Annotated in this window: 104 protein-coding genes and 14 tRNA genes (2 of these 118 cut by a window edge); 75 read left to right on the top strand and 43 right to left on the bottom strand. The window is 46.8% G+C overall.

The annotated features are described in order from the left end of the window. From A8140_RS14985 to aspA, 3 genes are all read right to left on the bottom strand, one after another. Window positions 1-1,658, bottom strand: the 5' portion of a protein-coding gene (locus tag A8140_RS14985; RefSeq protein ID WP_005530892.1) for a protein-disulfide reductase DsbD. Its footprint begins 178 nt before the window's first position; the window shows 1,658 of its 1,836 coding nt (coding positions 1-1,658); its start codon is at window positions 1,656-1,658; its stop codon lies off the left edge, out of view. Between the two features lie 160 nt (window positions 1,659-1,818). Next, the gene (locus A8140_RS14980; RefSeq protein ID WP_005428800.1) at window positions 1,819-3,126 is read right to left on the bottom strand and encodes an anaerobic C4-dicarboxylate transporter; all 1,308 of its coding nucleotides are present in this window, start codon (window positions 3,124-3,126) and stop codon (window positions 1,819-1,821) included. A gap of 176 nt (window positions 3,127-3,302) precedes the next feature. Next, complete coding sequence (gene aspA / locus A8140_RS14975) at window positions 3,303-4,754, bottom strand: aspartate ammonia-lyase (RefSeq protein WP_005530894.1); 1,452 nt, start codon at window positions 4,752-4,754, stop codon at window positions 3,303-3,305. A 424-nt stretch (window positions 4,755-5,178) separates the two neighbouring features. Here aspA and A8140_RS14970 point away from each other — a divergent pair, with 424 nt between their 5' ends. Next, window positions 5,179-5,697 carry an FxsA family protein gene (locus tag A8140_RS14970; RefSeq protein ID WP_005530897.1) on the top strand — a complete coding sequence of 173 codons (519 nt, stop codon included), beginning with the start codon at window positions 5,179-5,181 and terminating at the stop codon, window positions 5,695-5,697. A gap of 66 nt (window positions 5,698-5,763) precedes the next feature. Here the strand turns inward: A8140_RS14970 and trmL are convergent, their stop codons facing one another. From trmL to A8140_RS14950, 4 genes are all read right to left on the bottom strand, one after another. Then, complete coding sequence (gene trmL / locus A8140_RS14965) at window positions 5,764-6,243, bottom strand: tRNA (uridine(34)/cytosine(34)/5-carboxymethylaminomethyluridine(34)-2'-O)-methyltransferase TrmL (RefSeq protein WP_005530899.1); 480 nt, start codon at window positions 6,241-6,243, stop codon at window positions 5,764-5,766. Window positions 6,244-6,376: 133 nt separating this feature from the next. After that, a complete protein-coding gene (locus A8140_RS14960) occupies window positions 6,377-6,985 on the bottom strand; it encodes a superoxide dismutase (protein WP_005530900.1) in 609 nt (202 codons plus the stop codon). Window positions 6,986-7,057: 72 nt separating this feature from the next. After that, window positions 7,058-8,461, bottom strand: coding sequence for an envelope stress sensor histidine kinase CpxA (gene cpxA, locus A8140_RS14955; protein ID WP_005530902.1), 1,404 nt, complete (start codon window positions 8,459-8,461; stop codon window positions 7,058-7,060). Then, window positions 8,461-9,150 (bottom strand): response regulator, encoded by a 690-nt coding sequence (locus A8140_RS14950; protein WP_005530905.1) that lies wholly within the window; start codon window positions 9,148-9,150, stop codon window positions 8,461-8,463. Before A8140_RS14950 ends, cpxA begins: the two co-directional genes overlap by 1 nt. Before the next feature lie 190 nt (window positions 9,151-9,340). Here A8140_RS14950 and A8140_RS14945 point away from each other — a divergent pair, with 190 nt between their 5' ends. The 3 genes from A8140_RS14945 (at window position 9,341) to pfkA (ending at window position 12,130) form a co-directional block, all read left to right on the top strand. Further along, entirely contained in the window at window positions 9,341-9,850 is a 510-nt protein-coding gene (locus A8140_RS14945; protein WP_005530907.1) for a CpxP family protein, read from the top strand. 123 nt (window positions 9,851-9,973) lie between these two features. Further along, entirely contained in the window at window positions 9,974-10,882 is a 909-nt protein-coding gene (fieF, locus tag A8140_RS14940; protein ID WP_005530908.1) for a CDF family cation-efflux transporter FieF, read from the top strand. Window positions 10,883-11,167: 285 nt separating this feature from the next. After that, window positions 11,168-12,130, top strand: coding sequence for a 6-phosphofructokinase (pfkA, locus tag A8140_RS14935; RefSeq protein WP_005530910.1), 963 nt, complete (start codon window positions 11,168-11,170; stop codon window positions 12,128-12,130). 97 nt (window positions 12,131-12,227) lie between these two features. On the opposite strand, the gene A8140_RS14930 is transcribed toward pfkA, so the two are convergent. Continuing rightward, a complete protein-coding gene (locus tag A8140_RS14930; RefSeq protein ID WP_005530911.1) occupies window positions 12,228-13,598 on the bottom strand; it encodes an MATE family efflux transporter in 1,371 nt (456 codons plus the stop codon). A gap of 229 nt (window positions 13,599-13,827) precedes the next feature. Between A8140_RS14930 and A8140_RS14925 the strand changes: the two genes are divergently transcribed. Together A8140_RS14925 and groL are read left to right on the top strand one after the other, a co-directional pair. Next, window positions 13,828-14,118, top strand: coding sequence for a co-chaperone GroES (locus tag A8140_RS14925; RefSeq protein ID WP_005381516.1), 291 nt, complete (start codon window positions 13,828-13,830; stop codon window positions 14,116-14,118). 74 nt (window positions 14,119-14,192) lie between these two features. Beyond that, entirely contained in the window at window positions 14,193-15,839 is a 1,647-nt protein-coding gene (gene groL, locus A8140_RS14920; protein WP_005425042.1) for a chaperonin GroEL, read from the top strand. Between the two features lie 264 nt (window positions 15,840-16,103). Here groL and A8140_RS14915 read toward each other — a convergent pair whose 3' ends face one another. Further along, the gene (locus A8140_RS14915) at window positions 16,104-16,352 is read right to left on the bottom strand and encodes a hypothetical protein (protein WP_005530913.1); all 249 of its coding nucleotides are present in this window, start codon (window positions 16,350-16,352) and stop codon (window positions 16,104-16,106) included. A 267-nt stretch (window positions 16,353-16,619) separates the two neighbouring features. Here A8140_RS14915 and A8140_RS14910 point away from each other — a divergent pair, with 267 nt between their 5' ends. After that, window positions 16,620-17,183, top strand: coding sequence for a VC2662 family protein (locus tag A8140_RS14910; RefSeq protein WP_005530915.1), 564 nt, complete (start codon window positions 16,620-16,622; stop codon window positions 17,181-17,183). A 96-nt stretch (window positions 17,184-17,279) separates the two neighbouring features. Here A8140_RS14910 and A8140_RS14905 read toward each other — a convergent pair whose 3' ends face one another. Continuing rightward, on the bottom strand, window positions 17,280-17,777 hold the full coding sequence (locus tag A8140_RS14905) for an MgtC/SapB family protein (RefSeq protein WP_005530917.1): 498 nt from the start codon (window positions 17,775-17,777) through the stop codon (window positions 17,280-17,282). 94 nt (window positions 17,778-17,871) lie between these two features. After that, window positions 17,872-18,894: an EF-P beta-lysylation protein EpmB gene (epmB, locus tag A8140_RS14900; protein WP_005530919.1), complete on the bottom strand. Its 1,023-nt coding sequence runs from the start codon at window positions 18,892-18,894 to the stop codon at window positions 17,872-17,874. A gap of 32 nt (window positions 18,895-18,926) precedes the next feature. On the opposite strand from epmB, the gene efp reads away from it, so the two are divergent. The 3 genes from efp (at window position 18,927) to A8140_RS14885 (ending at window position 22,095) form a co-directional block, all read left to right on the top strand. Next, window positions 18,927-19,493, top strand: a complete 567-nt coding sequence (gene efp, locus A8140_RS14895; protein WP_005425036.1) for an elongation factor P — start codon at window positions 18,927-18,929, stop codon at window positions 19,491-19,493. 271 nt (window positions 19,494-19,764) lie between these two features. Further along, the gene (locus tag A8140_RS14890; protein WP_005425046.1) at window positions 19,765-21,168 is read left to right on the top strand and encodes an SPFH domain-containing protein; all 1,404 of its coding nucleotides are present in this window, start codon (window positions 19,765-19,767) and stop codon (window positions 21,166-21,168) included. Window positions 21,169-21,411: 243 nt separating this feature from the next. Next, window positions 21,412-22,095 (top strand): nitroreductase family protein, encoded by a 684-nt coding sequence (locus A8140_RS14885; protein ID WP_005530921.1) that lies wholly within the window; start codon window positions 21,412-21,414, stop codon window positions 22,093-22,095. A 92-nt stretch (window positions 22,096-22,187) separates the two neighbouring features. Here A8140_RS14885 and frdD read toward each other — a convergent pair whose 3' ends face one another. The 4 genes from frdD to frdA are packed head-to-tail and all read right to left on the bottom strand — an operon-like array spanning window position 22,188 to window position 25,542. Beyond that, window positions 22,188-22,565, bottom strand: coding sequence for a fumarate reductase subunit FrdD (frdD, locus tag A8140_RS14880; RefSeq protein WP_005425034.1), 378 nt, complete (start codon window positions 22,563-22,565; stop codon window positions 22,188-22,190). Between the two features lie 12 nt (window positions 22,566-22,577). Further along, window positions 22,578-22,961 carry a fumarate reductase subunit FrdC gene (gene frdC / locus A8140_RS14875; RefSeq protein WP_005425044.1) on the bottom strand — a complete coding sequence of 128 codons (384 nt, stop codon included), beginning with the start codon at window positions 22,959-22,961 and terminating at the stop codon, window positions 22,578-22,580. Between the two features lie 2 nt (window positions 22,962-22,963). Then, window positions 22,964-23,722 (bottom strand): succinate dehydrogenase/fumarate reductase iron-sulfur subunit, encoded by a 759-nt coding sequence (locus tag A8140_RS14870; protein WP_005530924.1) that lies wholly within the window; start codon window positions 23,720-23,722, stop codon window positions 22,964-22,966. Beyond that, entirely contained in the window at window positions 23,722-25,542 is a 1,821-nt protein-coding gene (gene frdA, locus A8140_RS14865; RefSeq protein WP_005530926.1) for a fumarate reductase (quinol) flavoprotein subunit, read from the bottom strand. Before frdA ends, A8140_RS14870 begins: the two co-directional genes overlap by 1 nt. 449 nt (window positions 25,543-25,991) lie before the next feature. Between frdA and epmA the strand changes: the two genes are divergently transcribed. The 4 genes from epmA (at window position 25,992) to A8140_RS14845 (ending at window position 29,147) form a co-directional block, all read left to right on the top strand. Then, window positions 25,992-26,963, top strand: a complete 972-nt coding sequence (gene epmA, locus A8140_RS14860; RefSeq protein ID WP_005530927.1) for an elongation factor P--(R)-beta-lysine ligase — start codon at window positions 25,992-25,994, stop codon at window positions 26,961-26,963. 9 nt (window positions 26,964-26,972) lie between these two features. After that, a complete protein-coding gene (locus tag A8140_RS14855; protein WP_005530929.1) occupies window positions 26,973-27,347 on the top strand; it encodes a VanZ family protein in 375 nt (124 codons plus the stop codon). Between the two features lie 21 nt (window positions 27,348-27,368). Next, complete coding sequence (locus A8140_RS14850; protein WP_005530932.1) at window positions 27,369-28,004, top strand: TetR/AcrR family transcriptional regulator; 636 nt, start codon at window positions 27,369-27,371, stop codon at window positions 28,002-28,004. Window positions 28,005-28,190: 186 nt separating this feature from the next. Beyond that, complete coding sequence (locus tag A8140_RS14845; RefSeq protein ID WP_005530933.1) at window positions 28,191-29,147, top strand: hypothetical protein; 957 nt, start codon at window positions 28,191-28,193, stop codon at window positions 29,145-29,147. A gap of 95 nt (window positions 29,148-29,242) precedes the next feature. Here the strand turns inward: A8140_RS14845 and A8140_RS14840 are convergent, their stop codons facing one another. From A8140_RS14840 to A8140_RS14820, 5 genes are all read right to left on the bottom strand, one after another. Further along, window positions 29,243-30,391, bottom strand: a complete 1,149-nt coding sequence (locus A8140_RS14840) for a murein hydrolase activator EnvC family protein (RefSeq protein WP_005530935.1) — start codon at window positions 30,389-30,391, stop codon at window positions 29,243-29,245. A 26-nt stretch (window positions 30,392-30,417) separates the two neighbouring features. Continuing rightward, window positions 30,418-31,239 carry a serine O-acetyltransferase gene (gene cysE / locus A8140_RS14835; RefSeq protein ID WP_005530936.1) on the bottom strand — a complete coding sequence of 274 codons (822 nt, stop codon included), beginning with the start codon at window positions 31,237-31,239 and terminating at the stop codon, window positions 30,418-30,420. A gap of 78 nt (window positions 31,240-31,317) precedes the next feature. Beyond that, complete coding sequence (gpsA, locus tag A8140_RS14830; RefSeq protein WP_005530938.1) at window positions 31,318-32,355, bottom strand: NAD(P)H-dependent glycerol-3-phosphate dehydrogenase; 1,038 nt, start codon at window positions 32,353-32,355, stop codon at window positions 31,318-31,320. A gap of 205 nt (window positions 32,356-32,560) precedes the next feature. After that, entirely contained in the window at window positions 32,561-33,025 is a 465-nt protein-coding gene (gene secB, locus A8140_RS14825; protein ID WP_005530940.1) for a protein-export chaperone SecB, read from the bottom strand. Between the two features lie 201 nt (window positions 33,026-33,226). Further along, window positions 33,227-33,661, bottom strand: coding sequence for a rhodanese-like domain-containing protein (locus A8140_RS14820; RefSeq protein ID WP_005530941.1), 435 nt, complete (start codon window positions 33,659-33,661; stop codon window positions 33,227-33,229). A gap of 487 nt (window positions 33,662-34,148) precedes the next feature. On the opposite strand from A8140_RS14820, the gene gpmM reads away from it, so the two are divergent. Further along, complete coding sequence (gpmM, locus tag A8140_RS14815) at window positions 34,149-35,681, top strand: 2,3-bisphosphoglycerate-independent phosphoglycerate mutase (protein WP_005530942.1); 1,533 nt, start codon at window positions 34,149-34,151, stop codon at window positions 35,679-35,681. Window positions 35,682-35,819: 138 nt separating this feature from the next. Here the strand turns inward: gpmM and A8140_RS14810 are convergent, their stop codons facing one another. The 5 genes from A8140_RS14810 to rsgA all read right to left on the bottom strand — a co-directional run bounded on the left by A8140_RS14810 (window position 35,820) and on the right by rsgA (window position 42,626). Then, window positions 35,820-36,707 (bottom strand): DMT family transporter, encoded by an 888-nt coding sequence (locus tag A8140_RS14810; protein ID WP_005530943.1) that lies wholly within the window; start codon window positions 36,705-36,707, stop codon window positions 35,820-35,822. Between the two features lie 123 nt (window positions 36,708-36,830). Next, window positions 36,831-38,711 (bottom strand): methyl-accepting chemotaxis protein, encoded by a 1,881-nt coding sequence (locus A8140_RS14805; protein WP_005530944.1) that lies wholly within the window; start codon window positions 38,709-38,711, stop codon window positions 36,831-36,833. 286 nt (window positions 38,712-38,997) lie between these two features. Continuing rightward, on the bottom strand, window positions 38,998-40,413 hold the full coding sequence (locus tag A8140_RS14800; RefSeq protein ID WP_005530945.1) for an SLC13 family permease: 1,416 nt from the start codon (window positions 40,411-40,413) through the stop codon (window positions 38,998-39,000). A 174-nt stretch (window positions 40,414-40,587) separates the two neighbouring features. Next, window positions 40,588-41,445 (bottom strand): archaetidylserine decarboxylase, encoded by an 858-nt coding sequence (gene asd, locus A8140_RS14795; protein ID WP_038863542.1) that lies wholly within the window; start codon window positions 41,443-41,445, stop codon window positions 40,588-40,590. 116 nt (window positions 41,446-41,561) lie between these two features. Then, window positions 41,562-42,626 carry a small ribosomal subunit biogenesis GTPase RsgA gene (rsgA, locus tag A8140_RS14790; RefSeq protein WP_005537148.1) on the bottom strand — a complete coding sequence of 355 codons (1,065 nt, stop codon included), beginning with the start codon at window positions 42,624-42,626 and terminating at the stop codon, window positions 41,562-41,564. Window positions 42,627-42,755: 129 nt separating this feature from the next. Here rsgA and orn point away from each other — a divergent pair, with 129 nt between their 5' ends. The 15 genes from orn (at window position 42,756) to A8140_RS14715 (ending at window position 44,916) form a co-directional block, all read left to right on the top strand. Continuing rightward, the gene (gene orn / locus A8140_RS14785) at window positions 42,756-43,301 is read left to right on the top strand and encodes an oligoribonuclease (protein WP_005537149.1); all 546 of its coding nucleotides are present in this window, start codon (window positions 42,756-42,758) and stop codon (window positions 43,299-43,301) included. 156 nt (window positions 43,302-43,457) lie between these two features. Next, a tRNA-Gly gene (locus A8140_RS14780) sits at window positions 43,458-43,533 on the top strand. Between the two features lie 39 nt (window positions 43,534-43,572). Then, window positions 43,573-43,649, top strand: a tRNA-Met gene (locus tag A8140_RS14775). 18 nt (window positions 43,650-43,667) lie between these two features. Then, window positions 43,668-43,743: transfer RNA gene (locus tag A8140_RS14770), tRNA-Gly, on the top strand. Between the two features lie 39 nt (window positions 43,744-43,782). Next, window positions 43,783-43,859: transfer RNA gene (locus A8140_RS14765), tRNA-Met, on the top strand. Window positions 43,860-43,877: 18 nt separating this feature from the next. Next, window positions 43,878-43,953, top strand: a tRNA-Gly gene (locus tag A8140_RS14760). A 39-nt stretch (window positions 43,954-43,992) separates the two neighbouring features. After that, a tRNA-Met gene (locus A8140_RS14755) sits at window positions 43,993-44,069 on the top strand. Between the two features lie 18 nt (window positions 44,070-44,087). Then, window positions 44,088-44,163, top strand: a tRNA-Gly gene (locus A8140_RS14750). Between the two features lie 39 nt (window positions 44,164-44,202). Continuing rightward, window positions 44,203-44,279, top strand: a tRNA-Met gene (locus A8140_RS14745). An 18-nt stretch (window positions 44,280-44,297) separates the two neighbouring features. Further along, a tRNA-Gly gene (locus tag A8140_RS14740) sits at window positions 44,298-44,373 on the top strand. A 39-nt stretch (window positions 44,374-44,412) separates the two neighbouring features. Next, window positions 44,413-44,489, top strand: a tRNA-Met gene (locus A8140_RS14735). An 18-nt stretch (window positions 44,490-44,507) separates the two neighbouring features. Further along, window positions 44,508-44,583: transfer RNA gene (locus A8140_RS14730), tRNA-Gly, on the top strand. Between the two features lie 35 nt (window positions 44,584-44,618). Next, window positions 44,619-44,694 (top strand) — tRNA-Gly (locus A8140_RS14725). Between the two features lie 35 nt (window positions 44,695-44,729). Continuing rightward, window positions 44,730-44,805: transfer RNA gene (locus A8140_RS14720), tRNA-Gly, on the top strand. A gap of 34 nt (window positions 44,806-44,839) precedes the next feature. After that, a tRNA-Met gene (locus tag A8140_RS14715) sits at window positions 44,840-44,916 on the top strand. 529 nt (window positions 44,917-45,445) lie between these two features. Here A8140_RS14715 and queG read toward each other — a convergent pair. After that, window positions 45,446-46,573: a tRNA epoxyqueuosine(34) reductase QueG gene (queG, locus tag A8140_RS14710; protein ID WP_005532166.1), complete on the bottom strand. Its 1,128-nt coding sequence runs from the start codon at window positions 46,571-46,573 to the stop codon at window positions 45,446-45,448. Window positions 46,574-46,871: 298 nt separating this feature from the next. On the opposite strand from queG, the gene tsaE reads away from it, so the two are divergent. From tsaE to hflC, 8 genes are all read left to right on the top strand, one after another. After that, on the top strand, window positions 46,872-47,336 hold the full coding sequence (tsaE, locus tag A8140_RS14705) for a tRNA (adenosine(37)-N6)-threonylcarbamoyltransferase complex ATPase subunit type 1 TsaE (RefSeq protein WP_005532167.1): 465 nt from the start codon (window positions 46,872-46,874) through the stop codon (window positions 47,334-47,336). After that, window positions 47,330-49,072 (top strand): LysM peptidoglycan-binding domain-containing protein, encoded by a 1,743-nt coding sequence (locus tag A8140_RS14700; protein WP_005532168.1) that lies wholly within the window; start codon window positions 47,330-47,332, stop codon window positions 49,070-49,072. The genes tsaE and A8140_RS14700 overlap by 7 nt, the downstream gene beginning before the upstream one ends. Before the next feature lie 18 nt (window positions 49,073-49,090). Then, window positions 49,091-51,136, top strand: coding sequence for a DNA mismatch repair endonuclease MutL (mutL, locus tag A8140_RS14695; protein ID WP_005532169.1), 2,046 nt, complete (start codon window positions 49,091-49,093; stop codon window positions 51,134-51,136). Then, window positions 51,133-52,065: a tRNA (adenosine(37)-N6)-dimethylallyltransferase MiaA gene (miaA, locus tag A8140_RS14690; protein WP_005438326.1), complete on the top strand. Its 933-nt coding sequence runs from the start codon at window positions 51,133-51,135 to the stop codon at window positions 52,063-52,065. Before mutL ends, miaA begins: the two co-directional genes overlap by 4 nt. A 194-nt stretch (window positions 52,066-52,259) precedes the next feature. After that, window positions 52,260-52,523 carry an RNA chaperone Hfq gene (hfq, locus tag A8140_RS14685; RefSeq protein ID WP_005438329.1) on the top strand — a complete coding sequence of 88 codons (264 nt, stop codon included), beginning with the start codon at window positions 52,260-52,262 and terminating at the stop codon, window positions 52,521-52,523. A 38-nt stretch (window positions 52,524-52,561) separates the two neighbouring features. Next, window positions 52,562-53,851 (top strand): ribosome rescue GTPase HflX, encoded by a 1,290-nt coding sequence (hflX, locus tag A8140_RS14680; protein WP_005532170.1) that lies wholly within the window; start codon window positions 52,562-52,564, stop codon window positions 53,849-53,851. A 45-nt stretch (window positions 53,852-53,896) separates the two neighbouring features. Further along, window positions 53,897-55,102, top strand: a complete 1,206-nt coding sequence (gene hflK, locus A8140_RS14675) for an FtsH protease activity modulator HflK (protein ID WP_005532171.1) — start codon at window positions 53,897-53,899, stop codon at window positions 55,100-55,102. 2 nt (window positions 55,103-55,104) lie between these two features. Then, a complete protein-coding gene (hflC, locus tag A8140_RS14670) occupies window positions 55,105-56,085 on the top strand; it encodes a protease modulator HflC (protein ID WP_005432778.1) in 981 nt (326 codons plus the stop codon). Window positions 56,086-56,197: 112 nt separating this feature from the next. On the opposite strand, the gene A8140_RS14665 is transcribed toward hflC, so the two are convergent. Continuing rightward, window positions 56,198-56,383: a DUF2065 domain-containing protein gene (locus A8140_RS14665; RefSeq protein WP_005432777.1), complete on the bottom strand. Its 186-nt coding sequence runs from the start codon at window positions 56,381-56,383 to the stop codon at window positions 56,198-56,200. Window positions 56,384-56,556: 173 nt separating this feature from the next. Between A8140_RS14665 and A8140_RS14660 the strand changes: the two genes are divergently transcribed. Beyond that, window positions 56,557-57,873 (top strand): adenylosuccinate synthase, encoded by a 1,317-nt coding sequence (locus A8140_RS14660; RefSeq protein ID WP_005432780.1) that lies wholly within the window; start codon window positions 56,557-56,559, stop codon window positions 57,871-57,873. A gap of 232 nt (window positions 57,874-58,105) precedes the next feature. Further along, entirely contained in the window at window positions 58,106-58,741 is a 636-nt protein-coding gene (gene motX / locus A8140_RS14650; RefSeq protein ID WP_005532172.1) for a flagellar protein MotX, read from the top strand. 106 nt (window positions 58,742-58,847) lie between these two features. Here motX and hmpA read toward each other — a convergent pair whose 3' ends face one another. Next, window positions 58,848-60,032 carry an NO-inducible flavohemoprotein gene (gene hmpA, locus A8140_RS14645; protein ID WP_005532173.1) on the bottom strand — a complete coding sequence of 395 codons (1,185 nt, stop codon included), beginning with the start codon at window positions 60,030-60,032 and terminating at the stop codon, window positions 58,848-58,850. 112 nt (window positions 60,033-60,144) lie between these two features. Between hmpA and nsrR the strand changes: the two genes are divergently transcribed. The 5 genes from nsrR (at window position 60,145) to trpS (ending at window position 65,965) form a co-directional block, all read left to right on the top strand. After that, the gene (gene nsrR / locus A8140_RS14640; protein WP_005432776.1) at window positions 60,145-60,570 is read left to right on the top strand and encodes a nitric oxide-sensing transcriptional repressor NsrR; all 426 of its coding nucleotides are present in this window, start codon (window positions 60,145-60,147) and stop codon (window positions 60,568-60,570) included. A gap of 117 nt (window positions 60,571-60,687) precedes the next feature. Beyond that, window positions 60,688-63,180: a ribonuclease R gene (rnr, locus tag A8140_RS14635; RefSeq protein ID WP_005532174.1), complete on the top strand. Its 2,493-nt coding sequence runs from the start codon at window positions 60,688-60,690 to the stop codon at window positions 63,178-63,180. Between the two features lie 76 nt (window positions 63,181-63,256). Next, on the top strand, window positions 63,257-64,000 hold the full coding sequence (gene rlmB, locus A8140_RS14630; protein WP_005432756.1) for a 23S rRNA (guanosine(2251)-2'-O)-methyltransferase RlmB: 744 nt from the start codon (window positions 63,257-63,259) through the stop codon (window positions 63,998-64,000). Between the two features lie 125 nt (window positions 64,001-64,125). After that, window positions 64,126-64,812, top strand: coding sequence for a phosphoglycolate phosphatase (locus A8140_RS14625; RefSeq protein WP_005532176.1), 687 nt, complete (start codon window positions 64,126-64,128; stop codon window positions 64,810-64,812). A gap of 115 nt (window positions 64,813-64,927) precedes the next feature. Beyond that, entirely contained in the window at window positions 64,928-65,965 is a 1,038-nt protein-coding gene (trpS, locus tag A8140_RS14620; protein WP_005532178.1) for a tryptophan--tRNA ligase, read from the top strand. A 62-nt stretch (window positions 65,966-66,027) separates the two neighbouring features. On the opposite strand, the gene A8140_RS14615 is transcribed toward trpS, so the two are convergent. After that, a complete protein-coding gene (locus A8140_RS14615; RefSeq protein ID WP_005532179.1) occupies window positions 66,028-66,402 on the bottom strand; it encodes a hypothetical protein in 375 nt (124 codons plus the stop codon). A gap of 527 nt (window positions 66,403-66,929) precedes the next feature. On the opposite strand from A8140_RS14615, the gene A8140_RS14610 reads away from it, so the two are divergent. The 6 genes from A8140_RS14610 to A8140_RS14585 all read left to right on the top strand — a co-directional run bounded on the left by A8140_RS14610 (window position 66,930) and on the right by A8140_RS14585 (window position 75,898). Beyond that, on the top strand, window positions 66,930-69,878 hold the full coding sequence (locus tag A8140_RS14610) for an ExeM/NucH family extracellular endonuclease (RefSeq protein ID WP_005532181.1): 2,949 nt from the start codon (window positions 66,930-66,932) through the stop codon (window positions 69,876-69,878). A 189-nt stretch (window positions 69,879-70,067) separates the two neighbouring features. Further along, complete coding sequence (locus A8140_RS14605) at window positions 70,068-70,655, top strand: aminodeoxychorismate/anthranilate synthase component II (protein WP_005532182.1); 588 nt, start codon at window positions 70,068-70,070, stop codon at window positions 70,653-70,655. A 361-nt stretch (window positions 70,656-71,016) separates the two neighbouring features. Continuing rightward, window positions 71,017-72,228 (top strand): aspartate aminotransferase family protein, encoded by a 1,212-nt coding sequence (locus A8140_RS14600; RefSeq protein WP_005532184.1) that lies wholly within the window; start codon window positions 71,017-71,019, stop codon window positions 72,226-72,228. Window positions 72,229-72,336: 108 nt separating this feature from the next. Next, window positions 72,337-73,356 carry an arginine N-succinyltransferase gene (gene astA / locus A8140_RS14595; protein WP_005532186.1) on the top strand — a complete coding sequence of 340 codons (1,020 nt, stop codon included), beginning with the start codon at window positions 72,337-72,339 and terminating at the stop codon, window positions 73,354-73,356. Between the two features lie 28 nt (window positions 73,357-73,384). After that, entirely contained in the window at window positions 73,385-74,842 is a 1,458-nt protein-coding gene (gene astD / locus A8140_RS14590) for a succinylglutamate-semialdehyde dehydrogenase (protein WP_005532187.1), read from the top strand. A 264-nt stretch (window positions 74,843-75,106) separates the two neighbouring features. Next, window positions 75,107-75,898, top strand: a complete 792-nt coding sequence (locus tag A8140_RS14585) for a DUF1338 domain-containing protein (protein WP_005432774.1) — start codon at window positions 75,107-75,109, stop codon at window positions 75,896-75,898. A 204-nt stretch (window positions 75,899-76,102) separates the two neighbouring features. On the opposite strand, the gene crp is transcribed toward A8140_RS14585, so the two are convergent. From crp to A8140_RS14555, 6 genes are all read right to left on the bottom strand, one after another. Then, a complete protein-coding gene (gene crp / locus A8140_RS14580; RefSeq protein WP_005381432.1) occupies window positions 76,103-76,735 on the bottom strand; it encodes a cAMP-activated global transcriptional regulator CRP in 633 nt (210 codons plus the stop codon). A 239-nt stretch (window positions 76,736-76,974) separates the two neighbouring features. Then, entirely contained in the window at window positions 76,975-77,844 is an 870-nt protein-coding gene (locus tag A8140_RS14575) for a phosphoribulokinase (protein WP_005432770.1), read from the bottom strand. 124 nt (window positions 77,845-77,968) lie between these two features. Further along, window positions 77,969-78,181: a YheU family protein gene (locus tag A8140_RS14570; protein WP_005432763.1), complete on the bottom strand. Its 213-nt coding sequence runs from the start codon at window positions 78,179-78,181 to the stop codon at window positions 77,969-77,971. Between the two features lie 70 nt (window positions 78,182-78,251). After that, on the bottom strand, window positions 78,252-79,259 hold the full coding sequence (locus tag A8140_RS14565) for a hydrolase (protein WP_005532191.1): 1,008 nt from the start codon (window positions 79,257-79,259) through the stop codon (window positions 78,252-78,254). A 100-nt stretch (window positions 79,260-79,359) separates the two neighbouring features. Beyond that, window positions 79,360-79,839, bottom strand: a complete 480-nt coding sequence (locus tag A8140_RS14560; protein ID WP_005432772.1) for a TIGR02444 family protein — start codon at window positions 79,837-79,839, stop codon at window positions 79,360-79,362. After that, window positions 79,836-81,755: an ABC transporter ATP-binding protein gene (locus A8140_RS14555; protein WP_005532192.1), complete on the bottom strand. Its 1,920-nt coding sequence runs from the start codon at window positions 81,753-81,755 to the stop codon at window positions 79,836-79,838. Before A8140_RS14555 ends, A8140_RS14560 begins: the two co-directional genes overlap by 4 nt. A gap of 177 nt (window positions 81,756-81,932) precedes the next feature. Here A8140_RS14555 and kefG point away from each other — a divergent pair, with 177 nt between their 5' ends. The 5 genes from kefG (at window position 81,933) to A8140_RS14525 (ending at window position 86,236) form a co-directional block, all read left to right on the top strand. Then, on the top strand, window positions 81,933-82,520 hold the full coding sequence (kefG, locus tag A8140_RS14550; protein WP_038862919.1) for a glutathione-regulated potassium-efflux system ancillary protein KefG: 588 nt from the start codon (window positions 81,933-81,935) through the stop codon (window positions 82,518-82,520). Further along, window positions 82,504-84,300 (top strand): glutathione-regulated potassium-efflux system protein KefB, encoded by a 1,797-nt coding sequence (gene kefB, locus A8140_RS14545; RefSeq protein WP_005532194.1) that lies wholly within the window; start codon window positions 82,504-82,506, stop codon window positions 84,298-84,300. Before kefG ends, kefB begins: the two co-directional genes overlap by 17 nt. Window positions 84,301-84,335: 35 nt before the next feature. Beyond that, window positions 84,336-84,536, top strand: coding sequence for a YheV family putative zinc ribbon protein (locus A8140_RS14540; RefSeq protein WP_005432753.1), 201 nt, complete (start codon window positions 84,336-84,338; stop codon window positions 84,534-84,536). An 88-nt stretch (window positions 84,537-84,624) separates the two neighbouring features. Next, window positions 84,625-85,164 (top strand): peptidylprolyl isomerase, encoded by a 540-nt coding sequence (gene slyD, locus A8140_RS14535; protein WP_005532197.1) that lies wholly within the window; start codon window positions 84,625-84,627, stop codon window positions 85,162-85,164. A 130-nt stretch (window positions 85,165-85,294) separates the two neighbouring features. Continuing rightward, complete coding sequence (locus tag A8140_RS14525; RefSeq protein WP_005532200.1) at window positions 85,295-86,236, top strand: isoaspartyl peptidase/L-asparaginase family protein; 942 nt, start codon at window positions 85,295-85,297, stop codon at window positions 86,234-86,236. Between the two features lie 93 nt (window positions 86,237-86,329). Here the strand turns inward: A8140_RS14525 and A8140_RS14520 are convergent, their stop codons facing one another. Next, window positions 86,330-86,557: a SlyX family protein gene (locus A8140_RS14520; RefSeq protein ID WP_005451463.1), complete on the bottom strand. Its 228-nt coding sequence runs from the start codon at window positions 86,555-86,557 to the stop codon at window positions 86,330-86,332. Continuing rightward, window positions 86,554-87,540: a WD40 repeat domain-containing protein gene (locus tag A8140_RS14515; protein ID WP_005532201.1), complete on the bottom strand. Its 987-nt coding sequence runs from the start codon at window positions 87,538-87,540 to the stop codon at window positions 86,554-86,556. Before A8140_RS14515 ends, A8140_RS14520 begins: the two co-directional genes overlap by 4 nt. A gap of 128 nt (window positions 87,541-87,668) precedes the next feature. Between A8140_RS14515 and fkpA the strand changes: the two genes are divergently transcribed. From fkpA to A8140_RS14455, 12 genes are all read left to right on the top strand, one after another. Beyond that, window positions 87,669-88,451, top strand: coding sequence for an FKBP-type peptidyl-prolyl cis-trans isomerase (gene fkpA, locus A8140_RS14510; protein WP_005532203.1), 783 nt, complete (start codon window positions 87,669-87,671; stop codon window positions 88,449-88,451). 144 nt (window positions 88,452-88,595) lie between these two features. Beyond that, complete coding sequence (locus tag A8140_RS14505; protein ID WP_005438378.1) at window positions 88,596-89,312, top strand: helix-turn-helix transcriptional regulator; 717 nt, start codon at window positions 88,596-88,598, stop codon at window positions 89,310-89,312. Window positions 89,313-89,314: 2 nt separating this feature from the next. After that, complete coding sequence (gene tusD, locus A8140_RS14500; RefSeq protein ID WP_005532205.1) at window positions 89,315-89,710, top strand: sulfurtransferase complex subunit TusD; 396 nt, start codon at window positions 89,315-89,317, stop codon at window positions 89,708-89,710. Next, entirely contained in the window at window positions 89,707-90,063 is a 357-nt protein-coding gene (gene tusC, locus A8140_RS14495) for a sulfurtransferase complex subunit TusC (protein WP_005532207.1), read from the top strand. Before tusD ends, tusC begins: the two co-directional genes overlap by 4 nt. Before the next feature lie 7 nt (window positions 90,064-90,070). After that, entirely contained in the window at window positions 90,071-90,346 is a 276-nt protein-coding gene (tusB, locus tag A8140_RS14490; protein ID WP_005532210.1) for a sulfurtransferase complex subunit TusB, read from the top strand. A 178-nt stretch (window positions 90,347-90,524) separates the two neighbouring features. After that, entirely contained in the window at window positions 90,525-90,899 is a 375-nt protein-coding gene (gene rpsL / locus A8140_RS14485) for a 30S ribosomal protein S12 (protein ID WP_004399892.1), read from the top strand. 100 nt (window positions 90,900-90,999) lie between these two features. Continuing rightward, entirely contained in the window at window positions 91,000-91,470 is a 471-nt protein-coding gene (gene rpsG, locus A8140_RS14480; protein ID WP_005438390.1) for a 30S ribosomal protein S7, read from the top strand. A 138-nt stretch (window positions 91,471-91,608) separates the two neighbouring features. Then, window positions 91,609-93,708, top strand: coding sequence for an elongation factor G (gene fusA / locus A8140_RS14475; protein WP_005532212.1), 2,100 nt, complete (start codon window positions 91,609-91,611; stop codon window positions 93,706-93,708). 155 nt (window positions 93,709-93,863) lie between these two features. Then, window positions 93,864-95,048, top strand: a complete 1,185-nt coding sequence (gene tuf / locus A8140_RS14470) for an elongation factor Tu (protein WP_087490655.1) — start codon at window positions 93,864-93,866, stop codon at window positions 95,046-95,048. Window positions 95,049-95,384: 336 nt separating this feature from the next. Continuing rightward, a complete protein-coding gene (locus A8140_RS14465; protein ID WP_005432737.1) occupies window positions 95,385-95,573 on the top strand; it encodes a (2Fe-2S)-binding protein in 189 nt (62 codons plus the stop codon). A 74-nt stretch (window positions 95,574-95,647) separates the two neighbouring features. Continuing rightward, window positions 95,648-96,124 carry a bacterioferritin gene (gene bfr / locus A8140_RS14460; protein WP_005432738.1) on the top strand — a complete coding sequence of 159 codons (477 nt, stop codon included), beginning with the start codon at window positions 95,648-95,650 and terminating at the stop codon, window positions 96,122-96,124. Window positions 96,125-96,333: 209 nt separating this feature from the next. Next, entirely contained in the window at window positions 96,334-97,611 is a 1,278-nt protein-coding gene (locus A8140_RS14455; protein WP_005532749.1) for a malic enzyme-like NAD(P)-binding protein, read from the top strand. Window positions 97,612-97,721: 110 nt separating this feature from the next. Here A8140_RS14455 and metJ read toward each other — a convergent pair whose 3' ends face one another. Continuing rightward, entirely contained in the window at window positions 97,722-98,042 is a 321-nt protein-coding gene (gene metJ, locus A8140_RS14450; RefSeq protein WP_005432736.1) for a met regulon transcriptional regulator MetJ, read from the bottom strand. Window positions 98,043-98,271: 229 nt separating this feature from the next. Here metJ and A8140_RS14445 point away from each other — a divergent pair, with 229 nt between their 5' ends. The 3 genes from A8140_RS14445 (at window position 98,272) to metF (ending at window position 103,031) form a co-directional block, all read left to right on the top strand. Further along, window positions 98,272-99,432 carry an O-succinylhomoserine (thiol)-lyase gene (locus A8140_RS14445; RefSeq protein ID WP_005532747.1) on the top strand — a complete coding sequence of 387 codons (1,161 nt, stop codon included), beginning with the start codon at window positions 98,272-98,274 and terminating at the stop codon, window positions 99,430-99,432. 16 nt (window positions 99,433-99,448) lie between these two features. Beyond that, the gene (locus A8140_RS14440; RefSeq protein WP_005532745.1) at window positions 99,449-101,857 is read left to right on the top strand and encodes a bifunctional aspartate kinase/homoserine dehydrogenase II; all 2,409 of its coding nucleotides are present in this window, start codon (window positions 99,449-99,451) and stop codon (window positions 101,855-101,857) included. A 271-nt stretch (window positions 101,858-102,128) separates the two neighbouring features. Next, window positions 102,129-103,031: a methylenetetrahydrofolate reductase gene (metF, locus tag A8140_RS14435; protein ID WP_005532741.1), complete on the top strand. Its 903-nt coding sequence runs from the start codon at window positions 102,129-102,131 to the stop codon at window positions 103,029-103,031. Window positions 103,032-103,101: 70 nt separating this feature from the next. Here the strand turns inward: metF and A8140_RS14430 are convergent, their stop codons facing one another. The 3 genes from A8140_RS14430 to argE form a co-directional block, all read right to left on the bottom strand. Further along, window positions 103,102-103,641, bottom strand: a complete 540-nt coding sequence (locus A8140_RS14430; protein ID WP_005532739.1) for a PadR family transcriptional regulator — start codon at window positions 103,639-103,641, stop codon at window positions 103,102-103,104. Between the two features lie 441 nt (window positions 103,642-104,082). Then, window positions 104,083-106,716: a phosphoenolpyruvate carboxylase gene (gene ppc / locus A8140_RS14425; protein ID WP_005532737.1), complete on the bottom strand. Its 2,634-nt coding sequence runs from the start codon at window positions 106,714-106,716 to the stop codon at window positions 104,083-104,085. 278 nt (window positions 106,717-106,994) lie between these two features. Next, entirely contained in the window at window positions 106,995-108,131 is a 1,137-nt protein-coding gene (argE, locus tag A8140_RS14420; protein ID WP_005532735.1) for an acetylornithine deacetylase, read from the bottom strand. Window positions 108,132-108,275: 144 nt separating this feature from the next. Between argE and argC the strand changes: the two genes are divergently transcribed. The 4 genes from argC (at window position 108,276) to argH (ending at window position 113,523) form a co-directional block, all read left to right on the top strand. Further along, window positions 108,276-109,280, top strand: a complete 1,005-nt coding sequence (argC, locus tag A8140_RS14415) for an N-acetyl-gamma-glutamyl-phosphate reductase (protein WP_005532733.1) — start codon at window positions 108,276-108,278, stop codon at window positions 109,278-109,280. A 21-nt stretch (window positions 109,281-109,301) separates the two neighbouring features. Then, window positions 109,302-110,093, top strand: coding sequence for an acetylglutamate kinase (gene argB, locus A8140_RS14410; RefSeq protein WP_005432730.1), 792 nt, complete (start codon window positions 109,302-109,304; stop codon window positions 110,091-110,093). A gap of 90 nt (window positions 110,094-110,183) precedes the next feature. Continuing rightward, the gene (locus tag A8140_RS14405; RefSeq protein WP_005432709.1) at window positions 110,184-111,398 is read left to right on the top strand and encodes an argininosuccinate synthase; all 1,215 of its coding nucleotides are present in this window, start codon (window positions 110,184-110,186) and stop codon (window positions 111,396-111,398) included. A 250-nt stretch (window positions 111,399-111,648) separates the two neighbouring features. Next, complete coding sequence (gene argH / locus A8140_RS14400; RefSeq protein ID WP_005532730.1) at window positions 111,649-113,523, top strand: argininosuccinate lyase; 1,875 nt, start codon at window positions 111,649-111,651, stop codon at window positions 113,521-113,523. 154 nt (window positions 113,524-113,677) lie between these two features. Here argH and A8140_RS14395 read toward each other — a convergent pair whose 3' ends face one another. Then, window positions 113,678-113,959, bottom strand: a complete 282-nt coding sequence (locus A8140_RS14395; RefSeq protein ID WP_033000238.1) for a DUF3624 domain-containing protein — start codon at window positions 113,957-113,959, stop codon at window positions 113,678-113,680. 383 nt (window positions 113,960-114,342) lie between these two features. Then, on the bottom strand, window positions 114,343-115,343 hold the 3' portion of the coding sequence (locus A8140_RS14385; RefSeq protein WP_005532721.1) for a dihydrolipoyl dehydrogenase. It continues 472 nt past the right edge of the window; 1,001 of the gene's 1,473 nt are visible here — the last part of the coding sequence; its start codon lies beyond the right edge, outside the window; the stop codon is at window positions 114,343-114,345.

Genomic DNA, 115,343 nt, shown 5'->3' with positions numbered 1-115,343 from the left:
AGAACGAAGTCCTGCAGTTTGGCTTCGACGCTTGGGTCATGGAAGGTGTACTTCTCAAACTCTTTACATGCCACACACCAGTCGGCGTAGAAATCCAGCATTACTGGTTTGCCAGCTTGCTTCGCTTGAGCAAGTGCAGCCTCAAGCTCTGCCACGTTAGCAATGCGAGTAAAGCTCACCGTTGCTTGTTGAGTTTGCGTAGTGGTGTTGCCACCAAACCAGTAATTCAACGCTGGTTGAGCAGAAGCAAACAGACCTAGTACTGCGATGATGCCCACAGCGCTTTGTTTCCAGCCGCCAAATTCTAAGCTGTTTTTGATGTGGTATAGCCAACCAAAAGCTGCGATGCCCAGTGCTGACCACAATGCCGTTGCCCACATTTCTGGCATGATGCGCTCAAGTAAGAAGATAGGCGCAGCCAGCAGAATGAAGCCGAACAGCGTCTTAACGCGATCCATCCAACCCCCTGCTTTTGGCAGAAGTTTGTTGCCGAATACAGCAACAAGAATCAGTGGAATACCCATACCCATTGCCAGTGCGTACAGCGCGATACCACCCGTCAGCAAGTCACCACTTTGTGCCACGTAAAGTAGTGCGCCAGACAGAGGTGCCGTGGTACATGGTGAACACACCAGACCAGAAATCGCACCCATGGCGAATACGCCAGCGCTGCTGCCGCCTTGTTGTTTGTTGCTGAGGTTGTTTAACCACGTTTGCACGCCGCTTGGCAATTGCAGGTTATAAACGCCAAACATAGACAGTGCGAGTGCCACGAACAGCACACTCAAACCAATCAGTAAATAAGGGTGTTGCATCGCTGCTTGGAACTGCATGCCCGCAGAGGCGACGACAAGGCCGAGTAGGGTGTAAGTCAGCGCCATGCCTTGCACATATACAAACGACAAGCCTAGCGCGCGGCGCTGGCTTAGTTTGCCACTGCCAAGCACGATGCTAGTTAGGATTGGGTACATCGGCAGTACACATGGCGTAAATGCCAAGCCCACACCAAGTGCTAGGAACAATAATGGCGTCCACCAGTTATCTGCTAAGTTTGCGGCAAGGCTATCTTGCTGTGTTACTGGCGCCGATAATGTATTGCTAGACGTAGATGATTGCGCCGCTGGTGGCGTTACTGTTGTTGCTTGCTCTGCTTTTGGTGCAGTTGTCGCCGCTGTTGAATCTGAGTTCGATGAAGTAAACGCACTGATAGGAATCACGCGAGTTTCTGGTGGGTAACAGAAGCCTGCTTTGGCACAGCCTTGGTATTGCACCACCACGCGTGCACCGTCTTGCCAATCATGCATTGGTACGTTGACGAACAAAGGCTGAGTGTAGATATGCACATCACCAAAGAATTCATCTTTATGCGGCGTGCCTTCTTCCATTTGCAGTTCGCCTAGCGACACCTTCTCGCCCGCGACTGACAAACGTTCTTGATACAGGTAGTAACCATCACGTACCTGCCAATCGAGCATCAGTTTGCCGTCTTGCTGGTAGTAGTTGAACGGGAAAGCCTGATCGACAGGCACAAAAGAATCGTTGCTGCTGCCAAAAGCGTTGTTTTGGTTATTACCAAACTGGTCGTTACCAAACAAGGCCATGGACGGCGCAGAAAAAGTAATAAGCCCTAAGAGTAAGACGGAGAGTAATGCACGCATAAAAGGTTCAATTCATCTTAGATAATTGCCGTTAGTGTAACTCAATCAGACCCGCTGGCTAGCCAATAAGTTTCATGGAAGTGAAGATTTGTTAAGCAAAAACGTGAGCCTCAGGCAATAAAAAGGGAGCCGAAGCTCCCCGAGCAAGACTCTGTTTCTACTAGATCAGTAGACCACCGAATGCAAAGCCAAGTGCAACCGCTGAAGCGATGGTAGCTACACCTGGTACAAAGAATGGGTGGTTGAATACGTACTTACCGATACGAGTTGAACCCGTGTCGTCCATCTCAACCGCTGCTAGAAGCGTTGGGTAAGTTGGCAGTACAAATAGCGCACTTACTGCTGCGAAAGACGCAACTGCAGTAAGTGGCGCCACGCCGATTGCTAGTGCTGCTGGCATAAGCGCAACAGTCGTTGCACCTTGCGAGTAAAGCAGCATTGAAGCGAAGAATAGAACAAGTGCTAGCATCCATGGGTAATCTGCTAGTAGAGCACCAGCCACTTCTTTGATGCCATCAACGTGCGCGTTAACGAACGTAGAGCCCAGCCATGCCACACCAAGAACACATACACATGCGGTCATACCAGAGCGGAATGTTGCTGCTGCTGGGATTTTGCCAGCGTCGATTTTACAGCTCATTACGATAGCTGCCGCTGCTGCTAGCATAACCGTCATGATTGCTTCGTTACGACCAAGTGCTGGGTTCTCGATAAGACCAACAGAGCCAGAGATTGCTGCTGCGTAACACACTACGAATGCGATTGCGCCTAGGAAGATGAAAGTTGCTTTCTTCGCTGTTGGCAGGATTTCGCGTTTCGATTCTGTGTTTAGCTTAATAAGGCCTTTTGCTAGACGGTCTTGGTATTCAGGGTCGTCTTTTAGCTCGCTGCCCATGAAGTTCGCAACAAATGCACCGATCATACAAGCGATGAAGGTGGTTGGGATACAAACCGCTAGTAGCGTTAGGTAATCAACGCCAAATGGGTGCAACATTGCTGCAAACGCCACAACAGCCGCTGAGATAGGCGATGCTGTGATAGCGATTTGCGAGGCAACTACCGCGATAGATAGCGGACGAGAAGGACGTACACCTTGGCCTTTCGCTACTTCTGCAATAACAGGAAGTGTAGAGAATGCTGTGTGACCTGTACCTGCTAGTAGTGTCATCAAAAATGTCACGATAGGTGCGTAAAAGGTGATGCGTTCGGGATGTTTACGCAAAAAGTCTTCCGCAACCTGAACCATCCAGTCCAAACCACCCGCTACCTGCATTGCAGCGATAGCAGTAATTACAGACATGATGATCAGTATTACATCGACAGGGATGAAAGACTGGCTTGTCGGTACGCCTAGGATTAAAGACAATGCAATTACCCCAGCACCACCAGCAAAACCAATGCCGATACCACCGATTCTTGCTCCCAAATAAATGAAGAGCAGAACCACGAAGAGTTCGACCATTACCATATTGATACCTCTTTTAGTTTTTAATGATTCTGATTTTTTGAACACTCAGGAACAGGTGTAAATGTTCAGAAAATCAGAACCCGATCGGCTTACGGCAATAAAAAGCGTATAAAAATTGTGGTTAACCGTGTCAGAGCCTAAAAAAGGGCCCCGTTTGGGACCCCTTTCACCAGCGATTATTCGTAGCGTTTCGCTTTATAAGTCGGATGCATGAAGTTTTCAACCGATAAGATGTCATCTAGCTCTTCAGCAGTTAATAACCCGCGTTCTAGAACCACATCACGCACGCTCTTACCTGTTTCAGCACAGATCTTACCAACGATATCGCCTTCGTGGTGACCGATGTATGGGTTTAGGTAAGTTACGATACCGATAGAGTTGTAAACGTAGTTTTCGCAAACTTCTTTGTTCACAGTGATGCCATCGATACATTTGTCACGCAGGTTCACACACGCGTTGTGTAGCAGAGAGATAGACTCAAACACGCTTTGTGCGATAACTGGTTCCATTACGTTAAGCTGTAGCTGACCGCCTTCTGCTGCGAAAGAAACCGTGTTGTCGTTACCTAGAACTTTGAAGCAAACTTGGTTTACAACTTCTGGGATAACTGGGTTTACTTTAGCTGGCATGATTGAAGAGCCAGCTTGCATTTCTGGTAGGTTCAGTTCGTTAAGGCCTGCACGTGGACCAGAAGAAAGTAGACGAAGGTCGTTACAGATCTTCGATAGTTTCACCGCTAGACGTTTCAGCGCACCGTGTGTCATTACGTACGCGCCACAGTCAGAAGTCGCTTCGATTAGGTCTTCTGCTGCAACCACTTCAACGCCAGTTACTTCTGCTAGGTGTTTTACTGCTAGTGCTTGGTAACCTGTTGGTGCGTTTAGACCAGTACCGATTGCTGTTGCACCTAGGTTGATTTCTAGTAGTAGCTTAGACGTGTAGTCTAGGGCACGAATTTCTTCGTTTAGCGTTACTGCCCATGCGTGGAACTCTTGACCTACCGTCATAGGAACCGCGTCTTGAAGCTGAGTACGGCCCATCTTCAACACGTCTTTGTATTCTTGTGCTTTAAGCTCGAATGCGCCTTTTAGGTATTCGATCGCTTCCATCAACTGATGAACACTGTTGTAAACCGCGATACGGAAGCCCGTTGGGTACGCACAGTTTGTTGATTGGCTCTTGTTAACGTGATCGTTCGGGTTGATGAACTCATATTGGCCTTTTTCTTTGCCCATCAGTTCAAGTGCAACGTTCGCGATAACTTCGTTAGTGTTCATGTTCACTGACGTGCCCGCACCGCCTTGGAATACGTCTGAAGGGAACTGATCCATGCACTTACCTGTTTCAAGGATCAAATCACACGCTTCTAGGATGTAGTTAGCAACGTCTTTTGGAATTGCGCCTAGCTCTTTGTTTGCTAGTGCTGCGGCTTTCTTAGTCATTACCATGCCGCGTACAAATTCAGGTACGTCAGAGATGGTAGTGCTTGAAATGTTGAAGTTTTCGATAGCGCGAAGTGTGTGGATGCCGTAGTAAGCATCTGCAGGGACATGACGTTGGCCTAATAGATCTTCTTCAATACGAGTGGCTTGGTTTGCTGTCTTTGGAGCATCAGATAGTGTAGCCATAACAGGATCCTTAGATAATAATTCTGATATTTAAGTTATTTATTAGCCATTTCTGCAATCTAGAATCCGTTCATCAGAGTTTTTGGCTGGGAAAACCGTCCTGACTTATGTGGCACATCATACTGCACCTAGCGCATAAAAATAGTAACTTGATCACCTTTTTCGCTTTTAATGCGTCAATAATTTGCAAAGTATGAATGGGATATTAATAACCCTTTGGTGGTAGGTGTTTTTCCTCGACAAACATGGATTTTAAGAGTGCGAAATTAGCACTTTTCAACGACCCATTTTTATATATGCACCTTTGTTCAAAGGGCGATTTTGCATCAGTGGATTCTCCTAAGTGTGAACACGCTTTTTTACAACGATTCGTTTGAGCTTAGTAGGCTTTTGCCATTACACTGAATTGAACAAAGGAGGGCATGTGTTTCCTATCTTATTATTGGCGTTTATTTTCGTCCCGATCATCGAAATCGGCCTATTTATTCAGGTGGGGGGCTTCTTAGGTCTATGGCCTACGATTGCTTTAGTATTGATTACTGCATTTGTTGGTGCGTCTTTGGTGCGTAGCCAAGGCATCCAGACCTTGATGTCAGTGCAAGGTCGCTTAGAGCAAGGTGAGCTTCCGGCTCAGCAAATTTTTGAAGGCGTAATGCTGGCCGTTGCAGGCGTATTGCTGTTAACACCAGGTTTCATGACCGACGCATTGGGTATGTTAGTGTTGTTGCCAGCACCGCGAGCGGCGATTGCGAAATACCTAATGAGCAAGATGGTGGTGAAGACCATGAATGGTGGCGGCTTCCAAGGTGGTTTCTCAAATCAAGGTCCATTTGAGCAAGACCCATTCCGTCGTGACCCATCTGACTCTCAATCGGATAACGGCAATACCTTTGAAGGTGAGTACGAGCGCAAAGACGACGATGATCGTAACAAGCTCAACTGATTCACTCAGTAAGAAAAACAAAAGGGCGCATATAGCGCCCTTTTTGATATCTGTAGTTTGCAGCGCTTACATTGCGCCTTCAAAACCCATTTGACGCCATGCCTCAAACGCAATGATAGCAACAGCGTTAGATAGGTTTAGGCTGCGAGCATCTGGCATCATTGGAATGCGGATACGTTGCTCCATTGGCAAACTTTCAATCACATCTGCTGGTAGGCCACGCGTTTCAGGACCAAACATTAGCACGTCACCTTCTTGGTACTTTGCATCTACATGATGACCTGTTGTTTTGGTCGTGCATGCAAACAGGCGGTAGTTGCCTTGTTTCTCTTTCTCTAAGTATTCCAAGAATGCTTGATAATCTTTATGACGCGTCACGCGAGCCAAATCGTGGTAATCCAAACCTGCGCGGCGGACTTTCTTCTCTTCTAGATCGAAACCCAGTGGCTCAATCAGGTGGAGATTCGCACCACAGTTAGCACACAGGCGAATGATGTTGCCGGTGTTCGGCGCGATTTCTGGTTCGTATAGAGCGATATCAAACATGGTATTGAGTTAGATTGGTCAAAACAGGCGAGCAGTATATACCCAAGTCACCATGAGAAGCGAGATTCAGCACAATGACTGGGTATAGAAGAGAGCATTTCGGTGAACCTTGTCGCCCGCTCGAGAAAGAGAGTTAACCTAATGCGCGAGCATAGCTCTCTTCTACCGCTCGCCAGTTGACCACATTCCACCATGCGTCGATGTATTCAGGACGACGGTTTTGGTAGGTGATGTAGTAAGCGTGCTCCCATACATCCAATGCTAGGATTGGTTCACCTTGTTGGGCGGCCACATCCATTAATGGGTTATCTTGGTTGCTGGTGGAGGTAATGTGAATCTCGCCATCCTTTACGATTAGCCAAGCGAAGCCTGAGCCAAAAGTATTAATAGCTGCTTGTGCGAATTCATCTTTGAATGTTTGGAAGTTGCCAAACTTGTCGTTGATGGCTTGTGCTAGAGAGCCTTGAGGTTCACCGCCACCATTGGGTGACATGCAGTTCCAGTAAATGATGTGGTTGTAATAGCCGCCACCGTTGTTGCGAATTGCTGGGCTGTGTCGAGAAATGCAAGCGAAGATGTCATCGAGGGTCTGAGTTTCGAGATCACTGCCTTGAATAGCAGCCATAAATTTATCGTAATAAGTCTTATGATGTTTGCTGTAGTGAACTTCCATGGTTTTCGCATCGATGTACGGCTCTAACGCGTCGTAGCGGTATGGAAGCTCTGGGAAAATATGCGCCATTGTAAATCCTCCTAAATGGAAGATTTACCTTAACGCTAATGAAAATCATTATCAACTTTGATCTTTATGGGGTTATTTGCCCGCGCCGATCAATGGCAGGGTGATGGTGACACGTAAACCACCCAATGGACTGCGACTTGCGATGATCACGCCACTGTGTTGGCGGATAGCACTTTCGGTAATGGTTAAGCCTAAGCCTGTGCCTCCTGAGTGGCGGTCGCGCGCGGTCGATACCCGATAGAAAGGACGGAAAATCGCTTCGAGCTCTTCTTCAGGAACGCCTTCACCATTGTCATCGACCACAATGCTGAGAGTGTCAAAGGAAGCCTGAATGTCGATCTTCACTTCGTCTTTACCATAGTAAATCGCGTTGCGGATGATGTTCTCTACCGCGCTCATCAACAGTTTAGGGTTCCCCGAGATACTGCGATCAGGCAAGGCAGAGTAGCTGAGGCTTTTACCCATCTGTTCGGCTTCGAACTGCGCGTCTTTGATGATCTCTTCCCACAGACTGGCAATAGGCTGAGTCTCACGCGTCATATGACTGTTTACTTGCATACGTGATAGTTCAAGCAGTTCAGCAATCATCTGTTCTAAACGTTGAGCTTCGGTATCAATGCGAGTTAGCTCTGGGCTTTCACCTTGCTTACGAGTTGCAAGAGCACTTGCCATGCGCAGACGAGTCAGAGGTGATCGCAGCTCGTGTGAGATGTCTGAAAGCAAACGTTGCTGACCAGAAATCATCTGATTCACCGCTTCAACCATTTGGTTAAAGCTGGTACCCGCTTGGCGAAACTCTGTTGTGCCTTTTTCTAGGTTCGGGTCGATAACAAACTCACCTTTGGCCACACGCTGTGCCGCGGTTTCCAATCGTCGAGCTGGTTGGCTCAATGCCCATGCTAACCATAACAATAGGGGTGTACTTACCAACATGACGGCGAGGAGCAATTGCAATGGGTGGTCGAACAGACGCAGCATGATCGGTGGCGGTTCATTCCATTTAAAGCCGACGTACATCAACAGGTCAGAATTGGCGATGTTGATCGGCACAGGGCCTGCAATCATGTAGCGACCGTAGAGTTTTTGTTTCGGCTGTGATTGATCTTCAATGCTGGTGACAAAGTTTTGCAGTGCACGAAGCTTAAAGTCTTTGTGGCTCGAGGTGCTCAGCACATTCCCTTCGTGATCGGAAAAGAAGATGCGCGGACGCGGATCATGTTTACTGCGTCGTTGCCCTTCGAGGCTGAACAAGATCTTACCCAGGTTATCTTGCTTGCGGTATTTTTTCTCAATACCGTCACGTATTTCAAGCATGCGCTGATAATGTTCTTTCGGAATGTCGCGAGCTTTACGTGGATCCAAATGCGGTAATGACAGCACCGCCATCAGAACCAAAAACATAGTGAACCAAAAGATGGCAAAGATGCGTCCATACAGGCTATTAATCTTCGGCAGTTTGAAGCGTGACGGGCGCATTAATCCTCCTCAATCAACATGTAGCCACGCCCACGTAAGGTTTTGATGCGCGGTTTACCGTTGCTTTGATCTGGCAGTTTCTTACGTAGGTTAGACACGTGCATATCGATCGCACGATCAAACGCGGCTAAGCGCTTGCCAAGTACATCTAAGCTCAAGGCTTCTTTAGTTAGCACTTGCCCAGGGTTTTGCACAAAGTGGGTTAGAAGGGCGAACTCTGTGGTGGTTAAGTCCATTAAAGCATTGTCGCAATAGGCCTCTTGCTTACCCGGGTAGAGTTTGATTTCTTGGTACTCAATGCAGTCGCTGTTTTTGCTGCTCTTTTGAGTACTGCTGGTACGACGCAAAATCGCACGGATGCGTGCCAGCAATTCGCGGTCACTAAATGGTTTAGGTAGGTAATCATCGGCGCCAAGCTCTAGGCCGATAACGCGGTCTATCTCTTCGCCTTTCGCCGTTAGCATAAGGACTGGCGTTTCCCAGTTTTCTCGCAGGCGCTTTAGGGTTTCCATTCCATTGAGTTTCGGCATCATGACGTCGAGCAAGATAAGATCGATCTTGCTATTTATCGCTGCTAGGCCAGCTTCGCCATCATTTGCTTCCGTGACGTCAAAACCTTCAAAGCTCAGCACTTCTTTCAGTAGGCTGGTTAGTTCGGTGTCGTCATCAATCAAAAGAATCTTCGCCATTTCAGTTCCTGTTTATCAATCTGGTCGCTTTAATATTACATGCTAATGATGAGCAAAGATGAGTGTAAAAAGCACTCTTTACGATTCTTTACGCTCTCTATACGTCGCTTTACCTAGCAGGTCGTATTCTACACTCAAGCGCTGTGAGAACAGCTCAGAAGAATCACTAACCTGTGTAAGGAATCTCATTATGAAAACTGCAAAGAAATTAGTACTAGCGGCTGTTGTTCTACCTCTAACTTTAGGTACAGCGAGTGCATTCGCATTCGGCGGTAAAGACCACAAAGGTGGCCATGGAGACTGCGGTAAAGGTATGGATCGTGGCATTATGCGTCAACTAGACCTAACGGATGCACAAAAAGACCAACTAAAAGAAATGCGTCAAGCGAACAAAGCGGCAATGAAAGCGAAATTCGCGGATGGTAAAGAAGCACGTATGGCTGAGCGTCAAGCGCACCACGAAAAGGTTCAAGCACTGCTATTGGCTGATAACTTTGATGAAGCCGCAGCGAATGACCTAGCAAAAGAGATGGTTGAGAAACAGACAGAACGACGCGTTGCGATGCTAGAGAAGAAGCACCAAATGCTGAGTGTTCTGACTCCTGAGCAAAAAACAAAATACGTTGAGCTACAGAAAGAACGTCATCAAGAGTGTGGTGAGAAGTTCAAAAAGCTTACTAAGAAGCACCATGAAAGCTAATTGCTAATAAATCAAATGAAAGAGGTAGCCAGAGTGCTGCCTCTTTTTGATCTCGGCGATTTCATACTCATTACATGATTCTCAAGGTATACTCAAAACAAGGTTTGAGTTAACTATCTGATTATGAAACAGCAATACGCACGTTTAGTCACGACGGCTGCTTGGACGGCTACTATTGTCGCGACACTTCTTTTGATTGTTAAAGTCATCACTTGGTGGGTCACTGGCTCGGTCAGTCTACTTGCATCCTTAATTGACTCGATGCTGGATATCGCGGCATCGGTAGTAAACCTTATTGTGGTGCGCTATTCCTTACAACCTGCCGACAGAGAACATACATTTGGTCACGGTAAAGCAGAGTCTTTAGCGGCCTTGGCGCAAGCCATGTTTATCTCGGGTTCTGCCGTGTTCTTGATTCTTAATGGTATCGAACGTTTCTTCCGTCCAAATACACTCAATGCTCCAGAGCTCGGTATTTACGTCTCTCTATTCGCCATGGTGGTGACCTTTGGACTTGTGATGTTCCAAAAGCATGTGGTGCGCGTCACCGGCAGCCAGGCGATCGCTGCAGACTCGCTGCACTACCAAACGGACTTATATATGAACGGTGCCATTATGGTGGCACTGGGTCTAAGCTACTTTGGTGTCACTCAAGCCGATGCTGTTTTCGCGATTGGTATTGGTATCTTTATTTTGTACAGCGCTTTCAAGATGGTCAGCGAAGCGATTCAGATCCTATTAGACAGAAAATTGCCTGATGAAGAACTAGAACAAATCCGCTCAGAGTGCTTGAAAGTGGATGAGGTATTAGGTGTGCATCAGTTGCGCACGCGTATGTCTGGTCCAACGCGCTTTATCCAGTTACACCTAGAACTAGATGACAATTTACGTTTGATCGAAGCACATCATATTGCCGATAAAGTAGAAGACAATTTGCTGGCTCTTTTCCCCGAGGCGGACGTATTGATCCACCAAGATCCAGTGTCGGTTGTATTTGGACCAGAAAAGGAGCAGAAGGCGCAAGATTGGTAGCGGTCGAAAAATCAGACGGTGCCTGACGACAAACAGGCGCTTATTGGCTATCTTTCCATCACTACTTATTAAGAATCGTGATCCTGATGTGAATCAACGAAGTTGCAAAGAGAAACTGTAATACTCTTACATAAGTAGAAAAGTTACATAAAAAAGTGTGTTTTCATTGGTATTCCTGTAGAGGAAATGTAACATAACGCACAGTTCTGGATTATGCAGGTTGCTTGGTAACAAGGGGCCTAGAAGAAAATTAAATAAATTGATTGCCAAAGATCGAGGGTGAGCATGATTAAGAAGATCGGTGTTTTAACAAGTGGCGGTGACGCACCTGGTATGAACGCTGCAGTACGCGGCGTAGTTCGTACAGCACTATCTGAGGGATTGGAAGTTTACGGTGTTTACGATGGCTACCTAGGTCTATATGAAGGCCGCATCGAGAAGCTAGATCGTTCTAGCGTTTCAGATGTGATCAACAAAGGTGGTACATTCCTAGGCTCTGCTCGCTTCCCTGAATTCAAGGAAGTGGAAGTACGCGAACAAGCGATTGAGAACCTGAAAAAACATGGTATTGATGCACTAGTTGTTATCGGTGGTGACGGTTCTTACATGGGTGCTAAGAAACTGACTGAAATGGGTTACCCATGTATCGGTCTACCAGGCACAATCGATAACGACATCGCAGGTACAGATTACACAATCGGTTACCTAACAGCGCTAAACACAGTTATCGATGCAATCGACCGTCTACGCGACACGTCTTCTTCTCACCAGCGTATTTCTATCGTAGAAATCATGGGTCGTCACTGTGGTGACCTGACTCTGATGTCTGCAATCGCAGGTGGTTGTGAGTACATCATTACGCCAGAAACAGGTCTAGATAAAGACAAGTTAATCAAAAATATCCAAGACGGCATTGCTAAAGGTAAAAAGCACGCAATTATCGCACTAACTGAGCTGATGATGGATGCAAACGAACTAGCGAGAGAGATTGAAGCGGCGACTGGTCGTGAAACTCGCGCAACGGTTCTTGGCCACATCCAGCGTGGTGGTCGTCCAGCTGCATTTGATCGTGTTCTAGCATCTCGCATGGGTAACTACGCCGTTCACTTGCTAATGGAAGGCCATGGCGGCCGTTGTGTTGGTATCGTGAAAGAGCAACTGGTTCACCACGACATCATCGATGCAATCGAGAACATGAAACGTCCAGTACGCAGCGACCTATACCAAGTTGCTGAAGAGCTATTCTAAGCTCGCTTGATAAAGTCAAAATCAAAAAAAACCGCGGTTATCCGCGGTTTTTTATTATCTAATATTCAGTTAGGTTAGCGTTGCTGAATTAAGAACCTTATGGTTCAGTTAATGCTAAACGATGCTCACGTAGAGCGAACAGATAACCCAGTAATCCACCCAGTATGTTGCCCAGTGCGATACCGATAAATAAACCTTCGATGCTGTACAGTCGGCTGCCAACCCATGCCGCAGGCAAAGTAAAGATAAACAAGCGCATAAAGCTCCATTGGAAGGCTCGCAGCGGCTTGTGCATTGCGTTATAGCCACTGACTAACATCATCACAATGCCTTGGAAACCATAGCTAAATGGCACCACTAAGAGGTAATGCCACAGCAAGTCTTTTACTGCCGCTTCTTGGGAGAACAGTGCTGCGAGAGGAATACTGAGAGGCACCATCATCAAGAAGATAAAGCCTTGAAACACCACCGCAAAGCGCATGCTGATGAACCAGCCTGCGAATGCTCGTGCAGGGTTATTGGCACCAAAGTTTTGCGCCATAAACGGGGTAAGTGCAGAGGTCAGCGACATCAGCACCAGAATCAAAATTGACTCAATACGCTGCGCCGCGCCATAAGCGGCCACCGCTGCAGTACCGTGACTGGAAAGTATCATCATCAGAATCGCGCCAGAGAGTGGCGTCATGGCATTCGATAGAGCGGCGGGTGTGCCTATCTTAAGTGTTTGCTGCCAGTCTTGTTTGATGAGCGACCATTGCGGCGCGGCAAGCAGCTTTTCGCGTTTGATCAATACATAGAAAGAACCGCACAACGCACCAAACCAACTGAATGCACTGGCAATCGCAGCGCCTTGAATACCGAGCTCAGGGAAAGGGCCATAACCAAAGATCAGTAAAGGGTCGAGAATGCCGTTAATAAGCCCTGCGAGCATCATGATCTTAGCTGGAGTTTTGGTGTCACCTGTGGCTCGAATGGCACTGTTGCCCGCCATTGGAATCACTAATAGAGGAATGGTCAAATACCAAACCTGCATATACTGCTCAATCAGTGGGATGGAGTCTTCTTTTGCGCCTAGGAAGCTAAACAAAGGTTCGATAGTAAAGAAGCCCAATGTCGAAGCGATAGTGACTAGAGCAACGGCAAGCAGTAAGCCATGACTGGTAAAACGAGCGGCTTGGGAAGATTGCCCTTGGCCAAGTAAGCGGCCGATATTGGTCGACAGACCCATCCCAATCCCCATAGTGATGCAGTTCACTGCAAAGGTCACTGGGAAGGTATAACTGATCGCCGCCAGCGCTTCGGTACCCAATAGCGAGATGAAAAAGGTATCGACCAAGTTAAACATCAAAATCGCGATCATGCCCATGGTCATGGGGATGGTCATTTTGCGTAATGTGTCGGGAATGGGCGCGGTCAGCAAACCATGTTTGTCTTGGGCCTGATTGTCCGGCTTGTTCTTTTCCAGCATTTTTGACGTCTATCTGGTGAGGGAAGTGCAAGGATACAAGAAAGCCGTTGCCTCGGCGAGTGAGCATTTCGCGCGCAAACCGTTGCTTGGCTGCTGGTTCTTTTAACTAAGTCACAAAAAATTCACGTCTACCCCTTGGGATCGCTGGGTTTGCCCCTTATATACAGATCACGTGCCTCAGAGCGGGCAATTATCAAATAAACATGGAAACTTTCAGGAGAGACGACCGATGAACATTCGTCCATTACATGACCGAGTTATCGTAGAACGTAAAGAAGTTGAATCAAAATCAGCGGGTGGCATCGTTCTAACTGGTTCTGCTGCGGAAAAATCGACACGTGGTGTTGTTCTAGCTGTAGGTAAAGGCCGCATCCTAGAAAACGGCACAGTGCTACCATTGGACGTTAAAGTTGGTGATACCGTTATCTTCGCTGAAGGCTACGGCACTAAGACTGAAAAAATCGACGGTAAAGAAGTGCTAGTAATGTCTGAAAACGACATCATGGCGATCGTTGAGTAATAGCAATCATTGAGTAATTTTTTGCTCAGATTCAAAAACGAAATCGAAAACAGAATTTAGAAAGGAAATCAAAGATGGCTGCTAAAGACGTTAAATTTGGTAATGACGCACGAGTTAAAATGCTAGAAGGCGTAAACGTTCTAGCTGACGCAGTAAAAGTAACACTGGGTCCTAAAGGTCGTAACGTAGTTCTAGACAAATCTTTTGGTGCACCAACGATCACTAAAGATGGTGTATCAGTAGCGCGTGAAATTGAACTGGAAGACAAATTCCAGAACATGGGCGCACAAATGGTTAAAGAAGTTGCGTCTAAAGCAAACGACGCAGCGGGTGACGGTACAACAACAGCAACCGTACTAGCGCAAGCAATCGTAAACGAAGGTCTAAAAGCAGTTGCAGCGGGTATGAACCCAATGGACCTTAAGCGCGGTATCGACAAAGCAGTTATCGCAGCGGTTGAGCAACTAAAAGAGCTATCTGTTGAGTGTAACGACACTAAAGCAATCGCACAGGTTGGTACTATCTCTGCGAACTCTGACTCAAGCGTAGGTAACATCATTGCTGAAGCAATGGAAAAAGTTGGCCGCGACGGTGTTATCACTGTTGAAGAAGGTCAAGCACTACAAGATGAGCTAGACGTAGTAGAAGGTATGCAGTTCGACCGCGGTTACCTATCTCCTTACTTCATCAACAACCAAGAAGCTGGCAGCGTTGAGCTAGAAAACCCATTCATCCTTCTGATCGATAAGAAAGTATCGAACATCCGTGAACTTCTTCCAGCACTAGAGGCAGTAGCAAAAGCATCTCGCCCACTACTGATCATCGCAGAAGACGTAGAAGGTGAAGCACTAGCAACACTAGTTGTGAACAACATGCGTGGCATCGTTAAAGTAGCAGCAGTGAAAGCGCCTGGTTTCGGTGACCGTCGTAAAGCAATGCTACAGGACATCGCTATCCTAACGGGCGGTATCGTGATTTCTGAAGAAGTGGGTCTAGAGCTAGAAAAAGTAGCACTAGAAGACCTAGGTCAAGCGAAGCGCGTTGCAATCACAAAAGAAAACACAACCATCATTGATGGCATGGGTGAAGAAGCAATGATCCAAGGTCGTGTTGCTCAAATCCGTCAGCAAATCGAAGATGCAACTTCAGACTACGACAAAGAGAAACTACAAGAGCGCGTTGCTAAGCTAGCAGGCGGTGTAGCAGTAATCAAAGTTGGTGCAGCAACTGAAGTTGAAATGAAAGAGAAGAAAGACCGCGTAGAAGACGCACTACACGCGACTCGCGCAGCGGTTGAAGAAGGCGTAGTTGCTGGTGGTGGTGTTGCACTAATCCGCGCTGCATCTAAGATTGTTGACCTAGAAGGCGACAACGAAGAGCAAAACGTTGGTATCCGCGTTGCACTACGTGCAATGGAAGCGCCAATCCGTCAAATCACGAAGAACGCAGGTGACGAAGAGTCAGTAGTAGCGAACAACGTGAAAGCGGGTGAAGGTTCTTACGGCTACAACGCAGCGACAGGCGAATACGGCGACATGCTAGAGATGGGTATCCTAGATCCAACTAAAGTAACTCGTAGCGCACTACAATTCGCAGCATCAGTAGCAGGTCTAATGATCACAACTGAAGCGATGGTTACTGACCTACCACAAAAAGACGGCGCAGGTATGCCTGACATGGGTGGTATGGGCGGTATGGGTGGTATGGGCGGCATGATGTAATAGCCAGCCTATCTCTTTGCTCTCATGCCTTAGAACAAAGAGCTATTACCGATAAAGTTCGATAAGCCGAGGAGAATACCTCGGCTTTTTTGTGCCTGATTTTTTGTGTGAGAAAGGAGCACTAGCACTGGTGCTGGAGGTTGGCATTACGGAGCAGTGAAAAGTAGCGTTAGAGCGTATGCTTTAGCTCATTGCTTAAAGCATAAGGTAAGGTTGGCTAAAGTATTCCTAATATTGGCTAAAACGGCAAACACTGAGCAATCCCTACAGTCCACCCGATCCAGCTGTAAAAACTCCGACTACAACTTGTGACTTAGCAAAGTTTTTCAATTCATTAAGATAGATTGATTTGAATTTTTCGTGAGCTGCCCGACTATCCTCCGCTTTTATAATATCACCGATGGGCTCGAACCCTTGTTCGATGAGCTGTTCACTTTCAGTTGTAAACGATCGGCTATTTGTATCTAAATGTAATGACACTGAATCCTTGTTATAAAATTGAAATGAAGCCATAGCTAACCCTCTCTGGTTGTTAATTAAACAGTTAGCATGCTAGTTAAAGGCATAAAAAACGTCCACTTTAAAATAGTGTCCAAATATGTAGAGCTTCTATCCTAATTCATTGAGTTTGCGAATATAACTATTTTAAATCAATGATTGAGCACTCCACAGCCATAAATATTTTATTATGACTTCCAGCTAACACTTAACGAGAGGTAATGAAGCAAGATCTGTACATTACACTATGTTGTAAATTAACAACCCCCAATGGAGATGAAAATGAAAAAGCTAATGACGTCACTGGCTGTTGCAGCCGCTATTGCTTCACCTGTTGCCCTTGCTGACAGCACGCCAGTTATGTTCTCGACTATCGATAATACTAACGCACCTTCTAACTCTTCTGTTGGTGGTGTTCGTCTTGCGGTTCTTCACGGTCAAGTGAACGAAGTGAAAGGTGTCGACTTCTCTCTACTAGGTATGTCTGAAACAGACCGCACTACGGGTGTTAACTTCGGCCTTTTCTTTGGTGCGTCTAAAGTAAACAAAGAAATGAAAGGTGTTTCGCTAGGTCTATTCAACTGGAACCAAGGCCAAACTACGGGTCTTAACCTAGGTGCGGTAAACGTGACTAACAATGTTGAAGGTCTAAACTGGAGTGCTGTGAACTACTCTGAAGGTTACACAATGGCAGACATCGGTCTGGCAAGTATCTCTAAAAAATCTAACTTCCAGCTAGGTTTCTTCAACATGACAGACCATATTGACGGCGTTCAAATTGGCCTTCTAAACTGTGCGGACAACGGCTTCTTCAAGTGTTTCCCAATCGTGAACTTCGCTAAATAATCAGCGAGCTTCGCCAAAAGTTAAGTCACCTTCCTAACTTAACGCTAGATACAAAAAGACCCCAGCATGATGTTGGGGTCTTTTTTATTGAGCTGTCTATTTGATTAAACGCGTTGATGTTTTTCGTTGCTGCATTTTCTGGTGTACACCACGACGTAGCGCTTTGACGCGATTTTCGGCTCGGTCCACGCCAAGCAAAACGGTCAGTGCCAAGACGGTAATGATGATCGACTGCGATAAGTAACCTAAACCAATCATCAAGCCCAACCCTGCCAATACCCAAATCACTGCTGCAGAAGTTACGCCATGGATTTTTCCGTCTTGAGTCATCATCACACCAGCACCTAAAAAGCCAACGCCCGTGATGATCTGACCCAACACGCGAGCTTGGTCGAGTGTATTTGGCGAGAGTGACACTGCCATCGACATAAACAAGTAAGTGCCTGAGATAACGAGAATTGCGGTACGAATACCAACGGGCTTACCTCGTGTCTGGCGTTCTATGCCGATCATCAAACCATTGATAGCACAGCAAAGTAATGCAGCCCAACTGAATGGGCCAAGAGCGAAATAGTGTTCAAAAGTTGCTTGCATCTTAACCTCCAAATTTGCGGAGTATGCATAGATAAGACCGTTCGATCGAACAAAAGCTTTTGCTCGTAACGACAACCTTTATACGGCTAGCAACTTACTCTAGATGCAGATCCAGAGGCGTTTTACTTGGACGACCGCCAATTTCACGGGTTAGCTTAGGTACTAGGTAACCGGAAACTTGCGTGATCACGCCGCGCATGATTGTTTTGGCTTCTTCATCGGAAACAAAGTAGTGCGCCGCACCTTGGACTTTATCCAAAACGTGTAAGTAGTAAGGTAAAATGCCCGCATCAAACAAGGCTTCGTTTAACGCAACCTGTGCATCAATGCTGTTGTTGACGTCTTTCAGCAATACGGCTTGGTTTAGCAAGGTCACTCCGGCTTGCTTAAGTTTCGCCATTTGAGCGGCAAATTCAGCGTTGATTTCGTTAGCGTGGTTGATGTGCGTCACCAACACGATTTGCAGACGAGAAGCGCGAAGTCGTTGGCATAGCTCATCAGTGATACGAGCAGGAATCACCACTGGCAAACGGCTGTGAATACGCAGGCGTTTGATGTGTGGGATTTGTGCGATGTGCTCCAATAACCAGTGGATCTCATCGTCTTTTGCCATCAAGGGATCGCCACCAGAGAAGATCACTTCGTTAAGCTCTGGTTGCTGCCCCATGTACTCTAAGCACTTTGTCCATGCTTGCTTGCCGCTTTTATTCTCTTGATAAGGGAAGTGACGACGAAAGCAGTAACGGCAATTCACCGCGCAGCCACCTTTCACGATCATTAGGGCGCGATTGCGGTATTTGTGCAGCAACCCAGGCAATTCGTTGTCTTGTTCTTCCAAAGGATCATTGGAATAGCCTTCATGGACCTCAAACTCTTCGCTCAAAGGTAAAACTTGGCGCAAAAGTGGATCGTAAGGATTGCCTTTTTCCATCCTATCGACAAAACTTTGCGGTACACGCTGTGCAAACAGCTTGCGTGCAGCAAACCCGCCTTGCCATGGCGATGGATCTATTTCCAACATTTCCAGCAATTTTGCAGGATCAGAGATCCCATTCGCTAACTGTTTGAGCCAGTTTTGCTCAACAGATTCGACTTTTCGGGTTATTATGTGCGGCATTGAATTTAGCTCTAAGAATGTAAGAGGAAAAAATGGCTACAGTTAGCACCAATGAATTTAAAGGCGGCCTTAAGTTAATGCTTGATAACGAGCCTTGTGTAATTCTGGAAAACGAATACGTTAAACCAGGTAAAGGCCAAGCGTTCAACCGCGTTAAAATTCGTAAACTTCTTTCTGGTAAAGTGCTAGAGAAAACATTCAAGTCTGGTGACACTTGTGAAGTGGCAGACGTAATGGATATCGACCTAGATTATCTATATTCAGACGGCGAATTCTACCACTTTATGAACAACGAAACTTTCGAGCAGATCGCTGCAGACGCGAAAGCAGTTGGCGACAACGCTAAGTGGTTGGTAGAAAACAACACTTGTATGATCACGCTTTGGAACGGTAACCCAATTACTGTGACTCCACCAAACTTCGTTGAGCTAGAAGTTACAGATACAGATCCAGGCCTGAAAGGTGATACTCAAGGTACTGGTGGTAAACCAGCGACGCTATCAACTGGCGCTGTTGTACGTGTTCCACTATTCATCGCAATCGGTGAAGTGATCAAAGTTGATACTCGTACTGCTGAATACGTAGGTCGTGTGAAGTAATTCACCCAAACGTACTCGATGAAAAAGGTCGCTTCGGCGGCCTTTTTTATTACCTGTCATTCTCCTCGCCCTCATCCCTGTCGTCAAAAATCGATATCTGCCGCAAATTCTCGGTGATTTTGTATTATTCGTAAAAATCTTATTAATTCCATGAATCTTTCGATTATTTCTTAATGTCACAATTTGATACATTAGTCCTCGTTGTCAGAGAGTTGCATAGCAATTTGATTTTTATCGATTTAACTCAATGACAATCCAAAAGGAGAACAAAATGGAAAGCAGAGGCTTAGGACGAGGTTTAAAAGTGGAAGAGAGACGTCAGTTACTACATAAAGGATTGAAAGCAGCCGTATTTGGTATCCCGCTGCTAGCAATTGGCTTAACGATTAATAGCTCAGTGCTAATGACTGATGCGGGTTACAGCTATGTGCATCAGAACAATATTACCGGTGAATTGGACGTATTCACGGAGCCGGGCATTCATTTTCGTATGCCGTTTTTGTCCAAGATCACCAAGTATGACCAAGTGATCACCGTGTCATTTGGTAATAGCAAGGGCGAGGATTTTTATCAACGTCTTGATGCGGTGCAGGTTCGCTTTGCTGATACCTACATTGGTCAGATCCCAGTGACATTTCGCTTCAAGCTCAGCAATGACCCTGAAGCGGTTAAGAAGATGCATAAAGAGTTCCGTAACAACAGCAACCTTATCGATGCACTGCTGGTGAAGAACGCGCGTAATGTGACAGTGATTACCGCAACCCAGTATACGGGTGAAGAGTTCTTCCAAGGTGGTTTGAACCAGTTCAAATCCAAATTGGGTGACCAACTGCGTGAAGGTATTTATCTGACTGAGCGTCGTCAGGTCGAAGTGGAAGAGCTAGACCTTGCTCCGGTGGGTGCGAATCAGTCGAACGCGAACCAACTACAACGTACTAACCAATTGGTGTGGAAAACGGTTCCGGTTGTGGATGGAACGGGGCAACCAATCCGACAGGATAACCCGCTACAGCAATACGGTATTCAAGTGACGCAGGTGACCATCGGTGACCCGCAGCCAGAGAAGCAGCTTGATCAGTTGTTGGCAGATAAGAAGCGTCTAGTTGCTGACCGTATCCGTGCGATTCAGGAGCAAGAGACCTCGAAAGCACAAGCAGAGACAGAGCAGTTACGTAAAGAGATTCAACGCACTCGTGAAGTACAAGATGCTCAGCGCAGTAAAGAGCTCGCGATCATCGCACAGCAAAAAGAAGTCGAAGTTGCGCGTCAAATTGCGGAGCGTGAAATCGTCGAAGTAGAGAAAACTAAGCGATTGGCTGAGGTGGAAAAAGAGAAAGAGCTAGCGGTAGCGGAAGCGAACCTAGCGATTCAAAAAGCCAATGCTTTGTCTGCGGAGTTTGAAGCAAAAGCGATTCTTGAAAAAGGCCGCGCAGAAGCGGAAGTCTTGAAAGCGAAGTACGCAGCTCTAGGTGCAAACCGAGAAGTGTACTTGGCAGAGTTGAACCGAGATGTGGCGAACTCGCTGTACAACAACCTGCAAAACTTCCAAGTGCAGATGCCACAAAACTACATCGGTGGTGGTGAAGAGACAGGTCTTAAAACCAACCTTGATGTCATTACTGGCTTTGGCGCATTGGGCTTAATGGACCAAACCAAGAAGGTCACACAGCAATAAGATCATGGGTGGTAAAAAGCTAAAAAAGCAAAAAGATCATGGGTGACCAAAAGCTCTGACAATTGTACAAATCAGAGTAATGCAGAGGCTGATACGTGTTATCGGCCTCTCTTTTTTGTTGGTTATCTATTGCTGAATATTTGCGCTTTATCTCAATATCACATTGATTTTAAGAAGATAAAAAGGCGAGGGTGAAATTTGTGGCTATAGTAAATCGACACCCAACAAGCGCAAGGAAGCACTATGTCGAATCAAGAACAACATCACCCACTCAATGATTTTGTTGAATACCCACCACAAGAAATGGCAGCAAGAGCTGTACATAATCTTGAGCAACTTCAACGCCGTCATTCCATTCGTAGCTTCTCTGATCGTCCAGTGGCGAAAGAAGTGATTGAGCATTGCATTCGAGCAGCAGGTACAGCTCCGAGTGGGGCAAACCATCAGCCTTGGCATTTTGTTGCGATTAACTGTGCGGAAGTGAAAGGGCAGATCCGCCAAGCCGCTGAAGAACTAGAGCGTTCTTTCTATGAAGGGAGAGCAGGGCAAGAATGGTTAGATGCACTGAAGCCACTCGGTACCAATGCCAGTAAGCCTTATCTAGAAAAAGCACCGTGGTTGATTGCGGTGTTTTCGCAGAAGAAGGGCGGCATGAGTAACGATGGGGAACAAACTAACTATTACGTGCACGAGTCAGTCGGGATTGCCACAGGCTTTTTACTTCAAGCGCTGCACAATGCAGGTTTGGGGACGTTGACACACACGCCAAAGCCGATGAGCTTCTTGAGTAAGATTTGTGGGCGAGACAGCGATGTCGATCGTCCGTACATGTTGATTGTGACCGGTTATCCGGAAGAAGACGCAACCATTCCAGAACATGCAATGCACAAAAAGTCACTGGATGAAATCGCGACCTTTATTGAATAGTGTCTAAAGCGAATAGCGCTGACGATAAACACAAATAACAGGCAATAAAAAAGCTGGCGATGTGCCAGCTTTTTTCATTTTCCGTCAGCGTCTTAAATCATGAAGATAAAGACAACAGCCAGTGCCGAGATAAGACCTGCAAACGCGTAACATGCGATCTTACCTACCACACCTGTGTGGAATTTAAGGTCGTGCATGCCGTGGTGTACACGGTGCATTGCATGCCACATTGGCAACGCTAGCGTACCGATGATGAACAGTGCTCCAATGATGCTAGTTGCGAACTCAGAAACGCGCTCGTAGCTCATTGCTTCTGCATCAATCACACCTAGTGGAACTAGGATGCCGAGTACGAGTACCGTGATTGGCGTGATCATTGCGAACCAAGTACCACCGGCACCAAATAGACCCCACCAGATTGGCTCATCAGAACGTTTCGGTGCTGTATTAACACTATAATTCGGTTTCATTACTCAAGCTCCTTACATCACGATGAGAACGATCAGTGAGATGAACGCAACTGCTGCCCACTGAGTCAGAACGATGATTTTCTTATCCACTGGTTTGCCTTTCAGACGAATTGGCATAACTTGTGGCATCATGCTGAAGAAAGTTTGTGCGTGGAATAGGCTACCTAGTAGTGCAACGATGTTGATCGCTACCACGATAGGGTTTGCCATGAACTCCAACCAACCTTGCCAAGCTTCTGGGCCTTTCACTAGTGAACCTAGACCGAAAGTCAGGAAGATAGTGAACAGGATCAGAGGGAGCACAGTTGCTTCACGTAGCATGTAGAAGCGGTAGAAAGGATGGTTCTTCCACCAAGTGCGTTTTACTTCACGAACGTAAGGTTTACGGTTGCTCATCCTTATGCCTCCACTTTTTTCGGTGAACCATCAGGTTTCAACATAGCAATTACGAAGTCCATGGAAGACTCTACTTTGCCTTGGTTTACTGCCGCTGCAGGATCTACGCTCTTCGGACAAACTTCAGAACAGTAACCTACGAACGTACAACCCCAAGCGCCGTTTTCACCATTGATCAGCTTCATGCGCTCATCTTTACCGTTGTCACGGCTGTCTAGGTTGTAACGGTGTGCCATAGTTAGAGCAGCAGGACCGATGAACTCAGGGTTCAAACCGAACTGAGGACACGCTGCGTAGCAAAGACCACAGTTGATACAGCCAGCAAACTGCTTGTATTTCGCCATTTGCTCAGGCGTTTGCAGGTTTGTGCCGTCTTCTGGTTTGCGGTCGTTACCAATGATGTAAGGTTTGATCGCTTCTAGGCGCTCGATGAACGGCGTCATATCAACGATCAAGTCTTTCTCGATTGGGAAGTTTGCTAGTGGCTCGATAGTCACGCCATTCGGGTAATCACGTAGGAAGCTCTTACAAGCTAGCTTAGGCACGTTGTTTACCATGATGCCGCAAGAACCACAGATCGCCATACGACAAGACCAGCGGTAAGACAGATCTTTATCTAGGTGATCTTTGATGTAGCCAAGCGCATCAAGCACAGACATGGTTTCATCAAATGGAACTTCGAATGTTTGCGTGTATGGTTCCGCGTCCTTCTCAGGGGCGTAACGCAGAATGTCTACTTTTTGAATGCGGTTTGCTGACATTATGCTTGCTCCTCTGCGCTCTTCGCTTCTGCTTCAGCGGCTTTTTCAGCTGCTGCGGCTCTCTCTGCCGCTTCACCGTATAGACGCGCTTTAGGCTGAGATTTAGTGATCTTCACGTTGCTGTAGTCGATGCTTGGTTCAGCATCTTCTTGGAAGAAAGCGAGTGAGTGTTTTAGGAAGTTCTCGTCATCACGTTCAGTGCAACCGTCGTCTAGACGTTGGTGCGCACCACGAGATTCTTTACGCAGGATTGCAGAGTGAACCATTGCTTCTGCTACCTCTAGACCGTAGCCCACTTCGATAGCGTATAGAAGGTCAGTGTTGAACACTTTGCCTTTGTCTTTGATGCTGATTTTCTTGTAACGAGCTTTCAGCTCAGTGATCTTTTCAATCGTTGCTTGCATCAAATCTTCTTGGCGGTAGATACCACAACCTGCTTCCATGGTGTGACCCATTTCAGTACGGATATCTGCCCAGTTTTCATCACCTTCTTGGTTCATTAGAGCAGCAATGCGGTCTTCAACTGTTTTCACCTGAGTCGCGATAGACACTTCGTTCCAGCCTTTGAATTCTGCCGCGCGTTTCACCGCTTGTTCACCTGCAACGCGACCGAATACTACGAACTCAGCCAGTGAGTTAGAACCTAGACGGTTTGCACCGTGAAGACCAACTGACGCACATTCGCCAACCGCGAATAGACCTTTAATGCGAGTTTCACATTCGCCGTTAGTCTCAATACCACCCATGGTGTAGTGAACCGTTGGACGAATTGGAATTGGCTCTTTTGCAGGGTCAACGTTCACGTAAGCTTTCGCTAGCTCACAAATGAACGGTAGACGCTCTTGTAGATACTCTTCACCCAGGTGGCGAAGGTCTAGATGCACCACATCACCAAGAGGGTGTTTGATGGTGTTGCCTTTCTGTTGTTCGTGCCAGAAAGCTTGAGAAACTTTGTCACGAGGACCCAGTTCCATGTATTTGTTCTTAGGTTGACCCACTGGAGTCTCAGGACCCATACCGTAGTCTTGTAGGTAACGGTAGCCGTCTTTATTGACGATGATACCGCCTTCACCACGACAACCTTCAGTCATCAGGATACCTGTGCCAGGAAGACCGGTTGGGTGGTACTGAACGAATTCCATATCACGTAGAGGAACGCCGTGACGGTAAGCCATCGCCATGCCGTCGCCCGTTACGATACCGCCGTTGGTGTTACAGTGGTAAACGCGACCTGCGCCACCTGTTGCTAGTACGACAGACTTCGCCTTAATCGTTACTAGTTCACCTTCAGACATGTGGATTGCAATCAGACCTTGTACTTCACCTTCATCAACAAGCAAGTCAACAACAAAGTACTCATCAAAGCGCTTGATGTTGTCGTACTTCATCGACGTCTGGAATAGCGTGTGAAGCATGTGGAAGCCAGTTTTATCTGCAGCGAACCAAGTACGTTCAACCTTCATACCACCAAAGCGGCGTACGTTGACCTCACCGTTCTCTTTACGACTCCATGGGCAACCCCATTGCTCCATTTGGATCATTTCGCGAGTCGCGTTCTCTACAAAGTATTCAACAACGTCCTGTTCACATAGCCAGTCACCACCGCCAACAGTGTCGTTGAAGTGGTTGTCTAAGCTATCTTCATCCTTGATAACTGCTGCTGAGCCACCTTCTGCAGCAACCGTATGGGAGCGCATTGGGTAAACTTTAGAAATAAGTGCTACTTCTAAGTCCGGGTTTGCTTCAGCCGCTGCAATAGCAGTACGAAGACCAGCGCCGCCTGCGCCGATGACTGCGATATCTGTGGTGATAATTTGCACAGTTATCCTCCAGTGTGTGATTGCGGAAATCCGCTTGTTATTGTGAGTGTGAGGGAAGGGTTTTAAGGCAATCCCTCAAAAGTAGTAGGGTTAGTGTAGGGGAGCCTTATGGCAGAAAAATTGATGTATTTGGTTTTTTTCTCCGGTAATGCACACAAGAGCATAGAAATTCTAGGTTATGTGACTGCTATCACGGCACGAAACGGTTGAGGCATAAACGTAAACTCGGTCAATGTTACATAGGTGTTGCGCGACATTACCCTCATTGATAATAGGATTAATTGTGAGTGTTTTTTGTACTGTGGAACGTGAAATACTTGCTTCAATTTTAATCGAGTTTTATTCGTATTTAGACGGATGAAATTAAGATGAATCCCCTATCGATGAACTAGGCAAAGCGTGCCAAAATTGCTATTTTCCTCGCTCACTAATGTATTGAGAGTCTTGTTATGCAAACGACCTGGCAACCTACCGCTTCTATGGAACAACTTCGTCAACGTGCCGCGTTGATCACCGCTATTCGTCAATTCTTTGCCGAGCGACAGGTGATGGAAGTTGACACGCCAGCCATGAGTCACGCCACGGTGACCGACATTCATTTGCATACCTTCCAAACAGAGTTTGTTGGACCGTGCTATGCCGATGGCAGCAAACTGTTCTTTATGACCAGCCCTGAATTCCATATGAAGCGCTTGCTAGCAGCGGGCAGCGGCTGTATCTACCAGATCAACAAAGCGTTTCGTAACGAAGAGAATGGTCGTTATCACAACCCCGAGTTCACTATGCTGGAGTGGTACCGCATCGGCTTTGATCACCACAAGCTGATGGACGAAATGGACGATCTGCTGCAACTGGTGCTGAAGTGTGGCGCGGCAGAACGTATGACTTACCAGCAAGCTTTTATTGATGTGCTAGGCGTGTGCCCATTAGAAGGCTCGATGCAAGAGCTAAAAGTGGTCGCGGCTAAGCTAGGGCTAAGTGACATTGCCGAGCCTGAAGAGGATCGCGATACCTTGCTGCAACTACTGTTCAGCATTGGTGTCGAAGCCAAGATCGGTCAGCAAGTGCCTGTATTTGTTTATGACTTCCCTGCATCGCAGGCGGCGCTGGCCAAGATCAACCCGCAAGACAACCGAGTGGCGGATCGCTTTGAGGTGTACTTCAAAGGTATTGAGTTGGCGAACGGCTTCCACGAGCTGGATAACCCGAAAGAGCAATTGGCGCGTTTTGAACAAGATAATGCTAAGCGTCTGGAAATGGGCTTGAAGCCACAGCCGATTGATTACCACTTGATCGGCGCATTAGAGGCGGGCTTACCAGATTGCGCAGGCGTGGCGCTCGGCGTTGATCGCCTGATCATGTTGGCATTGGGTTGTGACCATATCGATCAAGTGACCGCTTTCCCATTCCCTATTGCTTAAGGATTGACGATGAACCTAACCGCTGCCTGTTTAGTATTGCTTAGCTACGCGACATTAATAGCGTACTTGTCTTTGAGTTCAGGAGAGTTGCAAGATTGGGGTAACATTGTTTACTTGGACAAGATGCAGCATGCGATGGCATACAGTGGTCTTGGTTTCCTGGGAGGCTTCTGTGTCGCAAATTGGCGTCTGCGTTGGATTGTGGCACTGAGTATTCTGTTATTCAGTGCTGTGATTGAAGTTTTACAAGGTTATGTGGGGCGCCAAACATCTTGGCACGACTTGATTGCGAACTCGATTGGCATTCTAACTGGTCTGCTATGTTACCGTATTTGGAGCCTCTATCGACCTAGGTTGGTGAAGTCGCTATACTCGATTCGATAATGAAGAGGGAATACGATAACCATGAAAACGCGCGACAAAATCGTCTATGCCGCATTGGAGCTGTTCAACCAACATGGTGAGCGCAATATCACAACCAATCACATTGCTGACCATATTGAAATTAGCCCAGGCAACCTTTACTACCACTTCCGCAACAAGCAAGAGATTGTGCGTGAGATCTTTGCGCTTTACTCTGCGGAATTGCTAGAACGCTTTACCCCAATTCAAGGTTCTCAAGAGAGCCTGACCATGCTGAAAAGCTACCTCGACTCGATCTTCACTTTGATGTGGAAGTACCGTTTTTTCTACGCGAACCTTCCAGAAATCCTTTCTCGAGACGGGCAACTGCATGATGAATACATTGATGTTCAAGAGAAGTTGCAAGCCAACCTCATTGCAATCATGCAAGAGTTTGTGTCTTTGAAGCTGTTGAGTGTTGATCAAGAGCAGCTAAAATCACTGGTTTGTACACTGCACCTTATCGCGTGTAGTTGGTTAGCTTACCAATCGGCGATGTCACCAAAGACTCAAATCACAGAGCAAATGGTGAAACAAGGCATGCTGCAAATGCTTAACGTCGTTAAGCCAGTAGCGACCGAGCAGGGTATGGAGCAATTGCTGCTGCTTGAAGAAGCGGTGAGTCGTCTGCACAGTTAATACTATTTTCCCTCCTTATTCATATCAGAAAATGAGAGTATGGCTCAACGCTTAAGGTTTAGAGCGCAACTCTCATTTTCGGCTCCTTCCTTGAGTTGACTTGCTGTGCTTATTTCGCACAATAGAACTCATGCTCTTCCATACTTTCTAGTGGAAGATGATTCTCGATAAAGGAACTATCGTTCAATGAATTACGACATTTTTAATGGTGATGCCGACGGTATCATCGCATTGCTGCAATTGCGCTTAGCGGATCCTATCAACGCTGAGTTGGTGACAGGCGTAAAGCGCGACATCAAACTGGTGGAAAAAGTGGGTGTGCAAGCGGGCGATGAGCTGACAGTGTTGGACATTTCAATGGAAAAGAACATGGCAGGTCTAGAGCAAGCTTTGGCTCAAGGCGCGCATGTTTTCTACGCCGATCACCACAAAGCAGGCGAGATTCCTCAGCACGGTAATTTGGACGCGCACATCGATCTTGATGCCAACATGTGTACTGCATTGATTGTCGATAAACTGCTTGATGGTCGTTTTCATACATGGGCGATCACCGCTGCTTATGGCGATAACTTGATCGCTAAAGCGGATGCATTGGCGGACAAAGCCGGACTTAATCAAGAGCAGAAAGCACAACTAAAAGAGCTTGGCACTTTAATCAACTACAACGGTTATGGCTCTAAAGTAGACGACCTTCATTTTCACCCAGCGGACTTGTATCAAGCGTTAAAACAATACGTTTCACCATTCGATGCGATTGCAGATAAAGCGTCACCTTACTACCAATTACAATCGGCTTATCAACAAGATATGGATGCGGCGCAGGCGGTTCCTGCTACTCACGAAAGTGCGAAGCTCAAGCTATTTGAACTGCCAAACAATGCAGCATCACGTCGAATTAGTGGTGTTTATGGCAACTGGCTTGCAAACCAAAAACCAGACTCCGCGCATGCGGTATTAACTGAAAATGCAGACGGTACTTACACGGTTTCTCTTCGCGCGCCACTGAATAATAAGCAGGGTGCCGTGGCGGTGTGTGGGCAGTTCCCGACAGGTGGTGGTCGAGAGGCTGCGGCGGGTATCAATGCGCTAAGCAAAGATGATGTTAGTGCCTTTATTGATGCGGTCGAAACCTACTACGCATAGCATTTTCCAAAATAGACATACAACAGAGGAGCCGAGTGGCTCCTTTGTTTTTATTTGTTGATAGCGCTGTTTTGAACTGGGGTTACCAACGACAGCTACATACGCTTTAACCAAGATTTCGGGTTCTGCGCTTCACTGTTACGGCGAATTTCGAAGTACAGTGAAGGTCTATCTTGACCACCCGTATCACCCGCAAGGGCAATTACTTCACCGGCTGTTACCTTATCGCCTTCTTTCTTGGTCAATGCTTGGTTGTAACCGTAGAGCGTCATGTCGCCTTTGCCGTGGTCGAGCAGAACGACTAGGCCATAACCACGCAAGTATTCGGCGAATACAACGGTTCCTGGGTAAACGGCTTTGACTTGTTGACCGTAGCTTGCTGAAAGCACCATGCCTTTCCAGTTTACTTGGCCAGTCTGTCTGGTTCCGAAGTTATGCAGCACTCGGCCTTTGAGTGGCCAAGGCAGTTTGCCACGTTGTTTCGCGATACCATCCATCGGTACTGCGTTACGTTTCGCGGCTTTCGCGATCTCGGCTTTTAGACGGGTTTCGTTGCGTTGCAATTCTGAAAGGTAACGTTTGTCGTCTTTGATGCTTTTCTGAATCTTGCTTAGCGTGCCTTTACGTTTCGATTGCGTGCTTGCCAATGACGAGCGCTTTTCCGATTGCTGCTTAAGCAAGGTTTCTATCTGTTCTTTTTCCAACTCAAGTTGGTTTTTATTGTGCGCCAACTCTTGAGTGGTTTTAGTAATGGCATCAATAACCTCCGCACGTGCTTTCGCTAAGTGCTGGAAATATTGACTGATGCGATCCTCTTCAACCCCTTCATTGAGCAGATGCCCATTGGCTTTGGCACGTTCCGTCACGTAGTAGGTTTGAATGAGCTGCTTTAGCTCTTCCTCTTGCGCTTGGCGTTGGCCTTCTTGCAGTGCAATTTTCTCTTCCAACTTATTAATGTTCTGATCGGCTTGCGCTAATTCCGCCTTAGTTTGCTTAATTTCTCTTTCTAGTTTAGAGATACCAAGCTCTTGGTCTTTAAGCGACTTTTGCAGATCGTTAAGTTGTTTTTCTTGAGAAGTGAGCGATTTACGCTGACGGCTGATTTCGTTAGAAACGCCTTTTAACTCTTGCTGACTGGCAGCGGAAGAGGTGAGGGGATATGTGGCAGATAAAGCACAAGTTAATAAAATAGCCGAGCGTAGCACTGGGTGATTTTGTTTTCGCACTTGAGAGTTACCTACCACATTCTTGTCAAAGGATCAGATGACGATTAAATACCATCTCCATGGATAAAGCTTTGCGATTTGCCATTAAAGCCTTGATCCATATCGAGAGAAGGTTTGTCCGTTTTCGGACGACCAACGATTTTTGCAGGCACACCAGCCACAGTTGTGTGGGGTGGCACTGCTTGCAATACCACAGAACAAGAGCCGATTTTCGCCCCTTGACCGACTTCAATATTGCCAAGAATCTTTGCACCTGCGCCGATCATTACGCCTTCGCGAATTTTCGGGTGACGGTCACCGCATTCTTTGCCGGTACCACCAAGGGTGACGTCCTGCAAAATAGACACGTCGTTTTCTACGACAGCTGTTTCACCAATCACGATACCAGTTGCATGGTCGAGCATGATACCACTACCAATGCGCGCTGCAGGGTGAATATCGACCTGACACGCCACAGAAATCTGATTTTGTAGATATGTCGCAAGAGCGTGACGACCTTGCTTCCACAACCAGTTTGCTACTCGGTAGCCTTGCAGAGCATGGTAGCCTTTCAGGTACAACAATGGCATTGAGTACATTGAAACCGCAGGGTCGCGATTAACCGTGGCACAAATGTCACAAGCTGCGCCGTCCGTAATCGTTGGATCAGCGGCAAAGGCTTCTTCAACCACTTCACGTACTGCCATTGCAGGCATGGAGGCTGTGTTCAATTTGTTGGCCAGAATGTAGCTCAATGCGGCACACAAGCTGTCATGCTTGATAATGGTTGCATGATAAAAGCTCGCCAGCATCGGCTCTTGCTCTGACATTTCACGGGCCTCTGAAACGATTTTGTCCCAGACTTTTTGTTTTTCGCAGTGTTTCATTCTCAATATCCTGAGTGGTTCTTCCGTGACCCGACAACTTCTATTCTTCTCAGATGAGGTGCAAAGGGCAGTAGATTGCTACTTTCCTTCGGCTTTTTTGTCACGAGCAAGTAAATCTTGCGCTGCCAGACGCGCATCTTTTCCTTGATACAATACTTGATAAATTTGGTCAACAATTGGCATTTCTACGCCCATGCGCTGAGATAGCATCCAAACTTCCTTGGTGTTGCGGTAGCCTTCGACCACCTGACCGATTTCTTCTTGTGCTGTGTCGACGTCTTTACCTTGGCCTAGTGCCAAACCAAAGCGACGGTTACGCGATTGGTTATCGGTACAAGTTAAGACGAGATCGCCCAAGCCAGCCATGCCCATAAAGGTTTCAGGTTGTGCGCCTAGCGCTGCGCCAAGACGGCTCATCTCTGCCAAACCACGTGTAATCAGCGCCGTGCGAGCATTGGCACCAAAACCAATACCATCAGACATACCCGCGCCAATCGCGATAACATTCTTCACTGCACCACCAAGTTGCATGCCGATAAAGTCGTTGTTTGCGTAAACACGGAAGGTTTTACTACAGTGGATTTTCTCTTGTAGGTCGGCAACAAAGTTTGCGTCTGGAGAAGCCACAGAAATTGCGGTAGGCATGCCCATAGCTAACTCTTTAGCAAATGTAGGACCGGATAAAACTGCCAACGAGTAGCTGTCACCGATGATATCGAATGCTACTTCTTTTAGTAGACGCCCCGTTTCTGGCTCAAGGCCTTTGGTTGCCCAACAGATACGAGAATCTTCACGCAGGAAAGGCTTACAGCTGTTGAGGACAATACCAAAAACGTGGCTAGGAACCACAACTAACAAATCACGGCTTGCTTGAACGGCTTTTTCTAAATCCGATTCAATAATCAAGCTTTCTGGGAAATCAATATCAGGTAGGAATACGTGGTTGGCACGATCTGCTTCAAGGCGTGCCATGTGCTCTGGCTCGTGACCCCATAGGATGACGTTCGCGCCGTTACGTGCGAGGGATATTGCCAAAGAGGTGCCATATGAGCCAGCACCAATCACAGTCATTGCGATGTCTTTACCGTAAGCATTGTTGGTATTTGCTTGTGTCATGCTACCGCCTAATAGTCTTTCTACTAGTAGAATCTAGTCCATAATCACTAGAGTTTACGCTCTCAAGGGGTTAGGAACTAGGAAGTTTTATCAGAAATAAAAAATGCACATTGCATCGCAGAGAGGACGCTTTGTGCATTTTCTTCAGGTATATGACGTGTGCTCATTTTTTATGAAGGGCAACACGCCACTTACAAAACGTGAATTACGCTTCAGCTTCGCCTTGTTGAGCTTGCTGTTGTAGGTAGTTCATGAATAGCGCGTCGAAGTTAACTGGCGCTAGGTTCAGCTGAGGGAACGTACCTTTAACTACTAGGCTTGAGATAGTTTCACGAGCGTACGGGAATAGGATGTTCGGGCAGAATGCGCCTAGGCAATGTGCAAGTTGACCTGCTTCCATTTGCTCAGCAGTGAAGATACCACCTTGTTGAACTTCACATAGGAACGCTGTTTCTTCTTCGTTCTTAACAGTAACGGTTAGACGTAGAACAACTTCGTAAACACCTTCACCAAGCTCACGGCTTTGAGTGTCTAGGTCTAGTTTAACGTCTGGGTTCCACTCTTTTTGGAACATTACTGGAGAGTTAGGCGCTTCGAAAGAAACGTCTTTTAGGAAGATGCGTTGAATTGCAAAGTTTTGTTGTGCGTCTTGTGGTGCTGCTTCAGCCATTTTTAAATCCTTAATAAACATTTGTTGGGTCTAGGATTCTCTAAACCCAGAAATATGGTTTGTCCTGAGACTAACTGAGCAAATCTACCTTGACTAGATGAAGCGCGTATTACGTGCAAAGCATCACAACTTAGTGCTTCAACTGCTTTCTATTTGCTCAGTTTATGTAAACGAGGCTGGCAAAATTGTTTTACCGCGACCTTATTTCTTACCACGTACTAATGGAAGGTTCGCTTCGTTCCATGCAATCAAACCGTTTTTCAGTAGGCTTACGTTTTCGAAGCCTGCTTTAGCTAGTAGGTTTGCACTCTCTTGGGCGGTTTGACCCGTTTTGCATACCACAATGATTGGGTCTGATTTGTGGTTTTCAAGGCTACCAAAGTTACCTGCTTTGATATCAGACGGCAAAATGTGAAGTGCGTCGGTGATATGACCTTGTTTGAACTCATCCTTAGAGCGGATATCCACTACAACGCCGTTTTCACGGTTCATAAGGTGAGTCAATTGGTTTACGTTAATCTCTTTGTATGCGGCTGTCGCTGATTTCACGAGGTTCATGATAAATGCGACAAGAAGACCTACCCAAACCAAAGATAGAATCATGTTCTGTTGGAAAAAATCAATGTACTCTTGCATGTCTTGAGCTCTTGCAATGTTGGCGGAAAAATAAAGCAGGAGTATAGCGGGGATAGTCGCCTTAGGCGAGAGGGTTAAAATTTTCTAACGAATAATTGAGATCTAAGCGCTTCAGGTGAGCCTCGTACGGGCTGTGCATTTCTGCAATCTTATTATCACTTCTTCCTATCAATTCAATTGGCGTAATTGACTTCACTTTTGGTCGAAAAAGCGCACAATGAATGGCAACAAAAAGTTTTTCACCAAAGTATTTCGGTGGTCGTACAAAGCATCTTGAAAGTGACTATGCTTGTGGAACACGTTTGCTGACTAGGTCGGATTGCTTGCTAACTTGTAAGATAGCAACAATAAATCGCAAACATTATTTGATCTTAACCTACAGTTTTGGTTAAAAAGTGTAGTAAAATTACGCTAGTTTTGTTTCAAGGTTAGATGGAGCAGCGAAGCTCTACACCGAAAGTTACTTAAATTTGATGAGGTCATCACTATGTCTGCTAAGAAGCCATTGGCTCTAGTTATCCTTGACGGTTACGGTTACCGTGAAGACACAGCAAGTAACGCAATTGCAAATGCTAAAACACCAGTAATGGATGCACTGATTGCGAACAACCCTAACACTCTAATCTCTGCTTCAGGCATGGACGTTGGTCTACCTGATGGTCAAATGGGTAACTCAGAAGTTGGTCACACCAACATCGGTGCAGGTCGCGTTGTATACCAAGATTTAACACGTATCACTAAGTCTATCGCTGACGGTGAATTCGCTGAAACGGCAGCACTAGTAGAAGCTATCGACTCTGCAGTAAAAGCTGAGAAAGCAGTACACATCATGGGCCTAATGTCTCCGGGTGGTGTTCACTCTCACGAAGATCACATCTACGCAGCGGTTGAAATGGCAGCAGCTCGTGGCGCTGAGAAAATCTACCTACACTGCTTCCTAGACGGCCGTGACACGCCACCACGTAGTGCTGAAAACTCACTACAACGTTTCCAAGACCTATTTGCGAAACTAGGTAAAGGTCGTGTTGCTTCTCTAGTAGGTCGTTATTACGCAATGGACCGTGACAACAACTGGGATCGCGTTCAAGTTGCTTACGATCTTCTAACTCAAGCTAAAGCTGAGTTCACAGCAGAAACGGCAGTTGCAGGTCTAGAAGCGGCTTACGCTCGTGAAGAAAACGATGAGTTCGTTAAAGCAACGGCTATCAAAGCTGAAGGTCAAGAAGACGCAATCATGCAAGATGGCGATGCAGTTATCTTCATGAACTACCGTGCTGACCGTGCACGTCAAATCACTCGTGCATTCGTTCCTGCATTTGACGGCTTCGAGCGCGCTGTATTCCCAGCAATCAACTTCGTGATGCTGACTCAATACGCGGCTGATATCCCTCTAGCTATCGCATTCCCACCTGCGTCTCTAGAAAACACTTACGGTGAGTGGCTATCTAAACAAGGTCAAACTCAGCTACGTATCTCTGAAACAGAGAAATACGCACACGTAACCTTCTTCTTCAACGGTGGTATTGAGAACGAATTCGAAGGCGAAGAGCGTCAACTTGTTGCTTCTCCAAAAGTAGCAACTTACGACATGCAGCCAGAAATGAGCTCTCCAGAGCTAACAGAGAAAATGGTTGCGGCTATCAAGTCTGGTAAGTACGACACTATCATCTGTAACTACCCGAACGCAGATATGGTTGGTCACACTGGTGTTTACGAAGCGGCTGAGCAAGCTATCGAAGCACTAGACGAAAGCGTTGGTAAAGTGGTTGAAGCAATCAAAGAAGTTGGCGGTCAAATGCTAATTACTGCGGACCACGGTAACGCAGAGATGATGATCGACCCAGAAACTGGCGGTATCCACACTGCTCACACTAACCTACCAGTACCTCTAATCTACGTAGGTGACAAAGCGGTTGAGTTCAAAGAAGGCGGTAAACTGTCTGACCTTGCACCAACAATGCTTTCTCTAGCAGGTCTAGAAATCCCTGCAGAAATGTCTGGTGAAGTGCTAGTTAAGTAATTAACTGACGATTCAGAATGATAAAAGCCCGAGCTCGACTCGGGCTTTTTTATGTCTGCGATTCTGTGTTTAGTAAGGTGGCGGTGAGTTACGAAGCTCAACAATTACTAAGGTCAACAGCCCCTCATTAAACCTGATCTAGTGCACTAAGATGCCAGTGCCTATGACCGCCAGAGCAGCGCCAAACCAAGCGAATCGATTCGGACGTTTTTTGGTGTAAACCCACAGCAATGGCAGCAACATGATCGGCGTTGTTGAAGACAGCAGAGCCACCATCCCGACATTACCTTCACGCAGGGCATAGAGAATCAACGTCATACCCACCGCCATGGCCAAAAAGCCGTTTAATGCCGTAATGCCAAAAACTTTCCATGTGATGGTTTGAGTCGCACGAGCAACTTTGGCGCCAATTAACCAAAGTGCGCAATGTGCGACGAAAGCACTGATCATGCGAATCGCGGAAGCGGCGACTGGATCGACACTGGTTTGCATGACAGGTTTAGCGATGATGCCGCCTAGAGCCTGACATATAGCGGCAGTTAAACCGAGCCCGACGCCAATCCAAACGTTGCCTTTGATCTCTTCTAGCGCGTTGCTGGTTTGCCCGCGTCGACCATAGAAAATTGCCATCACTACACCGCTGAAGACCAAGGCTGCTCCAATCAGCTCCATACCCGTCATGCTTTCGCTAAACAGGAAGTAACCCAGAATGGCAGAGAAGACGGCATGACAAGAAAACAATAAGCCTGCTTGGCGTGGCCCCATGCGGTTCAAACAAGCGAATAACGCGGTATCGCCAATAAAGATACCAATCAAACCGGACGCCATCATCGGCGTAATGTGTTCTGCCGATACACTGAACCAGCCACCCGTTATCCACGCCATTGTGGAGAGGATCACTGCGGTACAACCCATACGCCAACGGCTATAGGCAAACGCACCAAGATGCTGAGCGGGAACAACAGAAATTAAGCTAGAAACAGCCCATAGGAAAGCGGCACACAACGCCAACCATTCATAACCCATGATTGCGAGACATCCTTGTAGAGCAGGGGAAGGGCTTTAATATGCATCAATTTATAGAGATGTAAAAGAGCATCTTATCGCTAATAAAAAAGCAGCTCGTTGAGCTGCTTTTGATAGGGAGGATTACACTTTAAAACGACTGATGTTCTCACGCATGGTATTGGCGGTATCGTACATCTGGCGTGCGCCTTCACTGCCTTTAAGCGATTGTTCGGCAATCATGTCGGCATCGTCTTTAATGCCTTGTGTGTTGCGGCTGATGTCTTCGCTTACCGCGCGTTGCTCTTCTGCAGCGCTTGCGATTTGCATCGCCATGTCGTTGATCTCAGTGATCGAGTTGGTGATGCTGGTTAAGCTGTCGTGCGCTTGCTGAGCATAATCCACGCTAGTATCTGCCAAACTGGTGCTGGTTTGCATGCTATTGACTGCCAGCTTGGTGTTGTTTTGCAATGTTTCGATCATGGTGCGGATTTCTTCCGTCGAACCATGGGTGCGCTGGCTAAGTACACGTACTTCATCAGCAACTACAGCAAAACCGCGACCTTGCTCACCAGCACGAGCCGCTTCAATTGCCGCGTTAAGTGCTAACAAGTTAGTTTGTTCAGCAATGCCTTGGATAGTCGATAGGATTTGGTTGATGCTTTGCGTGTTTGCTTCTAGCTCTGAAATCACACTGGCGGCATCACTGACTTGTTCAGCCAGTTCGACAATCGCTTCACGGTTTTTCTGGATGACGTTTTGCCCTTCCATACAAGCAGATGCGGAGTTTTGCGAAGCGCTCGCTGTTAGCTCTGCGTGGCTTGCTACCTCAGCAGCGGTTGCTGACATCTCATGAATAGCAGTAGCAATTTGGTTGACGTCATTTTGCTGATGTTCAACACGACCCGCAGCCATCGCAGATAGCTCATTTGCTTGATTAGCCTGCTCAGAAAGTTGCTCACTGTTATCAACAATACTCTTCAACATGGTCTGCATTTGAGCAAGGAACTGGTTCACGTGAGTGGCAAGTTCCCCAATCTCATCCATGCGCTCGATCTTGATGCGCTGAGTAAGATCGCCTTCGCCCTGTGATAACTCTGAAAGCGCATCAGACAGCGTTTGAAGTGGCTGCAGTAAGCGAGTGATGATGTAAGTACTGATTGCCGCAATAATCAGATACAACACAATCGAAGCAATAGCGGTAAATGTCACTTGATCAGAGACAGAAGCAAACGCCATTTGTTTGTCTTGAACAATACCTAAAGACCAATCGGTGTTCGGCACTTTCGCTACATAAATCAGCTTATCGCCTTGGCTCGGCCATTGAATGGTGTCTAGCTTCGCATCACCAGCTAGCGTCATCATCGTGCTATGAGTTAAGGCTGGGTTGAGTTCTGTCAGCGGCTTTTGGCTGAGCTTTTCATCTTTGTAAGCCACTAAGTTGTTGTTGCCATCAACTAGGAACGCGAAACCATCGTTATCAAGCTGAATGTTAAGCACTTCAGTGATGATGTCAGTTACCGCCAAGTCTGCAGCAAGCACACCTTTTTTACCTTGATTAAAAGCTTTGGCAAAGCTAACCACAATGCTGCCATCGAAATCTTGGTATGGCTCTGTGATGATCAACCCTGATTTTGCCATCGCATCTTGGTACCAAGGACGAGTGCGTGGATCGTAATCTGCAGGCCATGATTCCGTCTTATCACCGTAGGCGATTGAGCCGTCAGAGAAGCCAGCGTAGACCGATAAAAACTTACCAGCGCGCTTGGTCAGTAGCATTTCACGATCGGCATCGTCTGATCCTGCAATGATATTTTCATTTGCCAGCATCATATCGCTGCGAATTGTCAGCCAATCGGTGATGTAACGGTTGGTCGATTGAGAGATGTTTTGAATCTCTCGATTAAGGGTAGAAGTGGTTTCTGTGCGCAGTTGATTGACGGAAACCCAAGCTTGAACGCCACTAACAATGGCGATAATGACTGCAATCGCAATCTGTATTTTTAGTTTGATGGTACTTCTCATTGCCTTACCTTCATAAAACAGACAAAAAGATCAATGTCACAAGCTGTGACTCCAAAGGGTGTGAGACGATTCAAGCACTGAAAGTTACATGAAAGGCTGTAGTGAATTTATCGACATTTTCTTATGTAACTTGAGGTAAATAGTGTGATTCTTATTCAAGATGTTGATTATGTGGGGGATTTTTAAGTTTATGAAATAGAGGTGAATTTCTTAAAATATATCGTGAGTAGCAAGGGGTAAAAGAGGGATTGCCTGGGGCGGCGTGAACCACCCCGAAGCTAGCTTGTTAGAACAAGATAATCACAGCACCATAGACAATGAACAGACCGACCAAGCCGATAATCAAACCGACCTTCGCCATGTCTTTACTTTCAATTAAGCCTGTTGAGTAAGCGAGTGAGTTAGGTGGCGTAGAGACTGGCAAAATCATACCGAGCGATGCCGAGAAGGCGACCACAACCAAAAAACCTTGTAGGCCACCGATAGCAACCAGACCCGGCATAGAAGCCCCAATCGCTGCTGCAATTGGCATCAACAAGTTCGCGGTAGCAGTGTTGGACATAAAGTTGGCCATCAGCCAACACACGATCGATAGGGCGACGACGACCGCAAATGGAGACAGGGACTCATAATCTATTGCGTGAGCGAGGGCTTCTGCCAAGCCCGTTTTATCTAGTGCAATACCAATGGCGATACCACCAGCTACCAGCCACAGCACATCCCAGTTGATAAGCTTGAGCTCTTCTTTACCCATGATGCCCGTCAAGGTGAACACAGCGAGTGGAATGATGGCGACGACATAGGTATTCATGCCGTGCACTTTGGTTGTCATCCACAGCAGAATAGTCATGGCGAAGGTCACGTAAACCACGATCGCACGCCAGCCCTTCTTGAACTTACCATCCAAGCGCAGCTTCATTTCTGGTTCGCTAGAAGGGAAGAGCTTTTGCAATAAGAACCAAGCCAGCGTCAGTTGCACTAAGACAAAAGGCAAGCCCATCATCATCCAAGATAGGAAATCGATGCTGTTTTCTCCGGTTAAATATTGCAAGGCAATTGCGTTAGGCGGGGTACCAATTGGTGTTGCAATACCACCCGTATTAGCGGCGATAGGAATACAGAGAACTAGTGCTTTTATCCCCAAATCGCCTTTTGGTGCCGAAGCAACGATGGGGCCAAGGAGAGCTAGCATCATAACGGTTGTTGCAGTGTTCGACATAAACATCGAGAACACGGCGGTGATCAGCATTAAGCCTAACATGATGAACTTAGGCTGAGTGCCAAACGGCTTAAGTAGTACACGAGCAAGGTTGTTATCAAGCTCGTATTTAGAGGCAGCAATAGCGAGAGCGAAGCCGCCCATGAAAAGGATAATGATGGGAGAGGAGAAGGCGGAGAAAATATCGGTGTAAGCAATTAACTCACCCAGATCATGTCCCGCTGGTGGATTACGAAATAGATGTAAGCCTTTGTCCGATATAATGATCAATTCAAGTGCGATGATAAGAATCGAAGTAGCGAATACGGGAACTGGTTCTAAAACCCAAAGTAGTGCAGCAAGAAGGAAAATAGCCAGAAGGCGATGTTGAATTAGAGTGAGATTGTCAATTGGAATGGTATCTATCGGCATCATTAAGACACCGAGTGGAATCAAAAAACACACCAGTAACTTGACCAGTGTGCCTGCACTCATCTTTGGCATTGGCAGCCCCTTTTATAATCATCCCTCGACGCAGAATAATTGATTGCGCTTTTAGGTACTTAGAGGCAAGTACGAGTTTGAAAAATAGAGGCGAAATTTCGAACAGAGTTTTGCTTTTCGTCAATAAAAAAGCCTCCGCGAGCGGAGGCATTAAAATCAGTTTGAGCGGAAAGCTTACTGCTGGTGCGCGTAAGGGGTACCCATTACGGTTGGCTTGCCATTTTCCATGCTTTCATCGAATGCGATAGCATCTTTTGCGAACAGGTTGATAACGGTTGAGCCAAGCTTGAAGCGACCCATTTCTTCGCCTTTCTTCAAGATAACCGCTTTATCGCCTTCTGCTGGGTAGTCCCATTTGTAAACCGAGTTACCACGTGGTGGCGTGATAGTGCCGGCCCATACTTGCTCGATGCTACCTACGATGGTTGCGCCAACCAGTATTTGTGCCATTGGGCCAAACTCAGTATCAAAGATACATACTACGCGTTCGTTGCGTGCGAATAGGTTTGGCACGTTCTCTGCGGTTAATGGGTTTACCGAGAATAGATCACCAGGTACGTAAATCATCTGACGCAACGTGCCGTCACATGGCATGTGTACACGGTGGTAGTCACGAGGTGATAGGTACAAGGTTGCGAAGGAGCCGTCTTGGAATTCTTCCGCTAGTTTTGCGTCACCGCCAAGCAGTTCTTGTGCTGAGAAGTTATGGCCTTTCGCTTGGATAAGCTGACCATCTTCAATCGGACCAAATTGGCTTACGCACGCGTCCGCAGGGTGAGTGATCACCTTTTCACCTTCCGCGATTGGACGTGCGCCGTCTTTTAGCTCACGAACAAAGAACTCGTTGAAGGTTTTGAAGTGCTTAGGATCGGAGTGCTTCGCCTCATCCATGTTCACGTTATATTGCTTGATAAACCAGCGAATGACTGCTGTTGTTAGACCGCCAGCCTCAGCCGAAGCCAGTTTACCCACTAGACGTGTTAGTCCATGTTGTGGGATCCAGTACTGCAGTCCAACTTTAATCTTGTCCATCTTTAATTCCGATACTTCTGTTAGATTCTCGCTTTAGGGCGCGTGATGTTACTGAAATTTCATCTGCTTGTCAGTATTAGGTGATGATTTCTTACACAGTTGCAGCCTTAACTCAGTTACAGATCCGCTTTCTTGTTACGTGAGTACTGACGGTTGGCTTTGTTTTCTACCATGCTCTCTAGAATTCGATGGTAGTTTTCAAAACGCACTTCACTGACTTCGCCTTTCTCTACTGCTTCACGCAAGATACAGCCAGGATCATCATTGTGTTTACAGTCGCGGAACTTACAACCGCCAAGATAAGGGCGGAATTCAACGAACGCTTTGGTCACTTCTTCTGCTTCTAGGTGCCACAAACCAAATTCACGTACCCCTGGAGAGTCAATCAGATCGCCACCAGTTGGGATGTGATACAAGCGAGCTGCTGTGGTTGTATGCTGACCCAAACCAGAATTCTCTGAGATCTCGCCTTCTTCCACTTCCTGCTCAAGTTCAGGCATTAGTGCGTTGACTAGGCTCGATTTACCTACGCCAGATTGACCAACGAAGATATTGATACGATCACGCAGTTGCTCTTCAAGTTCGGCAATACCTTCACCTGACTGCTTGCTCACAAACAGGACTTTGTAGCCAATACGTTTGTATTCTTCTAGCCACTCTTCGTACATTGCTCGATCTTCGTCAGCAAGTAGGTCTATCTTGTTGAGTACCAGCAGTGGTGCGATGTTCAGTGTTTCTGATGCGACCAAGTAGCGGTCAATGATGTTGAGCGAGAGCTCAGGTAAAACCGAAGACACGATCACCATTTGGTCGATGTTAGCGGCGACAGGTTTCAAGCCATCGTAGTAGTCAGGACGAGTTAGCATCGATGTGCGAGGTTCTACGGCTTCAACCACGCCAGAAATACCTGCCATTGATTCAAGTCCTTCACGCCAAAGTACGCGGTCGCCGGATACCAGTGATTCGATACCACGACGAAGGTTACAGCGCTGCACCTCACCAGTTTCTAGATCTTCGATGTCAGCGTGCTGACCGAAACGAGTGATGACGAGACCCTGTTTACTTGCGCCTAGCATGGTTTCATCCCACTGGATGGACTCTTCTTGCTTTTTTAGGCGTTTTTGTTGGTTGCTGCGTACGCGGCGCACCTGACCTTTGGTTAACTTTTTCTTTTTTACCACAATCTTGTACTTAATGTGAGTTGACTCAGTTGATTGAGCACGCTTTCGGCTCAAACTCGTGAGTATCGTGTTTCAAGTATTTTCAGGTATAGTACCTCTTTTATCGATAAACAAATAGGCGGCGTAACCATGTCCTTTAGCGATCAAAACCTGATTTGGGTGGATTTAGAGATGACAGGCCTCGATCCTGAAACGCACAAAATCATCGAAATTGCTTCTATCGTCACGGATAGTGAATTGAATATTTTGGCTGAAGGTCCTGTTCTTGCTGTACATCAGCCTGAAGAAGAGCTGGCGAAGATGGATGATTGGTGTACTAATACGCACACTTCAAGTGGCTTGGTTGAGCGCGTTCGTAACAGTGATGTTTCTGAACAAGATGCTGTTGCGCAGACCATCGAATTTCTTGATAAATGGGTACCAAAGGGTGTTTCTCCAATTTGTGGTAACAGCATTGGTCAGGATCGCCGTTTCTTGTACAAGCATATGCCTGAATTGGAAGAATACTTCCACTACCGTTATTTGGACGTGAGTACGCTAAAAGAACTGACTCGCCGCTGGAAACCAGAAGTGTTAGACGGTTTTTCGAAGCAGGGCACGCATCTAGCATTAGATGATATCCGTGAGTCGATTGCTGAGCTAAAGTACTACCGCGAAACGATCTTTAAGATCTAACTGTTAAGGCTGCGATCCAAATTGTTGTAATTAATGAGCGTTTTGCTTGCTTTTTCATCTGTCAGCAAAAAAATAAAGTTTTTTTGAACGAAGGACTTGCATCACAAAAAAATGCTCTTATAATTCGCAGCCCTGAACGACGGAAACGTTGTTGATGCGACACTAGCTCAGTTGGTAGAGCGCAACCTTGCCAAGGTTGAGGTCACGAGTTCGAACCTCGTGTGTCGCTCCAGTTTGATAGCTCTCATTGTGCTTAACAATGAAATACGGACGCGGGATGGAGCAGCTTGGTAGCTCGTCGGGCTCATAACCCGAAGGTCGTCGGTTCAAATCCGGCTCCCGCAACCAATTCTCTTTCGAGAACATGCGACACTAGCTCAGTTGGTAGAGCGCAACCTTGCCAAGGTTGAGGTCACGAGTTCGAACCTCGTGTGTCGCTCCAATTTAATAGCTCTCATTGTGCTTAACAATGAAACACGGACGCGGGATGGAGCAGCCTGGTAGCTCGTCGGGCTCATAACCCGAAGGTCGTCGGTTCAAATCCGGCTCCCGCAACCAATTCTCTTTCGAGAATATGCGACACTAGCTCAGTTGGTAGAGCGCAACCTTGCCAAGGTTGAGGTCACGAGTTCGAACCTCGTGTGTCGCTCCAATTTAATAGCTCTCATTGTGCTTAACAATGAAATACGGACGCGGGATGGAGCAGCCTGGTAGCTCGTCGGGCTCATAACCCGAAGGTCGTCGGTTCAAATCCGGCTCCCGCAACCAATTCTCTTTCGAGAATATGCGACACTAGCTCAGTTGGTAGAGCGCAACCTTGCCAAGGTTGAGGTCACGAGTTCGAACCTCGTGTGTCGCTCCAATTTAATAGCTCTCATTGTGCTTAACAATGAAACACGGACGCGGGATGGAGCAGCCTGGTAGCTCGTCGGGCTCATAACCCGAAGGTCGTCGGTTCAAATCCGGCTCCCGCAACCAATTCTCTTTCGAGAATATGCGACACTAGCTCAGTTGGTAGAGCGCAACCTTGCCAAGGTTGAGGTCACGAGTTCGAACCTCGTGTGTCGCTCCAATTTAATAGCTCTCATTGTGCTTAACAATGAAATACGGACGCGGGATGGAGCAGCCTGGTAGCTCGTCGGGCTCATAACCCGAAGGTCGTCGGTTCAAATCCGGCTCCCGCAACCAATTCTCTTTCGAGAATATGCGACACTAGCTCAGTTGGTAGAGCGCAACCTTGCCAAGGTTGAGGTCACGAGTTCGAACCTCGTGTGTCGCTCCAATTTGATAGCCCTCATTGTGCTTAACAATGACATTGCGACACTAGCTCAGTTGGTAGAGCGCAACCTTGCCAAGGTTGAGGTCACGAGTTCGAACCTCGTGTGTCGCTCCAATTTGATAGTCCTCATTGTGCTTAACAGTGACATTGCGACACTAGCTCAGTTGGTAGAGCGCAACCTTGCCAAGGTTGAGGTCACGAGTTCGAACCTCGTGTGTCGCTCCAGTTTCTATTATCGTATTAAGCGATAATACACGGACGCGGGATGGAGCAGCTTGGTAGCTCGTCGGGCTCATAACCCGAAGGTCGTCGGTTCAAATCCGGCTCCCGCAACCAATTCACATCGCTCTTTTCATAATGCTGCGAAGCATGAACCCCTGAAAAATAATATTTTAATCCGCATCAGTCGATGTCGGACGATTTCGTTTGTGTTTTAAACATGAGACGACTTGTCTGAGCAACGAATATTCTGGTGTTCGGAGTGCTTTCTGCTCATTAATTAACAGAGTTATCCACATGTCTTGTTCTGTGGATAAATTGGTTGATAAAGTGTTTTCAGCTTGGATTTTATGAGCTAGAAAGAAAGATCTTTTCTTTATGCAAAAGCCATGAAAGTTTTTCTTTATTGCATAAGTGTATGTTTTTTATAGGAAAACTTTGTTTTATTGCGGATCGGGTGCGTTAAATCAGGATCATTATTTTGTGTTTTTTTGATCCTAATCATTTCTTCAGGTTGTGTTTAACTTTTTTCTCTTCCCTGAAATCTTGCAATTCTCTAATTTTTTTCCACATTACAGAATTGAGAACAAGGTCATAAATTGATCATGTAAAAAGAGTTTTCAATCTCTTGCATATGAGCTACGCGTTATGCGTCTCTCGGAAGGCCTTTTTCGACGATTCTAATTAAACGCTTCTTCTTCGTCTCGATAGAGTCTGATTCAGCGGTAGGAATTTGGCTGAGTTGTTGTCCTAGAGCCCAATTAATATGTTCATCTAGTAACTCACTTTCACCACGACGGGCCTCTAGAGCGTCAATCGTTCTTTGGCTGTATTCTGTATTACCAAGTGCGACAGAAATATTACGCAGCCATTGCAAGTGTCCAATTCGGCGGATCGCAGACCCTTCCATTTGTTTTAGGAAGGTTGCCTCATCCCAATTGAACATAGTAACGAGATCTGGGTCTTCAAAACTGTCGCGGCGATGGAAGTCGTCTTGCTCGGTTATGTCTGCGTATCGATTCCAAGGGCAAACGAGTTGGCAGTCATCACACCCGTAGATGCGATTTCCCATTGGCTTGCGGAACTCTTCAGGAATAACACCATCAAATTCGATAGTGAGATACGAGATACATCGTCTAGCATCCACGACTTTTTCATCGACGATTGCTTGTGTCGGACACGATGTGATGCACGCTTTACACTTGTCACATTGGTCAACACTTGGTTCGTCTACTGGTAATGGTAAGTCGATAAGTAACTCGCCAAGGAAAAACCAAGAGCCACAGTCCTTATCCAATATGAGAGAGTGCTTGCCCGTCCAGCCTAACCCGGCTTTTTGAGCCAGTGGGCGTTCAAGGATAGGGGCTGAGTCGACAAAGGGGCGATAGCCATATTGGCCGACTTCTTGCTCAATAAGTTTGCCAAGCTTATTAAGCTGCTTTCTGACCAACTTGTGATAATCACGGCCAAGTGCATAGCGACTGATGTATGCGTGGTTCTTATTTGCCAAATTGGAAGCAAACTTGGCTTCTGGTGGTAGGTAATCCATGCGCACGCTGATGACGCGTACTGTTCCCGGTAGAAGTTCATTTGGCCTGGCGCGCATCATGCCGTGACGAGCCATCCAGTCCATAGAGCCATGATAGCCAGCATCAAGCCACTTTTGCAGAGCGGCCTCATGTTCACTAAGATCAACATCGCAGATACCGACTTTCTGGAAGCCGAGCTCTTTACCCCAAATTTTGATTTGTTGAGCGAGTTGTTCGTAGTTCATGTTTTATCACCGAGATAAAAGGGGGGCGGATCTTACCGGATCTTATGAATGGGCGCCACCAGAAAGTCTAGACAGAAATTCGAGAAATAGGTTTTGAAACCAAGTCATCAAAAGTTGACGTAGGCATGAGTAATTTTGCTTATGCACTCAATAGAATCAGGTAATTAGGTTTTGTCTTTTTTGGTCATTTTTTCGCATATATGACATTTGAGAGCTTGTCTCTCAAAACCAACACAGTTTACTATTCCTGTTCTTTTGATTTTTATATAGTCAACGATCATTAGTTAGAGAAACATCAATGAGCACGAAACAATTTAATCTTAAAGATGAGCATGAAACGGTAGCACTGGGCACCGCATTGGCTCAGCTTTGTTCTCAACAAACCACCATTTATTTGCATGGCGATCTGGGTGCAGGTAAAACAACCTTCAGTCGTGGTTTTGTCCGTGCTCTTGGTCATCAAGGAAATGTAAAAAGCCCGACCTATACTTTGGTTGAACCTTATCAATTGGATAAGTGGCAAGTTTACCATTTTGATCTTTACCGACTGGCTGATCCGGGAGAATTAGAATTCATGGGGATTCGCGATTACTTCACGGATGATGCGATTTGTTTGGTGGAATGGCCAGAAAAAGGGCAAGGAATGCTGCCACAGCCGGATCTTGATGTGGATATTCGCTACCAGGGCGAGCAGCGCGTAGCCGAATTAACGGCGAACAATGAATATGGTGTGCAGTTACTCAGTCGATTGGAGCTATGTTGAGTCTTTCAAAATTTAGAGTAGTGGCGGCATTTGTCGCCACTTTTCTCCTTATCATCCCCAATTTAGCATTTGCTAACGTCGTAAAAAGTTTCCGAGTTTGGCCTTCACCTGATGAGACTCGTGTCGTCATCGACCTGAGTGCAGAAGCTGACTATTCCTATTTCTCTTTATCTAGCCCGGATCGCTTAGTGGTTGATCTCAAAAACACCTCTATGCAAGCTAAGTTACCTGTTACGGTAACCGACAGCCCTGTGTTAAAGCGCGTTCGTAAGAGTTCGCCGCCGAACAAAGGCACATTCCGTTTGGTGTTCGAGCTGAAGAAGAATGTGAAAGCGGAGCTATTCACGCTTAAACCAACACCTGCTGGACAATATGGCCACCGTTTAGTGATCGATTTGCCGCATGGTGCGAAGAAATCCACACCAGCAACCAGTGCGACTAAACCGAGTAAGCCTACGACACCGAGCAAAGACATGAGCACGGTGCAACGTGCACAAGAAATTCTTATTGTGATTGACCCAGGCCACGGTGGCGAAGACCCAGGCTCGATTGGACCATCACGCCGCAAATACGAAAAAGACGCGGTACTGAGCATTTCTCGCAAGCTTTCTGCTCAATTAAATGCAGTACCGGGGATCAAAACACGAATGACGCGCAGCGGTGATTACTTTGTTAACCTTAACCGACGTGTTGCAATTGCTCGTGAGAACAATGCACACTTATTGATTTCAATCCACGCTGATGCGTTTACTTCACCAAAGCCGCGCGGTGGTTCGGTGTTCGTATTGAACACGCGTCGTGCAAACACTGAAATTTCACGTTGGGTCGAAAACCACGAGAGACAATCTGAATTGCTCGGCGGATCGGGTACGGCGTTTGTGAGTAATTCAAATGACCGCAACGTCAACCAAACCTTATTAGATCTTCAGTTCAGCCATTCGCAGAAGGAAGGCTATAAATTAGCGACAAACATTCTAGGTGAGATGGGCAAAGTGGCTCGTCTACACAACTCGAAACCAATCAATACCAGCTTGGCAGTTTTGCGCTCTCCGCAGATTCCGTCTGTGTTGGTTGAAACGGGCTTTATCTCAAACCCAACGGAAGAGAAGCTGCTGTTCCAGCGCTCTCACCAAGACAAGTTAGCGCGAGCGATCACTAAAGCGGTAGTGCAATACCTGAAAGATAACCCGCCAGAAGGTACGGTGTTCTCGTCTTCTTCTAAGCCTTCGGTTCACACAGTGAAGCGTGGTGAGTCGTTGTCTGTGATTGCTCAGAAATACGGTACGTCGACCAAAGCAATCATGAGCGCGAACAAGCTTAAATCAAGCGGTTTGGCGGTTGGTCAGAAGTTGAAAATTCCTGGTACTGGCGCTGCTTCTGCTTCTGCTTCTGTTTCTGTACCGAATACCCCAAATACCGTTGAGACCGAGACGATCACACATACTGTTAAGTCTGGTGAGTTCCTCGGTAAGATCGCTAGCCATTACAAGGTGAAGATTGCGGATATTCGTCGCGAGAACAATCTGAAATCAGACACAGTTTGGGTTGGTCAGAAATTGAAGATCACGGTCGCAGTGAAGGACAAACCAATCCGCAAGCACAAGGTTGCTCGTGGTGAATACCTAGGTAAGATTGCATCGAAATACGGCGTGAGTGTTTCCAGCATCCGCAAAGCGAATAACCTGCGTTCTGATGAACTCGCCGTGGGACAGGTGCTGATCATTCCAAATAAATAAGTGAGCTTATAACTCATCATGACCATTAAGATTTTGCCTGCTCGGCTGGCAAACCAAATCGCGGCAGGGGAAGTGGTTGAAAGGCCCGCCTCTGTCGTGAAAGAACTGGTAGAAAACAGTCTCGACTCTGGTGCCACTCGAATTGATATTGATATCGAGAAAGGGGGCGCTAAGCTGATTCGCGTGCGCGATAACGGCAAAGGGATTGTGAAAGATGAGTTAGGTCTGGCGTTGAGTCGTCATGCCACCTCTAAGATCCACACATTGGACGATCTTGAAGCTATCATGAGTTTGGGTTTCCGTGGTGAGGCGCTAGCGAGTATCAGTTCGGTATCGCGCCTGACCATAACCTCTCGTCCAGCGGCACAAGAACAAGCTTGGAGCGCCTATTCGGAAGGGCGCGACATGAAGGTTAAGTTGCAACCGACCGCACACCCAATTGGTACGTCGGTTGAAGTGCTCGATTTGTTTTTTAACACCCCCGCTCGTCGTAAGTTCCTTCGTACTGAGAAAACTGAATTTGCTCATATCGATGAATTATTGAAGCGCATTGCATTGAGCCGCTTTGATGTCACTATCAACGTGCGCCATAACGGCAAAATGATTCGCCAATACCGTGCGGCAAAGAACCAGCTTCAAACCGAAAAGCGTATTGCTGCAGTATGTGGTAATGCCTTTGTGCGTAATATGCTACGTATCGAATTGGAGCATCAAGGTCTTAAGCTGCATGGCTGGATTACCACGCCAGAAGGGGCGAGACAGCAGAGTGACTTACAATACTGCTACGTGAATGGTCGCATGATGCGTGACAAGTTGATCAACCACGCGATTCGCCAAAGTTACGAAACCAGCTTAAAGCCGGATCAATTCGCCGCGTATGTATTGTTTATTGAGCTCGACCCGCACCAAGTGGACGTTAACGTGCACCCTGCTAAGCATGAAGTGCGTTTCCATCAAGCCCGCTTAGTGCATGACTTTATCTATCAAGCTTTGGCAGACGCGCTTGCGCAAAGCTCAGTGATAGATAAACCACACGTAAACGAATCTGCATTCCACCATGCAGATCCTGCCCAGCCGATAGAACCATTTGAGGCGATGACGTCTGCTCATGAAGCAGCAAGTTTGCCGGAGCCAGTAAGTAAACCGGAGCAAACTGGTTCACCTGTACCTGGGCGAGTCTATCAAGCGATTGATAACACTCCAGCTTATCCGGGGCGTTCAGACTTTGAAACGAAACTTCGCGATAGGGCATCAAGTGATTCTTCTGTGCGGGAAGCACGTCCGGCAGACTCTTTCAGACGAACAGATTGGGTTGAGTCAAAACCTGCGCCTAAACCTAGTTCTAACAGAGAACAACGACATGCAGAGCCTGCGCCAAGTAAACAAGAAGTGCGCGCTTATCACGAGTTGCTTCAGACGCCTGATTTTGAGCCTCAAAAAGAAGCTCTAAAAGCGTCAGTTAGCATATCGGCAGAAGCTGCTTTACCGCCAGTTACGGCATTGAGTAAAGCGCTGGCCGTGGTGGACGAACAGTATGTATTGATGAGTAGCGATAGCGGTGCAGCTTTGGTCGCGTTGCCAAGAGCGGAATTTTATCGGACCAAAGGTCAGCTCACACCAAGTGACGGAGCGTTAAAAGCTCAGCCACTGTTGGTTCCATTATCCGTTAAGTTAGAGCCGGAATTAGTTGAGCTTGCGCGCGATTATCAGCAAGATTTTGCGCAGTTGGGCATTCAACTGAAAGCTCGAAATGACAAAGCTTTAATGGTCATGAGCGTACCATCACCACTGCGTCAACAAAACTTACAAAATTTGATACCAGATCTGCTATCTTACGCGCAAACTCGCGTGAGAGGAGAGGTGGCAACGGTTCAGCTGCTATCAGAGCTGATAGATTGGCTTGCTTTGCAGGTCACTACTGTTAAGAGCCACTATACTCTTTCCGAAGCCATTCAAATTATTGCGGAACTTGAACAGCTAAGACATGGTCAATTGCCATTAGAAGATACAAAATTTGTGTCTGCTGTTGATTTCTCTGCCACGATTGCCAAATTAAGACCATGACAGACAAACTACCTTTGGCGCTATTTCTAATGGGGCCAACAGCATCAGGTAAAACAGAGCTAGCGATTCGACTTCGCCAGAGATACCCAGTTGAGATCATCAGCGTGGACTCGGCGTTGATCTACAAAGACATGAATATCGGCACAGCAAAGCCAGATGAGCGCGAGCTTAGCTTAGCGCCACATCGTCTTATCGATATTCTTGATCCAAGTGAATCATACTCTGCGGCGGACTTCCGTCGTGATGCACTACAGGCAATGGATGACATTGTTGCAGAAGGAAAAATTCCGCTACTAGTCGGCGGAACCATGTTGTATTACAAAGCCTTACTTGAAGGCTTATCACCACTTCCTGCTGCAAATCCTGAAATTCGTCAGCAAATTGAGCAAGAGGCATTGACTAAAGGTTGGTCGGTGTTGCACGATGAGCTGAAAGAGATTGATCCTGTGTCAGCTGCGAGAATCCATCCTAATGATCCTCAACGTTTATCTAGGGCATTGGAAGTATTCCGCATTTCAGGTAAAACTCTTACTGAGTTGACTCAAACAAAAGGCGACAGCTTGCCTTACCGAGTCAAACAGTTTGCAATAGCTCCCAAGGACAGGGCAGAACTTCACCGTCGAATTGAACTACGTTTCGATAAGATGATGGAAGCGGGTTTTGAAGAGGAAATGAAAGCGTTGTACGCGCGCAAAGATCTTCACCCTGATCTTCCTTCTATCCGTTGCGTCGGCTACAGACAGATGTGGGAGTACTTAGATGGGGACTGCACACGCGACGAAGCCGTTTTTCGTGGCATATGTGCAACTCGTCAATTGGCCAAGCGTCAAATCACCTGGTTACGCAGCTGGAATGATTTAACTTGGTTGGATAGCGATAACATTGAACAGGCACTTGAAACCATGTCAGAAGCAATAGCATCTGATTGAGATAGCTGTGTATAATGTGATCGTTTTTGCGTGAACGCACTCTCAAAGGATCTGTTATTGGCGGTTTTTATACTATGCTGCTAATTACTTAGAGTGCATTTTTGATTCGTTTAGCTCAGATGCAAAAAGCAGTACCTTTTGCATTGCACCACTAGCTAAATAATTACAACTACAAATTAAATAAGGAAAATAAAATGGCTAAGGGGCAATCTCTACAAGACCCATTCCTAAATGCGCTACGTCGTGAGCGTATCCCGGTATCTATCTACCTTGTGAACGGTATTAAACTGCAAGGTCAGATCGAATCTTTCGATCAGTTCGTGATCCTATTGAAGAACACTGTTAACCAAATGGTGTACAAGCACGCAATCTCTACCGTTGTTCCGGCTCGTCCAGTGAGCCACCACAGTGGTGATCGCCCTCAAGGTGACCGTCCACAAGAGAAATCTGAAGATTAATTCTTCATTTAGTATTGCTAAAATAAGGAGTTGATTGCTTGTTTGACCGTTATGAATCCGGTGAGCGAGCCGTACTTGTTCATATCAACTTCACGCAAGAAGGTGAATGGGAAGACTTGGCTGAATTCGAAATGCTGGTATCTTCCGCTGGGGTAGAGGCGCTGCAAGTTGTGACTGGCAGTCGTCAATCCCCACACCCGAAATACTATGTCGGAGAGGGTAAGGCGCAAGAAATTGCTACTGCGGTACAATTAACTGGTGCTGAAATTGTGATTTTTAATCACTCCCTCTCTCCTGCCCAAGAACGTAACCTCGAAGCACTGTGCAAATGTCGAGTCCTCGACCGCACCGGTCTCATCCTCGATATCTTTGCTCAACGAGCACGAACACACGAAGGTAAGCTGCAAGTCGAGCTAGCCCAACTTCGTCATATTTCTACTCGTTTAATTCGCGGTTGGACGCACCTTGAAAGGCAGAAAGGCGGCATCGGTCTACGTGGGCCAGGTGAAACCCAGTTAGAAACCGACCGTCGTTTATTGCGTGACAGAATTAAAGCTATCCTTCGTCGTCTTGAAAAAGTCGCGAAGCAGCGTGAACAAGGGCGTCGTGCCCGAAACCGAGCTGAAATCCCAACGGTTTCTCTCGTGGGCTACACCAACGCGGGTAAGTCTACACTCTTCAACCGTATTACAGAAGCTGGCGTTTACGCGGCAGATCAACTATTTGCTACTCTTGACCCAACTTTACGTAAGATAGAGTTAGCAGATGTAGGGCCTGCAATACTTGCAGATACCGTTGGTTTTATCCGACACCTACCTCACGATTTGGTGGCAGCCTTCAAAGCGACCTTGCAGGAAACGCAAGAAGCTGACATTTTGTTACATGTTGTTGATGCCAGTGACGAGCGTTTTCGTGAGAATATTCAAGCTGTTCATGAAGTCTTAGAAGAGATCGACGCACATGAAGTGCCGACACTCGTAGTAATGAACAAGATTGACAATCTAGAAGAGCAGAAACCACGTATAGAACGTGATGAGGAAGGCGTGCCTCGTACGGTCTGGGTTTCCGCGATGGACGGATTAGGCATTGATCTTCTGTTTGACGCGCTGACCGAGCGTTTAGCGTCGCAAATGGTTGAGCATCAGTTGCGAATTCCTCCACAGTATCAAGGACGATTCCGTAGTACATTCTTCCAAATGAAGTGTATTCAACGTGAGGAATATGACCAGGAAGGTAACTTGTTGATCAATATTCGAATGCAACAGGTAGATTGGTCTAGACTTGAAAAAAGAGAAGGGGCAGTTTTAGTCGACTTTATAGTCACTTAAAGGACTGCTACAGTATAACGTCATATCAAATGATGGAGCTTTCTAATGGCGTGGAATGAGCCTGGAAATAACAACGGCAACAATGGCCGCGATAATGACCCTTGGGGTAATAATAATCGTGGTGGCCAGCGTCCTGGTGGCCGAGATCAAGGTCCGCCAGATTTAGATGAAGTGTTCAGCAAACTGAGTCAAAAGCTGGGTGGCAAATTTGGTAAAAAAGGCGGCGGCGGTGGTTCACCTATCGGCGGTGGCGGTAGTGCGATTGGCTTTGGTGTCATTGCAGTTATCGCGATTGCGGTGTGGTTCTTCGCTGGCTTTTACACCATCGGTGAAGCAGAGCGCGGTGTCGTGCTGCGTTTAGGTAAATACGACCGTATCGTGGACCCAGGTCTGAACTGGCGTCCTCGTTTTATCGACGAATACGAAGCGGTTAACGTGCAAGCGATTCGTTCGCTACGTGCATCAGGTCTAATGCTGACTAAAGATGAAAACGTAGTAACGGTAGCGATGGACGTTCAATACCGTGTTGCTGACCCATACAAATATCTATATCGCGTAACCAATGCTGATGACAGCTTGCGTCAAGCAACGGATTCTGCGTTACGTGCGGTAATTGGTGACTCACTGATGGATAGCATCCTAACAAGTGGTCGTCAGCAAATCCGTCAAACGACACAAGAAACGCTAAACCAAATCATCGATAGCTACGATATGGGCATCGTGATTGTTGACGTGAACTTCCAGTCTGCGCGTCCGCCAGAGCAAGTGAAAGATGCGTTTGATGATGCAATCGCAGCACGTGAGGATGAAGAGCGTTTCATCCGTGAAGCAGAAGCTTACAAGAACGAAATCTTGCCTAAAGCAACTGGTCGTGCAGAGCGTTTGAAGAAAGAAGCGCAAGGTTACAACGAGCGTGTAACTAACGAAGCACTTGGTCAAGTAGCTCAGTTTGAAAAACTACTACCTGAATACCAAGCGGCACCGGGTGTAACTCGTGACCGTCTGTACCTAGACACTATGGAAGAGGTTTACTCAAGCACATCGAAAGTGCTGATTGACTCTGAATCTAGCGGCAACCTTCTTTACCTTCCAATTGATAAATTGGCTGGTCAAGATGGTCAAACAGACACTAAACGTAAATCGAAATCGACTTCAACGTACGATCATATCCAATTGGAATCTGAGCGTTCGCAAGAAGACACTTCGAACATGCAGTCTCGTTCAACTGGTACACGTCAAGGGAGATACTAAGAATGCGTAAGTTAATGATCCCTGTACTGGTCATCGCACTGGCATTAATGCTGATGTCACTGTTTGTGATTCCTGAAGGTGAACGCGGTATTGTGGTTCGATTCGGTCGTGTCTTAAAAGACAATAACGACATCACTCGAATTTACGAGCCGGGTTTGCATTTTAAAATGCCGCTGTTCGATCGTGTTAAAAAACTGGACGCACGTATCCAAACAATGGATGGCCGTGCTGACCGTTTCGTAACGTCTGAGAAAAAAGACGTAATCATCGATACCTACGCGAAGTGGCGTATTGAAGATTTCGGTCGTTACTATCTAGCGACTGGTGGCGGTAACACGCTGACAGCTGAAGCACTTTTAGAGCGTAAAGTAACTGACGTTTTACGTTCAGAAATTGGTTCGCGTGAAATCAAGCAGATTATTTCAGGGCCACGTAAGAAGAGCCAAGATTTGGTCGGCGAGGTTGAAGGTGAACTAACGACTGAAGCCGCTCTTAAAGCTCTAGAAATTGATGGTGAACGTGATGTGATTATGTCTGAAGTTCTCAGCGATACGCGAGAAAGTGCGATGAAAGACCTTGGTGTTAGGGTTGTTGATTTTCGTATTAAGAAAATCAACCTACCTGATGAAATCAGTGAGTCGATTTACCGTCGTATGCGTGCAGAACGTGAGTCAGTAGCGCGTAAGTTCCGCTCTCAAGGTCGTGAGAAAGCAGAAGTCATCCGTGCACAAGCTGAGCTTGAAGTGGCAACGATTCTTGCAGAAGCAGACAAAACAGCTCGTGTAACACGAGGTGCAGCAGATGCAGAAGCAGCGAAGATCTACGCAGATGCGTACAATAAAGATCCTGAGTTCTTCAGCTTCCTACGCTCTCTAAAGGCTTACGAGAAATCGTTCAGCTCTAAGAGTGACATCCTTGTTCTGGATCCGAAGAGTGAATTCTTCCAATACATGAACAATGCGAAAGGCGCAGAAGCGAAATAAGCTCAGCGTTCAAGCAAATTGAAAAGGCTCCGTGATGGAGCCTTTTTTGTATCTCTATTTTGCACCTATCGGTGTGTGCTAAACAGACTTGAGATAGGATTCAGAAGTGCGATTAACTCATCATGATAGCGATGACAGCACCGGCCACTACTAAGCAGCCACCAATGCGACGTAAATGGTTATCAGGTTGTTCACTCAACTGAGCCACCATGTTACGCCAGCCATTTGGGGCGACCAACGGCCCAATACCTTCAACAATCAATACTAGCCCTATCGCTAGCCAAATAGACTCAGACATCATGATTCCTAGTTGAGTTATGAAAAGTAAATATTATCAGTGATGTAGTGATTTCGAAATGAACAAGGTTGGCGAGTTTGCATTCTAGTATCAACTCTGTGAACAAAAAATGACTGCAAGAAGAGTGATTCGGTGCTAGAATCCATTTTTAACTAGCAATCAGACTTGGAAAGATGGGAAATAACGTAGTCGTTCTAGGCACCCAATGGGGTGACGAAGGTAAAGGTAAAATTGTAGACCTTTTAACTGAAGATGCAAAATACGTGGTACGCTACCAAGGCGGTCACAATGCAGGTCACACACTTGTAATTGACGGTGAAAAAACCGTTCTTCACTTAATTCCATCAGGTATCCTTCGCGATAACGTAAAATGTGTTATCGGTAATGGCGTTGTACTATCGCCTGAAGCACTTCTGAAAGAAATGAAGCCTCTTGAAGAGCGCGGTATCCCAGTACGTGAGCGTCTTTTCGTTTCTGAAGCTTGTCCTCTAATTCTTCCGTACCATATCGCTATCGACAACGCGCGTGAAATCGCTCGTGGCGCGAAAGCTATCGGTACAACGGGTCGTGGTATCGGTCCAGCATACGAAGATAAAGTTGCTCGTCGCGGTCTACGCGTTGGTGACCTTTTCGATAAAGAAATGTTCGCTGAGAAACTGAAAGAAGTAATGGAATTCCATAACTTCCAACTAGAGCACTTCTACAAAGCTGACACAGTAAGCTACGATGAAGTTCTTGAGCAGTGCATGGGTTACGCAGATCTACTTACTTCAATGGTTATGGACGTAACTGACGAACTAGACGCAGCACGTAAGCGCGGCGACAAGATCATGTTCGAAGGTGCTCAAGGTACGCTACTAGATATCGACCACGGTACTTACCCGTACGTAACTTCTTCTAACACGACTGCTGGTGGTGTTGCCGCAGGTTCTGGTTTTGGTCCTCGTCACATCGGTTACATCCTTGGTATCACAAAGGCGTACTGTACTCGCGTTGGTTCAGGTCCATTCCCTACAGAACTATACGACGGTCTAGATAAGCAAGATCCAGTTGGTAAACACCTAGGTGATGTTGGCCACGAGTTTGGTGCAACGACTGGTCGTCTACGTCGTACAGGTTGGTTTGATGCAGTAGCAATGCGTCGTGCAATCCAAATCAACTCTCTAACGGGTATGTGTCTAACTAAACTAGACGTTCTTGATGGTCTTAAAGAGATCAAGATCTGTACTGGTTACAAGATGAAAGATGGCGCTATCCTAGAAGTTTCTCCAATGGCTGCTGAGTCATTCGAAGAGGCAACGCCAATCTACGAAACAATGCCTGGTTGGTCTGAGACAACATTTGGTGCTAAATCAATCGATGCGCTTCCACAAGCTGCTCTTGATTACATCAAACGTATCGAAGAACTAACAGGTGTTCCAGTAGACATCATTTCTACAGGTCCTGACCGTAACGAAACAATCATCAAGGTTCACCCATACGGTGCTTAATTCCTGATTGTTCAGGCAGTTGTAAAAGCCAGCGTTTATCGCTGGCTTTTTTGTATCTGTGAGTTAGGTTCATTACTGAAAAATGCGACTCACTGTGGCAAATATTTGCCGTTAAGCTTAAGTAGGAGGCAAAAATTGCCTAAAGCTTAACTGACCTTTGCCGATAAGGTTATCAAGCAGAGGAGATCCTTGGCTGATCTTTGGTTTTTTAGATACCTTAAAGAGTACATTTATGAAGTTACGAACAGTGGCTGCTTCACTGTTATTGATGCTGAGTGCGACATCGGCTAAGGCAAATGTTGCCGATGTAGGGGCGCCTGTCCCCATCTACACCGAAGCAGAGCTTATAAAGCTTATTGAGCAGAATAAGCACCTAGAGCGCGTGCGCGCTGATAACTGCCAGTTGGTAGAAGATATCGTGGCACGTGCGACGCGCATTAACTTGCCGTCTTATGAATTCCTTTATGGCGATATGTTGGCGTGGGGCGTGTGTGTAGAACAAGACGTAGAACTCGGTCTTTACTACATGGAAAACGCAGCCCACCAAGGTTTGCCAGCTGCACTAGAGCAGCTAGGTCGCTATTACTCTCGCGGTACTTTAGTCCAACAAGATAAAGAACGTGCAATCCCATACCTGCGAGAAGCGGCGGCAATGGGCAATCTAAATGCGCGTATTCATCTTGCTGAGCTACTGTTGCGTGATTATGGCAGTCCGCTCGACTACGAAGATGCTTACCGTTGGCTGTACAACTCGGTGACTGCCGACCAAAGAAAACACAAGCGTATTGCGATGCTGAGAAGTGGTCTTGAGCAACGTATGCCGCAAAACATTATTGCGCGTGCTAAGCGCCGCGACAACTTCTGGTAGATGTACTCTTAAAATACCAGTAACTTCATAAAGCTCTACCAATACATACAACAAAGCCCACATCATGTGGGCTTTGTTGTTTTTCCCCAAGCGTAATCGTGAGTGATTAAACGACTTTGTGTGGGCCGAAGCACTCGTAGTGGAATTGGTCTTGCGCTACACCAAGCTCAAGCAACTGCTTCGCGACGTGCTGCATAAAGCCAACAGGGCCACAGAAGTAGACTTGCACGTTGTCTTGCTTAAGGGCGGCTTCAATTTCCTTCAGGTTTACAAAACCACTGAAGTGGAAATCTTCACCCATCTTGTCATCTGCTGTTGGTTGGTTGTACCACACTAGCGAGTTCATGTTTTCTTTTGCATTCACAAGCTGGTTTACGTGCTGTTTGAATGCGTGCTGTTGACCGTTTTCTGCTGCATGCACCCAGGTTACTGACGCTTGGTGCTCAGAAAGGCTCTCAAGCATTGATAGAGTCGGAGTTAGACCAACGCCCGCTGACACTAAAACAACTGGTGTAGAAGCATCTACGTCCATAAAGAAGTCACCTGCCGGTGCTGCGAGCTGCACTTTGTCGCCGATGTTCAGATCATCGTGCAGGAAGTTAGACACTTTGCCGCCTTGTTCGCGTTTTACAGAGATACGGTAACTGTTCTCTTGAACTGCAGAGGATAGGCTGTATTGGCGAATCTCTTGGTTTTCAAACTTATCGCTGTTGATGTAGATACCTAGGTATTGCCCCGGTTTGTACTCAGAAACCATTTCACCATCGGTTGGTTTGAAAATAAAGCTACAGATGTTTTCACTTTCAAGCTGCTTGCCCACCAACTCAAATTCGCGCAGCCCACGCCAGCCACCTTGAAGTGCGGCATTCTCTTGGTAGATTTGCTCTTCACGTTGAATGAACACGTTCGCAAGCACGCCATAAGCTTCTGCCCATGCATCAATCACTTCCTGACCCGGAGATAACAATTCGTCGATCGTCGCCAGTAGATGTGTGCCAACGATTTGGTACTGATCTTTAGTGATCATAAAACTGGTGTGCTTGTGGGCGATCTTCTCTACTGCACCAAGCAGTGCTGGAAGGTTATCGATGTTGGCTGCATAAGCACAGATTGCATTAAATAGAGCTTCACGTTGGTCACCATTACGCTGGTTACTCATGTTGAAAATGTCTTTTAACTCAGGGTTATGGATAAACATGCGATCATAAAAATGTGCCGTTAGTTTCGGGCCAGTTTCAGCGATAATAGGGGCGGTTACTTTCACGATATCAATGGTTTGGTTGCTGAGCATAATGGATTCCTATTTAAAGTTGTATTTGTAATGCATGTTTAAAGTTGTATCTCAAATGTATCTTTTGATCAAGAAAAGAATTACAATTTTGCTATCTAGAGAGGATAGCAATATGCAGTTAACCAGTTTTACCGACTACGCGCTCAGAACCTTAATCTACTTGGCATCATTGCCAAAAGATGAGCTAACAAATATTACCGAAGTGACTGATTTATTTGGTGTATCACGTAACCATATGGTGAAAGTGATCAACCGTCTTGGACAGCTTGGTTATGTACATACAGTGCGCGGTAAAAACGGTGGCATTCGTTTAATGAAAGCACCGCAAGAAATCACAGTCGGTGGTGTGGTGCGTGATTTAGAGCCATTAGATTTGGTGAATTGCTCTGTTGAATTCTGCCATATCACGCCGGCATGTCGTCTAAAAGAAAAGTTAGCGAAAGCGAAATTGGCCTTTCTTGCAGAACTGGATGACTGCACGATTGAAGAGCTACTGAGCGATAATTCAGAACTGCTGATCTTACTTGCTCGTCCTTAGCCTTCTTAACGCTTTATAAATCTTCTTACTGACACTCTTTTTTAAAGCAATTTCTGTAGCTTATCGAGAGACTCGGATATACTAGCTCTATACCTTCCTTGCTAGATAGGCGTGCCTATGTCAGACAACATTCCAAACGATCCTTTCGCAGATCGTGAATCCAAAAATTACGAAAATCCAATCCCAAGCCGAGAGTTCATTCTTGAGTTTCTAGAAGAAGCAGGCGTACCGATGAATCGCAATGATTTGTTCGAAGCGCTGAAACTTAAAGGTGAAGAGCAGTACGAAGGTTTGCGTCGTCGACTGCGCGCAATGGAGCGTGATGGTCAGCTCGTGTTTACGCGCCGTCAGTGCTATGCGTTACCAGAAAAACTCGAGATGGTGAAAGGTTACGTAATTGGCCACAAAGATGGCCATGGTTGGGTTCGTCCTGAAGGCAGTGTCGGCAAGGATAATGACATTGTACTGCCGCATCACCAGATGAAGCACATCATCCACGGTGACTACGTGCTGGTGCAACCAACTGACAACAGCAAGCGTGGTCGTCGTGAAGGTCGCCTTGTACGTGTTTTAGAAGAACGTAATACGCAGATTGTGGGTCGTTTCTTCCTTGAATACGGCTACTCATACGTTGTGCCTGATGACTCTCGTATTAGCCAAGATATTTTGATCCCAAATGAGCACAAAGCGGGTGCTCGTATGGGTAACGTGGTCGTGATTGAGATTACTGATCGCGGCTCTCGCTCACGTGGCATGATGGGTAAAGTGGTTGAAGTCCTTGGCGAAAACATGGCGCCGGGCATGGAAACGCAAATTGCAATTCGTACCCACCAAATTCCACACGATTGGCCAGAAGCGGTTGATAAGCAAATTGAAAACCTGGGCGAAGAAGTTCCAGAAGAAGCGAAAGTAGGTCGTGTCGACCTGCGTGACTTACCGTTGGTTACCATCGATGGTGAAGACGCGCGTGACTTCGATGACGCCGTTTACTGTGAGAAGAAAAAGAGTGGCGGTTGGCGCTTATGGGTTGCGATTGCTGACGTAAGTTACTACGTACGTACAGACTCTGCGCTGGATAAAGAAGCCATCAACCGTGGTAACTCGGTGTACTTCCCATCTCAAGTGGTGCCAATGCTACCTGAAGTGCTATCAAACGGTTTGTGTTCACTTAACCCACAGGTAGATCGCTTGTGTATGGTGTGTGAGATGACCATCTCTGACACTGGTAAACTATCGGGCTACAAGCACTACGAAGCCGTGATGAACTCGCACGCTCGTCTGACTTACAACAAAGTGGGCGCGATTCTAGAAGGGGATGAAGAACTACGTATGCGTTATCACGCTGTCGTTCCTCATCTTGAAGAGTTGCACGCGATGTACAAAGTACTTAAAGAAGCGCGTGATAACCGTGGTGCGATCGAATTCGAAACCGTTGAAGCTAAGTTCATCTTCAACGCGGATCGTAAGATTGAAAGCATCGAGCCAGTGATTCGCAACGACGCACACAAGATCATCGAAGAATGTATGATCCTCGCGAACATCGCTTCAGCGTCTTATGTTGAGAAAGCGAAAGAACCAGCGTTGTACCGTGTTCACGAATCTCCGGGTGAACTGCGTCTGCAAGGTTTCCGTGACTTCCTAAGTGAGTTAGGTCTGGATCTGAAAGGTAGTCTAGAGCCATCACCAACCGACTATGCCGATTTGGTAAAACAAATCGCAGAACGTCAGGACAAAGAGCTGATTCAAACCATGTTGCTGCGATCAATGAAGCAAGCGGTCTACAACGCAGACAATGCAGGCCACTTTGGTCTAGCGCTGAAACGTTACGCGCACTTCACGTCGCCAATTCGTCGTTACCCAGACCTGCTGTTGCACCGCGCAATCAAGTACCTGATTGCTAAAGAAGAAGGCCGTAACCAGGATCGTTGGACGCCAACCGGCGGTTACCACTACTCGTTTGACGACATGGACTTCTATGGTGAGCAATGTTCGATGACAGAGCGCCGTGCAGACGACGCAACTCGTGAAGTGGCTGATTGGTTGAAGTGTGAATACATGCAAGACCATGTTGGCGACGAGTTGGATGGTGTTATTGCAAACGTGACCAGCTTTGGTTTCTTTGTTCGTCTGACAGAGCTGCACATCGATGGTTTGGTGCACATTTCGACGTTAGCGAACGACTACTACCAATTTGATCCGATTGGTCAAAGACTTATCGGTGAAAGCTTCGGTAACATCTATCGCCTAGGCGATGCGGTGAAAGTGAAAGTGCTTGCGGTTAACTTAAATGACAAGCAAATTGATTTTGAATTAATCGAAACAAGCCGTAAGCTACGCGGCAAAGGTAAGACTGCGAAGAAACGCGCAGCAGATGCCAAACGCAAAGCGAAAGAGAAAAAACGTGCGGCAACAAAAGGCGGCACTCGTGCAACACCTGCGATTGAACCAACCAAGCGACCAGAGCCTGCAGTAGCAGAAAAGCCTCGCCCAAATGGAGCAAAACGCAGTGACACTGAAGGCGCTAAAAAGCCGAAAGTGAAAAAAGCACGCAAGAAAAAGCCACACAGTAAGCCGAAGAAGACTAAGCGTACTAAGAGTGACGCAGAGTAGGCTGAATCGCCAATCTAGTCTGGATTTAAACGGGTAGATTGGCGCAGGCAATACGACCAGAACAACAGGTTAAACAATGAGTAACGAATTTATCTACGGCATTCACGCAGTGAAGGCGGTATTGGAACGCGAACCAGAGCGTTTTATCGAAGCGTATGTTTTAAAGGGTCGTCAAGACGATCGCCTAATGCCAATCCTGAACGATCTTCAGGTGTGTGGTGTTTCGATTCAACAAATGACACGTAAAACGCTGGACGACAAAGCGAACGGTGCTAACCATCAAGGCATCATTGCTCGTGTTAAAGCGGCGAAGCAGCTTAATGAAAATGACATTGATGGCATCCTAGCGCAGCACGAATCACCGCTACTATTGGTATTGGATGGCGTGACGGATCCGCACAACCTAGGTGCTTGCCTACGTAATGCAGACGCAGCTGGCGCAGCGGCGATAATCGTACCGAAAGATCGTTCTGCACCGATGAACGCAACCGTAAGCAAAGTCGCTTGTGGCGCGGCTGAGGTCGTGCCATTGATCCGAGTGACTAACTTGGCTCGTACTATGCGTACACTGCAAGAGCAAGGCATTTGGTTTGTGGGCACGGCGGGTGAAGCAACGCACGACATCTACCAAGCAAAACTGACGGGGCCTCTTGCTATCGTAATGGGTGCAGAAGGCGACGGCATGCGTCGTCTGACTCGCGAAACCTGTGACGATTTGATTAAGATCCCAATGGCAGGTAGCGTTTCAAGTTTGAACGTATCTGTGGCATCAGGCATTTGTTTGTTTGAAGCGGTTCGTCAGCGTATTGCAGCAAAGTAATTGCTAGACAAACTTCTAATAAACAAACAGTTACTGCAAAGTCAGACATAATGATAAAAACAAAGGATGGGGTGCCATCCTTTGTCGTTTTCACCGATTTATAAATAAAAATCTTCAGGGAAGTTATGACTCAACAAGATATTAAATTCATCGCCTTCGATCTTGATGGTACGTTGCTTGATAGCGTGCCAGATCTCGCGGTTGCGGCAGACCAATCAGTGCAAGCGCTTGGCTTTCCATCGGTTTCAGAAGAGCAAGTCCGTGATTATGTGGGCAACGGCGCAGACGTGTTGATCGGTCGTGCATTGAGCCAGAGCTTAACCATCAACCCAGATCTGAATGAAGAGCTTCGTGCTAAAGCACGTGTACTGTTTGATGATTACTACGAGCAAAGCGGTCACAAACTAAGCCACCTTTACCCAACGGTAAAAGAGACACTGGAAGAGTTACACAAAGCCGGCTTTGTTATGGCATTGGTAACCAACAAGCCTTCGAAGTTTGTGCCTGATGTTTTAGAAAAGCACGACATCGCAAAATACTTTGTTGATGTGCTAGGTGGCGATGCGTTCCCAGAGAAAAAACCAAACCCAATCGCACTGAACTGGTTGATGGAAAAGCACCAAATCCAACCAAGTGAAATGATGATGGTTGGTGACTCGAAGAACGACATTCTTGCAGCGAAGAACGCAGGTTGCGCCTCATTTGGTCTGACTTATGGTTACAACCATGGCGAGCCAATCTCAGCGTCAAATCCAGATTTCGTCGCTGACAGTTTGGCAGAATTATTGGACGTTGTAGCGGTTTCTGCATAACGGCTACAAAAGAGCTTCCAAAATACTCGTTAATGAGTACACTGAGTAAACCGTGCGCCTATCGCTGCACGGTTTTTTCATTTAATTAGATTAAGAAGTCAAAGGAATCATTCTAATGAGCAAACCCATTGTATTGAGTGGTGTTCAACCTTCAGGTGAACTAAGTATCGGTAACTACTTGGGTGCTCTACGTCAATGGCAGCAGATGCAAGACGATTATGATTGCCAATACTGTGTGGTAGACCTTCACGCGATTACGGTTCGTCAGGACCCTAAAGCGCTGCATGAAGCGACTCTAGACGCACTGGCGATCTGTCTGGCAGTTGGTGTTGACCCGAAGAAGAGCACGCTATTTGTTCAGTCACACGTACCAGAGCATGCTCAACTTGGTTGGCTTCTTAACTGTTACACCCAAATGGGTGAACTGGGTCGTATGACGCAGTTTAAAGACAAATCTGCACGTTACTCAAACGATAGCTCAAGCCAGTTTGGTGATGTAAATGTTGGCCTGTTTGATTACCCAGTACTCATGGCGGCAGACATCCTGCTTTACGGCGCACACCAAGTGCCGGTAGGTAGCGACCAGAAGCAACACCTAGAGCTAGCGCGTGATATTGCTAACCGCTTCAACAACATCTACTCACCAGAGCAGCCAATCTTCCAAGTGCCAGAGCCTTACATTCCGACGGTAAACGCGCGTGTAATGAGCCTTCAAGACGCAACCAAGAAGATGTCTAAATCTGATGACAACCGTAAGAACGTTATCACGCTGTTGGAAGAGCCTAAGTCGATCATTAAGAAGATCAACAAAGCGCAAACCGACACAGAAACGCCACCGCGTATTGCTCACGATTGGGACAACAAGGCTGGTATCTCTAACTTAATGGGTCTGTACTCTGCGGCAACAGGCATGAGCTTTGAAGATATTGAAGCGAAATACCAAGGCGTTGAAATGTACGGTCCATTCAAGAAAGACGTTGGTGAAGCCTTGGTGACTATGCTTGAGCCAATTCAGGCTGAATACCATCGCATCCGCGCTGACCGTACTTACATGAACGAAGTGATGAAGCAAGGCGCAGAGAAAGCATCAGCACGTGCGGCTGAAACGTTGAAGAAAGCATACGAAGTAGTGGGTTTTGTCGCTCGCCCATAGTTGCTCAAAAACATCAGAATTAAAAAAGCTCCACCATTGGTGGAGCTTTTTTAATGCCTATGTTACTGGAATGGCGTGTCTTCCATGCAACGTTCCATATCGTAATACTCCACGCGTCCTCTTGGGCCTAGGAAAGCAGACTTGACGACAAAGCCACGATCAACAAAGTAACTTAATTCGATACAAGATATCTCGTAGCTGGATTCCTTAATACTTGCGGGTAGCCAATAGTAGCCAGGGCCAGGTAAGCGGGCGGTATAGGTGATTAAGCCATTATCACTTACTTCAAACATTTTGAACTCACTGAGTTCTTGCTTAGCCACTTCGACCAGATGCTCAGAGGTACTTGGTTCGATGGGTTCACTCGAGGTCAATTGACACCCCGCCATTAACATTGAAGCCGAAAGGGCTAGCGCAATCTGCTGAAATCGTTTCATTTTCTTATCCTGATAGTCGTTATTGGAGACCTTGTTCTCTGTCTCTTGCGGGTTTATAACGAGTGATTATGGATTTAGCGAGTATTGTGTGGTGAAAATGATGTTTGATTTATAAAAATTTGAACTTAACAGGCTTAAATAACCAGAAAGCTTATTTTGATTCACACGGTAAAAAGGAAGGAAACACTAATTTACTTTATTCTAAATTAGTGTTTATTAATATTTAAGTTGCGTTGCTGGAATTGAATGAATTCAGATTGAATACTCATACATTCACATAACATATTGAGTGTTATAAAACCGAGTAATAAGTCTAATTATTGATATTTATATCCTTAGTTGCTGTATTTGTTACAAAAGCTGTTTAAAGGGGCAGCCCTGGCATAATTTTGCGTATTCACGTGTGATATATTTCACGGCTTTTGCTGGTGTTTCTTATTTATTTCATAAATAAACCTGATAGTAGGCACAAATGGTGGGCTCTGCTCAGGGCTTAGTTTGCATTTAAATAAATATCAGGTACGACAATGGATACGTTAATCAAACCCTCTTTACTTGCACTGACGATTGCCAGCGCGCTTAGTGCCAATGCTAACGCAGAAATTATTCTCTCCCAGTATGTTGAAGGCGGTTCCTACAACAAAGCGGTGGAAATCGCGAACACGGGTGATGCAGCGGTAACGCTAACCGGTTACGAGCTGGCGAAATCATCAAACGGTGGTGGTACTTGGGGCAGCACATTCGACCTTAGCCAAGTGACGCTACAAGCTAACCAAGTGTATGTACTGGCGCATGGTGACGCTAGCGACGCAATCAAAGCCGTTGCAGATCACACGGAGAAAAGCGTCACGAACTTTAACGGTGACGATCCGATCGCATTGCTTAAAGATGGTGAAGTGCACGATATCATCGGTGTGATGGGTGACGTAGATTTTGGTAAAGACACCACATTGGTTCGTAACAGTGATGCACTAACCCCTTCGGCTACCTATGATGCATCTCAGTGGACAGCATTTGAGAAAGACAATATTGACGGTCTTGGTGAGCTAAATGCGACTGAGCCACCAGCACCATTCGCTTGTGAAGTCGACGGTCAGCAACCTAACTTTACTACCATCCAAGATATTCAAGGTGAAGGCGATACGTCTCCATTAATTGATGGTTACCCATATATTACCGACGAAGATCATTTCGTAACTGGCGTCGTGACTGCTGTTACCACTGGCCTAACCAAAGGTTTCTACCTACAAGCACTAGAAAGTGACAACAACGACAAGACCTCAGAAGGCTTGTTCATTCATACTGATGCGGCAGACACGGAGCTAAAAGCTGGGGACGTTGTTTGTGTTAAAGGTAAAGTACAAGAGTACTACAGCAATACTCAGCTAGCTTCTGATGCTAACAGCTATGTGAAAACAGGCACATCGGATATCCCTCGAGTTACCGATCTTGTTATCAAAGAAGGTGAGACACTGCGTGGGGCGCTAGAGCGTCATGAAGGTATGCAAGTTGAATTAACCTCGGCAAGTGACTTGTTTGTAACTCGTAACTTCTCTTACGACTACGACTCTCGCCGTAACAACATGATGTTGTCTCATGAAGCGCCATTGTTTAAGCCGACTCAATTGCACGCAGCAGAGAGCGATGCAGCCGTTGAGCTAGCAAAAGACAACGCAGCGAACCGCGTATACCTAGAATCTGATGGCAAAGCACCAAACGGCCAAATTCCTTACTACCCAGATTTTGCTAAAGATGCAGACCAAGATGGCTCTTCTGAACAGCATATTCGCCTTGGTTCGCGAGTAGAAGGTCTGCAGGGCGTGGTAGCTTATAGCTACAACGAGTACCGCCTGATTGCGACTAATGAAGTCGATAACACTAACTTCGTCACTACAGGTGAAGGTTTCGACGTGGCTCGTAAAGATGCCCCTGCGATTGCGGATTCAGATTTGCGTATCGCTAGCTTCAACGTCTTGAACTACTTCAACTCTGTGGCTGACAGTGGCCATGAAAACCCAACTGGACAAAACCGTGGTGCGACTAACCTAGACGAATTCCTGATCCAACAAGCGAAAATCGTTGCGGCGATGAACAAGATGGACGCTGACATCATTGGTCTGATGGAAGTCGAGAACAACGGCTTTGGTGACAGCAGTGCTGTGAAGAACTTGGTGGATGCATTGAATGCTGAAATCGAAGACACAGAAGATCATTACACTTACGTTGAAATCGCGGATCAAGACAAATACCAAGATGAGTACTTTGGTAGTGATGCGATCATGGTGGCGATCCTATACCGTGCAAACGAAGTGACGCCAAAAGAAGCAGCGAAAGTGATTGTGACGCCAGAGCAGCACATCGAAGAAAACACCATTACACGTGGTGACGATGCAGAAGGCAACCCAGCTTACGACAAATACCAACGTCATAGCTTGCTACAAACCTTTACGGTGAAAGATACAGGTAAAGATCTATCTGTTGTTGTTAACCACTTCAAATCGAAAGGTTCTGAATGTATTGAAGAGTGGATCGCAGGCGTAGAAGACTCTGAGCCAGCGGATCTGCAAGGCAACTGTAACAACTTCCGTGTTTCTGCTGCTAACGTTGTGGGTGATGCTCTGAAAGGCATTGAAGGTGACGTGCTAGTGATGGGTGACCTAAACGCCTACGGCATGGAAGATCCTCTGCTTACACTGACCGATTACTCGAAAGAGAAATACGGCCGTGACATCTACACAGCTGCTTACACAACCATTGGTGGTGGTGAGCTTCAAGTCGAGAAGACCAAAATTGAAAAAGGCTACGGTTACCATAACCTGAACACGGTACTTCACGGCGCAGACACTTTCTCATACACCTACTCTGGTGAGCTAGGTAACCTAGACCACGCATTGGCTAGCAACAGCTTGGCACAAAAAGTGGTGGCGATTGAAGATTGGCATATCAACTCACTAGAAAGTAACTTGTTCGAATACAGCAGCAAGTACACAGGTGATATGCCGAAGTACAAAGATGCGTTCTCGGCGTCTGACCACGATCCAGTGATCATCGCGATTGATTTCCCAGATACAGATATCGACCTTCCAAGCTCAGGTGAAAACCTAGCAGTGGAAGTACGCCTGCCGCCAAACGCAGTTGTCGGTGACATCGTGACAGTAAGCCTAACGGAAGCAACTCAAGCAGCGTCATCAACCTCTGATGCTGATGGTTACGAAGCGAGTGCCACACTGACACAAGCGGACATTGATGCTCGTAGCGTGAGTGTGGAGTTCGACAAAGCACCAACAGAAGGTCAGTACGTTCTAGAAGAGAAAGTGACAGACTCTACGGGTAATACGGTTAAGTTCAGTGATTCTCGCGCTGTTACGTTAGAGGCGTCGAGCACGAACCCATCAGACGATGATGATGGTGGTTCATTTGGCTTTGGCGCGCTAATTGCGCTGCTAGGTCTGGGCTTATTCGGCCGTCGCCGCTAAACGAATTTATTTCCTGACAAACAGTTCTTAAATAGCTGTAAAGACCAAAGGCCAGCCTATGCTGGCCTTTTTATTCAGCAAAAACTTGCCTTTCTTGCTTGGTATAGCAAAATACCGCCCTTGATTGTCACGAACGTGGCGATTCACCACGTAAGCATTGCCAAAACGGATTGGAGCAACCGACCTTTTATGTTGTTGATCATCGATAACTACGACTCTTTTACCTACAACCTTTACCAATACTTCTGCGAGCTTGGTGCAGACGTAAAGGTGGTGCGTAACGATGAAATCGATATCCAAGGCATTGAGGCGCTCAACCCAACTCATTTGGTGATCTCTCCAGGGCCATGTACTCCTAACGAAGCGGGTATCTCTCTACAAGCCATTGAGCACTTTGCTGGTAAGTTACCTATCTTGGGCGTTTGCCTTGGTCATCAGGCGATTGCACAGGTGTTTGGAGGGGAAGTGGTTCGTGCTCGACAAGTGATGCACGGCAAGACATCACCAATTCGTCACAACGGTCGCAGTGTGTTTAAAAACCTTAACAACCCATTGACGGTAACCCGCTACCACTCTCTGGTGGTGAAAAACGGCACGTTACCTGATGTGTTTGAATTGACCGCTTGGACAGAGCTGACTGACGGAACCATGGATGAAATCATGGGCTACCAGCATAAAACCCTGCCAATTGACGCGGTACAGTTTCATCCTGAGTCAATTAAGACAGAACAAGGCCACGAACTACTCGCAAACTTTCTCGCGCGTAAAACGATCTGATCGCGATCACCTTTCTTAACAAATTCTTCATATTTTCCATCTAAGAAGGCGAATGCAAAACTATGCGTTCTGCCAATTAGGTGAGGTCTATTCATTTTTCTCATTTCCTTCTAGCCATTGTCATACATGGTTTTTATAAAAAATTGCTTCTCTATTTGCGTTTCTTGGTGCATAAATAATCATAGATAGTGAGTATGAGGTGTTGCGCTTGGATGCGAAAAGAATAAATCACTATTGAAATGGTTAATCAAATGTAAATACAATGCCGTAATAGCTTAAATGCAAAACATTATTTGCTGGCAAAGAGTGCCGGTTAAATTCGCTTATCTGCCAGGCATGCGGTATCAATAAGGAATGTGCAATGACAACGGAAAACAAAGTAGAGCGCGGTTTATTCGATGAGGTAATGGTACCTTGCTATAACCCGATGGAAATGATCCCTGTAAAAGGTGAAGGTTCACGTATTTGGGATCAGAACGGAAATGAATACATCGACTTTGCTGGTGGTATTGCGGTGAGCTGTCTTGGCCATTGTCACCCAGTTATGGTGAACGCATTGACTGAGCAAGGTAACAAGCTTTGGCACCTAAGTAATGTTATGACTAACGAGCCTGCACTGCGATTGGCGAAGAAGCTAACAGAAGTCAGCTTTGCTGAGCGCGTGTTCTTCGCTAACTCTGGCGCAGAAGCAAACGAAGCGGCACTAAAGCTAGCTCGTCGTTACGCAGCAGACGTTCATGGTACTGAGAAATCTGAAATCATCGCATTCAAACAAGGTTTCCATGGTCGTACTTTCTTCACGGTAACGGTAGGCGGTCAAGCGGCTTACTCAGACGGTTTCGGCCCTAAGCCAGGCGATGTGACACACCTTCCTTACAACGATATCGAAGCACTACAAGCACATATGTCTGATCGCACTTGTGCGGTAATGATGGAGCCTCTGCAAGGTGAGGGCGGCGTCATTCCACCAACACCTGAGTTTGCTCAAGCGGTTCGTGAACTGTGTGACAAACACAACGCACTACTGATCTTTGATGAAGTGCAAACTGGTAACGGCCGTACAGGTCACTTCTACGCATACCAAGGTGTAGGCATCACGCCAGACATTCTAAGCACAGCGAAATCACTGGGCGGCGGTTTCCCTATCGGTGCCATGCTAACGACGGCAAAACTGGCTGAGCACATGAAAGTGGGCACGCACGGTTCAACTTACGGCGGTAACCCACTAGCGTGTGCGGTTGCAGAAGCGGTTGTTGATGAAGTAACAAAACCAGAAGTACTGGCTGGCGTGCTAGAGCGTGAAGTGATGTTCCGTGAGGGTCTGGAGAAGATTAACGCGAAATACAACATCTTCTCTGAAGTGCGTGGTAAAGGTCTACTGCTTGGTGCAGCACTGAATGAAGAGTGGCAAGGTCGTGCGCGTGACGTACTGGTTGCTGCAGGTAAACAAGGTCTCATGGTATTGGTTGCGGGTGCCAATGTCGTACGTTTCACACCATCACTCGTCATCACACAACAAGAAATTGAAGAAGGTTTGGCTAAGCTGGATAAAGCGATCGCTACGCTGGTTTAAGCGCGATCTCCGCTTATCGTCAACCTAGAAACCCCCATCAAGGATCTCTGATGGGGGTATTGTTCCTAAAATATAGTTAGGATCTTCTTGCATCTGGAGGGAGTATTGATGCTAGTAGTTCGCCCTATCGCAATGTCGGATTATGACGCGCTGCACACCTGTGCGGTTGAGTCAGGTCATGGATTTACATCTCTACCGGTTAACGAAGAACTGTTAACCAATCGAATCAAGCACTCAGAATACAGTTTTGGCAAACCTGAAGTGAATGAAGCTGGTGATGAAGGCTACCTAATGGTGGGCTTTGAATCTGAAACTGGTGAAGTCGCAGGTACCACAGGTATTGAAGCTTCGATCGGCTGGGATGTGCCTTTTTATTCTTACCACATCAGCAAAGTGGTGCACTCGTCACCAAAGCTTGGTGTAAACAACGTGGTGAAACTGCTGACGTTTGGTAATAACTACACGGGTAACAGTGAAATCTGTACCTTGTTCCTACGTGAGAAATTTCGTGGTGGCTTGAACGGGCGTCTGATGTCCAAGTGCCGTTTCTTAATGATGGCAGAGCACCCAGAACGTTTCTCGGAAACCATCTTTGCTGAAATGCGTGGTGTTTCAGACGAGGAAGGTAATTCACCATTCTGGCAGTGGCTTCAAGAGCATTTCTTCTCTATCGATTTTACGCTTGCGGATTACCTTACTGGTATCGGCAAGAAAGGCTTTATCGCCGACTTGATGCCGAAGTTGCCAATCTACATCAACCTACTGAGCCCAGAGGCACAAGCCGTGATTGGCAAAGTGCACGATAACACGCGTCCAGCATTGAAGCTGCTTGAGCGTGAAGGCTTTACCAACCGTGGCTACGTTGACATTTTTGATGGTGGTCCAACGGTGGAGTGTGACCTACGCAATATCGAATCGGTACGCCACTCATTCCGCGCGCAAGTCAAAATCTCGGAGCACACCAGCACAAAAGACTTCTTGATGTGTAACTCGTCATTCGAGAACTTCCGTGCCGCAGCAGCAAAAGCGGCGTATGACGCGGAAACGCAAAGCGTAGTGCTCGCACCTGAATTGGCGGATGCACTCTTGGTTGAGGAAGGGGATTTTGTTCGCCTTCTTCCGCAGTAACTGACGACAGAATTTAAGGATAGAAACAATGACACATTGGATTGCAGGTGAATGGGTACAAGGTCAGGGTGAAGCATTTACGTCTCTGTCGCCTTACAACCAAGAAGTTATCTGGCAAGGCAACGGCGCAACAGCAGAGCAGGTTAACCAAGCGGTATCTGCGGCGCGTGAAGCGTTTGTTGATTGGAAGAAGCGCCCATTTGCAGAGCGTGAGGCGATCGTATTGGCTTTTGCTGAGAAAGTAAAAGAGAACAGCGAAAAAATCGCTGAAGTGATTGCCAAAGAAACCGGCAAGCCAATCTGGGAAACACGTACCGAAGCGGCAGCGATGGCAGGTAAAATTGCGATTTCTATTCGTGCTTACCACGACCGTACTGGTGAAGCGACACGTGAAGCCGCGGGCAACCAAATTGTATTGCGTCATCGCCCATTAGGCGTGATGGCGGTGTTTGGTCCTTATAACTTCCCTGGTCACTTACCAAATGGCCACATTGTGCCAGCGCTGCTAGCAGGTAATACCGTAGTCTTCAAACCGTCTGAGCAAACGCCATGGACGGGTGAACTTGCTATGAAGTTGTGGGAAGAGGTTGGTCTACCAAAAGGTGTGATTAACTTAGTCCAAGGTGCGAAAGAGACAGGCATTGCGCTGGCTGATGCGAAAGGCATTGATGGCGTGCTGTTCACCGGTAGTGCGAACACAGGTCATGTTCTGCATCGTCAATTTGCTGGTCAGCCGGGTAAGATGCTGGCGCTTGAAATGGGTGGCAACAACCCGATGGTTATCTCGGATAACTACGGCGAACTAGACGCAACGGTTTACACCATCATCCAATCTGCCTTCATCAGCGCAGGGCAACGCTGTACTTGTGCTCGTCGTCTTTACATTCCATTTGGCGACAAGGGTGATGCAGTCATTACTAAGTTGGTGGAAGCGACACGCAATATTCGTGTAGACCAACCATTTGCAGAGCCTGCGCCATTCATGGGACCGCAAATTTCGCTTGCGGCAGCCAAGTTCATTCTCGATGCACAAGCGAACTTGCAATCACTGGGTGGCGAAAGCTTGATTGAAGCGAAAGCGGGCGAGGCGGCGTTTGTTTCTCCAGGCATCATCGATGTGACGAACATTGCCGAATTGCCAGATGAAGAGTACTTCGGTCCACTTCTACAAGTAGTACGCTACGAGGGGCTAGAGAAAGCGGTAGAACTGGCGAACGATACGCGCTTTGGTTTATCTGCGGGTCTGGTTTCGACCGACGACCAAGAGTGGGAATACTTCGTGGACCACATTCGTGCCGGCATCGTGAACCGCAACCGTCAGTTAACGGGTGCAAGTGGTGATGCGCCATTTGGTGGTCCGGGTGCCTCAGGTAACCTACGTCCAAGTGCTTACTACGCAGCAGACTACTGTGCGTACCCAATGGCATCAATGGAGGGACAAGAGACGGTCTTGCCTGCCACATTGAGCCCAGGTTTAAGCCTGTAATAGAGAAATACGAAGCGGTGACAAAGTATCGCCGTTTCTCTCTGCCGGAGCTATTTACCAAGTTAGGATTCTGGTAAGCGCGCTGGCAAACGCCAAAGGCGAGCTTAAGACTCTCCAGCGTGTGTTGACTGACTGGCACTTATGCTGCACATACCGTCACAGGTTGATGACCGCTCGTTCGTGATTCTGGACAGCCCACGGGCTGTGAACGAGCGGTCAACTTCTTCTTACCCCTAACTCTACATTTCATAACAAGGAGTCGTTATGACGCCCGATGTGTTATTTGAATCGCTATGGCAAGACTACATTCAACGTCTGTGCCCTTCCGCTGCTAAAGTCCATCAACTTCTTCAAGAAGATGAACCTCTGATTAATGACCATATTGCGCTACGTACGTTTAATGTCGCTCCCCTAGGCATTGAAACGTTAGCGAAGCCATTCTTGGCGGTGGGTTACAAAGCCTGTGGTGACTACGTATTTGAAAGCAAAAAGCTGGTGGCAAAACATTTTGAGCACCCAGATCCGAAGCAGCCAAAGGTCTTCATCAGTGAATTGAAAGTGGATGAGTGCTCACCAGAGCTACAAGCCATCGTTCATAAACTGGCAGAGCAGGTTGATGCTTCTAAACTGACAGGCAGTGACTTCTTGTACGGCGGACGTTTGTGGGACCTAAGCTATGCTGACTTCCAAACTTTGGCGAAAGAGAGTGAATACGCTTCTTGGCTTGCAGCGCATGGTTACGGAGCGAACCACTTCACAGTGAGTGTGAATCAACTCAATCAGCATGAAGAAGTGAAGCAAGTGAACGACCACCTACGCACAGTAGGCTTTACCATCAACGAGAATGGCGGTGAAGTAAAAGGCACGCCAGAGGTACTACTAGAGCAATCGTCGACCATGGCAGACAAAGTGCCAGTGACCTTTACTGAAGGCGTTGAGGTGATTCCTGGAGGCTTCTACGAGTTTGCTAAGCGCTACCCAATGGATAACGGTGAGTTGTACCCAGGATTTGTGGCTGCATCGGCAGATAAGATCTTCGAGAGTACTAACGGGTAGAAAGAATCGAGAACGTGCTACGCACTGGAGATGCGGGAACGCTTTGCTTCGGGAGGTTTTTACTCTCAGAACCTTAGAGGGCTTAATCCCGAAGGACGAAGTCCGATTTCGGAACGCAGTGTTCCCGATTCTCGTCTCTTAAAAACAAAAAAGCCACCAAACTTACATTTGGTGGCTTTTAAATTTTTTAAACGTTAATCGAGATTAACGAGTCCCGTAAACAACGATAGTTTTACCGTGCGCAGAAATTAGGTTCTGCTCTTCTAGCATCTTCAAGATACGGCCTACTGTCTCACGAGAACAGCCAACAATTTGACCGATCTCTTGACGAGTGATCTTGATTTGCATGCCGTCTGGGTGCGTCATCGCATCTGGCTGTTTAGCAAGGTTCAGAAGAGTCTGAGCGATACGACCAGTTACGTCTAGGAACGCTAGGTCACCCACTTTTTGGCTAGTAACTTGTAGACGACGAGCCATTTGCGCAGAAAGGCGCATTAGGATGTCTGGGTTAACTTGGATAAGTTGACGGAATTTCTTGAAAGAAATCTCTGCCACTTCACAAGGAGATTTAGCGCGAACCCAAGCTGTACGCTCTTGGTCTTCTTCGAATAGACCAAGCTCACCAATGAAGTCGCCTTGGTTTAGGTAAGAAAGGATCATTTCCTTACCTTCTTCGTCTTTGATAAGAACCGCAACAGAACCTTTAACGATGTAGTACAAAGTCTCTGCTTTTTCGCCCGCGTGAATTAGCGTGCTCTTTGATGGGTACTTATGAATATGACAGTGTGAAAGAAACCACTCTAATGTTGGGTCGGTTTGAGGTTTACCTAGAACCATAATATCTCACTTCCTCTGCAGGGTACGCTTGCGCTATCCATATTTTAGCTAAGCCTGAATGGGCTTACTAGGATAAGAGCACTTTTTATATGCTGCAAGCTCTCTTGTGTTTCGGTTAGAAATAGTATCCTTTTTCGGAAACGATTTCTTGATTTTAATCGTGCCATGATTGAGATTTTGTAAGCAAAACTGTGCACATGATCACGGTATGAAAAGTAAACACTCAATTAACGAGGTTTTTAGCCAATTTTCCCAGTTTCGATGAGTTGCTGCAGGATCGGCCTCACTATGAGCTCCATTGCAAAGCTCATCTTACCGCCTGGAACCACAATGGTGTTATGGCGAGACATGAATGAGCCATCAATCATCGCCAGCAAATACGGGAAGTCGACATTCTTGATACCGCGTAGGCGGATCACCACGAAGCTTTCATCCAAACTAGGGATGCCTTTGGCGTTAAGTGGGTTGGAAGTATCAACGGTCGGTACACGCTGGAAGTTGATATGTGTGCGGGAAAATTGCGGGGTAATGTAGTTCAGATAATCGTCCATCGAGCGCACGATCGAATCCATTACCGCTTCTCTTGAGTGGCCACGATCGCGCGTGTCACGAACGAACTTTTGAATCCATTCCAAGTTCACGATTGGCACCATGCCAATCAGAAAGTCAACGTGACGCGCCACATTAACATCGCCATCCACCACGCCACCGTGTAAACCTTCGTAGAACAGTACATCGCTGTTTTCAGGCAGATCTTGCCAAGGTGTAAAGGTGCCCGGCATTTGGTTGTATGGAACGGCTTCATCAAAAGTGTGCAGATAGCGGCGCACGCTGCCGGTGCCATCTTCACCAAACTGACGAAAGAACTCTTCTAGGCCCGGAAAGTCATTGGCTTGTGGCCCAAAGTAGCTAATGTGTTTGCCTTGCTCACGCGCTTTACGGATTTCGACATCCATCTCTGGACGTGTAAAACGGTGGAAGCTGTCACCTTCAACCCACGCTGGTTTGACGTTCATCATATTGAACATCTTGCGGAAGGCTTCAGAAGTGGTGGTAGTACCGGCACCGGACGAACCAGTAACCGCAATGATTGGGTGTTTCGCTGACATGACAAACCTTGTCGAAAATTACTTACCTGTAAAGTGCAGCACGCGTATGCTGCACGGTCGATAACCCACTATAGCACGTAACAAGCCCTTGTCATCGAGTGGGATACGGTAAAATGTGAAGGGTCTAAAACTTTGCTTTTAGTTGGATATCAACCGTTTCATGAAGCTCAGAAAATACGATGACCGCTTCGCCTTTCTCTAATTGGGATTTGACCTGATCGATTTTACTCTGCAGTGAAACTTCAACTGAGCCGTAGTCGGTGCCTTCACGAAGAACGAATTCGCGGATCAGGTTTTCTAGTGTCTCTGGCGCAATGTCTTGCCATGGAATGATCATAAATACCTCAAACTTTTATGATGTTTAAGCGCGCCTCTTAGGTTGTTGATGTCTGGTGCGCCTAAGTAGTTTACTGTGTTCGCGGCACGGATACAGCAGAAAGGTACTCCGCAGCGATACTTTCATAGTAAGCCGGCAGGGCTTCTTCTAACCAGAACTTCGGCTTTAATGCGCTACCTGTTAGGAAGCCTACGTGACCACCATGTTCGTAAAGTCGGTAATCGATGTTGTCTGGCAATACGAATTTCGGGATCACTTCTTCGGTCATAAAGGGATCGTCTTTGGCGTGGATGATCAAGGTTGGCAAGGTGATCTGCTGCAGCTTGCTTAAGCCTGAACATTGATCGTAATAATCTTGCGCGTCCTTAAAGCCATGCAGAGGCGCGGTGATCAAGTCATCAAACTCATACAAGCGAGTGACGCGTTTGATCGAGTTGTACGACAGGGCTAACTCTCCGTGGATCAAATCGTGCTTCTGTAACGCATTGCGTTTGAGTGAGGAGAGCAAATAGCGTCGGTAAACTTTCGAGAAGCCTTGCTCAATACGATTTGCGCATGCTGCCAAGTTCAGTGGTGCAGAGACAATGGTCGCGGCACTTAAGATGGGATCGTTTTTGTACTCAGCCAAGTAGTTCGCCAACATGTTACCGCCAAGGGAAATACCGACCGCAACTTTAGGGTTGTTAGGGAATTGCTGATTGAGCTGCTCAAGAAAGAAGCGAGCATCCGTTACTTCGCCGGAGTGATAAGCGCGGGCTTTTTTGTTTGGCTTACCGCTGCACCCACGAAAGTGCATCATCACTGACAGCCAACCCGATTTAGAGAAGGCATTCATCAAACCATTCGCATACGGGCTATAGAAGCAGCCTTCCAAGCCATGAAAGAGGACGAAGATTGGTTTGATGTGAGCGGCTTCAGAACCTGGCTGCTGTGACCAGGCCAAATCAAGGAAGTCACCATCCGGTGTATCGAGTGTTTGCCAAACAGGCGTAAATAACGCTTTTTTGCGGATAAAGCGCGGCAATAGCGTCTGGAGATGCGGGTTCTTAATCCCGGCGGCTGCGAAAAATTGTGTCATACCTAACTGCTCTTGTATGGTCCTTCAATGTTCGCCGAAGAACTTATTAATATAATCCTTTATAGCTTTAGTATAGATATTTTACTGGTTTATGACTGATTTATGGATATTGAATGTTTGGAACTGGCATGGAGAATGCCTGTTGTAAATGTTCACCACCCAACTGGCGACAGTATCTCAGCGTCAGTGGTTCGCCGTCATTCTTGACTAATTTGAGTGAGTTGACGCAGTCGACTAGGTCGGACTGTTGCTGTTTTTCGAGCTGCAATTCGAACTGTAATGCTTCGCGATAAAGCGCGTCATTAACTTGTGATTTGAGGTGGCGACGAAGTTCACGGTAAGAGTGGAGCAGGGTTTCACTTCGACCAAGACAGCCTTGCACCAAGTGCCAGTCTTGCTCTTGGAAAATTACCTGCTGCTCATCGAGCCATCTGAGCAGCAGTAATAGGTTCACGTTACCGTGATAGTTATTTTGCAATGATAGGCACGCTTCCTTCACTTCTCGCACACCATAAAATTGCAGACTGAACTGCCAAAGGTGTTCTAGGGTAAGAGTGTATTCTGCGTGCTCGTTTGTCATTGATTAAACTCTAGTTCCATCTGCTCAAGTGTTTCTTGGGCAGACATCCATTCCATTTCTACTTCTTCAAGATCTGCTTTGCTAGAAGCTTGAAGCGCCAACACTTCGTTAAGTTTAGCTTTGTTTTCGGCTTCATACAGAGAGTTATCCGATAACTGTTCTTCTGCTTTCGTCAGTGCTTCGCCTAACTTATCCATTTTGTTTTCCAACTGTGTCAGCGTTTTGCGAATTGGTGCGGTCTGTTTACGAAATTCTGCTTCGCGTCGCTTTTGCTCTTTTTTTGCCGCTGCACTGTTGGCGTTATCTTTCACTGGCTGAGCTGCTTGTGCTTCTTTACGCTCGGCTTTTTGTTGCTCGGTCAACCACTTGTAGTAATCGTTCAAGTCACCGTCGAATGGTGCGACTTGGCGATCGTACACAAGGTACAAATCATCTGTGGTTGCACGCAATAGGTAGCGGTCGTGCGAAACAATCACCATGGCACCTTCGAATGTTTGCAGTGCCATGGTCAATGCTTGGCGCATGTCCAAATCCAAGTGGTTGGTCGGTTCATCGAGTAGCAACAGGTTCGGTTTCTGCCACACAATTAATGCCAATACCAAACGTGCTTTCTCACCACCAGAAAACGGTGCAACTTTCTCAAGCGCTTTATCACCTTGGAAACCAAAGCTACCTAGGTAATCACGTAGTTGCTGCTCGGTTTGATCCGGCGCGATTTGCATCATGTGCTGAAGCGGTGTTTCTTCTGGGTGCAGTGTTTCTAGTTGGTGCTGAGCGAAGTAACCGATCTTCACGCCTTGCGAGTAAGTCAGATCGCCGCCTTGTGCTTTGAGCTCACCAGACAGCAGTTTGATCAAGGTTGATTTACCTGCGCCGTTACGACCAAGTAGGCCAATACGGCTACCCGGCACTAGGTTAAGGCGGATCTTCTCTAGGATCAGGTTGTCACCGTAGCCTGCTGATACTTCATCCATCATCATGATTGGGTTTGGTAGCGCTGCAGGATCGCGGAACTGGAAACTAAATGGGTTATCGAACTGCGCTGGCAGTACCTTCTCCATACGCTCCAGCGCTTTAATACGGCTTTGTGCTTGGCGCGCTTTTGATGCTTTGTAACGGAAGCGGTCAATGTAGCTTTGCATGTGCGACATCTGTTTCTGTTGCTTCTCGAACATCGCCTGTTGCAGCACCATCTTTTGTGCGCGTTGGTTTTCGAATGACGAGTAGTTACCCGTGTATTCGTTCAACTGCTGGTTCTCGATGTGAATGATGCGACCAACGATCGGGTCCAAGAAGTCACGGTCGTGCGAGATCAGAATCAGCGTACCAGGGTAGTTTTGTAGCCAGCGCTCTAGCCACATTACCGCGTCCAAATCCAAGTGGTTGGTTGGTTCGTCGAGTAACAGTAGATCAGAACGACACAATAGCGCTTGAGCCAAGTTAAGGCGCATACGCCAACCACCCGAGAACTGAGTTAGGTTCCAGCTCATTTGCTCTTGGCTAAAGCCCAGACCATCAAGCAGCTCGGCAGCACGTGCGCGAATGCTGTAACCGCCAATGGTTTCAATCTTGCCGTGGATCTCCGCAACTAAGGTGCCGTTGTCTTTCTCTTCGGCGACAGCCAGTTGAGCTTCAAGATCGCGGAACTCACGATCACCATCAATCACGTATTCCAGTGCACTACGGTCGAGTGCTGGCGTTTCCTGTGCAACCCAAGCCAATTCCCAATGTTGAGGTTGGCTAAATGAGCCTGCATCAATCGACAGTTCATCTTTTAGTAGGGCAAACAGAGTTGATTTACCACAGCCGTTTTTACCAACCAGACCCACTTTGTCACCCGGATGAATGGTTGCAGATGCTTGGTCTAAAAGAGGTTTACCGCCACGCAGTAACTGAATATCAGAGAAGGTAATCATAGAGTTTTAATTCACTTTGCGCAGTGCGCGTTTCTTGGTCGTTGATCTCGCGGTGAATAGTAGGGGTATTGGCGGGAAAAGTCGATCTCTGCGCTTTAATTGCATTATGCTATACAAAAAAGTATAACAAGCTGATAACGATAATTTTCCCTGAGAAATCAACACAAGGACGACCATTTGGCTGTTGCTACGCCCATTCCTCCGAGGGTTCTGGTTATTTATGCTCACCCAGAACCGCAAAACTCCATTGCCAACCAAGTGATGATTAAAAAAATCGAATCACTGGGTCATGTCACCGTGCACGATCTTTATGGCGCGTACCCTGATTTCTTTATTGATGTGAACTACGAACACGATCTGCTGATGACGCACGATGTGATTGTTTTTCATCATCCTCTCTATATGTATTCCTGTCCCGCACTGTTGAAAGAGTGGATGGACCGTGTGTTGGGCAAAGGCTTTGCATTTGGTGATGGTAGCGCATTAGCGGGTAAGTACTGGCGCAGTGTAATCACTACTGGCGGTAAAGAGGATGCGTTCAGCCCGATGGGGTACAACAAATACCCGTTGGAACAAATCCTCCAGCCGTTCGAACTGACCGCGGCTTTGTGTCAGATGCATTGGATTGAACCTTTAGTGCTGTACTGGTCGCGCAATGTATCGGATATCGAACGTTATCAGCATGCTGAACAATATCGTCAATGGCTGAACAACCCCCTGAGAGATTGGGATGAGCAAGGAGGTCAACATGGCGATAACCAGTGAGTTTCTTCAAAGTAGTGTGGTATTCCTTTCTGCTGCCGTTATTGCGGTGCCGATTGCCCAGCGGCTGGGTCTGGGGTCTGTGCTTGGCTACCTGATTGCAGGTGTTCTAATTGGCCCTTGGGGGCTGGGGTTGATCAGCGATGTGGACGCGATTCTGCATTTCGCCGAACTTGGGGTGGTGTTGCTGCTGTTCTTAATTGGTTTGGAACTGAACCCTAAAAAGTTATGGCAGATGCGCGGACCCATCCTCGGTCTGGGTGGCGCCCAAGTTATTGTTACCACGGCGGTGATAGGCAGCATTGTCAGCCTGTTTGGGTTGAGCATGCAAGTGAGCTTAGTGATCGGTATGGGTTTGGCTCTCTCGTCCACCGCGATTGCACTAAAAGTGATCGAAGAGCAGGGGCAAGCCGGCACGGAAACCGGACAATCTGGTTTCGCTGTGTTGCTGTTCCAAGATATTGCCGTCATCCCGATGCTCGCCATGTTGCCATTACTCGCTGGTGGTCAAAGCGGCGGTGATTGGTTAGATGCTATTTGGGTGTTAGGCAGTGTGGCTGCGTTATTAGTTGGCGGTCATTTCCTCTTGCGTCCTCTGTTCCGTTTTGTGGTGATGAGTGGCGTGCGAGAACTCTTCACCGTTGCTGCCCTCTTAGTCGTACTTGGCATTTCTGTTGCGATGCAAAAGCTGGGGTTGTCGATGGCACTCGGTACTTTCTTAGCGGGTGTGTTACTGGCAGAAAGTGAATACCGTCATGAACTAGAAATCGCGATTGAACCGTTTAAAGGTTTGCTGCTTGGCTTGTTCTTTATTGCTGTGGGTATGGCAGTGAACTTGGGCTTATTAGCACTTCAACCGTTTGCGATTATTAGTGCCGTGATTGCCCTTGTTGTAGTCAAAGGTTTAGTTCTGTATGTCTTGGCTCGCACTGCCCGAGTTCGTGCTAAGTCGCGCAGTCGTATGGCAGCGATTTTGAGCCAAGGTGGTGAGTTTGCGTTTGTGATTTTCACCGCGGCAAGCCAAGAAGGTATCTTAACCAAAGAACAAGTTGCTTTCTTGTTGGTGGTGGTGAGCTTGTCGATGGTGACCACGCCGCTGTTGCTCATGGGGCAGAAGAAGTGGTTTGCGCACACGCTGAACCAAGAAGAAGAGAGCGTCACGACCAATGTGGTGGATCGTCGACCACGAGTGATCATCGCGGGCTTTGGTCGTTTTGGTCAGATTGTCGGCCGCTTGATGTACGCCAATAAGATCAAAGTAACAGTACTAGAAAGTGACGCGAGCCAAATCCACTTGCTGCGTAAATACGGTTATAAGGTGTTTTATGGTGATGCGACTCAGATTGATTTGTTACGTGCCGCGGGGGCAGATAAAGCAGAAGCTTTAGTGATCTGTACGGATTCACCAGATGAGGTTATGGCGATTGTCGACATTTGTCGTGCGCACTTTCCGAAATTGAAGATCCTTGCCCGTGCTCGCAGCCGCGTAGAAGCCTACCAGTTAATGAACCACGGCGTGCAGAATTACTCGCGTGAAACCTTTTTGGGTGCTTTAGATCTAGGTCGCCAAGCGCTCGTAGAATTAGGCATGCACCCGTATCAAGCAAAGCGGGCAGAAGCACATTTTCGCAAGCTAGATAATGCTATGCTCAAAGACTTATTGCCTCAGCACAATGAGGACAAAGAACTTGCTCAACGCTCGAAAGAAGCACGTAAAGAACTAGAAGAAATCTTCGGTCGTGAAATGGAAAGCGACCAACAGTCGCCAAATCATTGGAAGTAGTACCCGCACAGTATCAAGCGGGAAAAGGAACAAAAGTGAAAGCCAAGAAACGTTTTATCGCGGGTGCAAGCTGCCCGCAATGCAGTCAGCAAGATACTCTACGCTGGTGGATTGATAACAACATTGAGCTGGTTGAGTGTGTCGACTGCGATTATACCGAGCAGCGTAAACCGCAATCTGTAGAAAAAAATAAACACTCAGAACAAGAAATGATCGGGATTTTTAAGCCTGAGTAATTGAACTTCGTTAATTGATCCCCATAATACTATCGTCTCGGTACTTAACCCCATTCTGGTTAGGTCAATTAATCTCCCTGGAGTTAGTATGAAAATTGAAAAGAACGTTGTTGCAAGCCTTGCATACAAAGTAATGTTGGAAGACGGTGTTGTTGTTGATCAATCAACTTCTGAAGCACCTCTTGATTACCTTCACGGTCACAACAACCTAATCACTGGTCTTGAGAAAGAACTAGAAGGTAAAGTGGCTGGCGACAAGTTCTCAGTAACAGTAGCTCCTGAAGATGCGTACGGCGACCACAACGATGCACTAGTGCAACGTGTTCCTGCAGACGTATTCCAAGGCGTTGACCAAATCGAAGTTGGCATGCGTTTCCTAGCAGATACTGACCAAGGTCCAATCCCTGTAGAAGTAACTGAAGTAGACGGCGACGAAGTTGTTGTAGACGGTAACCACATGCTAGCTGGCCAAACACTAACTTTCGAAGTAGAAGTTATGGCTACTCGTGAAGCGACAGCTGAAGAGATCGAACACGGTCACATCCACCAAGGTGGTGGCTGTTGTGGCGGCGAAGAAAAAGCTGACGACCACGAATGTTGTGGCGGCGGCGGTTGCGGTTCTCACTAATCGCACGCTCTTCACTAGATAACGCTATCTAGCAAAGCTTTAAAAAGCGCAAGTTGAGGTTTCAACTTGCGCTTTTTGTTTATCTGGGGTGTAGTGCCAACCATACAAGGAATAACAGTTGGACAAAGCGATGACGAAAACTTTCTCGATTGCCATTCATGGCGGTGCAGGCACTATCTTGCGTGAACAGATGAGTGATGAACTGCAACAATCCATCTTGGCGGATTTAGAAGCTGCGGTAAAAGCGGGGCATCAAATCCTAGCAACAGGCGGTGAAGCCTTAGATGCGGTCGTGGTGGCGGTGAAAGTGTTGGAAGACTCTCCCAACTTTAATGCGGGTAAAGGCTCTGTGCTGACCCATAACGAGATGGTCGAAATGGACGCTTCTGTGATGGATGGTCGACACCAAGCTGCAGGAGCAGTCGCTGGGGTTCGTCATATCAGAAACCCAATTGAGCTCGCTCGTGACGTAATGCGAAACAGTAACCATGTATTGTTGATGGGCGAGGGCGCAGAAAAGTTTGCTTTCGAACAAGGCTATGAGTACACCGAGCAAGATTACTTCTTCACTGATCGTCGCTATGAACAACTGATTTCTATGCGTGAGAAAGGCATGTTTGCTCTTTCCGAGTCTCGTTACCCTGATGATCGTAAACACGGTACTGTCGGCGCTGTGGCATTGGACCAACACGGTAACTTAGCGGCAGCAACCAGCACTGGCGGTGTGACCAACAAGAAATACGGTCGAGTGGGAGACTCCGCTCTGATTGGGTGCGGCACGGTGGCAGAGAATGGTGTTGTTGCGGTTTCCACTACGGGTGTTGGTGAGTTCTTTATTCGTAAACGTGCTGCCGAAGACGTTGCAGCACGCATGCGTTATTTGCAAGAAGACGTACACACGGCGTGCGAACACATTATTCAGGGTGATTTAAAAGCAATGGGCGGCGAAGGTGGTTTGATTGCGATTGATGCTAAAGGTGAGCTGCACTTTGCGATGAACAGTTCTGGCATGTACCGAGCTGGCATCAATACGCAAGGTGAGTTGAGCATGAAAATCTACGCAGACGAATAATTTCGTCCCCTCATTCCTAAGCTGCATTTTGAAGTCGCCAATACAACAAAGCCCAGAACACGTTCTGGGCTTTATGCAATTTGTACCTGCACTTTAATAATGCGGTGGTGGTGTTTCTTCCGATGGATCGGCTAAATTCGACGAGTCCATATTTTTCACTTTACCTACCACATATTTCATCTGATCGAGCATCTTGGTAATTTGCAGTTGCTGCTGCGACAAGGCGCCGTTCAGATCTTCAATAGTCTGTTCTTGGAACGCAAGCTGACATTCTAAGTCATTAATACGAGCTTCCAATTGCTGAATGATTTTATCTGTCATGATCCGTTCTCTAGCTGCCAAGCTTGGGCAATGCCCGCAGAAGTGGCAGTAATTACACGTTGCTTGGAATCAAAGGCTGCATCATACACGACCGCACGAGGAGGGCGAGTATCTTTTTTCGGCTCAACTTCAAATCCATCGACGCGTTTGCCAGTTTGGGTATCCCACACCATCACACGACCGGAAGGTGTGCCAGTTACTAACCAGTTGCCATCATCGGAGAAGCGCGCCGTCGAGAAGATTAACTGACGAGACCAACTGCTCAGTTGCGTGACTTCTTCACCCGCCTCTAAATTCCAGATGATGGCTTGGTTGCCACCGTCTGAGGTCATGGCCAGTTTTCCATCTCTCTGCAAGGCGACTCGAACAACGCGCTGGTCGTGTTCAAAGGTACGCAATACTAGCCCGGTTTCGGTATCCCACAGATACGCTTTGTAGTCGTTGCCACCAGTGAGAGCGAAGCGACCGTTGGGCGAGATAGCGACAGAATTGACTTTTTCTTGGTGCGCAAGGAACTCTAGCCGACGACCAGTGACTAAGTTGACGTGAATTGCTTTACCGTTGGACAGTCCAAGTAACACCTGTTCACCGTTACTGGTGATATCAACGTCTCGAATCAGCGCGTCATCGATAGACCAAAGTCCTTCGGCTTGAGTCCACCCGAGATCCCACACAGCGAAGTTCATTTGGCTAGCTGTGACTGCATAACGACCATTGTCCGAAATGCGAATATGGGAGACCACATTGGCAGCTTGATCGAGTTCACCCAGCTTTGCGAGTTGTTTGTTTTGCTCCAAATCCCAAAGAACCAATTGGTGCTCTTTGGAGTACAGCAGCGCAAATCGACCATCTCGGCTGAGCGCAAAGCTGGTGGAACCTTGTGGTTCGAGTGACCAACGTTGAACATCGCGATCGGTAAAAAAGCATCCATTTAACGTGGTGATGACAATTAAATATAGGAATAAATGAGAAATTCTTTGCATCACATCTAATAATCCGGTTTGTGTCTTAAGACATATAGCTAGTATATTGGTATAACGATTGTCTTCACTAGTCTCATAGAAGATTTGTGCACAACAACCAGTGGCTAAGCCATTATTGGGAGAATTTAATGAAATCAGTTTTAAAAGTGTCGCTACTTGCTGCAACAGTAATGCTAGCGGTAGGTTGTCAAAAAGAAGAAACAAAACCAGAAGCAGCACCTCAAGCAGAGCAAGTTCAAGCAGAAACTGGTAAAGCAGTTCACTTTAAAACAGACGATGACAAAGCGGCTTACGCGATCGGTGTTTCATTTGCTAACTACCTAAGCACTAGCATTGAAAAACCAAGCGAGATTGGCATCGACCTAAACAAAGACCTGGTTCTTAAAGGTATTGAAGACGTATTCAAAGGCAACGCAGCGCTTAACGAAGAAGAAACTCGTGCAGCTCTAGAATCTCTAGACAAGCGTGTTGCTGAAACAATGCAAAAGCAAGCGGCTGAGAAAGCGGCTGAAGCGAAGAAAGCTGGCGATGATTTCCGTGCTGAATTCGAGAAGCAAGAAGGCGTAGTGAAGACAGAATCTGGTCTTCTATACAAAGTTGAAACGCTAGCTGAAGGTGAGAAGCCAAAAGATACTGACACAGTTCAAGTACACTACAAAGGTACTCTGATCGATGGTACTCAGTTCGACAGTTCTTACGATCGTGGCGAACCAGCAACGTTCCCACTAAACCGCGTAATCCCAGGTTGGACTGAAGGTGTTCAGCTAATGCCTGTAGGTTCTAAGTTCAAATTCGTTATCCCGCCAGAGCTAGCATACGGTGACCAAGACACACCAAGCATCCCTGCTAACTCAACGCTAGTATTCGAAGTTGAGCTACTAAAAATTGAGAGCGACAACGCTGCTCAATAATTATCCTTAGCGATAACTCAATGAAAAAAGGTCCGTTTTACGGGCCTTTTTTGTTCTAGGTCACTAGTTGGTGAGTTTGCTAGGTTGCCTTTCAAATTTTCTGATAAACTTACACCAATTTGTTGATTTTTCGCTCGAAGGCTTATGACAACTACAGAAACAATAAATGCGGAAATGTTGCTCGAAATGGAATCTGTCAACGTGATGCCATTTACCGAGCACGATAAAATCATCTTGAGATCTTACGAAGCGGTCGTTGACGGCATTGCCAGTCTTATTGGTCCGTTCTGTGAGATCGTTCTTCACTCACTGGAAGACCTCAATACCTCTGCAATCAAAATCGCTAATGGTGAGAACACCGGTCGTCAGGTAGGCTCTCCTATCACTGACTTAGCACTTAAGATGCTGAAAGACATCGAAGGTTCTGAGCGTAACTTCTCACGTTCGTACTTCACCCGCGCCAAAGGCGGCGTATTAATGAAGTCGATCACCGTTGCTATTCGTAACGGCGAAAACCGCGTGATTGGTTTGCTTTGTATCAACGTCAACCTTGATGCGCCTTTCTCTCAAGTGCTGCAATCTTTCATGCCAACGCAAGAAGCGAAAGAAGCGGCGTCATCCGTTAACTTCGCAAGTGATGTTGAAGAACTCGTAGACCAAACGGTTGAGCGCACGATTGAAGAGATCAACGCTGACAAATCGGTATCGAATAACACCAAAAACCGTCAGATCGTGATGGAGCTGTACGACAAAGGTATCTTCGATATCAAAGACGCTATCAACCGCGTCGCAGATCGCCTGAACATCTCTAAACACACCGTTTACCTATACATTCGTCAGCGTAAAACTGAGGACGAATAAGCGTGAGTGGACTAACTTACACACTGGTCGTGAATGGTCCGGTTTACGGCAGTCAATCGGCACGCAGCGCATATCAATTCGCACAAGCGGTAATTGAACAAGGGCATACTCTGGTGAGTGTGTTCTTTTACCAAGATGGCGTCACTAATGGTACGGCTTTGAGCGTGCCTGCCAACGACGAGTTTGACCTAACCAAAGCTTGGCAATCACTCGCACAGCAACACGATATTCGTTTGGAAACCTGCGTTGCAGCAGCTTTACGTCGCGGCATCGTCAGCGAAGATGAAGCGAATCAACATGGTCTTGAGCAGAACAACCTAGCTACAGGATTCGAGCAAGCCGGTTTGGGAAGCTTAGCCGAAGCCATGTTAACCCAAGATAGAGTGGTGCAGTTTTGAGTCAGCTAACTTACCTATTTCGTAGTGCTCCGCATGGTAGCAATGCAGGACGTGAAGGTGTGGATGCGCTGCTAGCGGCATCTGCGTACTGTGAGGACATCACCGTCCTATTTGTTGGTGATGGTGTTTACCAATTACTGCTTGGGCAAGAGCCTAATGGCATCTTAAGCAAAGACTACGCACCAATGCTCAAACTGTTCGACTTGTACGACATTGAGCAAGTGTTTGTTTGTGCGGATTCGCTTGCCGAGCGTGGTTTGGCTCAAGCTGATCTAGTCATTGATGCAGAGGCTCTAAAAACTGAGCAACTAAAAGTTAAACTGCAACAAGCGGGCAAACTGCTGTCATTCTGAGGAAGCCATGTTACTTATCATCAAATCCGTAGCTGCATTAGACGATGCAATGGCACTGTACAGTGAGCAAGATGATGTCTTGTTGATTGAAGATTCCGTGTACGCTGCGAACCCTCAGCATAAGGCGTTTAGCAAGGTAAAAGGTCCATCAGTGTTTGCGCTGCAAAGCGATATTGAAGCCCGTGGCATGAGCAATCGTATCAGCCCATCTATTGAAGTGGTTGGCTATACTGGCTTTGTTGAACTAACAGCAAAACAAGCCAAATCTCTGACTTGGGATTAACCCATCTTTCCTGTCGATTGAGCTTTACGGATTAATTACCCTAATTGAACAAAAAAGATCCGTATATTTCTTGACACACCTCTCACTGCTGCATAGAATTTTGCGTCCCTAACTGCCAACCGCTTTTAGGGATAGATTTTTCACAAAGCTTACTTTCAAGTAAATCAGGAGCTAGTTAATGGCAACTATTAACCAGTTGGTACGTAAGCCACGTGCAAAGCAAGTTGTTAAAAGCAACGTGCCTGCACTAGAAGCGTGCCCACAAAAACGTGGTGTATGTACTCGTGTTTACACTACTACACCTAAAAAACCTAACTCAGCACTTCGTAAAGTTTGTCGTGTACGTCTGACAAACGGCTTCGAAGTTACATCGTACATCGGCGGTGAAGGTCACAACCTTCAAGAGCACAGTGTTGTACTAATCCGTGGCGGTCGTGTAAAAGACCTTCCGGGTGTACGTTACCACACTGTTCGCGGTGCACTTGACTGTGCTGGCGTTAACGACCGTAAACAAGGTCGTTCTAAGTACGGTGTGAAGCGTCCTAAGTCTTAATGGATTCCGTTAAGTAAGGCCAAACACTAAATTATTTTTAATTTTTTGAAAAAACTGAAAAGTTTTGGATAAAACCTGAAGAAGACAACGGAGAAAATCCATGCCACGTCGTCGCGTCATTGGTCAGCGTAAGATCCTTCCAGATCCAAAGTTCAAATCTGAACTGCTGGCAAAATTCGTTAACATCCTAATGGTTGACGGTAAAAAATCTACTGCAGAAAAAATCGTTTACACTGCACTAGATTCTATGGCTGAAAAGTCTGGTAAAGACCACTTAGCTATTTTTGAAGAAGCTCTTGAAAATGTTCGCCCAGCGGTAGAAGTTAAGTCTCGCCGTGTAGGTGGTTCAACTTACCAAGTACCTGTAGAAGTACGTCCGGTTCGCCGTAACGCACTTGCTATGCGTTGGTTGGTTGAAGCTGCGCGTAAGCGTGGTGAAAAATCTATGGCTCAACGCCTAGCTGCTGAAATGCTAGACGCGTCTGAGAACAAAGGTACTGCGGTTAAGAAACGTGAAGACGTTCACCGCATGGCTGACGCAAACAAAGCGTTCGCTCATTACCGTTGGTAATACCTTTTCAGTGCTGCAAGGTTCCTTGCAGCACTTCTTTAGTTCCTATGCCTATGCTAGGAACTATTGCTATATCTAGGGGATAGCATTTTTTAGTTATAGCAATAGTCCCTATCTCTAAGTTAAGAGGATTCAATCGTGGCTCGCAAAACTCCTATTGAGCGCTACCGTAATATTGGTATCGTCGCTCACGTAGACGCAGGTAAAACAACCACAAGTGAACGTATTCTGTTCTACACTGGTCTTTCTCATAAAATCGGTGAGGTTCACGATGGCGCTGCTACCATGGACTGGATGGAGCAGGAGCAAGAGCGTGGTATCACAATCACCTCTGCGGCAACCACTACTTTCTGGCGTGGTATGGATGCACAATTCCAAGACCACCGCATCAACATTATCGATACTCCTGGACACGTTGATTTCACGATCGAAGTAGAGCGTTCACTGCGCGTACTTGATGGTGCCGTTGTTGTGTTCTGTGGTTCATCGGGTGTTGAACCTCAATCTGAAACTGTATGGCGTCAAGCTGACAAGTACCACGTTCCTCGTATGGTATTTGTTAACAAGATGGACCGTGCAGGTGCTGACTTCCTACGCGTTGTTGATCAAATCAAAAACCGTCTTGGTGCGAACCCTGTTCCTATCCAACTTAACGTTGGTGCAGAAGATGATTTCAAGGGTGTTATCGACCTAATCAAGATGAAGATGATCAACTGGAGTGAAGCTGACCAAGGTACAACCTTCACTTACGAAGAGATTCCTGCAGACATGCAAGAGCTTGCTGAAGAGTGGCACAACAACCTAGTTGAGTCAGCGGCAGAAGCTAGCGAAGAGCTAATGGACAAATATCTTGAAGAAGGCGAACTAACGGAAGCTGAAATCAAGCAAGCACTGCGTACACGCACACTAAATAACGAAATCGTACTGGCCACTTGTGGTAGCGCGTTCAAGAACAAAGGTGTTCAAGCGGTACTCGATGCAGTGGTTGAATTCTTGCCATCACCAATCGACGTTCCAGCGATTAAAGGTGTGGATGACAACGAGAAAGAAGTTGAGCGTCATGCAGATGACAACGAACCGTTCTCAGCATTAGCATTCAAGATCGCAACTGACCCATTCGTAGGCACGCTGACCTTTATGCGTGTTTACTCTGGTGTGGTGAACTCTGGCGACGCAGTCTACAACTCTGTGAAGCAAAAGAAAGAACGCTTTGGTCGTATCGTACAGATGCACTCAAACAAGCGTGACGAAATTAAAGAAGTTCGCGCGGGCGATATTGCAGCAGCAATCGGCCTTAAGGACGTGACAACAGGCGATACGCTATGTGACCAGAACCACAAAGTGATTCTGGAACGTATGGAGTTCCCTGATCCGGTAATTCAGATCGCGGTAGAGCCTCGCTCTGTTGCCGATCAAGAGAAGATGGGTATTGCACTAGGTAAACTAGCGGCAGAAGATCCATCATTCCGCGTAGAAACGGACGACGAAACAGGTCAGACACTGATCTCTGGTATGGGTGAGCTTCACCTAGATATCATCGTTGATCGTATGAAACGTGAATTCAGCGTTGACTGTAATGTTGGTAAACCTCAGGTTGCGTACCGTGAAACAATCCGTGGCAACGCGGAAGTTGAAGGTAAATTTGTACGTCAATCTGGTGGTCGTGGTCAGTATGGTCACGTATGGATCAAACTGGAGCCATCTGAACCTGGCGAAGGTTTTGTCTTTGTTGACGAAATTGTGGGTGGTGTGGTTCCTAAGGAATACATCAGCTCGGTAGCGAAAGGTATCGAAGAGCAAATGAACAGCGGTGTTCTAGCGGGTTATCCTGTACTAGATATTAAAGCAACGTTGTTTGATGGTTCTTACCACGATGTTGACTCTAACGAGATGGCGTTTAAGATCGCTGGCTCGATGGCATTCAAGAAGGGTTCATTAGAAGCACAGCCTGTTCTTCTTGAGCCAATGATGAATGTTGAAGTAACTACTCCTGAAGATTGGATGGGTGATGTTGTTGGTGACCTTAACCGCCGTCGCGGTATGATCGAAGGTATGGACGATGGTGTGGCTGGTATTAAGATCATCCGCGCTCAAGTACCACTATCTGAGATGTTTGGTTACGCAACGGACCTACGTTCTGCAACTCAAGGCCGTGCGTCTTACTCTATGGAGTTTAACGAGTACGCTGAAGTACCGAAAAACTTCGCAGATAAAATCATTGCAGACCGTGGTTACTAATTAAAACGCTTTGAGCTGAAAAAAAGTCCAGCTTTTTTTAAAGATCAATGCGTCCAAATATTGCGCTAACAGGCGTTGGCGCATAAAATAACAATTTCTGGCGCGTCGAGATCAATAATGATCACGGCGAATCATAACTAGGAAGGAACACGATTGTGTCTAAAGAAAAATTTGAACGTACGAAACCGCACGTTAACGTTGGTACTATCGGCCACGTTGACCACGGTAAAACAACTCTAACTGCAGCTATCTGTACAACACTTGCTAAAGTTTACGGCGGTGTAGCTAAAGACTTCGCATCTATCGATAACGCTCCAGAAGAGCGTGAGCGTGGTATCACAATCGCTACTTCTCACGTAGAGTACGACACTCCAACTCGTCACTACGCACACGTAGACTGTCCAGGACACGCGGATTATGTTAAAAACATGATCACTGGTGCTGCACAGATGGACGGTGGTATCCTAGTTGTTGCTGCGACAGATGGTCCAATGCCACAAACTCGTGAGCACATCCTACTAGGCCGTCAGGTTGGTATCCCATACATCATCGTATTCATGAACAAATGTGACATGGTTGACGATGAAGAGCTACTAGAACTAGTAGAAATGGAAGTTCGTGAACTTCTATCTGAGTACGATTTCCCAGGTGATGACCTACCAGTTATCCAAGGTTCTGCACTAGGCGCACTAAACGGCGAAGAGCAGTGGGAAGCTAAGATTGTTGAACTAGCAGAAGCGCTAGATTCATACATTCCTGAGCCAGAGCGTGCAGTAGATATGCCATTCCTAATGCCTATCGAAGACGTATTCTCAATCCAAGGTCGTGGTACAGTAGTAACTGGCCGTATCGAACGTGGTATCCTAAACGTAGGTGACGAAGTTGCTATCGTTGGTATCAAAGACACTACTACTACTACATGTACTGGTGTTGAAATGTTCCGTAAGCTTCTTGACGAAGGTCGCGCTGGTGAGAACGTTGGTGCACTTCTACGTGGTACTAAGCGTGATGAAGTTGAACGTGGTCAAGTACTAGCTAAGCCTGGTTCAATCACTCCACACACTAAGTTCGAGTCAGAAGTATACGTACTGTCTAAAGATGAAGGTGGTCGTCACACTCCATTCTTCAAAGGTTACCGCCCACAGTTCTACTTCCGTACAACTGACGTAACTGGTGACATCTCTCTACCAGAAGGCGTAGAAATGGTAATGCCAGGCGACAACATCCAAATGCAAGTTGAGCTAATCGCTCCAATCGCTATGGACGAAGGTCTACGTTTCGCTATCCGTGAAGGTGGCCGTACTGTAGGTGCTGGTGTTGTTGCTAAGATCTTCGACTAATTCTTACTGAATTAATCGTAATCTTGCACTCTTCTTCTTTTGAAGAAAGCGCTAGAAAAAGGGAAGCTAAGGCTTCCCTTTTTTATATCTGCAATTCCTCCCTCCAATATGGTTATAAGCCAACCCTTCTTTGTCATATTTTTTGTTATTGAAAAACATGCCTTTAGCTCTACTCAATTTTCTCCTAGTTTCTAGCTGTCTGCTAAGTCATTGAAAGCCTCTAAAACGGCTGAAATCGTTATAACAAAACGTTCTGTCATTCCTTTTAATACAACTGGTAACAAGAACGATTCTTGTTTATATTTCTTCCCAAAGTGAAATTTAAAGGTTGTGAGTATGTACGTTTGTCTTTGCCATGGTGTCTCTGACAAGAAAATTAGGAAGTTGGCGATAGATGAAGGCGTATCAGACATCAAAGGGATCAAACGATGCACAGCGTTGGGCAGTCAGTGCGGTAAGTGCATCAAGCAAGCTAAAGAAATTTTAGCGGAAACAGAGTACCTAACACTGAAACAAGCTAGCTAATTATTCCCTAAGCCTTTTTGACACCTTCTCATTTGCTTCTACATTTAAATGAAGCCAAAGAGGAGGGCTTTGTTATGAAAGGCGATCCAATCATAATCCAACATCTCAATAAAGTGCTCGGCAACGAGCTCGTCGCTATCAATCAATATTTCCTGCACGCTCGTATGTACAAAGACTGGGGTTTAAAGCACCTCGCTGACAAGGAGTACCACGAGTCGATCGATGAAATGAAGCACGCTGACCACCTGATCGAACGTATTTTGTTTTTGGAAGGTCTGCCTAACTTACAAGATCTTGGTAAGTTGATGATTGGGGAAGATACCAAAGAAATGATCGAATGCGATTTGAAGCTCGAAATGGCAGCCATCCCAGATCTAAAAGATGCCATCGCTTATGCGGAAGATATTCGTGATTATGTTTCGCGTGACCTTTTTCAAGATATTCTTGAGGACGAAGAAGAACATGTTGATTGGCTTGAGACGCAATTGGGCTTGATCGAAATGTCTGGTATCGAAAATTACTTACAAGCGCAGTACGTCGACGAAGAGTAGGATTATATTTCGCTGTTTTCTCGTCGAAAGAAAGTGATTAAAAGTGCACCTGCTCTGTCTATCAGGTGCTAATCGCAGATATCTGGTCTTATCTCTTACATTATTACCTTTTTTAAGGATATCGCTCGCAATCTTACCTTTGAAGATTGACTTCTATCCTTTAGAATTTATTCCCCCTTACCGAAAAAATAACAAAAGAGAAACGATCCATGTCTGAAGACAATCGCCAAGAAGTCACCCCAGAAGAAGAACGCCGCCAACAAGCATTGGACTACCATGCGTACCCAACCCCAGGAAAAATTGCAGTAGAACTGACTAAGCCAGCAGAGACAGCAAATGATCTTGCATTGGCATACAGCCCTGGTGTTGCAGAGCCTGTACGTGAAATCGCGCAGAACGCTGATAACGTGTACAAGTACACGGCGAAAGGCAACATGGTTGCGGTTATTTCTAACGGCACGGCGATTCTTGGTCTTGGTAACCTTGGGCCACTAGCATCTAAACCAGTAATGGAAGGTAAAGCGCTGTTGTTCAAACGCTTTGCTGGTCTAGATTCAATTGATATCGAAGTAAAACACCGCACGATCGACGAATTTGTCGACACAGTAGCTAACATTGCTGACACTTTCGGTGGTATTAACCTAGAAGATATCAAGGCACCAGATTGTTTTGAGATTGAAAAGCGTCTTATCGAACGTTGTGACGTACCTGTATTCCACGATGACCAACACGGTACTGCAATCGTAACCGCTGCGGGTATGTTGAACGCAATCGAGCTGCAAGGTAAGAAGTTAGAAGAATCAACCATCGTTTGTCTTGGTGCTGGAGCTGCGGCCGTGGCATGTATGGAGCTGTTGATCAAATGTGGCGCAATGCGCGAGAAGATCTACATGCTGGATCGTAAAGGGGTGATCCATACACGTCGTGACGACCTAAACGAATACAAACAACTATTCGCAAACAACACAGATAAGCGTACGCTAGAAGATGTAATTGAAGGTGCGGATCTGTTCTTGGGCGTATCGGGTCCAAACCTACTACCTGCAGAAGCATTGAAGCTAATGGCAGACAAGCCAGTTGTGTTCGCATGTTCAAACCCAGATCCAGAAATCAAACCTGAACTGGCTCATGAAGTGCGTGATGACTTGATCATGGGTACAGGTCGTAGTGATTACCCGAACCAAGTAAACAACGTATTGTGTTTCCCATTCATCTTCCGTGGTGCATTGGATGTTCGTGCAAGTGAAATCAACGATGAGATGAAGCTAGCGGCAGTTGATGCGATTCGTGAACTAGCGAAAGAGTCAGTACCAGAAGCGGTATTGAAAGCAGCTGACGTAGATAAGCTAGAGTTTGGCGCTGACTACATCATTCCAAAACCAATGGACCCACGTCTACTACCACGTGTCGCAAAAGCGGTTGCTCAAGCTGCTGTTGATTCGGGTGTGGCACGTATTGAAATGCCAGAAAACTACATGGCTGAGTAAGCCAGAGTCTTTTCTGACGACAAACAAAAAGGGACGCGATGGCGTCCCTTTTTCGTTTGGTCGAAGCTACCCCCGGTGCAGCTTCACAATGTTGACGAATTTGTAAGCAATTATTCTTCGTCAAACGCTTCGAATTCGATGCCCATTGCCGTCATCAGCGCTTTTGCTTCTGTAGGAATATCATCTGGACGGTCTTTACGAAGGTCTTCGTCAGTTGGCAGTGGTTGACCTGTGTAAGCGTGTAGGAACGCTTCACATAGTAGTTCACTGTTAGTCGCATGGCGTAAGTTATTGATCTGGCGGCGAGTTCGCTCATCAGTCAGCACTTTTAAAACTTTTAGCGGGATAGAGACGGTAATCTTTTTTACTTGTTCGCTTTTTTTACCGTGCTCAGCATACGGGCTAATGTATTCGCCATTCCAGTCAGCCATTGCGCACCTTCATTAATGTAATAAGTTAGAAAAATAAATATAGGTGCTGATTTTAGCTGCATTTACCGCCATAAGCAAAGACATATAGACGTCTAGAAGTGTTGACGTCTTATTTTTAGACAAGTAAAGTGAGGTTAATAGTTAGGGAAGCGTATTAATCAATTGAACAATACAAGCTAGATATAGCGCATTCCCATTTAGATGTCACCACCCGTGAAAGGATACACTCATGAGCACCCGTAAGCCTGCAACCATTGCTGTACGCACTGGTATCGAGTCAGACAGTCAATACCACGCTGTTGTACCACCAATCTACCTTTCGACTAACTATGGCTTCCCAGCGTTTGGTGAAGTCCCACAATATGATTACACCCGTTCTGGTAACCCTAACCGAGGTTTGCTCGAGCAAACGTTGTATGAGCTTGAATCAGGCAAAGGTGCGGTTGTCACTAACTGCGGTACATCAGCACTAAACCTTTGGGTATCGGCGTTTCTTGGTCCTGATGATTTAATTGTTGCGCCACACGATTGTTACGGCGGTACCTATCGTCTTTTCAATACTCGTGCGAACAAGGGGGATTTTAAAGTGCAGTTTGTCGATCAGTCGGATCAGCAAGCTTTGGATGCGGCGATTGCGAAAAAGCCAAAGCTTATCTTGCTAGAAACGCCGTCAAACCCGCTTGTGCGCGTGGTCGATATTGCCGATGTGTGTGAAAAGGCAAAACAAGTCGGCGCACTGGTTGCCGTGGACAATACCTTTTTGACACCTGTGTACCAAAAGCCTTTGGAGCTAGGTGCGGATTTTGTTATCCACTCAACGACGAAATACATTAATGGTCACTCAGATGTAATTGGTGGCGTGGTGATCACCAAGACTGAAGAGCATGCTGAAGAACTGGCATGGTGGGGTAACTGCATTGGTGCAACGGGTACGCCATTCGACAGCTATATGATACTTCGAGGAATTCGTACGTTGGGTGCACGAATGCGAGTTCACGAAGAAAGCTCTCAGCAAGTGTTGGCGTATTTGCAAACGCAATCTTTGGTGGCGAAGATTTATCATCCAAGTTTGCCAGAGCATCCGGGTCATGACATCGCGAAGAAGCAACAGTCGGGCTTTGGTTCTATGCTGAGCTTTGAGTTTGTCGGCTCATTTGATCAGCTAAAAGTGTTTGTTAAAGAACTTGAACTCTTTTCTCTTGCAGAATCGCTAGGTGGCGTAGAAAGCTTGATTTGCCACCCAGCGTCAATGACGCATCGTGCGATGGGTGAAGAAGCACTGGCTGAAGCAGGTGTCTCTCAACAGTTACTGCGTTTATCTGTTGGCTTAGAAGATGCGCAAGATCTGATTGCCGATCTTGAGCAAGCATTCGCGAAAGCAGCACAGTAATTGGGAGAGGAAGGTTATGAGTGTACAACGTCAGCTGCATAAATTTGGCGGCAGCAGCTTAGCGAACCCCGAGTGCTACCAGCGCGTGGTGACTATTCTTAAAGAGTATTCGGCAGAAAATGACTTGGTGGTGGTCTCTGCGGCAGGGAAAACCACCAACCGCTTGATCGAGTTTTTAGAAGGCTTAGATAAAGATGGCCGCATTGCCCATGAAGCCTTGCAGAGCTTGCGACAGTTTCAAACTGAATTGGTAGAAGCTTTACTAGAAGGTGAAGCGCAGGCGCAACTGCTTGCTTCTCTTCAAGATGAATTCAGTACCTTGGCAGAGCTAACAGCGCCACTAACCGAAACACAAAAAGCGGCGGTTTTAGGTCATGGCGAAGTTTGGTCTTCACGCTTACTGGCTGCGCTGTTATCACAGCAGGATCTGCCAGCGGTAGCGCAAGATTCACGTGTGTTTCTGCGTGCGGAAGCTGGTACACAGCCAGAGGTCGATCGTGCTCGTTCATATGTATTGATTAAAGAAGCGTTGGCTCAACACAGCCATAAACGCGTCATTATTACTGGCTTTATGGCGCAAAACGAAGCGGGTGAGACAGTATTGCTTGGACGCAATGGTTCAGACTACTCAGCAACCGTGATTGGTGCTTTAGCTGAAGTTAATTCGGTGACCATCTGGAGTGACGTGGCTGGCGTTTACAGTGCAGATCCTCGTTTGGTATCGGATGCTTGCCTGCTCCCTCTACTGCGCTTGGATGAAGCGAGTGAGCTGGCTCGTCTTGCTGCGCCGGTGTTACACAGTCGTACACTTCAGCCTGTGGCTCAAAGCGCGATGGATTTGAACCTAAAATGCAGCTACCAGCCAGAGTCTGGCTCAACACGAATCGAACGTGTATTGGCATCCGGCCGCGGTGCAAAAATCATTACCTCTCTTGATGAAGTGCTATTAGTGCAGCTGTCTTTTATCCATGGTCACGATTTTGAGCGAGCGCAGAAAGAAGTTCTGCAGGCGTTAAAACGTGCTCAATTGGAGCCTTTAGCATTCGAAGCACAAGAAGATCAGCAGACCTTACGTTTAGCCTACACCGCAGAGATTGCTGGCGGCGCATTAACCTATCTGCAAGAGTTGGCCGTTGAAGCGGAAATCAAACTGAGAGAAGGCTATTCATTACTGGCTGCAGTCGGTGCCGGCGTGACGAAAAATGCGAATCACTGCTTTGGATTTTACCAGCAATTGAAACACGCTCCAGTGGAGTTTATTTCAGAGACGGAATCTGGCTTGAGTTTGGTCGCCGTGTTGCGTCGTGCTGAAGTCGAAGAGCTAGTACAAAGTATTCATAGCCAATTGTTTCAAGCGCAAAAGCGCGTAGCGGTGGCTTTGTGTGGTAAAGGCAACATTGGGTCAAGTTGGTTATCACTGTTCGCAGAGCAAAAAGAAGAGCTCAAAAAACGTCACGGCATGAGCTTTGACTTGGTAGCGGTTGTCGACAGCCAAACGTACTGGTTTGATGAAAACGGTATTGATGCCGCGACGGTTGCTCAGCGTTTTGATGATGAAAGCACAGAGAATGATGGCAACTGGCTGGCGAAGCTTGGTGCGATACAAAACTTTGATGAAGCCGTGGTACTGGATGTTACGGCAAGTAAAGAGCTGGCGACACGTTATGTGGAAATCGCACAGCAAGGCATTCACCTAATTTCGGCGAACAAAGTAGCCGGTTCGGCGGACAGTCAGTACTACCATCAAGTACAAGACGCGTTTGCTAAAATTGGCCGCCATTGGTTGTACAATGCGACCGTTGGTGCAGGGCTACCAATTAACCATACTGTTCGAGATTTGCGTGAAAGTGGTGATGATATTGTCGCACTATCAGGCATCTTCTCCGGTACATTATCGTGGTTATTTCAACAGTTTGACGGTTCGGTACCTTTTGCTGAGCTTGTCGATTTAGCATGGCAACAAGGCTTGACTGAGCCAGACCCTCGTTCTGACCTTGATGGTTCTGATGTGATGCGTAAGCTGGTCATCTTAGCGCGAGAATCTGGTTTGGATATTGAACCAGAGAACGTGAAAGTAGAGTCGCTGGTGCCAGCAGAATTGCGAGACTTGAGCCTAGACGCTTTCTTCGACCAAGGAGATATTCTCAGCGAGATTCTTCAAGAACGTTTGACCAAGGCGCAGAGAAACGACCAAGTGCTGCGTTATGTGGCTCGTCTAGAGCGTAATGGCAAAGCCACAGTAGGCGTTGAAGCGTTATCACGTGAACATGCTTTAGCGAATTTGCTGCCATGTGACAATATCTTCGCCATTGAGAGTAAATGGTACAAAGACAATCCACTAGTGATTCGTGGACCAGGTGCAGGACGTGAAGTAACCGCAGGGGCCATTCAATCAGACCTGAATCGCTTGGCTGGTTTGTTCTGATCTGACCAAACCCATTTTTGCGAACGACAACAAAACCTCGGAGCGTTTCCGGGGTTTTTTATTATTTGGATAATGCCATACTGAATCGGAAAGCGAGGCTAAGGATAAGCCGCCAAGCAACTTGAACTATCCTCATTATGAACTTGAGAAAAATTCATAATCACAAGGTTGACATTAAATCGTATTCAATACATTCTGTAGACATATAGACGTCTAAACGTCGATTTGAGGAATTTTGATTTCGTGGTGGAGTTGCCACAGGGAGAGTAAGATGGGATACACGCATGCAGGGCACATCGATGCCTTAAACCAGAATATCGCTGAACTATCAGACAATATCAACGTCTCATTCGAGTTTTTTCCGCCAAGCAGTGAGAAGATGGAAGAAACGCTGTGGAACTCAGTGCATCGTCTTAAAACTCTCCAACCAAAATTCGTTTCTGTTACGTACGGTGCCAACTCAGGTGAACGTGATAGAACTCACTCGATCATTAAAGAAATCAAAGCGGCGACGGGTCTTGTGGCTGCGCCTCACCTAACCTGTATTGATGCAACTCGTGATGAGCTGATCGACATTGCAGATGATTACTGGAATAACGGTATCAAGAACATCGTTGCTCTACGTGGTGATATTCCACCGGGTGGTGGCGCGCCAGATATGTATGCGTCGGACTTGGTTGAACTGCTGAAAGCACGCCATGATTTCGATATCTCTGTAGCGGCATTTCCAGAAGCACACCCAGAGGCGAAAAGTGCGCAATCGGATCTACTGAATCTAAAGCGTAAAGTCGACGCAGGTGCAAACCGCGCGATTACTCAGTTCTTCTTTGATGTGGAGTCTTACCTGCGTTTCCGTGACCGCTGTGTCGCGGCTGGAATCGACGTAGAAATCGTTCCGGGTATCTTACCTGTTTCGAACTTCAAGCAAGCTTCTCGCTTTGCGGCACAGAACAATGTGAAAGTGCCAGGTTGGATGAGCAAGCAGTTTGAAGGCTTGGATGATGATCCAGTGACGCGTCAGCTGGTCGGTGCAAGCCAAGCGATTGATATGGTGCGTGTACTAAGCCGTGAAGGTGTGAAAGATTTCCACTTTTACACCCTGAATCGTGCGGAAATGACCTATGCGCTATGCCACACTCTAGGTGTTCGTCCACAAGTTGCAGTCGGTGCTTAATATACTTCCCCCAGATAGACAAAAGGCTTGCCCTACGGCAAGCCTTTTTCGTTTTATCTAAAGTGACGAATTAGCCGATCACTTCAAGTTCTGTTAGCACTTCTTCTGCCCAGTTAATCCACGCTTCACGTAGCATTAGGTTACGACGAAGTGTTAGACGCTCTAGACGCGCTTGCTTGTCTAGCGTTGATGGCGTTGCGTAGTACGCAGCTTCGATTTCTTTGTAGTGAGCAACCAGTTTACGAGACTCTTCAACAAGCTCAGACAGCTGGTCACGGAAAGGCGCTGCAGGTTGCACGGCACAAGCCATAAGCTTCGCTGAGAATTCGTCACGTACAGTTGGGTGTGCAGTTGGCTGATCAAACCACTCGCCCAATGCGCTACGGCCTGCGTCAGTGATTGAGTAAACCTTACGGTCTGGCTTGCCTTCTTGAGGTTCTAATACGCAAGTAACCAGCTCTTTCTCAGCCATTTTATTAAGTTCACGATAAACTTGTTGGTGGCTTGCTTTCCAGAAGTAACCGATGCTAGCTGAGAATTCTTTAGTGATGTCGTAACCGGTAGCGTCGCGAGTGCTAAGTACAGTTAGAATTACGTGTGGTAATGACATGTCTTCAATCCAAATGGTCAATAAACTTGTAAACAAGCTATCTACACTTTCATTTGCGTTCTTCATGACGCTTAAGTTTTTTAATGTGTAGATAGCACCAACAATGTTGGTCCTGTCACCTTAAAGCCGTTTATCACCTAGAGTTGATGGATGTTTCCATCGAGCTGGAGCTTATTTGATTGGATTTGTGAGCTTCCAGCAGGGAAGTAGTATATAAATAATAAGCATGAAGTGGAATAGTAGGACAAAATTACCCCAAAAAACTAATAAAATACTCAGTAGCGCTTTTGTATAGTGAATTATTTTGTTTGATGGGGACTTTTTGTTTTCTATGTGGATTAATAAGCTGGTTGCGTATTGTCCAAATAGTAGAAGTGGTTGGCGGATAATAATAAAGGCTGAGCTTTCGCTCAGCCTTTTGGTTCTTTCTACGTAGCTCAGTTAGCCTGTGTTACGCATACCTGCTGCGATACCAGCAATCGTCACCATCAATGCTTCTTCTAAGTTTGCAGAAGCTTCTTCAGTTTGACGAGTACGGTACAGCAATTCCGCTTGAAGCATGTTCAATGGCTCAACGTAGATGTTACGTAGGCGAATGGATTCTAGGCCCCAAGGATCGCTTTGCATCAGGTTCTCGTTGTTCTCTACATTCAGTACTGACTTAATATCACGCTGAAGTTGCTCACGTAGACGATCACCCAGCGGCTGAAGCGACTCATCAACCAAGCGCTGATCATAGTAACGAGAGATATCCATGTTGCACTTGGTGTACACCATCTCAAGCATACCTAGGCGAGTTGAGAAGAATGGCCATTCACGACACATTTCTTCCAGTAGCGCCTGATGACCTTTGTCTACAGAGTACTGAATGGCCTCACCTGCGCCTAACCATGCTGGCAGAACCAAACGGTTTTGGCTCCAAGAGAAGATCCATGGAATCGCACGCAAACTTTCTACACCACCATTCGGGTTACGTTTCGCTGGGCGTGAACCTAGAGGCAGTTTACCTAGCTCAAGCTCCGGTGTTGCTTGGCGGAAGTAAGGCACGAAGTCTGGTTCGCCACGAACGACACTGCGGTAGGATTCACAGCTCACTTCCGACAGCACGTCCATCAGGTCGCGCCACTCTTGCTTAGGCTCCGGTGGTGGAAGTAGGTTTGCTTCAAGGATTGCACTTGCGTACAGGTTGAAGCTGTTAACGGCAACATCAGGTAGACCCAGCTTAAAGCGGATCATCTCACCTTGTTCTGTTACGCGCAGACCGCCTTTCAGACTCTTAGGTGGCTGAGACAATAGTGCAGCGTGTGCTGGCGCGCCACCACGACCAATCGTACCGCCACGCCCGTGGAACAGTGTGAGTTCAACGCCTTCTTCTTCTGCAACCTTAACCAGTGAGTCCATCGCGTGGTATTGCGCCCAACCTGCTGACATTACACCTGCATCTTTTGCAGAGTCAGAGTAGCCGATCATCACCATTTGGTGATTCTGGATAAAGCCGCGGTATAGGTCGATGCCCATCAGCTGTTTGATAACCGCTTCCGCGTTGTTCAAGTCGTCCAGCGTTTCGAACAGTGGACATACGTCCATGCGGTAAGGGCAACCTGCTTCTTGCAGCAGTAGGTGCACGGCAAGTACGTCAGAAGCGGTACGTGCCATTGAGATAACGTAAGCACCAAACGCTTCACGAGGTTGTGCGGCAACAATCTTACAGGTATCCAACACCTCTTTAACGGGTTCTGATGGCTCCCAGTCACGAGGTAGAAGAGGGCGCTTAGACGCAAGTTCGTTGGTTAGGAAAGCGATCTTGTCTTGCTCGCTCCACTGCTCATAGTCACCAATGCCAAGGTAACGAGTCAATTCAGAAAGCACGTCAGCATGACGAGTACTTTCTTGACGAATATCGAGGCGAACTAGGTGGATACCGAAGGCTTTAACGCGGCGCAGCGTATCCAGCAGTGAGCCGTTGGCAATCACGCCCATGCCACATTCGTTTAGCGACTGGTAACACGCGTAAAGTGGTTCCCAAAGTTGTTCTACTTTTTGCAGAGGTGCTTTGACTGCCAGCTTCTGGCCGTGAACTTTCGCGTCGAGAATATCTTTGGTTTCGTTCAGTAGTGAACGTAGCTGTTTTAGGATCGCACGGTATGGTTCGTGTTGATCTTCACCGGCAAGCCCACGAACTTTGTCGTTGCACACTGTCATAGACAGTTCGCTGATCAGCTCGTTGATGTCGTTAAGGTACAGGTCTGCCGCTTTCCAACGAGACAGAAGCAGTACTTCACGAGTCACACTGTGGGTCACAAATGGGTTACCGTCGCGGTCACCGCCCATCCAAGATGAGAAGTGCACAGGGCGAGCATCAATTGGTAGACCCTCGCCAAGGTATGATTTCAGGCGGTCGTTCATTTCACGTAAGAAGTCAGGTACGGCTTCCCATAGTGAGTTTTCGACTACGGCAAAGCCCCACTTGGCTTCATCAAGCGGCGTAGGTCGCTGCTGGCGAATAACGTCAGAGTGCCAGCTTTGAACGATCAGCTGCTCAAGGCGACGTTCAGTTTTTTTACGCTCTTTGAAAGAGAGATCGCTCAGCTCTAGCTTAGATAGGCACTCGTTGATCTTCACCAGTTTGTTGATCATGGTGCGACGAGTGATTTCGGTCGGGTGCGCAGTGAGAACTAATTCAATGTTCAGGTCACGAACCGCTTGTGCCGTGTCTAGCTTGCTCACATCATTTTGCACCAGCTTTGAGAACAGCGAGTTAATTGCGTCAGGTTCGCAGATATGCTCTTCACAGTGGCGTGAAATGGTGTGGTATTGCTCAGCAATATTGGTCAGGTTTAGAAATTGGTTGAACGCGCGAGTAACGGGCGTCAATTGCTCATCTGGCAGGCTTTTAATTTCTTCTATTAAGCTTTCTCTGTCAGCGCTATTTCCAGCTTGAGCCGATTTGGATAATTTACGAATGGTTTCCACTTTCTCGAAGATTTCTTCGCCATGAGCATCACGAATCGTGTTGCCCAGAAGGTGGCCCAACATGCGCACATTACTTTTGAGTGCGGCGTATTTCTCGTTCATTGTCATCCTGCCTCGTAAAAAAACTACATCCATTGTCCTTGTTAAGACTCCAATCTAGCGAAGATAACCAGTTCTAGTCAAATAAAGCAGAGTAAGTTTGCAATTATTCCGCTGCTGACCTGATTTAGAGCAAAATTAGGCCAGCTTCTCTCGGTAGAAGTGAAAATTAATTACAAAATAGCCGCTTAAAGAAGGATATAGCGTGCTAGAAGAAGAGAATCGGAGATAACAAAATGCAGCTCAATTGAGCTACATTGTCAGGAAAGTACAGAATGCGACTAACAACAATATTTCACCATCGCACGTGACAGCACATCGATGGTTGGGTCAATAAAGTCGAAAGAAAGGAATTCATCTGGCTGGTGGGCTTGGTCAATAGAACCAGGGCCGAGAACTAAGGTTGGGCACAACTGCTGTAGGAATGGTGCTTCAGTACAGTAGTTAACGGTCTCCGAACTGGTTTGGCAGATCTCTTCAACACCACCAATAAATGGGTGGTCATGTTGGCATTCGTAACCCGGAATTGGTTCGTGCAGGGGAATAATTTCTAGTCGCCCTGGCCATTTCGCTTCGACTTCTTTTAATGCGCCACGCAGCATGTTCTCCAAACCATCAAGACTGATCCCAGGAAGAGGACGCACGTCATAATGCAGTTCACAGCAGCCGCAAATCCGGTTTGCGCTGTCACCGCCATGGATATGACCAAGGTTTAGGGTAGGGCTTGGAATGGCAAAACCCGGATGGTGATACTCTTTAACCAGTTTGTCGCGCAGTTGCATCATGGCAAACATGACCTCATGCATGATTTCAATGGCGTTGACACCAAGTGCCGGATCCGATGAGTGACCGGATTTGCCGGTTACGCGAATGGCATTTGCTACGTGCCCTTTGTGACCACGAATGGGTACTAGACTGGTGGGCTCACCAATGATGCAGTAATCTGGCTTAAAAGGCGCATTCTCAGTAAAATGACGTGCACCTAGCATAGTGGTTTCTTCATCACAGGTCGCCAATACATAAAGCGGCTTGGTCTGTTCACTCCAATCGACTTTCTTTACCGCTTCATAAATAAACGCAAAGAAGCCTTTCATATCCGCGGTACCCAAACCATAAAAGCGGTTGTCTTTCTCGGTCAGCTTATGTGGATCAAAACTCCAGCGCCCTTCATCAAATGGCACGGTATCGCTGTGACCTGCCAGAAGCAGGCCGCCTTCACCTTCGCCCATACGTGCGATCATATTGTGTTTGCCTGGTTCCACTTCGATCACTTCAACGCTGAAGCCAAGATCTTTAAACCAAGAAGCTAGCTTCTCGATCACTTTGGCATTGCCTTGATCCCAGCTTGGATCGGTTGAGCTGATTGAAGAGGTACTGATCAGTCCTTCATAGACCTCTAGAAAACTTGGTAATTGCATGGATTCTTCAATTCTCCTATTGACAGACAGAGCACAAAAATGTAAAACACATATTAAATCATATTTAATGAATAAAAAATCAAAATAAAGCAAAAATTAAATATGAATAGTCACTTTGAGCCTTAAGTATATGGATGTCATGTAATGCTAAAAACCACGATTATCGGAGCCAGCGGCTACACCGGCGCAGAGTTGGCTTTAATGGTCAACAAACACCCTGAACTCACGCTATCAGGTTTATACGTTTCCGCCAATAGCGTAGATGCAGGAAAGAATATTGCTCAATTGCACGGCAAGTTAGCGGGTGTGATTGATATGCCAGTTTCACCACTGACTGACCCTGAGCAAGTCGCTCAAGTGTCTGATGTGGTCTTTCTGGCCACAGCACATGAAGTAAGCCACGACTTGGCTTCTATCTTTTTAGAGGAGGGATGTCAGGTATTCGATTTATCGGGTGCATTCCGTGTGAAAAGCGAAGGCTTCTACAACACCTTTTATGGCTTCGAACATCAATATAACAACTGGTTAGATAAAGCTGCATACGGCTTAGCGGAGTGGAACCAAGAATCAATAAAAACCACGCCTTTGATTGCAGTAGCAGGTTGCTACCCAACCGCTTCACAGCTTGCAATCAAACCTTTATTAGAACACGCATTACTGGATACCAACCAATGGCCTGTGATTAATGCAACCAGTGGTGTATCTGGCTCAGGGCGTAAAGCTTCCATGGTTAACAGCTTCTGCGAAGTGAGCTTGCAACCTTACGGTGTGTTTAACCATCGTCACCAACCAGAGATTGCTCAGCACTTGGGTTGCGATGTGATTTTTACTCCACACCTAGGCAACTTTAAGCGCGGCATTCTTGCCACGATCACTATGAAACTGTCGCAAGGCGTGACGGAAGCACAAGTGGCACAAGCGTTTGAACAAGCTTATCAAGGCAAGCCTGCGGTTCGCCTTAAAGGTGACGGTATTCCACGTATTCAGGATGTCGAAAATACCCCTTTCTGTGATATCGGCTGGAAGGTACAAGGCGAACACATCATTGTGATTTCGGCAATCGACAACCTACTTAAAGGTGCATCGAGTCAAGCGATGCAATGTCTCAATATTCATTACGGTTACCCAGAACTGACAGCGTTGCTGTAGTCGTTGAAAGAGGGAAATGCGATGACGCAAACCAATCAAGCTCCTTTAGTCATTAAGCTCGGTGGTGCAGCTCTATCTTGCACTCAAACCTTAAGCCAACTGTTTGGTGCCATTGCGGCTTACCAAAAGTCGGCACAGCGACAAATCGCCATCGTTCATGGCGGTGGCTACCTAGTTGATGAGTTGATGGCAAAACTTCAGCTTGAAACCGTAAAGAAAAACGGTCTTCGTGTGACGCCTTATGAGCAAATTCCTGTGATTGCAGGCGCGCTTGCAGGTACCGCAAACAAGTTGCTTCAAGGTCAAGCGATTGCAGATGGTCTGAATGCGGTGGGTCTTAGCCTCGCTGATGGTGGGTTATGTCATGTTGAAGAACTTGACCCAGAGCTAGGCGCAGTAGGCAAAGCATCACCAGGTGATTCGACCTTATTACAAGCGGTGCTAAACGCAGGTGCACTGCCGATCATCAGCTCAATTGGTCTGACTGAAAAAGGTCAGATGATGAATGTGAATGCTGACCAAGCTGCGGTAGCAGTAGCCGGTGCATTGGATGCGGAGCTAGTGCTTCTGTCTGATGTTAGCGGTGTACTCGATGGCAAAGGGCATTTGATCAAAACGCTATCTGAGCAAGAAGCCGATGCATTGATCCAAGGGCAAGTGATCACCGACGGCATGATCGTCAAAGTTAAAGCTGCTTTGGAGGCCGCCAATGATCTTGGTCGTCCTATCGAAGTCGCGACATGGCGTTACCCAGAGAAACTGACCCAGCTATTCGCGGGTGAAAGTATTGGAACGCAGTTTCTGCCGCAATAAAGCAGAAGCAAAACAGTTAAAGAATTCAACATTAGGAAGTGGTTGGCACTGACCGCCGAGAGCAGCGCCAGTTAAGTTTGGAGAAAAAACATGAGCAAAGTGAACGTAAATAAAGTGGTAGTCGCATACTCAGGCGGTCTAGATACTTCAGTAATCATCCCGTGGCTAAAAGAGAACTACGACTGTGAAGTGGTGGCTTTCGTTGCCGATGTTGGTCAGGGTGCAGAAGAGCTAGAAGGCATTGAAGCAAAAGCAAAAGCTTCTGGTGCTTCTGAGTGTTACATCGCAGACCTGAAAGAAGAAATGGTCGCGGACTACATTTTCCCGACACTAAAAACCGGTGCTTACTATGAAGGTAAATACCTACTAGGTACATCAATGGCGCGTCCAATTATTGCTAAAGCGCAGGTAGAAGTCGCACGTAAAGTAGGCGCAGACGCTCTGTGTCATGGCTGTACAGGTAAGGGTAACGACCAAGTACGTTTTGAAGGTGCATTTGCAGCGCTAGCACCAGATCTGCATGTTATTGCGCCTTGGCGTGAGTGGGATCTAGTGAGCCGTGAAGAGTGTTTGGATTACCTAGCAGAGCGTAATATCCCTTGTTCAGCATCTCTTACTAAGATCTACTCGCGTGATGCGAACGCATGGCACATTTCTACTGAAGGTGGCGTTTTAGAAGATACATGGAATGCGCCAAATGAGGATTGCTGGGCTTGGACGGTAGATCCAGAGCAAGCACCGAATGAAGCTGAAACCGTGACGTTGAAAGTAGCGAAAGGTGAAATTGTTGAGGTGGACGGCGAAGCGATGACACCATACAACGCATTGGTATATCTAAACGAGAAAGGTGCGAAGCACGGTGTTGGTCGTATTGATATCGTAGAAAACCGTCTGGTTGGTATGAAGTCTCGTGGTTGCTACGAAACTCCGGGTGGCACCATCATGATGGAAGCGCTGCGTGCGGTAGAGCAACTTGTGTTGGACAAAGCATCATTTGAATTCCGTGAAGAGCTTGGCTTGAAAGCATCGCACCTTGTTTATGACGGTCGTTGGTTCACACCGCTATGTAAGTCAATCCTTGCGGCTTCTGAAGAACTCGCGCAAGACGTGAATGGCGAAGTGGTTGTGAAGCTTTACAAAGGCCAAGCAACTGTGACGCAAAAACGTTCGGATAACAGTTTGTACTCTGAAGAGTTTGCTACTTTTGGGGAAGATGAAGTTTATGACCAAAGTCATGCTGAAGGCTTTATCCGTCTTTACTCGCTATCAAGCCGTATTCGTGCGCTGAACAGCCAGAAAAAATAAGCCAATTTAACGCCTTATAAGATAAGAGACCAGCCACTATTGGCAGGTCTTTTTCGTTTTTGCTGACCTCATTGGCATAAAGATAAAATAACCATGAATAAATATGTAAAAATATTGAATTTCTACTTTATTTTTATCCGTGATTATCGTAACGTTGAGACATAAGAAAAAGTGAGCAAATGACCATCGATTTGGTCAACACTTAATGAAGAACACGTTAGCGTAAGCAATAGTCATCAGGAGAAACGCAATGGCATTATGGGGCGGAAGATTTACCCAAGCGGCAGACACCAGATTTAAAGACTTCAACGATTCATTGCGTTTCGATTACCGATTGGCTGAGCAAGACATCGTAGGCTCAATTGCATGGTCTAAAGCATTGCTTTCTGTTGACGTGTTATCTGCAGAAGAACAACAAAAGCTTGAGCTGGCACTGAATGAGCTCAAGCTGGAAGTGATGGAAGACCCACATCAAATCTTGCGCTCAGATGCGGAAGATATCCACTCTTGGGTAGAGCAGCAACTGATCAACAAGGTCGGCGACCTAGGTAAAAAGCTACACACGGGCCGTTCTCGTAATGACCAAGTAGCAACTGACCTTAAACTTTGGTGTCGCCAGCAAGGTCAGCAATTGTTAATTGCGCTTGATCGCTTACAAACTCAGATGGTTGGCGTTGCCAAGCAACATCAAGGTACCGTTCTTCCGGGTTACACTCACTTGCAACGTGCTCAACCTGTGACGTTTGCGCACTGGTGTTTGGCTTACGTGGAAATGTTTGAACGTGATTACTCACGTTTGAGTGATGCCCTTAAGCGTTTGGATACGTGTCCGCTTGGATCGGGTGCGCTTGCTGGTACCGCTTATCCAATCGATCGTGAAGAGTTGGCTCATAACCTTGGTTTCCATCGTGCAACACGTAACTCGTTGGACTCTGTATCTGACCGTGACCACGTGATGGAGTTGATGTCTGTGGCGTCTATCTCGATGTTGCACCTATCTCGCTTGGCAGAAGACATGATCTTCTACAACTCAGGTGAGTCTAACTTCATTGAATTAGCCGATACGGTGACGTCAGGTTCTTCTCTGATGCCACAAAAGAAAAACCCAGATGCCCTAGAGCTTATTCGTGGTAAGACAGGCCGTGTATACGGCGCGCTTGCAGGTATGATGATGATAGTGAAAGCGCTGCCGCTGGCTTACAACAAAGACATGCAGGAAGACAAAGAAGGCCTGTTCGATGCACTTGATACATGGAACGACTGCATGGAAATGGCTGCACTGTGTTTTGATGGCATCAAGGTTAATGGTGAGCGCACGCTAGAAGCGGCGAAACAAGGTTACGCAAACTCTACCGAACTGGCTGACTACCTAGTAGCGAAAGGTATCCCATTCCGTGAAGCGCACCATATCGTTGGTGTTGCTGTAGTTGGTGCGATTGCCAAAGGCTGTGCACTAGAAGAGCTGTCAATTGATGAGCTGAAAGCCTTCTCTGATGTGATTGAAGCGGATGTGTATGACATCTTAACCATCGACTCGTGTCTTGAGAAACGTTGTGCACTAGGTGGTGTGTCTCCTCAACAAGTGGCTTACGCTGTTGACCAAGCAGACAAGCGTCTATCTCAACGCGATACATCAGCCGTCAACGTTCGCCCTGCTCGCTTAACGGACATCGAAACGTTAGAAGGCATGGTGGCATACTGGGCAAACATGGGTGAAAACTTACCACGCTCACGCAATGAGTTGGTACGTGATATTGGCTCCTTCGCGGTTGCCGAGCACCACGGAGAAGTAACCGGATGTGCATCTTTGTATGTCTATGACTCAGGGTTGGCAGAGATTCGCTCTCTCGGTATTGAAGCCGGTTGGCAAGGCCAAGGGCAGGGCAGTGCGATTGTGAACTATCTGGTTGAGAAAGCGCGCCAAATGGCCATCAAGAAAGTCTTTGTGCTGACACGTACGCCAGAATTCTTTATGAAGCAGAGCTTCTTGCCAACGTCGAAGTCATTGTTGCCTGAGAAAGTACTGAAAGATTGCGATCAGTGTCCGCGTCAGCATGCGTGTGATGAAGTTGCACTAGAGATCAACTTGTTCGAACAATTGATCCAGAAAAGTAACGTGGCCTAGGTTGATGATTCTATTAGTATTTAAGAAAATACTAAAAAAATCAGAAAAAAATTTGGAACCTTTGAGAGGAAGCCCGGTCTATTAAAGTACCACTGCTTTTTCTTAGAAGAATCTAAGAGAGCCCCAAGACCGGTATTGGTTTTGGGGCTTTTTTCTATCTGTTATCTGAGTGATGATCATCCTTACTTTCTTTTCCACGACGGCGCTGCCACGGCAAAACCACAAAGCGAATCCATAGGTGCAAAAACAGTAAGCCGTTAAATGTAAATCCGGCAAAGATCAGTGCGATCGATTCAATACTTTGCGGATCATCTTTAAACGCAAACCACCACACGATCCAACATAAAACAGAAAGTACCGTCAGTTGATCCATGCATCGTTGGCAACGTCCGATCTTTTTCCAAAACCAGTGCTCTTGGCAACTTCGACAAGCCATTGTTCTATCCACACTATCTATTTGTCCCTGATTATAACGGCTAACTCATGTTTGAGTTTCTCTTTGTCAGGATTCTATGTCGTGTCTATCGAACCAAAAATGGAAAATTAACTTGGTTAAAAATGTGTAGCACGTAATTGGTGTATGGTGCGCTGTCAGCCTGACAATAGGAAAAATTATAATGTCGACAGAACTCAAAGTAGCACTAGGCCTTGCTGGTGGTTTCTTCACAATTGGCTTTACCGCTATTGTGCTTGTGAGCCGTTACGCAATGATGACTGCATAATCGCCACTCTATTGATTCCTGAATTGATAAAGCTGGAATAAGAAAGCCTCGTGTAAACGAGGCTTTTTGTTTTTTGGCGGGAGGTAAAGCGTGAGCCTTAGCAACCAGGACCACAATCAAGACAGTGTTTGATCATCTCTGGACCTAAGTGAAGCTTCGCATTCAAATCTCGTAGTGCGGTACGAACGCCTTCTTCAATCACTGGGTGATAAAACGGCATATCCAACATCTCAGAAACCGTCATCTTGTTCTGATGTGCCCAAGCGAGTAGGTGTGCTAAATGCTCGGCATTTGGTCCCATCATTTCAGCTCCCAAGAAGCGGCCAGTACCTTGCTCTCCGTAGACATGCAACATGCCTTTATTACGAAGCATGACACGAGAGCGGCCTTGGTTTTCAAATGAGACTTCACCCGTTGCGAAGCAGCCACAGGTGCCTAAACGCGTCTCTAGTTGCTTGAAGGTCTCTCCTACCATCGCAATCTGTGGGTCTGAGAAAACGGCAGAGATCGATGAGCGACGTAGACCTGCACGAATATCAGGGAAACGACCTGCGTTGTCACCGGCAATACGACCTTGGTCTGCCGCTTCGTGTAGCAATGGAATTTGGTTACTTGCATCACCTGCGATGAAGATGCTCTCTACCGAGGTTTGCAACGTGTAATGATCCGCCGTTGGTACGCCGCGCTCATCCAGTGCCACATTGGTGTTTTCAATCGACAACTTGTCGACATTCGGGCGACGACCAGTTGCTGCCAATACGTAATCAACAATAAAGGTTTCTAGTTCACCATCGTGGTTGATGAATTGGATCTCAACTTTATCCTCTTCGCTGTTGTCTGATGAAGCAATGCGTTTCATGCTTTCGACTTTTACATCGGCATCAAGGTAAAACTCTTCTTTGAAGGCTTTATCGGCGTACGCCATCACTTCAGGATCGGTCAATGGTCCTACTTGACCACCAAGACCAAATAGCTTCACATTTACACCTAAACGATGCAGTGCTTGACCTAATTCAAGACCAATCACACCTGGGCCAAATACGGCAACAGATTCTGGCAAGTCATCCCAATCGAATACATCATCGTTAATTACTAAGC

The organism is Vibrio campbellii CAIM 519 = NBRC 15631 = ATCC 25920 (assembly GCF_002163755.1).
GTDB classification, from domain to species: domain Bacteria; phylum Pseudomonadota; class Gammaproteobacteria; order Enterobacterales; family Vibrionaceae; genus Vibrio; species Vibrio campbellii.
This window is presented reverse-complemented; position numbering and strand designations above follow the sequence as displayed.

Excerpts from the sequence above, each read along its gene's own strand:
- A8140_RS14610 (WP_005532181.1), top strand. The coding sequence starts at position 66,930 with ATGGATACGTTAATCAAACCCTCTTTACTTGCACTGACGATTGCCAGC.
- kefB (WP_005532194.1), top strand. The coding sequence starts at position 82,504 with ATGGCGATAACCAGTGAGTTTCTTCAAAGTAGTGTGGTATTCCTTTCT.
- secB (WP_005530940.1), bottom strand. The coding sequence starts at position 33,025 with ATGGCTGAAGCAGCACCACAAGACGCACAACAAAACTTTGCAATTCAA.
- rnr (WP_005532174.1), top strand. The coding sequence starts at position 60,688 with ATGTCAGACAACATTCCAAACGATCCTTTCGCAGATCGTGAATCCAAA.
- A8140_RS14980 (WP_005428800.1), bottom strand. The coding sequence starts at position 3,126 with ATGGTAATGGTCGAACTCTTCGTGGTTCTGCTCTTCATTTATTTGGGA.
- A8140_RS14395 (WP_033000238.1), bottom strand. The coding sequence starts at position 113,959 with ATGGCTTGTCGAAGTTGCCAAGAGCACTGGTTTTGGAAAAAGATCGGA.
- tusB (WP_005532210.1), top strand. The coding sequence starts at position 90,071 with ATGTTACTTATCATCAAATCCGTAGCTGCATTAGACGATGCAATGGCA.
- astA (WP_005532186.1), top strand. The coding sequence starts at position 72,337 with ATGCTAGTAGTTCGCCCTATCGCAATGTCGGATTATGACGCGCTGCAC.
- gpmM (WP_005530942.1), top strand. The coding sequence starts at position 34,149 with ATGTCTGCTAAGAAGCCATTGGCTCTAGTTATCCTTGACGGTTACGGT.
- A8140_RS14570 (WP_005432763.1), bottom strand. The coding sequence starts at position 78,181 with ATGATCATTCCATGGCAAGACATTGCGCCAGAGACACTAGAAAACCTG.
- trmL (WP_005530899.1), bottom strand. The coding sequence starts at position 6,243 with ATGTTTGATATCGCTCTATACGAACCAGAAATCGCGCCGAACACCGGC.
- nsrR (WP_005432776.1), top strand. The coding sequence starts at position 60,145 with ATGCAGTTAACCAGTTTTACCGACTACGCGCTCAGAACCTTAATCTAC.
- epmA (WP_005530927.1), top strand. The coding sequence starts at position 25,992 with ATGCAAACGACCTGGCAACCTACCGCTTCTATGGAACAACTTCGTCAA.
- A8140_RS14905 (WP_005530917.1), bottom strand. The coding sequence starts at position 17,777 with ATGCAAGCAACTTTTGAACACTATTTCGCTCTTGGCCCATTCAGTTGG.
- slyD (WP_005532197.1), top strand. The coding sequence starts at position 84,625 with ATGAAAATTGAAAAGAACGTTGTTGCAAGCCTTGCATACAAAGTAATG.
- frdC (WP_005425044.1), bottom strand. The coding sequence starts at position 22,961 with ATGAGCAACCGTAAACCTTACGTTCGTGAAGTAAAACGCACTTGGTGG.
- hflC (WP_005432778.1), top strand. The coding sequence starts at position 55,105 with ATGCGTAAGTTAATGATCCCTGTACTGGTCATCGCACTGGCATTAATG.
- fkpA (WP_005532203.1), top strand. The coding sequence starts at position 87,669 with ATGAAATCAGTTTTAAAAGTGTCGCTACTTGCTGCAACAGTAATGCTA.
- A8140_RS14820 (WP_005530941.1), bottom strand. The coding sequence starts at position 33,661 with ATGCAAGAGTACATTGATTTTTTCCAACAGAACATGATTCTATCTTTG.
- A8140_RS14520 (WP_005451463.1), bottom strand. The coding sequence starts at position 86,557 with ATGACAGATAAAATCATTCAGCAATTGGAAGCTCGTATTAATGACTTA.
- A8140_RS14625 (WP_005532176.1), top strand. The coding sequence starts at position 64,126 with ATGACTCAACAAGATATTAAATTCATCGCCTTCGATCTTGATGGTACG.
- frdD (WP_005425034.1), bottom strand. The coding sequence starts at position 22,565 with ATGAAACCGAATTATAGTGTTAATACAGCACCGAAACGTTCTGATGAG.
- argB (WP_005432730.1), top strand. The coding sequence starts at position 109,302 with ATGACGCAAACCAATCAAGCTCCTTTAGTCATTAAGCTCGGTGGTGCA.
- A8140_RS14855 (WP_005530929.1), top strand. The coding sequence starts at position 26,973 with ATGAACCTAACCGCTGCCTGTTTAGTATTGCTTAGCTACGCGACATTA.
- A8140_RS14800 (WP_005530945.1), bottom strand. The coding sequence starts at position 40,413 with ATGCCAAAGATGAGTGCAGGCACACTGGTCAAGTTACTGGTGTGTTTT.
- A8140_RS14915 (WP_005530913.1), bottom strand. The coding sequence starts at position 16,352 with ATGGCTTCATTTCAATTTTATAACAAGGATTCAGTGTCATTACATTTA.
- A8140_RS14660 (WP_005432780.1), top strand. The coding sequence starts at position 56,557 with ATGGGAAATAACGTAGTCGTTCTAGGCACCCAATGGGGTGACGAAGGT.
- efp (WP_005425036.1), top strand. The coding sequence starts at position 18,927 with ATGGCTACAGTTAGCACCAATGAATTTAAAGGCGGCCTTAAGTTAATG.
- A8140_RS14845 (WP_005530933.1), top strand. The coding sequence starts at position 28,191 with ATGAATTACGACATTTTTAATGGTGATGCCGACGGTATCATCGCATTG.
- A8140_RS14810 (WP_005530943.1), bottom strand. The coding sequence starts at position 36,707 with ATGGGTTATGAATGGTTGGCGTTGTGTGCCGCTTTCCTATGGGCTGTT.
- A8140_RS14870 (WP_005530924.1), bottom strand. The coding sequence starts at position 23,722 with ATGTCAGCAAACCGCATTCAAAAAGTAGACATTCTGCGTTACGCCCCT.
- cpxA (WP_005530902.1), bottom strand. The coding sequence starts at position 8,461 with ATGCGCCCGTCACGCTTCAAACTGCCGAAGATTAATAGCCTGTATGGA.
- A8140_RS14885 (WP_005530921.1), top strand. The coding sequence starts at position 21,412 with ATGTCGAATCAAGAACAACATCACCCACTCAATGATTTTGTTGAATAC.
- pfkA (WP_005530910.1), top strand. The coding sequence starts at position 11,168 with ATGATTAAGAAGATCGGTGTTTTAACAAGTGGCGGTGACGCACCTGGT.
- motX (WP_005532172.1), top strand. The coding sequence starts at position 58,106 with ATGAAGTTACGAACAGTGGCTGCTTCACTGTTATTGATGCTGAGTGCG.
- ppc (WP_005532737.1), bottom strand. The coding sequence starts at position 106,716 with ATGAACGAGAAATACGCCGCACTCAAAAGTAATGTGCGCATGTTGGGC.
- A8140_RS14560 (WP_005432772.1), bottom strand. The coding sequence starts at position 79,839 with ATGACAAACGAGCACGCAGAATACACTCTTACCCTAGAACACCTTTGG.
- A8140_RS14600 (WP_005532184.1), top strand. The coding sequence starts at position 71,017 with ATGACAACGGAAAACAAAGTAGAGCGCGGTTTATTCGATGAGGTAATG.
- hflK (WP_005532171.1), top strand. The coding sequence starts at position 53,897 with ATGGCGTGGAATGAGCCTGGAAATAACAACGGCAACAATGGCCGCGAT.
- A8140_RS14565 (WP_005532191.1), bottom strand. The coding sequence starts at position 79,259 with ATGACACAATTTTTCGCAGCCGCCGGGATTAAGAACCCGCATCTCCAG.
- metF (WP_005532741.1), top strand. The coding sequence starts at position 102,129 with ATGGGATACACGCATGCAGGGCACATCGATGCCTTAAACCAGAATATC.
- asd (WP_038863542.1), bottom strand. The coding sequence starts at position 41,445 with ATGGACAAGATTAAAGTTGGACTGCAGTACTGGATCCCACAACATGGA.
- miaA (WP_005438326.1), top strand. The coding sequence starts at position 51,133 with ATGACAGACAAACTACCTTTGGCGCTATTTCTAATGGGGCCAACAGCA.
- argH (WP_005532730.1), top strand. The coding sequence starts at position 111,649 with ATGGCATTATGGGGCGGAAGATTTACCCAAGCGGCAGACACCAGATTT.
- queG (WP_005532166.1), bottom strand. The coding sequence starts at position 46,573 with ATGAACTACGAACAACTCGCTCAACAAATCAAAATTTGGGGTAAAGAG.
- A8140_RS14440 (WP_005532745.1), top strand. The coding sequence starts at position 99,449 with ATGAGTGTACAACGTCAGCTGCATAAATTTGGCGGCAGCAGCTTAGCG.
- A8140_RS14805 (WP_005530944.1), bottom strand. The coding sequence starts at position 38,711 with ATGAGAAGTACCATCAAACTAAAAATACAGATTGCGATTGCAGTCATT.
- A8140_RS14585 (WP_005432774.1), top strand. The coding sequence starts at position 75,107 with ATGACGCCCGATGTGTTATTTGAATCGCTATGGCAAGACTACATTCAA.
- metJ (WP_005432736.1), bottom strand. The coding sequence starts at position 98,042 with ATGGCTGACTGGAATGGCGAATACATTAGCCCGTATGCTGAGCACGGT.
- gpsA (WP_005530938.1), bottom strand. The coding sequence starts at position 32,355 with ATGACACAAGCAAATACCAACAATGCTTACGGTAAAGACATCGCAATG.
- A8140_RS14405 (WP_005432709.1), top strand. The coding sequence starts at position 110,184 with ATGAGCAAAGTGAACGTAAATAAAGTGGTAGTCGCATACTCAGGCGGT.
- A8140_RS14525 (WP_005532200.1), top strand. The coding sequence starts at position 85,295 with ATGACGAAAACTTTCTCGATTGCCATTCATGGCGGTGCAGGCACTATC.
- hfq (WP_005438329.1), top strand. The coding sequence starts at position 52,260 with ATGGCTAAGGGGCAATCTCTACAAGACCCATTCCTAAATGCGCTACGT.
- A8140_RS14505 (WP_005438378.1), top strand. The coding sequence starts at position 88,596 with ATGACAACTACAGAAACAATAAATGCGGAAATGTTGCTCGAAATGGAA.
- A8140_RS14945 (WP_005530907.1), top strand. The coding sequence starts at position 9,341 with ATGAAAACTGCAAAGAAATTAGTACTAGCGGCTGTTGTTCTACCTCTA.
- A8140_RS14605 (WP_005532182.1), top strand. The coding sequence starts at position 70,068 with ATGTTGTTGATCATCGATAACTACGACTCTTTTACCTACAACCTTTAC.
- cysE (WP_005530936.1), bottom strand. The coding sequence starts at position 31,239 with ATGAAACACTGCGAAAAACAAAAAGTCTGGGACAAAATCGTTTCAGAG.
- A8140_RS14950 (WP_005530905.1), bottom strand. The coding sequence starts at position 9,150 with ATGGCGAAGATTCTTTTGATTGATGACGACACCGAACTAACCAGCCTA.
- A8140_RS14960 (WP_005530900.1), bottom strand. The coding sequence starts at position 6,985 with ATGGCGCATATTTTCCCAGAGCTTCCATACCGCTACGACGCGTTAGAG.
- rlmB (WP_005432756.1), top strand. The coding sequence starts at position 63,257 with ATGAGTAACGAATTTATCTACGGCATTCACGCAGTGAAGGCGGTATTG.
- tsaE (WP_005532167.1), top strand. The coding sequence starts at position 46,872 with ATGAGCACGAAACAATTTAATCTTAAAGATGAGCATGAAACGGTAGCA.
- crp (WP_005381432.1), bottom strand. The coding sequence starts at position 76,735 with ATGGTTCTAGGTAAACCTCAAACCGACCCAACATTAGAGTGGTTTCTT.
- bfr (WP_005432738.1), top strand. The coding sequence starts at position 95,648 with ATGAAAGGCGATCCAATCATAATCCAACATCTCAATAAAGTGCTCGGC.
- A8140_RS14430 (WP_005532739.1), bottom strand. The coding sequence starts at position 103,641 with ATGTCATTACCACACGTAATTCTAACTGTACTTAGCACTCGCGACGCT.
- argE (WP_005532735.1), bottom strand. The coding sequence starts at position 108,131 with ATGCAATTACCAAGTTTTCTAGAGGTCTATGAAGGACTGATCAGTACC.
- A8140_RS14700 (WP_005532168.1), top strand. The coding sequence starts at position 47,330 with ATGTTGAGTCTTTCAAAATTTAGAGTAGTGGCGGCATTTGTCGCCACT.
- A8140_RS14575 (WP_005432770.1), bottom strand. The coding sequence starts at position 77,844 with ATGTCAGCGAAACACCCAATCATTGCGGTTACTGGTTCGTCCGGTGCC.
- A8140_RS14465 (WP_005432737.1), top strand. The coding sequence starts at position 95,385 with ATGTACGTTTGTCTTTGCCATGGTGTCTCTGACAAGAAAATTAGGAAG.
- rpsL (WP_004399892.1), top strand. The coding sequence starts at position 90,525 with ATGGCAACTATTAACCAGTTGGTACGTAAGCCACGTGCAAAGCAAGTT.
- mutL (WP_005532169.1), top strand. The coding sequence starts at position 49,091 with ATGACCATTAAGATTTTGCCTGCTCGGCTGGCAAACCAAATCGCGGCA.
- A8140_RS14515 (WP_005532201.1), bottom strand. The coding sequence starts at position 87,540 with ATGCAAAGAATTTCTCATTTATTCCTATATTTAATTGTCATCACCACG.
- groL (WP_005425042.1), top strand. The coding sequence starts at position 14,193 with ATGGCTGCTAAAGACGTTAAATTTGGTAATGACGCACGAGTTAAAATG.
- A8140_RS14910 (WP_005530915.1), top strand. The coding sequence starts at position 16,620 with ATGAAAAAGCTAATGACGTCACTGGCTGTTGCAGCCGCTATTGCTTCA.
- fieF (WP_005530908.1), top strand. The coding sequence starts at position 9,974 with ATGAAACAGCAATACGCACGTTTAGTCACGACGGCTGCTTGGACGGCT.
- aspA (WP_005530894.1), bottom strand. The coding sequence starts at position 4,754 with ATGGCTACACTATCTGATGCTCCAAAGACAGCAAACCAAGCCACTCGT.
- rpsG (WP_005438390.1), top strand. The coding sequence starts at position 91,000 with ATGCCACGTCGTCGCGTCATTGGTCAGCGTAAGATCCTTCCAGATCCA.
- A8140_RS14930 (WP_005530911.1), bottom strand. The coding sequence starts at position 13,598 with ATGCTGGAAAAGAACAAGCCGGACAATCAGGCCCAAGACAAACATGGT.
- epmB (WP_005530919.1), bottom strand. The coding sequence starts at position 18,894 with ATGCCGCACATAATAACCCGAAAAGTCGAATCTGTTGAGCAAAACTGG.
- A8140_RS14445 (WP_005532747.1), top strand. The coding sequence starts at position 98,272 with ATGAGCACCCGTAAGCCTGCAACCATTGCTGTACGCACTGGTATCGAG.
- hmpA (WP_005532173.1), bottom strand. The coding sequence starts at position 60,032 with ATGCTCAGCAACCAAACCATTGATATCGTGAAAGTAACCGCCCCTATT.
- A8140_RS14850 (WP_005530932.1), top strand. The coding sequence starts at position 27,369 with ATGAAAACGCGCGACAAAATCGTCTATGCCGCATTGGAGCTGTTCAAC.
- astD (WP_005532187.1), top strand. The coding sequence starts at position 73,385 with ATGACACATTGGATTGCAGGTGAATGGGTACAAGGTCAGGGTGAAGCA.
- trpS (WP_005532178.1), top strand. The coding sequence starts at position 64,928 with ATGAGCAAACCCATTGTATTGAGTGGTGTTCAACCTTCAGGTGAACTA.
- A8140_RS14925 (WP_005381516.1), top strand. The coding sequence starts at position 13,828 with ATGAACATTCGTCCATTACATGACCGAGTTATCGTAGAACGTAAAGAA.
- A8140_RS14455 (WP_005532749.1), top strand. The coding sequence starts at position 96,334 with ATGTCTGAAGACAATCGCCAAGAAGTCACCCCAGAAGAAGAACGCCGC.
- A8140_RS14555 (WP_005532192.1), bottom strand. The coding sequence starts at position 81,755 with ATGATTACCTTCTCTGATATTCAGTTACTGCGTGGCGGTAAACCTCTT.
- orn (WP_005537149.1), top strand. The coding sequence starts at position 42,756 with ATGTCCTTTAGCGATCAAAACCTGATTTGGGTGGATTTAGAGATGACA.
- A8140_RS14615 (WP_005532179.1), bottom strand. The coding sequence starts at position 66,402 with ATGAAACGATTTCAGCAGATTGCGCTAGCCCTTTCGGCTTCAATGTTA.
- A8140_RS14890 (WP_005425046.1), top strand. The coding sequence starts at position 19,765 with ATGGAAAGCAGAGGCTTAGGACGAGGTTTAAAAGTGGAAGAGAGACGT.
- A8140_RS14665 (WP_005432777.1), bottom strand. The coding sequence starts at position 56,383 with ATGTCTGAGTCTATTTGGCTAGCGATAGGGCTAGTATTGATTGTTGAA.
- argC (WP_005532733.1), top strand. The coding sequence starts at position 108,276 with ATGCTAAAAACCACGATTATCGGAGCCAGCGGCTACACCGGCGCAGAG.